Source organism: Limisphaera sp. 4302-co (genome assembly GCF_049537155.1).
Lineage (GTDB): Bacteria > Verrucomicrobiota > Verrucomicrobiia > Limisphaerales > Limisphaeraceae > Limisphaera.
Genome location: NZ_JBMVQZ010000003.1, coordinates 112,764 through 228,106, shown reverse-complemented (window position 1 = coordinate 228,106; position 115,343 = coordinate 112,764). Strand labels below are relative to the sequence as shown.

Annotated in this window: 85 protein-coding genes, 1 tRNA gene, 2 pseudogenes and 1 CRISPR repeat array (2 of these 89 cut by a window edge); of the genes and pseudogenes, 46 read left to right on the top strand and 42 right to left on the bottom strand. The window is 66.6% G+C overall.

All coding sequences use genetic code 11. The annotated features are described in order from the left end of the window. Nucleotides 1–1,507, bottom strand: partial view of an ATP-dependent DNA helicase RecG gene (gene recG / locus ACPDIX_RS04785; protein WP_423430643.1) — the 5' portion only. 596 nt of this gene lie to the left of the window's left edge; 1,507 of the gene's 2,103 nt are visible here — the first part of the coding sequence; it begins with the start codon at nucleotides 1,505–1,507; its stop codon lies beyond the left edge, outside the window. Between the two features lie 161 nt (nucleotides 1,508–1,668). Here recG and ACPDIX_RS04780 point away from each other — a divergent pair, with 161 nt between their 5' ends. Further along, entirely contained in the window at nucleotides 1,669–6,729 is a 5,061-nt protein-coding gene (locus ACPDIX_RS04780; RefSeq protein WP_423430642.1) for a S8 family serine peptidase, read from the top strand. A 375-nt stretch (nucleotides 6,730–7,104) separates the two neighbouring features. On the opposite strand, the gene ACPDIX_RS04775 is transcribed toward ACPDIX_RS04780, so the two are convergent. Next, entirely contained in the window at nucleotides 7,105–7,797 is a 693-nt protein-coding gene (locus ACPDIX_RS04775; RefSeq protein WP_423430641.1) for a zinc metallopeptidase, read from the bottom strand. 250 nt (nucleotides 7,798–8,047) lie between these two features. Between ACPDIX_RS04775 and ACPDIX_RS04770 the strand changes: the two genes are divergently transcribed. The 4 genes from ACPDIX_RS04770 to ACPDIX_RS04755 all read left to right on the top strand — a co-directional run bounded on the left by ACPDIX_RS04770 (nucleotide 8,048) and on the right by ACPDIX_RS04755 (nucleotide 13,355). After that, the gene (locus ACPDIX_RS04770) at nucleotides 8,048–9,259 is read left to right on the top strand and encodes an ABC transporter ATP-binding protein (protein WP_423430640.1); all 1,212 of its coding nucleotides are present in this window, start codon (nucleotides 8,048–8,050) and stop codon (nucleotides 9,257–9,259) included. 118 nt (nucleotides 9,260–9,377) lie between these two features. Beyond that, entirely contained in the window at nucleotides 9,378–10,763 is a 1,386-nt protein-coding gene (locus ACPDIX_RS04765; RefSeq protein WP_423430639.1) for a hypothetical protein, read from the top strand. A gap of 103 nt (nucleotides 10,764–10,866) precedes the next feature. Further along, a complete protein-coding gene (locus ACPDIX_RS04760) occupies nucleotides 10,867–12,441 on the top strand; it encodes a hypothetical protein (protein ID WP_423430638.1) in 1,575 nt (524 codons plus the stop codon). A 395-nt stretch (nucleotides 12,442–12,836) separates the two neighbouring features. Then, on the top strand, nucleotides 12,837–13,355 hold the full coding sequence (locus ACPDIX_RS04755; protein ID WP_423430637.1) for a PTS sugar transporter subunit IIA: 519 nt from the start codon (nucleotides 12,837–12,839) through the stop codon (nucleotides 13,353–13,355). A gap of 327 nt (nucleotides 13,356–13,682) precedes the next feature. Here the strand turns inward: ACPDIX_RS04755 and ACPDIX_RS04750 are convergent, their stop codons facing one another. The 4 genes from ACPDIX_RS04750 to ACPDIX_RS04735 form a co-directional block, all read right to left on the bottom strand. Continuing rightward, nucleotides 13,683–14,534 carry an IS5 family transposase gene (locus ACPDIX_RS04750; RefSeq protein WP_423430636.1) on the bottom strand — a complete coding sequence of 284 codons (852 nt, stop codon included), beginning with the start codon at nucleotides 14,532–14,534 and terminating at the stop codon, nucleotides 13,683–13,685. Nucleotides 14,535–15,201: 667 nt separating this feature from the next. Next, nucleotides 15,202–16,044: a pectate lyase family protein gene (locus ACPDIX_RS04745; RefSeq protein WP_423430635.1), complete on the bottom strand. Its 843-nt coding sequence runs from the start codon at nucleotides 16,042–16,044 to the stop codon at nucleotides 15,202–15,204. Between the two features lie 483 nt (nucleotides 16,045–16,527). After that, nucleotides 16,528–16,899: a hypothetical protein gene (locus ACPDIX_RS04740; protein ID WP_423430634.1), complete on the bottom strand. Its 372-nt coding sequence runs from the start codon at nucleotides 16,897–16,899 to the stop codon at nucleotides 16,528–16,530. A gap of 133 nt (nucleotides 16,900–17,032) precedes the next feature. Continuing rightward, entirely contained in the window at nucleotides 17,033–19,447 is a 2,415-nt protein-coding gene (locus tag ACPDIX_RS04735; RefSeq protein ID WP_423430633.1) for a glycoside hydrolase family 127 protein, read from the bottom strand. A gap of 220 nt (nucleotides 19,448–19,667) precedes the next feature. On the opposite strand from ACPDIX_RS04735, the gene ACPDIX_RS04730 reads away from it, so the two are divergent. Then, nucleotides 19,668–19,752, top strand: a tRNA-Leu gene (locus ACPDIX_RS04730). Between the two features lie 363 nt (nucleotides 19,753–20,115). On the opposite strand, the gene thiS is transcribed toward ACPDIX_RS04730, so the two are convergent. From thiS to ACPDIX_RS04710, 4 genes are all read right to left on the bottom strand, one after another. Beyond that, nucleotides 20,116–20,319, bottom strand: a complete 204-nt coding sequence (thiS, locus tag ACPDIX_RS04725; protein WP_423430632.1) for a sulfur carrier protein ThiS — start codon at nucleotides 20,317–20,319, stop codon at nucleotides 20,116–20,118. A 116-nt stretch (nucleotides 20,320–20,435) separates the two neighbouring features. Further along, nucleotides 20,436–21,089, bottom strand: a complete 654-nt coding sequence (locus ACPDIX_RS04720) for an NADH-quinone oxidoreductase subunit C (protein WP_423430631.1) — start codon at nucleotides 21,087–21,089, stop codon at nucleotides 20,436–20,438. Between the two features lie 4 nt (nucleotides 21,090–21,093). After that, nucleotides 21,094–21,708, bottom strand: a complete 615-nt coding sequence (locus tag ACPDIX_RS04715) for an NADH-quinone oxidoreductase subunit B (protein WP_423430630.1) — start codon at nucleotides 21,706–21,708, stop codon at nucleotides 21,094–21,096. A gap of 77 nt (nucleotides 21,709–21,785) precedes the next feature. Beyond that, nucleotides 21,786–22,163, bottom strand: a complete 378-nt coding sequence (locus ACPDIX_RS04710; RefSeq protein ID WP_423430629.1) for an NADH-quinone oxidoreductase subunit A — start codon at nucleotides 22,161–22,163, stop codon at nucleotides 21,786–21,788. A 193-nt stretch (nucleotides 22,164–22,356) separates the two neighbouring features. Between ACPDIX_RS04710 and ACPDIX_RS04705 the strand changes: the two genes are divergently transcribed. Continuing rightward, complete coding sequence (locus ACPDIX_RS04705; protein WP_423430628.1) at nucleotides 22,357–23,625, top strand: hypothetical protein; 1,269 nt, start codon at nucleotides 22,357–22,359, stop codon at nucleotides 23,623–23,625. A 163-nt stretch (nucleotides 23,626–23,788) separates the two neighbouring features. On the opposite strand, the gene ACPDIX_RS04700 is transcribed toward ACPDIX_RS04705, so the two are convergent. Both ACPDIX_RS04700 and ACPDIX_RS04695 read right to left on the bottom strand, forming a co-directional pair. Next, a complete protein-coding gene (locus ACPDIX_RS04700; RefSeq protein WP_423430627.1) occupies nucleotides 23,789–24,649 on the bottom strand; it encodes a glycoside hydrolase family 16 protein in 861 nt (286 codons plus the stop codon). Nucleotides 24,650–24,732: 83 nt separating this feature from the next. Next, entirely contained in the window at nucleotides 24,733–25,620 is an 888-nt protein-coding gene (locus tag ACPDIX_RS04695) for a family 43 glycosylhydrolase (RefSeq protein WP_423430626.1), read from the bottom strand. A gap of 354 nt (nucleotides 25,621–25,974) precedes the next feature. Between ACPDIX_RS04695 and ACPDIX_RS04690 the strand changes: the two genes are divergently transcribed. From ACPDIX_RS04690 to ACPDIX_RS04645, 10 genes are all read left to right on the top strand, one after another. Further along, complete coding sequence (locus ACPDIX_RS04690) at nucleotides 25,975–26,730, top strand: DUF3450 family protein (RefSeq protein ID WP_423430625.1); 756 nt, start codon at nucleotides 25,975–25,977, stop codon at nucleotides 26,728–26,730. 29 nt (nucleotides 26,731–26,759) lie between these two features. Next, nucleotides 26,760–28,169, top strand: a complete 1,410-nt coding sequence (locus ACPDIX_RS04685; RefSeq protein WP_423430624.1) for a MotA/TolQ/ExbB proton channel family protein — start codon at nucleotides 26,760–26,762, stop codon at nucleotides 28,167–28,169. Further along, a complete protein-coding gene (locus ACPDIX_RS04680; protein ID WP_423430623.1) occupies nucleotides 28,166–28,798 on the top strand; it encodes a MotA/TolQ/ExbB proton channel family protein in 633 nt (210 codons plus the stop codon). The genes ACPDIX_RS04685 and ACPDIX_RS04680 overlap by 4 nt, the downstream gene beginning before the upstream one ends. Next, entirely contained in the window at nucleotides 28,795–29,205 is a 411-nt protein-coding gene (locus tag ACPDIX_RS04675; RefSeq protein ID WP_423430622.1) for an ExbD/TolR family protein, read from the top strand. The genes ACPDIX_RS04680 and ACPDIX_RS04675 overlap by 4 nt, the downstream gene beginning before the upstream one ends. Before the next feature lie 34 nt (nucleotides 29,206–29,239). Next, a complete protein-coding gene (locus ACPDIX_RS04670) occupies nucleotides 29,240–29,893 on the top strand; it encodes an energy transducer TonB (protein WP_423430621.1) in 654 nt (217 codons plus the stop codon). Then, nucleotides 29,890–31,449 (top strand): tetratricopeptide repeat protein, encoded by a 1,560-nt coding sequence (locus ACPDIX_RS04665; protein ID WP_423430620.1) that lies wholly within the window; start codon nucleotides 29,890–29,892, stop codon nucleotides 31,447–31,449. The genes ACPDIX_RS04670 and ACPDIX_RS04665 overlap by 4 nt, the downstream gene beginning before the upstream one ends. 20 nt (nucleotides 31,450–31,469) lie before the next feature. Continuing rightward, entirely contained in the window at nucleotides 31,470–34,487 is a 3,018-nt protein-coding gene (locus ACPDIX_RS04660; protein WP_423430619.1) for a TonB-dependent receptor domain-containing protein, read from the top strand. A 122-nt stretch (nucleotides 34,488–34,609) separates the two neighbouring features. After that, nucleotides 34,610–36,217, top strand: a complete 1,608-nt coding sequence (locus ACPDIX_RS04655; RefSeq protein ID WP_423430618.1) for a T9SS C-terminal target domain-containing protein — start codon at nucleotides 34,610–34,612, stop codon at nucleotides 36,215–36,217. Between the two features lie 261 nt (nucleotides 36,218–36,478). Continuing rightward, nucleotides 36,479–37,249, top strand: a complete 771-nt coding sequence (locus ACPDIX_RS04650) for an AsmA family protein (RefSeq protein WP_423430617.1) — start codon at nucleotides 36,479–36,481, stop codon at nucleotides 37,247–37,249. 215 nt (nucleotides 37,250–37,464) lie between these two features. Then, nucleotides 37,465–38,364, top strand: a complete 900-nt coding sequence (locus ACPDIX_RS04645) for a helix-turn-helix transcriptional regulator (RefSeq protein ID WP_423430616.1) — start codon at nucleotides 37,465–37,467, stop codon at nucleotides 38,362–38,364. Between the two features lie 305 nt (nucleotides 38,365–38,669). On the opposite strand, the gene ACPDIX_RS04640 is transcribed toward ACPDIX_RS04645, so the two are convergent. The 11 genes from ACPDIX_RS04640 to ACPDIX_RS04590 all read right to left on the bottom strand — a co-directional run bounded on the left by ACPDIX_RS04640 (nucleotide 38,670) and on the right by ACPDIX_RS04590 (nucleotide 53,879). Then, nucleotides 38,670–39,281, bottom strand: a complete 612-nt coding sequence (locus ACPDIX_RS04640) for a methyltransferase domain-containing protein (RefSeq protein ID WP_423430615.1) — start codon at nucleotides 39,279–39,281, stop codon at nucleotides 38,670–38,672. Then, a complete protein-coding gene (gene chrA, locus ACPDIX_RS04635; RefSeq protein ID WP_423430614.1) occupies nucleotides 39,278–40,453 on the bottom strand; it encodes a chromate efflux transporter in 1,176 nt (391 codons plus the stop codon). Before chrA ends, ACPDIX_RS04640 begins: the two co-directional genes overlap by 4 nt. Further along, a complete protein-coding gene (locus tag ACPDIX_RS04630; protein ID WP_423430613.1) occupies nucleotides 40,450–40,875 on the bottom strand; it encodes a cupredoxin domain-containing protein in 426 nt (141 codons plus the stop codon). Before ACPDIX_RS04630 ends, chrA begins: the two co-directional genes overlap by 4 nt. Before the next feature lie 260 nt (nucleotides 40,876–41,135). Further along, nucleotides 41,136–41,651, bottom strand: coding sequence for a DoxX family protein (locus tag ACPDIX_RS04625; protein WP_423430612.1), 516 nt, complete (start codon nucleotides 41,649–41,651; stop codon nucleotides 41,136–41,138). 64 nt (nucleotides 41,652–41,715) lie between these two features. Further along, complete coding sequence (locus tag ACPDIX_RS04620) at nucleotides 41,716–42,048, bottom strand: PadR family transcriptional regulator (protein WP_423430611.1); 333 nt, start codon at nucleotides 42,046–42,048, stop codon at nucleotides 41,716–41,718. 93 nt (nucleotides 42,049–42,141) lie between these two features. After that, entirely contained in the window at nucleotides 42,142–43,134 is a 993-nt protein-coding gene (locus tag ACPDIX_RS04615; protein WP_423430610.1) for an ADP-ribosylglycohydrolase family protein, read from the bottom strand. Nucleotides 43,135–43,147: 13 nt separating this feature from the next. Next, nucleotides 43,148–44,182, bottom strand: a complete 1,035-nt coding sequence (locus tag ACPDIX_RS04610; RefSeq protein ID WP_423430609.1) for a DUF4236 domain-containing protein — start codon at nucleotides 44,180–44,182, stop codon at nucleotides 43,148–43,150. A gap of 292 nt (nucleotides 44,183–44,474) precedes the next feature. Beyond that, a complete protein-coding gene (locus tag ACPDIX_RS04605; protein ID WP_423430760.1) occupies nucleotides 44,475–47,162 on the bottom strand; it encodes a GH39 family glycosyl hydrolase in 2,688 nt (895 codons plus the stop codon). Between the two features lie 2 nt (nucleotides 47,163–47,164). Then, on the bottom strand, nucleotides 47,165–49,330 hold the full coding sequence (locus ACPDIX_RS04600) for a glycoside hydrolase family 31 protein (protein WP_423430608.1): 2,166 nt from the start codon (nucleotides 49,328–49,330) through the stop codon (nucleotides 47,165–47,167). A gap of 43 nt (nucleotides 49,331–49,373) precedes the next feature. Continuing rightward, nucleotides 49,374–51,218, bottom strand: a complete 1,845-nt coding sequence (locus ACPDIX_RS04595) for a GDSL-type esterase/lipase family protein (protein WP_423430607.1) — start codon at nucleotides 51,216–51,218, stop codon at nucleotides 49,374–49,376. Between the two features lie 3 nt (nucleotides 51,219–51,221). Next, nucleotides 51,222–53,879 (bottom strand): glycosyl hydrolase, encoded by a 2,658-nt coding sequence (locus ACPDIX_RS04590; RefSeq protein ID WP_423430606.1) that lies wholly within the window; start codon nucleotides 53,877–53,879, stop codon nucleotides 51,222–51,224. Between the two features lie 764 nt (nucleotides 53,880–54,643). Here ACPDIX_RS04590 and ACPDIX_RS04585 point away from each other — a divergent pair. The 7 genes from ACPDIX_RS04585 (at nucleotide 54,644) to ACPDIX_RS04555 (ending at nucleotide 62,465) form a co-directional block, all read left to right on the top strand. Beyond that, nucleotides 54,644–57,139 (top strand): ATP-dependent Clp protease ATP-binding subunit, encoded by a 2,496-nt coding sequence (locus ACPDIX_RS04585; RefSeq protein ID WP_423430605.1) that lies wholly within the window; start codon nucleotides 54,644–54,646, stop codon nucleotides 57,137–57,139. Nucleotides 57,140–57,237: 98 nt separating this feature from the next. Then, entirely contained in the window at nucleotides 57,238–58,020 is a 783-nt protein-coding gene (locus ACPDIX_RS04580) for an MlaE family ABC transporter permease (RefSeq protein WP_423430604.1), read from the top strand. Then, nucleotides 58,017–58,763, top strand: a complete 747-nt coding sequence (locus ACPDIX_RS04575) for an ABC transporter ATP-binding protein (protein WP_423430603.1) — start codon at nucleotides 58,017–58,019, stop codon at nucleotides 58,761–58,763. Before ACPDIX_RS04580 ends, ACPDIX_RS04575 begins: the two co-directional genes overlap by 4 nt. A gap of 3 nt (nucleotides 58,764–58,766) precedes the next feature. Continuing rightward, the gene (locus tag ACPDIX_RS04570; RefSeq protein ID WP_423430602.1) at nucleotides 58,767–59,762 is read left to right on the top strand and encodes an MlaD family protein; all 996 of its coding nucleotides are present in this window, start codon (nucleotides 58,767–58,769) and stop codon (nucleotides 59,760–59,762) included. Between the two features lie 6 nt (nucleotides 59,763–59,768). After that, on the top strand, nucleotides 59,769–60,809 hold the full coding sequence (locus tag ACPDIX_RS04565) for a PIN/TRAM domain-containing protein (protein WP_423430601.1): 1,041 nt from the start codon (nucleotides 59,769–59,771) through the stop codon (nucleotides 60,807–60,809). Beyond that, entirely contained in the window at nucleotides 60,806–61,045 is a 240-nt protein-coding gene (locus ACPDIX_RS04560; protein ID WP_423430600.1) for a hypothetical protein, read from the top strand. The genes ACPDIX_RS04565 and ACPDIX_RS04560 overlap by 4 nt, the downstream gene beginning before the upstream one ends. After that, nucleotides 60,984–62,465 (top strand): FAD-binding oxidoreductase, encoded by a 1,482-nt coding sequence (locus ACPDIX_RS04555; protein WP_423430599.1) that lies wholly within the window; start codon nucleotides 60,984–60,986, stop codon nucleotides 62,463–62,465. The genes ACPDIX_RS04560 and ACPDIX_RS04555 overlap by 62 nt, the downstream gene beginning before the upstream one ends. 6 nt (nucleotides 62,466–62,471) lie before the next feature. Here the strand turns inward: ACPDIX_RS04555 and ACPDIX_RS04550 are convergent, their stop codons facing one another. Continuing rightward, complete coding sequence (locus tag ACPDIX_RS04550) at nucleotides 62,472–63,413, bottom strand: DNA-3-methyladenine glycosylase family protein (protein WP_423430598.1); 942 nt, start codon at nucleotides 63,411–63,413, stop codon at nucleotides 62,472–62,474. Beyond that, on the bottom strand, nucleotides 63,391–65,625 hold the full coding sequence (locus ACPDIX_RS04545; protein ID WP_423430597.1) for a phosphatase PAP2 family protein: 2,235 nt from the start codon (nucleotides 65,623–65,625) through the stop codon (nucleotides 63,391–63,393). The genes ACPDIX_RS04550 and ACPDIX_RS04545 overlap by 23 nt, the downstream gene beginning before the upstream one ends. Nucleotides 65,626–65,736: 111 nt before the next feature. Between ACPDIX_RS04545 and ACPDIX_RS04540 the strand changes: the two genes are divergently transcribed. From ACPDIX_RS04540 to ACPDIX_RS04505, 8 genes are all read left to right on the top strand, one after another. Further along, on the top strand, nucleotides 65,737–66,615 hold the full coding sequence (locus ACPDIX_RS04540; RefSeq protein WP_423430596.1) for a YicC/YloC family endoribonuclease: 879 nt from the start codon (nucleotides 65,737–65,739) through the stop codon (nucleotides 66,613–66,615). Further along, nucleotides 66,612–67,319, top strand: a complete 708-nt coding sequence (gene gmk, locus ACPDIX_RS04535; protein ID WP_423430595.1) for a guanylate kinase — start codon at nucleotides 66,612–66,614, stop codon at nucleotides 67,317–67,319. Before ACPDIX_RS04540 ends, gmk begins: the two co-directional genes overlap by 4 nt. Nucleotides 67,320–67,413: 94 nt before the next feature. Next, nucleotides 67,414–68,004, top strand: a complete 591-nt coding sequence (locus tag ACPDIX_RS04530) for a flavoprotein (RefSeq protein ID WP_423430594.1) — start codon at nucleotides 67,414–67,416, stop codon at nucleotides 68,002–68,004. Then, the gene (locus tag ACPDIX_RS04525; protein WP_423430593.1) at nucleotides 68,001–69,647 is read left to right on the top strand and encodes a sensor histidine kinase; all 1,647 of its coding nucleotides are present in this window, start codon (nucleotides 68,001–68,003) and stop codon (nucleotides 69,645–69,647) included. Before ACPDIX_RS04530 ends, ACPDIX_RS04525 begins: the two co-directional genes overlap by 4 nt. Nucleotides 69,648–69,741: 94 nt before the next feature. Further along, nucleotides 69,742–71,181 (top strand): sigma-54-dependent transcriptional regulator, encoded by a 1,440-nt coding sequence (locus ACPDIX_RS04520; protein WP_423430592.1) that lies wholly within the window; start codon nucleotides 69,742–69,744, stop codon nucleotides 71,179–71,181. Then, complete coding sequence (locus ACPDIX_RS04515) at nucleotides 71,178–71,684, top strand: hypothetical protein (RefSeq protein ID WP_423430591.1); 507 nt, start codon at nucleotides 71,178–71,180, stop codon at nucleotides 71,682–71,684. Before ACPDIX_RS04520 ends, ACPDIX_RS04515 begins: the two co-directional genes overlap by 4 nt. Before the next feature lie 12 nt (nucleotides 71,685–71,696). Further along, a complete protein-coding gene (hpnD, locus tag ACPDIX_RS04510) occupies nucleotides 71,697–72,566 on the top strand; it encodes a presqualene diphosphate synthase HpnD (protein ID WP_423430590.1) in 870 nt (289 codons plus the stop codon). Between the two features lie 88 nt (nucleotides 72,567–72,654). After that, the gene (locus tag ACPDIX_RS04505; protein WP_423430589.1) at nucleotides 72,655–73,188 is read left to right on the top strand and encodes a ribonuclease H-like domain-containing protein; all 534 of its coding nucleotides are present in this window, start codon (nucleotides 72,655–72,657) and stop codon (nucleotides 73,186–73,188) included. A 42-nt stretch (nucleotides 73,189–73,230) separates the two neighbouring features. Here the strand turns inward: ACPDIX_RS04505 and ACPDIX_RS04500 are convergent, their stop codons facing one another. From ACPDIX_RS04500 to ACPDIX_RS04485, 4 genes and pseudogenes are all read right to left on the bottom strand, one after another. Then, complete coding sequence (locus ACPDIX_RS04500) at nucleotides 73,231–73,800, bottom strand: hypothetical protein (protein ID WP_423430765.1); 570 nt, start codon at nucleotides 73,798–73,800, stop codon at nucleotides 73,231–73,233. A gap of 278 nt (nucleotides 73,801–74,078) precedes the next feature. Continuing rightward, nucleotides 74,079–74,261: pseudogene (locus ACPDIX_RS04495) on the bottom strand (AAA family ATPase); the annotation flags it as partial. Between the two features lie 579 nt (nucleotides 74,262–74,840). Next, nucleotides 74,841–74,972, bottom strand: coding sequence for an AAA family ATPase (locus ACPDIX_RS04490; RefSeq protein WP_423430588.1), 132 nt, complete (start codon nucleotides 74,970–74,972; stop codon nucleotides 74,841–74,843). A 182-nt stretch (nucleotides 74,973–75,154) separates the two neighbouring features. Then, nucleotides 75,155–78,403: a family 78 glycoside hydrolase catalytic domain gene (locus tag ACPDIX_RS04485; RefSeq protein WP_423430587.1), complete on the bottom strand. Its 3,249-nt coding sequence runs from the start codon at nucleotides 78,401–78,403 to the stop codon at nucleotides 75,155–75,157. 212 nt (nucleotides 78,404–78,615) lie between these two features. Here ACPDIX_RS04485 and lnt point away from each other — a divergent pair, with 212 nt between their 5' ends. Next, nucleotides 78,616–80,301, top strand: a complete 1,686-nt coding sequence (gene lnt, locus ACPDIX_RS04480; RefSeq protein ID WP_423430586.1) for an apolipoprotein N-acyltransferase — start codon at nucleotides 78,616–78,618, stop codon at nucleotides 80,299–80,301. A gap of 113 nt (nucleotides 80,302–80,414) precedes the next feature. Here lnt and ACPDIX_RS04475 read toward each other — a convergent pair whose 3' ends face one another. The 4 genes from ACPDIX_RS04475 to ACPDIX_RS04460 form a co-directional block, all read right to left on the bottom strand. After that, nucleotides 80,415–82,139 (bottom strand): tetratricopeptide repeat protein, encoded by a 1,725-nt coding sequence (locus ACPDIX_RS04475; protein WP_423430585.1) that lies wholly within the window; start codon nucleotides 82,137–82,139, stop codon nucleotides 80,415–80,417. 104 nt (nucleotides 82,140–82,243) lie between these two features. Continuing rightward, entirely contained in the window at nucleotides 82,244–83,506 is a 1,263-nt protein-coding gene (locus tag ACPDIX_RS04470; RefSeq protein WP_423430584.1) for a M48 family metallopeptidase, read from the bottom strand. Nucleotides 83,507–83,595: 89 nt separating this feature from the next. Continuing rightward, nucleotides 83,596–84,843 carry an LL-diaminopimelate aminotransferase gene (locus ACPDIX_RS04465; protein WP_423430583.1) on the bottom strand — a complete coding sequence of 416 codons (1,248 nt, stop codon included), beginning with the start codon at nucleotides 84,841–84,843 and terminating at the stop codon, nucleotides 83,596–83,598. Between the two features lie 362 nt (nucleotides 84,844–85,205). Beyond that, the gene (locus tag ACPDIX_RS04460) at nucleotides 85,206–85,454 is read right to left on the bottom strand and encodes an isoamylase early set domain-containing protein (protein WP_423430582.1); all 249 of its coding nucleotides are present in this window, start codon (nucleotides 85,452–85,454) and stop codon (nucleotides 85,206–85,208) included. 420 nt (nucleotides 85,455–85,874) lie between these two features. After that, a CRISPR array of direct repeats spans nucleotides 85,875–86,900; the repeat unit is 37 nt; unit sequence GTCACCAATGCCTTTCGGCGTCGAGTCCGAGTCGGAC. Nucleotides 86,901–87,342: 442 nt separating this feature from the next. Between ACPDIX_RS04460 and ACPDIX_RS04455 the strand changes: the two genes are divergently transcribed. From ACPDIX_RS04455 to ruvB, 8 genes are all read left to right on the top strand, one after another. Continuing rightward, nucleotides 87,343–87,924, top strand: a complete 582-nt coding sequence (locus ACPDIX_RS04455; RefSeq protein ID WP_423430581.1) for a GNAT family N-acetyltransferase — start codon at nucleotides 87,343–87,345, stop codon at nucleotides 87,922–87,924. An 87-nt stretch (nucleotides 87,925–88,011) separates the two neighbouring features. Further along, nucleotides 88,012–88,227, top strand: coding sequence for a hypothetical protein (locus tag ACPDIX_RS04450; RefSeq protein WP_423430580.1), 216 nt, complete (start codon nucleotides 88,012–88,014; stop codon nucleotides 88,225–88,227). A gap of 97 nt (nucleotides 88,228–88,324) precedes the next feature. Next, nucleotides 88,325–89,386 carry an acetyl-CoA carboxylase carboxyltransferase subunit alpha gene (locus ACPDIX_RS04445; RefSeq protein WP_423430579.1) on the top strand — a complete coding sequence of 354 codons (1,062 nt, stop codon included), beginning with the start codon at nucleotides 88,325–88,327 and terminating at the stop codon, nucleotides 89,384–89,386. A 68-nt stretch (nucleotides 89,387–89,454) separates the two neighbouring features. After that, complete coding sequence (locus ACPDIX_RS04440) at nucleotides 89,455–90,438, top strand: type I phosphomannose isomerase catalytic subunit (protein ID WP_423430578.1); 984 nt, start codon at nucleotides 89,455–89,457, stop codon at nucleotides 90,436–90,438. Further along, nucleotides 90,435–90,848, top strand: coding sequence for a phage holin family protein (locus tag ACPDIX_RS04435; RefSeq protein WP_423430577.1), 414 nt, complete (start codon nucleotides 90,435–90,437; stop codon nucleotides 90,846–90,848). The genes ACPDIX_RS04440 and ACPDIX_RS04435 overlap by 4 nt, the downstream gene beginning before the upstream one ends. Before the next feature lie 63 nt (nucleotides 90,849–90,911). Continuing rightward, nucleotides 90,912–92,474: an amino acid permease gene (locus ACPDIX_RS04430; protein ID WP_423430576.1), complete on the top strand. Its 1,563-nt coding sequence runs from the start codon at nucleotides 90,912–90,914 to the stop codon at nucleotides 92,472–92,474. 75 nt (nucleotides 92,475–92,549) lie between these two features. Then, complete coding sequence (gene hisA / locus ACPDIX_RS04425; RefSeq protein ID WP_423430575.1) at nucleotides 92,550–93,380, top strand: phosphoribosylformimino-5-aminoimidazole carboxamide ribotide isomerase; 831 nt, start codon at nucleotides 92,550–92,552, stop codon at nucleotides 93,378–93,380. 55 nt (nucleotides 93,381–93,435) lie between these two features. Further along, complete coding sequence (gene ruvB, locus ACPDIX_RS04420; RefSeq protein WP_423430574.1) at nucleotides 93,436–94,455, top strand: Holliday junction branch migration DNA helicase RuvB; 1,020 nt, start codon at nucleotides 93,436–93,438, stop codon at nucleotides 94,453–94,455. 214 nt (nucleotides 94,456–94,669) lie between these two features. Here ruvB and ACPDIX_RS04415 read toward each other — a convergent pair whose 3' ends face one another. From ACPDIX_RS04415 to ACPDIX_RS04380, 8 genes are all read right to left on the bottom strand, one after another. Further along, entirely contained in the window at nucleotides 94,670–95,212 is a 543-nt protein-coding gene (locus ACPDIX_RS04415) for a hypothetical protein (protein ID WP_423430573.1), read from the bottom strand. A 717-nt stretch (nucleotides 95,213–95,929) separates the two neighbouring features. Next, nucleotides 95,930–96,484, bottom strand: a complete 555-nt coding sequence (locus tag ACPDIX_RS04410) for a hypothetical protein (protein WP_423430572.1) — start codon at nucleotides 96,482–96,484, stop codon at nucleotides 95,930–95,932. A 214-nt stretch (nucleotides 96,485–96,698) separates the two neighbouring features. Continuing rightward, nucleotides 96,699–98,231 carry a Ni/Fe hydrogenase subunit alpha gene (locus ACPDIX_RS04405; protein WP_423430571.1) on the bottom strand — a complete coding sequence of 511 codons (1,533 nt, stop codon included), beginning with the start codon at nucleotides 98,229–98,231 and terminating at the stop codon, nucleotides 96,699–96,701. 6 nt (nucleotides 98,232–98,237) lie between these two features. Continuing rightward, nucleotides 98,238–99,224 carry an oxidoreductase gene (locus ACPDIX_RS04400; protein ID WP_423430570.1) on the bottom strand — a complete coding sequence of 329 codons (987 nt, stop codon included), beginning with the start codon at nucleotides 99,222–99,224 and terminating at the stop codon, nucleotides 98,238–98,240. Continuing rightward, nucleotides 99,217–99,723 carry a hydrogenase iron-sulfur subunit gene (locus tag ACPDIX_RS04395; protein WP_423430569.1) on the bottom strand — a complete coding sequence of 169 codons (507 nt, stop codon included), beginning with the start codon at nucleotides 99,721–99,723 and terminating at the stop codon, nucleotides 99,217–99,219. Before ACPDIX_RS04395 ends, ACPDIX_RS04400 begins: the two co-directional genes overlap by 8 nt. Then, nucleotides 99,716–101,716: an FAD-dependent oxidoreductase gene (locus tag ACPDIX_RS04390; RefSeq protein WP_423430568.1), complete on the bottom strand. Its 2,001-nt coding sequence runs from the start codon at nucleotides 101,714–101,716 to the stop codon at nucleotides 99,716–99,718. The genes ACPDIX_RS04395 and ACPDIX_RS04390 overlap by 8 nt, the downstream gene beginning before the upstream one ends. A 7-nt stretch (nucleotides 101,717–101,723) precedes the next feature. Beyond that, nucleotides 101,724–102,593, bottom strand: coding sequence for a CoB--CoM heterodisulfide reductase iron-sulfur subunit B family protein (locus tag ACPDIX_RS04385; RefSeq protein ID WP_423430567.1), 870 nt, complete (start codon nucleotides 102,591–102,593; stop codon nucleotides 101,724–101,726). After that, nucleotides 102,590–103,195 carry a 4Fe-4S dicluster domain-containing protein gene (locus ACPDIX_RS04380; RefSeq protein WP_423430566.1) on the bottom strand — a complete coding sequence of 202 codons (606 nt, stop codon included), beginning with the start codon at nucleotides 103,193–103,195 and terminating at the stop codon, nucleotides 102,590–102,592. Before ACPDIX_RS04380 ends, ACPDIX_RS04385 begins: the two co-directional genes overlap by 4 nt. A gap of 197 nt (nucleotides 103,196–103,392) precedes the next feature. Between ACPDIX_RS04380 and ACPDIX_RS04375 the strand changes: the two genes are divergently transcribed. From ACPDIX_RS04375 to carB, 4 genes and pseudogenes are all read left to right on the top strand, one after another. Then, nucleotides 103,393–103,707, top strand: coding sequence for an L-rhamnose mutarotase (locus ACPDIX_RS04375; protein WP_423430565.1), 315 nt, complete (start codon nucleotides 103,393–103,395; stop codon nucleotides 103,705–103,707). 267 nt (nucleotides 103,708–103,974) lie between these two features. Next, nucleotides 103,975–106,896: a PAS domain S-box protein gene (locus ACPDIX_RS04370; RefSeq protein ID WP_423430564.1), complete on the top strand. Its 2,922-nt coding sequence runs from the start codon at nucleotides 103,975–103,977 to the stop codon at nucleotides 106,894–106,896. Nucleotides 106,897–107,076: 180 nt separating this feature from the next. Then, on the top strand, nucleotides 107,077–110,487 hold the full coding sequence (locus ACPDIX_RS04365; protein WP_423430563.1) for a PD-(D/E)XK nuclease family protein: 3,411 nt from the start codon (nucleotides 107,077–107,079) through the stop codon (nucleotides 110,485–110,487). Between the two features lie 46 nt (nucleotides 110,488–110,533). Next, a pseudogene (gene carB / locus ACPDIX_RS04360) lies at nucleotides 110,534–112,327 on the top strand (carbamoyl-phosphate synthase large subunit); the annotation flags it as partial. Nucleotides 112,328–112,347: 20 nt separating this feature from the next. On the opposite strand, the gene purD reads toward carB, so the two are convergent. After that, the gene (purD, locus tag ACPDIX_RS04355; RefSeq protein WP_423430562.1) at nucleotides 112,348–113,664 is read right to left on the bottom strand and encodes a phosphoribosylamine--glycine ligase; all 1,317 of its coding nucleotides are present in this window, start codon (nucleotides 113,662–113,664) and stop codon (nucleotides 112,348–112,350) included. 241 nt (nucleotides 113,665–113,905) lie between these two features. Here purD and ACPDIX_RS04350 point away from each other — a divergent pair, with 241 nt between their 5' ends. After that, nucleotides 113,906–115,343: the 5' portion of a type II secretion system protein GspD gene (locus ACPDIX_RS04350; protein WP_423430561.1), read on the top strand. The gene runs 521 nt beyond the window's last position; 1,438 of the gene's 1,959 nt are visible here — the first part of the coding sequence; the start codon lies at nucleotides 113,906–113,908; its stop codon lies off the right edge, out of view.

Below are 115,343 nucleotides of genomic sequence, written 5' to 3'. Positions count from 1 at the left end.
CGGCGTCGGTCTCCTCCACGCGCGGGCAAATCACGTAGGCCTGGTGACCGGCGTCCAGCTCGGATCGGACGAAACGCCAGACCTCGGGCAGGCGGGCCGAGGTGTGCAGCACGGTGCGGACCGGTTTCCGTCCCGGCGGCAGTTCGTCCAGCACCGACACGTCCAGGTCTCCGTACAGGGTCAGACCCAGCGTGCGCGGGATGGGTGTGGCGGTCATGACCAGCAGGTGTGGATACCGTCCCTTGCGCACGAGGGTCTCGCGCTGGGCCACACCGAACCGGTGTTGCTCGTCAATGATGACCAGCCCGAGCCGCGGGATCTGTACCTGCTCGCTCAGCAGGGCGTGTGTGCCGACGTACAAGCCCACACCTTCCGGCACCGCGCGCCGGCAAAGAGGCAGTTGCCCGGGGTCGGCCCCGCACCTGCCGTCCGTGGGCCCGGTCTTTCGGTTGCCGGTGTACAGCCAGACGGGCACCCCCAAGGGTTCGAACCATCGCCGAAAAAGGTTGTGGTGCTGTTCGGCCAGGATTTCCGTGGGGGCCATCAAGGCCACCGAGTACCCGCTCTCGAGGCTCATCAGCGCGGCGCAGGCGGCCACCACCGTTTTGCCGCTGCCCACGTCACCCTGCAGCAACCGCCGCATCGGCCAGCGGCCGCCCAGATCGGCCCGGATCTGGCGCAGCACCCGCGTTTGCGCACCGGTGAGGGAAAAGCCCAGCCGGGCCAGAAACGGGCGGATCAAACGATTGCGATCGCCGGCACAGGGCAGGGCGGTGGCCAGCTCCTGGAACCGCCGGCGTCTTTCCCACAACGACCGTTGCAGCTCCAGAAACTCCTCCAGCGCCAGCCGTTGTCGGGCCAGCCCGGTCTGTTCGAGTGTGTCGGGAAAGTGCAGCCAGCGCAGCGCCTGCGCATGACCGGGGAGGGTGTCGAACGGCGGCGGCAGGGGCGGCAGCACGGGCACGTCCGGAATCTGATCGCCCCAGCGGTTGAGCACGCGCCAGATCAGAGACCGCAACCACCGTTGCGAGAGCCCTTCGGTCAGCGGGTAGATGGGCGTCAGGCGATCGAGATGCACGAACGATTCCTCTTCCCCCTCCACGATTTCCGTTTCGGGATGATCCATCGCCGGCGGCCGGAGCTGGCGCACCTTGCCGTAGACCACGATTTCGTCGCCGGGATGAAAATGGCCGTCCCAATAGGGCTGGTTCCACCACCGGCAATGGAGCCGGCCTGTGCCGTCGTCCACGATGACTTCGTAGAGACAGCGGCTGCGGCGGCGAAATGTTTTCAATCCGGCGGCCATCACACGGCCGCGGACCAGAGCGGGTTGGCCGGCCTGCAAGGAGGCCACGTGCGCAAAGCAGCGCCGGTCTTCGTACCGTCGGGGCCGGTGCAGGAGCAGGTCTGCGACCGTCTCGATCCCCAGCCGGGCCAGCAACCGGGCGCGTTCCTCTCCGACGCCGTGGAGCCGGGTGACCGGCCACGACAGCGGGGAATCGTTCATCGCGCGCTGTGGATCCATCCCCTCGCACCTTACGGACGGGTGGCGCGCGGCTCAACGGCAAACCCTTCCGCCGCGGCCGGAACGGCCCTGCGGTTTCCTGCGGTCGGGAGCCGGGACCTGCGTCCCTTGCCGGTTGCGCATCGGTGGCGTATTGTCGCGCAGTGAAGCGTCTTCGGTTTGCGTGCCGTTTCAGGGAGGTAACGGTCGCCCTGGGACTGCTCCTCTGGGTCCCGTGGTGTCTGGCCAAACCGGTCTGGCTCCGCAACGAGGTCTTCGACCCGGCCACGAACCCGGCACCCTCAATCTCGGCCGCCGCGGTGGGGTCGGGTGCCCCGACATCAGGTCGCGCCCTTTACCTCCTGCAGTTGCGGGACACGCCCCGGTCGGAAGAACGGCATGCCCTGGAACAGCTCGGTGCCAAGATCCTGCGTTATGTTCCCGAGGACACCTACGTGATCCGCTGCGACCCTGCCACAGCCGGGCGCTTGGAAAAGGTGCCGTTCGTTGCTTGGTTGGGGCCGTACCAGCCCCGCTACAAGCTTCATGCGCCGTTGCGATCCTCACAGCGACCGGCCGAGGTGGATGTATCGGTCCTCCTTGCTCCGGATGCGGATCCCGTGGAGATCGCGGCCGTGCGATTGCGCCTGCGCCAGGCGGGTGACCCGGCAGTGTTGCACAGCGGCGTCGTGTTGCGCGGGCGCCTTTCGGCTGCGGAACTGGAGGCGTTGGCCCGATCCGATGCGGTGTTGTGGGTCGAACCCGCTCCGCGCATGCGATTGTACGACGAGGTCTCCTCCAAGATCGTCGCCGGCGACGGGGGCCCCAACCGGCTGCTGGCCCAACAACTCGGCTGGGACGGCCGGGGCGTCACCGTGGCCGTGGCCGACAGCGGCCTGCAATGGGGTGACGCCACCTCGATGCATCCCGATCTGTTGGGACGGACCACCGCCTTCTTTTACTACGGCGATCTCACGGATGCGTCCGACGAGCACGGCCACGGCACCCATGTCACGGGCATCATCGCAGGCGACGGCGCGGCCGGAGAGACCGACGAAAACGGCAACCTTTACGGCCTCGGCGTGGCTCCGGGCGTTTCCATCGTCACCCAGCGGATTTTCGACGGCCTGGGCAACTACCAGCCGCCACCCAGTTTCGAACGACTGACCCGCGATGCCGTCCGCGCCGGAGCCGACATCGGATCGAACAGTTGGGGCGACGACACCGGCGGGCGGTATGACATCAGCGCGATGGAATTCGATGAGCTGGTGCGCGATGCCGACGCCCTGCGGCTCGGGGACCAGCCCTACATTCTGGAGTTCTCCGCTGGAAACGCCGGCCCCGGCGCGCGCACCATCGGCAGCCCCGCCGTCGCCAAGAACGTGATCGCCACCGGCGCGACCCAGAACGATCGGTTCGACCTGTTCATCTACGACAGCGGGGCCGAGGCCATGGCCGATTTCTCCAGCCGCGGCCCCTGCGAGGACGGCCGCATCAAACCCGATCTCGTGGCGCCCGGCACCTGGATCGCCTCCCTCCGGAGCGAGGCCGCCCCGGAGGACAATGCCTGGCTGCCCATCTCGCGGCTCTACAGTTACATGGGCGGCACCAGTCAGGCCGGCCCGCATGTCTCCGGCGCCGCAGCCCTGTTCGTCCAGTTCTACCGGCACCACTTCACCAACGCCACGCCGTCTCCGGCCCTCGTCAAGGCCGCCCTCATCAACACCGCCGTGGACCTGGACGACACCATGGGCACTGCACCCATCCCGAACTTCGACGAGGGTTGGGGCCGTGTGAACGTCGTGCCGCTCCTGTCCGGCGAACGACAGTTCCGGTATTTCGACCAGACCGTTCCTCTGGCCACCGGACAGACCTGGGAGACCGTCGTGGCCGTCGAGGGCAGCGAACCTCTGCGCATCACCCTCGCTTACACCGATGTGCCGGGCGCGCCTTTCGTCCTGCCGGCCCTGGTCAACGATCTCGACCTGGAAGTGGTGGATCCCGCGGGCCGTACGTATCTCGGCAATGTCTTTCAGGGCGGCCGTTCGGTGCCGAATGCGGGCACACCCGACCGCCGGAACAACGTCGAATGCGTGTATCTCGATGCACCTGAGCCGGGACCCTACCGGGTGCGCGTGCGCGCCCATCGCGTGCCCGAAGACGCCCGGCGGGACACGCCGGAAGTGGACCAGGACTTTGCACTGGTGGTTTCGGGTCGGTTCCTGCCACCGGGGACGGGTGCGCTGAGTCTGGACCGCACCGCTTACACGGCTCCCGGAGAGATTCACGTCCGGCTCTTCGACACGGACCTCGCCGGTCAACCCTCGGCCACGGTGCAGGTCACCAGCACCAGCGAGCCGGCCGGCGAAACCCTGTCGCTGACCGCAGTGGATGACCGGGGCTCGTTCACCGGATCCATCGCCACCGTCACAGGGCCGGCCCTGGCAGATGGCCGGTTGCAAATCGCTCACGAGGACCTCATCACCATCCGGTACACCGACCTGTCCGCCGGACAAATCCGCGTCGCGACAGCGCGGGCGGACCTGTTGCCGCCGCTCATCACGGCGGTTGGAACCCGCGTGGATTACGGCGTGGTCACCGTGAGCTGGACGACGGACGAGCCGGTCACCGCCCGGGTCCGTTACGGCACCAACGCCGCCCTCGAACGCGTGGCCTTCTCTGAGGAGTGGACCACCACCCCTTCCGTCACGCTGGGTTCACTCGAGCCGGGTCTGACCTGGTTCTTCCGGGCGGAAGCCACCGACGAGGCAGGCAACGTGACCGTGGACGACCGGGGCGGGGCCCTCTACCAGGTGGTGGTCCCGCCCACGCCGCCGGTGTTGTTGGTGGACGGATACGACGACCCGTTTTTCGGTGCGCCGCCGCTGAGCGGGTATACCGACGCCCTGGACCTGGCCGGCGTGCCCTACGAGATCTGGGACGTTGCCACGGATGGTGACCCGCCACTGGACGCCCTGATCTCTCACCGGGCCGTCATCTGGCGCGTGGGCGAGTTCACCGGCTGGACGCCGGAGCAGGGCCTCTTGATCAGCAACTACCTCGCCGCCGGAGGAGCATTGTTCGTCTCGTCCATGGACCTCCTGACCCGAAACGTCGAAACCTTCGGCGAAGGCTTCAACCGGGACGTCCTGCACGTGGAAAGTTTCGACGAGGACGCCACCGTGCCCTACCTCGTGGGACTCGGCGATCCGGTGGGCGAAGGCCTGGACGTGGAACTCGATTACTCCCTGTACGAAGAGCTCTGGTTCGGCTTCATCAGTGACATCTCGGACACCTTCACCCCGGCGGCCGACGCCGTGCCCGTGCTCGGCGACGGCTTCGGCGGCATCGCCGGCCTGCGTTGGCCGCGTCAGCCCGGGCCCGGGGATGGCCGGCTGGTCTTCCTCTCCTTCCCACTCGACGCGGTGCCGTTGAACGACGGCACCAACGACCGTGCGCATCTCATCCGCAACGTGCTGCGATTTCTGGCCCCGGGCGCCGAAGGCCTGATCACCCTCGGCCTCGACCGTACGGCCTACACGCTGCCCAGCCTGGTGCGGATCGAGCTCGGCGACGCCAATCTCCGTGCCTCGGGCGCCGTCACCCTCCATGCCGAGACCACCTCCAACCCGACCGGCACCGCTGTCCCACTCACCGAGACTTCCGTGCCCGGTCTCTTCGCGGGAGAACTGCGATTGGTGGGCGCCTCGGATCCGACCGGGCCCGGGGTCCTGCAAGCCGCCGACGGCGACACCCTCCGGATCCGCTACGCGCCGGGAGGCGGCACCGCGGAGATTGTCGCCACCGCAACCGTGGATACCCGGCCGCCCGCCTTGAGCGACCTGACGCACCAGCCCGATTACGTGGAGGCCACCATCTCCTGGGTAACGGATGAACCCGCGGATGCCCTGGTCCAGTTCGGCGAGTCCCCTCTGTTGGGACGCACAGCCTACGACGCCACACCCTCCACCGCGCACGCCGTGACCGTCTCGGGGCTCCGACCTGACACGCTGTATTATTACCGCGTCGTCAGCCGGGATGCCGCGGGCAACATGGGCGTGGATGACAACGCGGGCCGCCTGTACACGTTCCGCACACTCGAGCCGCTGCAGCCGCCCTTCTTCGACAATATGGACGAGCCTACCCACGGCTGGACCGTCTACAACAGCGAGGACACCCCGCGCGGCTGGGAACGCGGCATCCCCAACAACGGCCACGAAACGGCGGCACACTCCCCGCCCTGGGCCTGGGGCACCAGCCTCCAGGGCGGCAGCTACGATTACATGGAGACGTTCCTGATCAGCCCCTCCATCTACCTGGGCGGCGGCAACACCGCAGAACTGCGCTTCTGGCACAGCTACGACTTCATCCCGCGCGACGAGCTCGACATCTGGGAGGTCGGCACCGTCTACATCATCACCAACGGCGTGGGCACACCCGTCACCGTGGCGCAGTTCGGCTTCGACGCCGAAAACTGGAACGAGGTCGAAGTGGACCTCACGCCCTTCATCGGCAACATGATCAACGTCGTCTTCGCCTATCAGATGATCTCCCTGGCGTTCGACGCTTATCCGCGCCCCGGTTGGTTGATCGACGATGTGAGCATCACCGTCACCCAGGTCGAGCCCGGCACCCTGGTCATCACCAACAACCTCATGCAGGCCGAATGCCTGTTGTCCGGTCCCATCCACCGCCGCGTGCGGGGGGCTTTCGAGGTCATCAGCAACGCGCCGCCGGGGACATACGTGGTCGAATACGCCGAAATCCCCTGGTACAACGCGCCCCCACCCCGGACCAACACACTGGCTTCAGGTCAGACCCTCGTCTTCCAAGGCCATTACGACGCTGCCGACACCAATGCCAACGGCCTCCCCGATGCCTACGAAACGGCCTACTTCGGTGGGACCGATCCGAACCGCGGCGGCGACACGGACACCGACGGCGATGGCATGAGCGACCTGGCCGAATTCATCGCCGGAACGAACCCCACCAATGCCGCCCATGCGCTCGCTGTCACGGCCGAACTGCTTTCCGCTGCCGAAACCCTGCGACTCAACTGCCCCGCGGCACCGGGACACGGTTACCGGCTCTGGACCCGTACCCTCGACACCGATTGGGAACCGGCAAGCGATTGGGTCCGTGCCACCGGTTACACCGTCCGCTTCAACGTGCCCTTGGCTCCCGCGGGGCAGGTCCGTCTCTATCGCGTCGAGGCACGGCCTTGAAACCAGCCCGCCGCGGGTCGGGCTTGCGGGGCTGGCATGCTTCCGCGGACGGGGCGGAGTCGTACGGCAACTCTCGAACAGAATCCTCGTTTGTCACCTCGCCCCGGCAGCGGCGCAGCCCAACCGACCCGTGCGGGGCCGGCCACCGAAGCGCGACCGGCGAGCCCCCTCTGCGGGCACGACCGCACCGAGCCTGCCCTTGCGACCTCTCCGGGCCAAGCAGGGTCCCCGTGCAAAGCCGGGTCCTCCCGGATCCGCACGGACGTGGCCCGGCGGCCGATGCGCAAAACCGGCTCCGGCTGACGATCCGCGCCGCGGGAGGAACCGTGGCGACGCTGCGCGCGCCCGCTGGTGGCGGGCCATGATGCGGAACGGTCAGTTCCGGGAGCGGCCGCCGGTCAACAGCGGAAGGAGATAGAACAGGAAATAGAGCAGCGAGCTGATGAACGCCGCCACGTAGGTCCAGGCTGCCGCACGCAGCACCTTTTGCACGGCTTCGGCCTCCTGGTCGGTGACCATGCCCATGCGCGTCAGCAGTGCATGGGCGCGGCGCGAGGCGTCAAATTCGACGGGGAGGGTGATCAGATTGAAGGCCATGATGATGCCCCAACCCACCGCCATCAGTGTGAAGCCCAACATGGGCTCCATCAGGTGGGTCCCCATGAACAACAAGGGCATGAACGTGACAATCTGATTGGCAAAGGTCGCAGCACCCACCGCGGCCATGCGCCACTGCAAGGGCCGGTAGGCCTGCGCGTGCTGCAGTGCGTGGCCGGCTTCGTGAGCAGCCACACCCAGGGCCGCAGGCGACCGGCCGAAGAAATTCTCATGACACAGCACCAGACGCCGGTGGATGGGATCGTAGTGATCGCCCAGGAAACCGTCGTGGGCCACGATCTCCACGTTACGGATACCGGCCCGTTCGAGGATGGCCGCAGCCGCTTCCGCCCCGGTCATCCCCGAGCGCACGGTGTAACGACTGTAACGGTGATAGGTGGACTTCACCTTCGCCGTCGCCCAAAGGGACAGCGCCATCGTCAGCAAAAAGATCAGGAACAACAGTGTCATGGCTTCAACTTTGCTTCCGAAATGGTCTCGTTTTCCTTCACGGTTGCGTCGGGGGCACGGTGGCATCCCGGGGCATCGGTCCCCCGGGCTTTCCGCCGCCCATACCGACTGCTCCTGCCGTGTCAGGCGCCCTGAATCATATTCACCTGCCGGCTTTCTGCAACCGGAACCGACCCGGCCGGGCCGCAGGCGAATGGGGGTGACGGGCGCCGGGTCCATGGGTATGTTGGACCGACGACAGGACCGTGCCATGATCACGACCGTGGAGCCGTCCAAGACCGACACGACCACCAGAGCCGCCTCGGAGGTGGTGGCTGCGGTGCGTGGTTTGACCAAGGTGTTTCGGGATTTTTGGGGACGCCCCAAGGCCCGCGCCGTGGACCATGTCGACTTTGAAGTTTACCGTGGCGAGGTCTTCGGCCTGCTGGGACCCAACGGATCGGGCAAGTCCACCACGGTCAAACTCCTGTTGGGCCTGTTGTACCCCACGCGTGGCCAGATCCAGGTCTTCGGCCGTTCGCCACGGCACGTGCTCACCAAACGGAAGATCGGTTACCTGCCGGAGGAATCCTACCTGTACCGGTACCTGAGCGCCCGCGAGACACTTGATTTCTTCGGCCGGTTGTTTGCCCTGCCCGCACGGGTCCGCAAACAGCGGGCGGAAGAACTGTTGGAAATGGTCGGTCTCAGCCAGGTGGGTTCCCGCCCCGTGGGCGAATTCTCCAAGGGCATGCAGCGCCGCATCGGCCTGGCCCAGGCTCTCATCAACGATCCCGAGCTCCTCATCCTGGACGAACCGACATCAGGTCTGGACCCCATCGGGTGCCGGGAAATGAAGGACCTGATCCTCGCCCTCGCACGCCGCGGCAAGACCGTCATCCTCAGCAGCCATTTGCTGGCGGATGTGGAAGACGTTTGCGACCGGGTGCTGATCCTCTATGGCGGCCGGGTCCAGGCAGTGGGCCCCCTGCGCGAGCTCCTGCGCAAACCGGATCGGCTTCGCATCACCACGCCGGTCCTTTCCCGGCCCACGCTCGAACGCGTGCTGGCCGTCATTCGGGAAGAGGTCGGTGACGCCGACATCCGCGTGGACAATCCGACCCAGAACCTGGAGAGCTTTTTCCTCGAAGTGGTGGAACGCGCCCGGAAGGCCGCCACGGAAACCAGCGGCGCCACCGTCGGCACGCGCGTGGCGCCCTACCTCCGGGGCGAAACCGAACCGGCCGCCCGACCGGAACGCCTTCTCGAGAAACTCACCCTGCCCGGCCAACCCGCCCCGCCGCCGGCGCCTGTGCAACCTGCCGAGCCTGCCATTGACGAAACCAAATTGCAGCAACTGGCCGAACCCGGCCCGGAAATCGCCCAGCCGCCTCCTGCACCCTCGCCACCCCCCGAACAGGAGGCCTTGGAGAAGGCCGATCAAAAACTCGCGGACCTGTTGAGCCGGGGCAAAAAACCATGACCAGAGGGCAGAAGGCGATGCTCACACGCAGGTACACCTGCACACGGAGTTTGCCCCCACGGCCCACTCTGACCGGCCGTGCCCGGGGCGGGCCGCTGAAGATCTTCGAGGGCAGGTCATGAAACCGATCTGGGCCATCGCCACGCTCACTTGGAAGGCGGCCTTCCGCTACCGCTTGTTCTGGGTGATCTGTCTATTGCTGCTGGCATCTGTGGTCGGCCTGCCGTTGATCCTCAAACACGACGGCACCGCACGTGGTTTTACCCAGATTCTCTTGACCTACACCCTCAGCGCCATCTCCGGTCTTCTGGGCCTCTGCACGCTCTGGCTGGGCTGTGGGACGCTGGCCCGCGACATCGAGGAATGTCAGATGCAGTTGGTCGCCGTCAAACCGGTGCCTCGCTGGAAAATCTGGCTGGGGAAATGGCTGGGGTTGGCCACGTTGGCCGGCGCGATGCTCCTGCTGGCCGGCGCCAGCGTCTACGCGCTCCTGTTGTACCGCGCCAACCAACTGCCGGCCGACCAACGCGAGACGCTGTTCAAGGAGGTGCTCGTGGCCCGGGGATCGGCCAGGCCGCCCGATTTCCATGAAGAGATCCAGGCCGAAACCGACCGGCGCCTGCGGGAGCGTCTGGCCCAACAGCCCGAGTTGAAGGCCGACCTGGCCGAGGTGCGCCGCCAGATCGAGGAGCAGGTCAAGGCGGAGTACCAGATCGTGCCGCCGGGATACATCAAGGTGTGGCAGGTGGACCTCGGCCTGCAGCGGCGGTTCATCGCGGGCCGGCCCATGCACCTGCGCATCAAATTCAACGCGGCGGCCACCTCCGAGTCCGGCACTTTCACCGGCCTCTGGCAGGTGGGTGTGCCGGAAACGCCCAAGGTCTGGCGCAGCGAACCCATGAGCCTGGCCCCGGACACCTACCACGAGTTCGAAATCCCGCCCGACCTGTGGGATGCCAGTGGCATCCTGACCATCGCGTTCCTGAATGCCAACGACACGACCCTCTTGTTCGCGCTCGAGGACGGCATCGAGGTCCTTTACTGGCAGGGTGGGTTCCTCCTCAACTACCTCCGCGGGTTGGGCATCATCTACTGTTGGATCCTCCTGCTGGCCACCCTGGGATTGAGCACCGCCAGTTTCCTTTCCTTTCCCGTGGCCGCCTTCGTCTCCCTGGCCGCGCTCACGCTGGTCTTCGGCAGCGGCACCATCCGGACGGTCGTAACGGAAGGAACCCTCCTGGGATGGGACCCGGAGGCGGAAGCCTTTTCGCAAACCTGGATCGACAAGATCGGCGTGCCGGTTTTCAAAGGCATCTGGTGGGTCATCCAGCTGGCCAAGGGATTCTCTCCCATCGATGCCCTGAGCACCGGCCGGAGCGTGCCCTGGACCGAGCTGGCCCGGGCCGTGGCCCAGATCGTGATCCTCCTGGGCGGTGCCCTCGCAACCGGCGGAATCTGGGCCTTTCACCGGCGCGAGCTGGCCACCGCGACACCGTTGCAATGAGACCCTGCCTGGATCAGCACATGGTCGAGTGCGGTCCGCCCCGGCTTTCCGGGGGCGACGGCGCGCGTTCCCTTTTTAGATTCCGGTCGTCTCCGCGGGTTCCATGAAGGAGATCGAGTTCCCATCCCGGTGGAAAAAGATCGCGCTGGTCCTGACGGCGGCGATCCTGTGGACCGGCGTGGCCCGGGTGGAACGTTCGCTGAACCTCGACCGCGACCGGCTCGGTCTGACGCGAGTGGAACCCCTGGAAAACGCGCCGCCGCTGCTGGCCTTCACCACCGTGGCCCTCGGCGGCTTCCGCGGCCTCATCTCCAACCTGCTCTGGGTCCGCATGATGGAATTGCAGGAACAGGACAAGTTCTTCGAAATGCGGCAACTGGCCGACTGGATCACCAAGCTGGAACCCCATTTCGTCCAGGTCTGGGCCGTCCAGGCCTGGAACATGGCCTACAACATCTCCGTCAAATTCAAGGAGACCGAGTTCGGCGTCTACCCGGATCGTTGGCGCTGGGTCAAAGCCGGGATCGAACTCCTGCGCGACGAGGCCCTCAAATACAACCCTTACGAACCGCTGCTGTATCGCGAGCTGGCCTGGATCTTCCAACACAAACTGGGTCATTTCCTTGACGACGCCAACATCTATTACAAACAGCAGTGGGCCAATGAAATGACCCGGATCTTCGGCATGGGACGCCCCAACTGGGACACCCTGCTCCATCCGCAAACCGAGGAAGACAAGGAACGCGTCCGGCTCCTGACCGATGTTTACAAGATGGACCCCGAATACGTCAAAAAGGTGGATGACGAATACGGTCCTCTGGAATGGCGGCTTCCCGAAGCCCACGCCATCTACTGGGCGGCCAAAGGGCTCGAAATGGCCGCGAAAAACCCGCGTCGTGTCAACACCAACGACCTCATCCGCCTGCGCCGCGTCATCTTCCAATCCATGCTCATGAGTTTCCGCCGCGGCCGGTTGATCCCGGACCATGTCAATCGCAGGTTCCAGTTCGGGCCCAACCTGGACATCATACCCAAGGTCAACTACGCCTACGAAGAGGCCATGGAGGAAGACCCGGCAAACCGGGAGAACATCAGGATCGCCCACCGCAACTTTCTCCGGGACGCCGTTTACTTCCTCTACACCGCCGGCCGCCAAACCGAGGCCCGGAAATGGTTCGATTACCTGGCGGAAAAATACCCCGACAAACCGCTCATCGAGGGCCGGGCCGACACCTTGCCAGCCCGGATGACGGTGGATCAATATGCCGTGGCCCGGGTGACCGAGGACATTGGCGAAACCGATCCCCTCCGAATCCGCGCTCATTTGGAGGGCATGCTGGCCCACGCATATGCACGGCTGATCCTGGACCTCGACGACGAAGCACTGGCTTATCAACGGCTGGCGCGGCTCGTCTACGACACGTACATGGAGAAAATCAAAGGCTCCGAAATGAGGGTGGGCCTGCCGCCCTTCCGCGAAATCGCTGCTGATGTCCTGCAACAATTGCTCAACCCCGAACAAAGCCCGCTCACGGCCGAGGAACGCGCCATCCTGCGTACCAAGCTCAACCTGCCGGCCGAAATGCCCGGCCCGGCTCCCGGAACCAACGCACCCCCCGTCTCAGCCGGCACCAACGCCCCGGTTTCGAGCGCGACCAACGCGCCTGTCCGTCCCTGATCAGCGCCGCCGCCCACGGGAGCAATCCTCGTCGGACAGGGCACGGCCGGGGAACGGGCGGACCGCCACCACTGCACGTCTCCAAACCGGACCACGGAAGGCACGGGTGGCGTACGTTTCAAAGGCAACCTCGCACACATCTGCGGTGATCCCGGGCCTGCAGACCTTCATCGGCCAACCGGTCGATCGTGGTGGGCCAGTCCCCACGGTCTTGGGCCACGCCGCAACTTGCCCCAAAGCCCGGCCGGAGGCATATAGCGGGGCATGGACTGCCCGGTCGACCGGGCTCCCACGCCGACCAACCCGAGCTCCGGCCTCTTCGGCACCATCCATCGGATCGGCAGTGCCGCGGTTCGGGCTTTTCTTGCAGTCACGCTGCGGTACCCTGCGCACCCATGCAGGGTCTGGGCCGATCGCTTCAACTGCACCGAATGCTGAGCCACGCCACGATCGTGCTGGCGCTGCAGGGGTCTTCCAGGGACGAAATCCTCCGCGAACTGGCGGCGCACGTGCCGGATCTGGAAAGCCGTCCCGACCTTTTGGAGGAGCTGGTCCGGGCCCTGCGTGAACGCGAAGAACTGCATAGCACCGGGATCGGCGACGGCGTCGCCCTGCCGCATGCGCGGCAGCCGCTGCCGCATCTGTTGAACAAGCCCGCGCTCGTATTCGGTCGCCACCCCACCGGCGTGGCATTCCGCGCCGTGGATGGGCGTCCGGTCCGACTTTTCTTTCTGCTGCTGGCACCCGATCTGACCCTCCACCTCGCCATGCTGGCGCGCATCAGCCGGTTGTTGCGGCAGGTCGCCCTGCGCGAGGCCCTCCTCGCAGCCGCCACCGCCGAAGCTGTGATCAAGTTGCTGCGGGAAGCCGAGGCCCGGCTGGACCAAGCCCGCGAGAGCCTCCAAGACTCGTGAGCGATACGCCCCGGGGGAGCACCAGCTTGGATTTGTGTTCCCGCGCCGGAAGGTTCCCACAGAGAGGATTTCGTGAAGCGTCTCGCCGATGCGGCCAGCCGACGATTGAGCCCAGGCGTCGCCAACACCTGCCTGATTGGATTCATGCCGGCCCGCCGGCCAACGGTGTGGTGATCCCCACCGCTGTCCCGTTCCACCCGAAGCTAAGGACCTATCCCCAAACCGTTTTCGTAAGTCGCTTCCAAGCGTGGCAGGAGTGGGTGAAGTGAAGATGAGGCGGCCCACACGAAGTGCCGGAGGGCATCGCAGGGAAGGGAAAGCGACTTGTCATGGCTGTGAACGCCCCACCCGGACAAAGCGTCCCCGCCGGCCGGCGGCCGAAACAGCACAGTGCATCAACAGGATGGCAAGAAGAGCCCTTTTGCCGGCTAGGCCCGGGACTTGCCCGACCGGCAAGAACGCGCAGGCCATCTGCAAATACCCCTCAAACGCCCGGCTCGACTTCTCCCACCTGACGCACAGCCGCCGAAAATGCAGCAGCCGGGCCACCGTACGCTCCACCACCCACCGCCGACGATACCGCCGCAGCGACCGGCCGTCCTGCGTGCGATTCTCCGGCCGGCGACTGCTCCGGTGCGGCGCCATCAGCTCCATGCCTCGCGCCGCAAACGCCCGGTCCAGTGCATCGCTCTCCCAGGCCTTCTCGCCCACCACCCGCTCCGGAGCCTCCTTCGTCAGCATGAAATCGAACCACCCCTGTGCCAGAGTCGACTCATGCGGCCGGGCCGAACAGCTCTGCACCGCAATCGGCAATCCCCGGGCGTCCACGGCAATGAGGATCTTCACCCCCTTGCCCACCTTCGTGCGCCCGATCCCGTCGCCTCCACCACGTGCCGGACAGAACGCCGCATCCGGAAAGCATTCATACAGCCGATACTCTCCGCGCTCCTCCACCAGTTGCCCGGCCTCCTGCAACAGCCGTTCGAATACACTCTCCCGCCCCCAGCGCTGGAAGGCTTGGTGGACGGCACTCTTGGAGCCGAATCGCCGGGGCAGGTCTTTCCATTTGGCTCCGTTGTCCAGCAACCAGAAGATCCCGGCCAGAGCCTTGCGCTTGTCGGTTCGAGGGCGGCCGCCCCTGGGGTTCCCGCGAGCATCGGCAATACGTGCGCAAACCAATCCAACAATCCATCTGTACGGTTCAGCACGACTGTAAAACGACCAACTCACGAACGCCCGTCAATGGTTTTGGGATGGGCTCCAAGTGGCACGTGGTAGTGCGGTTGCGTGAACCGATTCCTGGTGTGCGGGCCGTCGGGGTGGAGCGCCACGTGGGATTTGGGTGATTCGCAGTTTCGGATCATGCGCCAACCAAGGCCATGCTGCGGACGGGGCTGCGCGCCACCGCTGATGCCGAGGGTGAGTCAGCAGCGCGCAGCTCGTGAACGTTCGTCATGGTGGCATGCCGGACGAAAAGATGTAGGAGGGCTGGTGCGCCGCGCGCAGCATTCTTCCGCAGCTTGCGTTTGCTGGCTCGTCGGATGTCGTCGATTTCGGCTGCGTGTACGGGACATTGACCATTGTGGCCGCCAGACCCATGTCCTGCATCGTCCTCGCGCCGGACATGGAGCCGGAGATGATTCGAGCCACCGCGGGCCAAGGCGAGGCTGCTGGCCGGGACTGGAGGGAAGCCGTGAGGCCGAAGCAGGAACCGAAGGGGGCGCGCGGTGTGGATCAGACCGCCCGAATCCGGCCTGGGGATCGACTCGTGGGACCTCGACGGCCCATGATGGAGGCGCGGCTTGGGGGTTGGATGGATGTCGGTAGGAGTGGCAGCGTGCTTTTTTCAATGCGCAAACGGTCCGCGGCCGGCTCCGGCATGTTGGGTCACCCATTGCGGCAGGCGATCGGGCGGATCCGGCCGCCATGGATAAGGGGGAACAAAAACCGGATCCGTGCCGGGCACGAGCCGTACTTTGGGGTCGGAAGCCGCCCACGTGGTGTTCACCTCGACGTTTCCTGCGGCAAAAAGTTTGCCGGGCTCGCCGGTGGTGAGGAAGAGCTCCCATGGGTTGCGCACGCGTTCGAACCAGTTGAATTCGACGCGGACCTCGGCGAAGAGTCGCGAGCGGATGCAATAGTTGTTGCCCGGTGCGCGGTAGTAGTTGTTGAAGACGTGGACGCGACCGAACCGGACGGAGGGCATGCGTTCGAGGCAGCCTTCGTCCCACCAGTTGTGGTGGTAGGTCACGTGGAGGCGGCCGCGACAGGCGGTGTCGCGGTCGCTGGAGGCGAGGAGGCTGGCCAGGCGATGTCGGTTGCGGAGGTTTTGATAACCGAACCGGCACCAAGAAATGGTGACCTCGTCGGTGCCATGGGTGAGGTCCACGAGGCCGTCGCCGCAGTCCATTATTGTGCAGTGGTCCACCCAGACGCGGCGGGCGCCGTAGAGGCTGATGCCGTCCTCGGGCGCATTGCGGATGATGAGGTTGCGGAGGATGACGTTGGTGGCGTGGCGCAGCATCAGGGTCCCGTTTTCCAATACCGCGCCGGTGTCCGTGCCCAACAGGGTCTTGTTTGACCCCACGCGCACGGTCCGGCCGCCCAGATTGAGCCTGCCTCCGATGCGCAGGACCCGGGGAGCATCCGAGCCGGCCAGAGCGACCAGGTCATCGACATCCCGCACCACGACCGGGTCCGCGTTTCCGCCGCCCGAGGTCGGTGATCCGACGTGGGCAAACCCCACCGGATCGAAATTCGGTCCCTCGGCAGCGGCGGCTGTGGTGGCATCCCCACGGGCAAGAAGAACGGAGAAGACGAGGGCCCGGACGGCTCGGGAGCCAATCGCACGGCCGGGGATCCGGGGAAGTGAAACGGTTCGGCACGGACCGGGCGGGATTCGACGACTCGACCGCGGGGACCCGGAGCCAGCATGCCCGGACCTGCTTCGATCGGCGGTTTCGTTCATCGGCTTGGGGTCCGCGGGCTGATCAGATGGAAATGCTTGCGGGCGCGCCACGGGGCGGCGCGCTCATGTGCCGGGCGGTGTCGGGCCCTACGAACCATGCCGTGTGCCTCCGGCGCGGGGTACTTTGTGCTTCCCGACCTGTTCCGGAAACGATCCGGTGAGGGTTCGCCCCGGCGGAGGCGGGTCTCTCTCATGGCGGCGCGGTCAGTCAAGGATCTTCAGACTGTACGTGGGCGAAATTGCGTTGTCGGGTTGCGGCCCGCCGATGGCGTTGTAGAGGAAATCGAACCGGAAGCGGTAATGGACCAGGTTCGTTCCGGGCGGAACAGGGATCTGGCCCTCCCAGCGGTTTTTGACCATCGGAACGGGCCGCAGGGGAAAGGCCTGATCGTTGACGATGACCTTGGGATCGATGCTGTCCCAGCGCAAGGACTGTTGGCGGCTGCGGAAGGCGACCTCGACCGGATAAAGGTTGTTCGGGCTCCGCGGCATTTGCCGGGGGGTGAGGTTGGTGAACGTGGCTGTGCAACCGCTCAACAACCAGGGCACGAGCAACAGCGCCAAAGCCTTCTTCATGTCGCCGGAGCCTGACATGTCCCGCGGAAGATTGGCAAGGGGATTTGCACCGCCCGGGCGGGCCATCCAAAAGCAGGTGCTCGATGGAAGCCGCCCGGCGGGGGTGAGGCCCGGCAGGGACGGCGTCTGTGGGTCAGTGCACCTCCCACTCGTAGAGACCGGCACTGAATCCCGGGCGGAGGCGGACTTCCAGCCGGAGCGCATCGGTTTGGACCGGTTCGAACCGGACGCGAACGGGGTCGGCCTTGCGCACCGCATACTCGTCCAGGGCATGAACAGGCTGCCACTGTCCGTTGGCGTCCCGGTGGAGCACGCGCCATGACACGGGCAGGCGGCATTCGCCGGTGCCCGTGTCGTCGAACCAGGAAACGGTGACGGCCTTGCATTCCACCGGGGATGGGAACTCGTACTGCAACCATTCCCAACCGCCCTTGTGCGGCCAGAAATCGAACTGCCGGGCCTGTCCGTCAGGGTAATCGCCCGGGTAGAGCTGGTCGCGAATCGGTTCGGGCGACATGCCGCCGCGTGCGAAGGAGACGGTCAGGCGCGCGCGGGTGGCGAGAGTGGGCCGGGGGGCCGGCCGGGCGCGATCGGGTGTTTGGGCCACCCAGACGGTCATGGGACTGAGGCCGCGGTTGGCCCATGTGGCGTAGGGGATGGCGGTCAGCCGGGTGGGCCGGGTCGTACGGTTGCCGGATTCGGTCCGGATGGCCCGTTGCGCCTCCTCGATTTCCAGCACGGTCACGCCGCCCAGCAGCTCGGGGCGGTGCCAGGGCCGGATCCTGGCGGTGCGCGGCAGGACGATGTCGAAGACGTACCCTTCGTTGTCCACGCCCTCGAACGCGTACACGGTGGGGCCGCGTTCCAGTGCAACCTGCGCGCGCGTGGCGGCGATGCGTGGATTGCCGAGGACGCGTCGCACCGGCATGGGCAGGTGGAGGCGGACTTCGTCGCCGGCTGTCCAATCGCGTGTGACGACTGCATAGCCGTGGTCCAGCTCGGGGGAAATCTTGCGGCCATTGACCTCGACCGACCAGTCGGCCGGGGTGGGGTCCTCGTAATGATAGAGGTCCGAGGGGACCGGCCGGCCCCGCACCCAGCCGGGGATGCGCAGGCGCAGGGTGAAACGGGTGGTGCGGGCGGGATGGAGACGCAGGCGGATCTCGCCGTTCCACGGGTAGTCGGTGGTTTGTTCCACGCGCACGGGTGTGCCGGCCACGGAGGCCCGGCCCGCTGAAGAACCGTAGAGGTTGACGAACAGGGTGTCGTCTTGGACTGCGTACACGTATCCGCCGAGGGAGGCGAGCAGCCGGAAGATGTTCGGCGGGCAACATGCGCAGCCGAACCATGGAGAGCGCCCGTAGGATCCGTCCGCCTCGAGCGGGTTGGGATAGAAAAACCGGTCGCCGGACAGGCTCACGCCACTGAGGGCACCGTTGTAGAGGGTGCGTTCGAAGGCGTCCATGTACCGGCCGTCACCGGTCATGAGGAACATGCGGTGGCTCCAGAACAGGAAGGCAACGGCGGCGCAGGTTTCGTTGTAGCAGCGGTGCGGCAGTTCGTACGCTTCGCCGTATGCCTCGCCGGAGGCCCGCGCGCCGCAGCCACCGGTCAAATGCCACTTGGTTCCCACCACGTCGTCCCACAGCTGCACGACGGCGTTCCAGTAAGACCTGTCCCCGGCCAATGCGGCCACGTCGGTCATCCCGCTGTAAAGGTAGTTGGCGCGCACGGCGTGTCCGACGGCCTCGGTTTGTTTGACCACCGGCAGGTGATCCTGACTGTAGGGGTTGCCGCTTTGACCGCGGCAGTCGAGGAAGAAGCGGGCCAGGGTCAACCAGCGCCGGTCGCCCGTGATCCGGTAGAGTTTTGCCAGGGCCATTTCGATGACCGGGTGCCCCGGCGCGATGCGCGGTTCGCCGTCGCCGAAATCGCGCCCCAGCAACTCGGCGCTTTTGATGCAGACCTCCAGCAGGGAACGCGAGCCGGTGGCCTGATAATGGGCCACGCCGGCTTCGTACAGGTGGCCGAGGTTGTAGAGCTCATGACTGAGTTCGGGGGATTTGACCCAGCGTTCCCGTCCGATCCAGGGATGGGCCGGCTCATCCGGGTGCATCGTGCGCCAGGTGTAGAGGTAACCATCCGGTTCCTGGGCCGCCGCGATGCGCCGGATCATGGCTTCCAAGCGTTCGGCCAGGGCCGGGTCGGGCTCCAGCGCGAGGCAGTAGGAGGCGCCCTCGATGGCCTTGTACACGTCCGAGTCATCGAACGGATACTCGGTGGGCGGTTTGACCTGGTAATGGGTTTCGCCGGCGGCGCGCCGGCGCATGACTTCCGCCGCCAAGTCGAAGTTGCGCAGTCGCCCGGAGGTTTCCAACTGGTGCAAGGCAAAGGGCAGCGTCACGGCTCGATTGGTGGTCTGACGGATGGCCAGGTAGCCGCTGGTGAACCGGACCTCGGTGAAGGGGACGGGCTGCACAGGGTAGTCTGCTGCCAGAGGTCCGGCGGTCAGCAGGAGGCCGACGAGGACTGTTGATGGACGACGCATCAACGGGCAACGTGACGGGCCGATGCCCGCGGTGTCAACTTCCAACGCCCGATTCGGAGCCGCGCCAAGGCGGTCTGCTCCGGCATTCCGATACCGACGCAGGGAAGGTGCGAATGAACGGTCCGGAGGCACGAGCAAGGGGCGCCGGGGGCGGCCCTGCCGGCGGTGAGGGACCCCTTGCACAAAACGAGGACGCGTGTTTTAATAGTGCCGCACGGGTGCGCATGTGGCGGAATTGGCAGACGCGCTACTTTGAGGTGGTAGTGGAGCAATCCGTGCAGGTTCGAATCCTGCCATGCGCACCATAAAATTTTTTCGAGGCTTTCCCGCGGCGGGAAGGGTGATTCCGCCGCGGGATTTCGTTTTTCGGAAGGTGCGCCGCCCCTTTTTCGGCAGCCTGCGGAAGTCCAAGTGCCCCGTGCCGGGTGCGTGGCTCCGCAGCGGGTTCAACCAGTGGCGGGCATCGCATGTGCCCGAGACACTGTCGCGCGGGAAGATCCCATATGAATTCGCAGCCGGCTGGCGACGGCGTCCTCGATCCCCGGGCCGGTGAACCGTGGGGGGAACGGTCGTGCCGTGCGCGGGCCGGGGATGGATGCAGGTCCCGGTGTGTCGCCGGGCCCGGATTTGTGCGCCTGAGGCGCCGGGTTGTCCCGCCGCTTCAGGTATCAACCACCGGCCACGATCCGTACGATTTCCAGGCGATCGCCCGGCTGCACCAGCCGCACGGAGAACTGGGAGGGCGGAACCGCCTCGCCGTTGTGTTCGACCACGACGCTCTTCGGCGGCAGTCCCTGTGCGCGAAGGAACTCCTCGAGCGTGCAGGGCAGGTGCGCCTCGACGGTTTTGCCGTTGGCAACCACGGTTTGCATGGGCCTTACTACCTATGCCTTGGGAAACGCCCGCCGGCAAGGGAACGAGGTGGCGGGTGCCGGCCGGGCGGGGCACCTTGTTGCAAAGGGATGCCTCACAGACAGGGAGCCCGCATTCAGCCTGTGGCAGGCGGTTCGGGAGCGGCCCCGCCGGAGATCCATCGCCGGGCCTTTTCCGCCACGGCGTCGTGAGGAGTGGGCTCGTACTCGTAGTCGTCCGGTTCGACGTAGTCCTTGCGCATGGGATGGTCCTGGAACTCGTCCCACATCAGGATCCGACGCAGATCCGGGTGGCCGTCGAAGATCACACCGAACAGGTCGTACACCTCGCGTTCCTGGAATTCGCAGCTGCGCCAGACGGGGGTGAGCGAGGGGAGGTGGACCTGGTCGGCCCGGTTGCCGGTGCGCATGCGCAAGACCAGGGGACCGTGGCGCAGTGCGACGGAATAGAGGTGATAGACCACCTCGAGGTATCCGGGACGGACGCGCTTCTGTGTTTCCTCCACTTCCTTTTCCCGGCCATCGGCCAGCACCCGGGTCCGGACCTTTTCCTCGACTTCGGTGTCAAGCCAGTCCACGCCGGTCACGTTGGAGCAGTAATCGAAACGAAGCTGCGGATCGTCCCGCAGGAAGCGCGCCACGGCGAGGGCGTGTTCCGCGTCCACCAGAAGCGAATGCTGTCCCGACGGGGACGGGTTGTGGATGATGTCCACCTGTGCACCGGGGACGGCTTGAAGGATGCGCTCGCGAATGGATTCCAGGGATTCCATGGCCTCAAACCGGGCGCTGGATGACGGGCGGATGCCAGATCTCGGGGTTTTTGGGAGGGACCAGGTCGTGGGGGCCGTACTCGGGAACCGGATACTCTCCGGGTTGGTCCGGCCGGAGATGGCGGGGCCGGTTCGGGCCGGTGAGGGATTCCTCCGCGATACGTTGCTGAAGCGTCATCAGTGCGTGGATGAGCGCCTCCGGTCGCGGCGGGCAACCGGGGATGTGGACGTCCACCGGGATGTAGCGGTCAATCCCCTTCAGGACGTTGTAACCCTGTTTGAAGGGGCCGCCGGAGATGGCGCATGCGCCCATGGCGATCACGTATTTGGGTTCGGCCATTTGGTTGTAGAGGCGCACGACCTGGGGGGCCATTTTCTTGGTGACGGTCCCGGCCACGATCATGAGATCGGCCTGCCGGGGTGAGGGCCGGAACACCTCCGCCCCGAACCGTGCCAGGTCGTAGCGTGCCATCGAAGCGGCGATCATCTCGATGGCGCAACACGCGAGGCCGAAGCCCAACGGCCACAGAGAATTGCTCCGACCCCAGTTGTACAGCTCCTCCAGGGTCGTCACGAAGATCCCGTGCCGTTGCAATTCACTGCGCAGTCCTGCGTCCATGGTCACCCAACCTAAACCCCAATCCGAACCCGCTCAACTGTCGCCCAGTGCCCGGGCCATCGGTTTCCGTTGCCGGCTCATGCCCACCGCAGCACCCCCTTGCTCCAGGCCCAAAGGAGTCCTTCGACGAGCAGTGCCAGGAACAGCATCATGGCCAGGACGCCCCCGGCGGTCAGCCCGCCAAAGGCCACGGCAAACGGCAGCAGGAAGACGATTTCGACGTCAAAAACGAGGAAGACAATGGCGTAGATGTAGTAGGAACTGCGAAACGGCTTCCAAGCGTCTCCGCGCGATTCCAGGCCGCACTCGTAGATGCTGTTCTTTACCGGGCCCGGCTTCGGAGGGGCGAAGCGGCGTGCCCAGAGCCGGGCCAGCGCCAGCGGTACCAGAGCAAAGAGCACGGCCACGATCAAAAACGCCGCGAGCACTGCGTAGGTTGTCGAACTTTCATCCATGGACGGCAACAGCCCTCAAGACCGGCGCAAATTACGCTAAGTGGCCGTTGCAGCCAGTGTCAAGCCCGGCGGGCCGGCGGCCGTGAAAGTGTCGGGGCACCTTTGCATGCCCCGGAGGGTGCCGGGTCCGCGCCGGATTGTCAGGGCCCAATCGCGGTTGCGAGGCCCCGTGCGCCTTTGGTAGGAAGGTGTCATGAGCAGGGGGCGAGGCCGCGATTCAAGTGTGTGGCTCCGGGGGGCGTTGCTCGGTTTGATTGTCATCGTTCCTGGCGCTCGTCCCGACCCGATCACCGGCACGGCTGTCAGCAGCCCGAACTGGGAGATTCTGGTCACCGACTTCGGCTACGCCGATTTCGCCCTGGACCGGCGCCCTGGATTCGTGGGGCGGGAATACCTTTCCGGTGAGTGGGCCACGGCGGTGGGCTACGTCACGCCGGATGGGCCTGCGGGTCCGCGGTGGCTGCAGCCGCTCTGGCTTTATCCGGACTGGACGTCGAACTCCGATTTTGGGGTGGAGCAGCCGGTGGAACCGCCGGGGCGCAACACCCCCACCAATCAGTGGGGGTTTCCGGTCCTTCGGTCGGTGGTGACCAATGCTCACCTGCGCGTTGTGCTGACCTACGAGATGATTGACACGGGCATGGGCATCGCGGCCGGCATCGTGCCGCGGACACAATCCCGGCCGCCGGGTTTTCTGCGGACGGATCGATACGTGTTCCGGCAGACCTGTTCGGTCACCAACCGGAGCGCCTCCCTCCTGCGTCAGGTCCGCCTGTTTCAATTCGTCCACGGCTTGGAGAGCCGCTGTGCGGCATTTGACGACCGCGACTACGGCGGGCCCTTGGGAGAGTTTCACTACGATCTGACGCTGCAGGGCCGGTCGATGGCGCGCGACAGCCGGACCGGTGAAACCGTCTGGCTGCACGATGTGCTGACGCTTCACGTGGATCATCCGCCGGCAGCGTGGGAGTGCGGATACTTTGGCAGGTGGAATGTGGACAGCCACATCACGGGCAAGCCGCCGGTGGGGGTGCATTGGAGTGTCGAGACCAATGGGCTGAGCGGGCTGGATTGGTTCATGCCTCCGGAGGGACGGTACGTGAGCGGAGCGCTGGCTCTGGACCTGGGTGACCTGGCGCCGGGTGAGGGGGTGTCCCGGACGTTCCTGCTTTCCGTGGCCACCTGGAAGGTTCAGCTGCTGCCCGTGCGGGTTCTGGCGGTGCGGTGGGAAAGCCCGGGGAACCTGGTTCTGGCGGTTGCTTCCACCAATGCCGCGGCGGGCCGACTGGGCTTGGCCACCACCCCGGTGCTGGGATTGAACGGAGCGTCCGGCTGGCGTCCGGTCTGGCGCACCGCCTGCGAGACCGATCCCGGCGCGCCCGATTGTTATCATTTTGTCCTCCCGGTCGAGCCTGCCCAAGGGGCGGCCTTTTACCGGGTGGAAACCTGGTTGCCACCCTGAGACAGATGGTCATCCGGCCCGTGCATCTGTCTGCGCATCCGGGTGCCGAAGGTGCGCGAATGCCTCATGCCCTGTACACGGCTGGCTGGTGCTGGGCCGGCACGGGGCCGGACGGCGCCGGGCACGGTCTCACCCCTTGGATCGGACGTCCGGGGCGGCGGACTCAACGTCCCGGCTGCGGCGCACGCTGGTAGACGCGTACGTAGTCAATCTCGAACCGGCAGGGGAAGATGGAATCGTCCACGCCCTGTTGACCGCCCCAGGCACCGCCGATGGCAAGGTTCAGGATGAGATATTGTGGTGCGTCGAAGGGCCAGGAATCCGCGCCGGTTCCATCGTTCTCCAGGGTGAAGAACTTCCGATCGTCCACGAAGAAATCAAGGCGTTCGGGAGTCCATTCCAGGGCGTAGGTGTGGAAGTTGGTTTCGGCGTCCGGGACACGCAGGCGGGCGCCCCGACCGTTGCCGCGGACGTGATTGTAGCCCCGGGTGTGAACGTTGGCGTGGACGATGCCGGGCTCGTGACCCACATACTCCAGGATGTCAATTTCGCCGCAGGCGGGCCAGCCGACCTCGGTGATGTTGGTGCCGAGCATCCAGACGGCCGGCCAGGTCCCGCGGCCGCCGGGCACACGCGCACGGATCTCGAATCGCCCGTACGTCCAGGAGGCGCGATCCCGTGTGGTGAGACTGGCGGAGGTGTACTCGGCGAACTGGCGGCTCTGCTGCCAGCGTTCCGGCGGTGCGTCCGGCCGGTGGCGCCGGTTGGGGAACCGTTCCTTGTGTGCTTCGATGATGAGCAGACCGTTTTCGACCCGGGCGTTGTTGGTGCGCGCCACGGTGTAGTACTGGAGTTCGCGGTTGCGGACGAAACCTTCCTCGTAATTCCAGCGGGTGGGGTCCGGCAGGCCGGGGCGATCGAATTCGTCCGCCCAAACGAGTTTCCAATCCGACCCCGGTGCAGCCATCGCCAGGGTGCCCGCACAGACGAGGCAGCATGCGATGAGTTGGTTTCGGACGCGCATGCGGGTATGGAAGCCGGAAGCGTTCCCCGAGTAAAGTGTTACCAGTGGAGGACCCGCGGGCCGGCGGGCCACCCCGAGGCGGTTCAGGACCCGCCGGTCATCCGGACGGGCCGGATGGCGCCGTCGGAGTCGTACTCCACCTTGTCCACGCAAATCCAGCGCCGGCCTCGGTAGGGTCCGTTTCCGCTTTGTCCCTCCCAGCGATGGTAAAAGATCAGCCAGGAACCGGTGCCGGGCATTTGAACGAAGGAATGATGTCCGGGGCCCTTCCGGGTGGCGTCGCTGGCAAGGATGACTCCTCGATAGGTCCAGGGACCGACGGGGCCGGGGGCGGTGGCGTAGTGGACGGAGTAGGATGCATCGCGGTAGTTGCCGTGGCTGTAGGAGAGGTAGTACAGCCCCTGGCGCAGGTGCATGAAGGCGCCCTCGGTGAAGTGCGGCGGGGTTTCCACCGGCACCTCTCGCGCGATCCGGGTGGGATCCTCGGCCAGTTCGAACACGCGCAGTTTGGATCCGGCACTGCCGCCTGCGTAGAGATAGAGTTTCCCGGAAACGGGGTCGGCAAAGACCATGGGATCAATGGCCTCGAAATCCGGTCCTCCCACCAACAAGGGGCGACCGCTGTCGCGGAACGGACCCTGCGGCCGGTCTCCCACGGCCACGCCGATGCGCGAGGGTGTGGGGTTCTGCGGGCCCACCGAATAGTAGAAGTACCAGCGATGCCGGTGAAACAGGGTCGAAGGGGCCCACGCGTAGTGTTGCGGGGCGCCGTCCTCGCGGACCCACGGCACCTCTTCCAAGCTCAGGACCGGGCCGTGCCGTTCCCAGTGGTGCAGGTTGGTGGAGGAAAAGGCGAAGAACCGGTCGGGCCGTCCGTCGCCGCGTGTGGGGTAGAGCCAGAAGGTGCCCTGGTGGATGAGGACGTGGGGATCCGCGCCCGGCAGGATGGGGTTGACTGGCAGCTCCGGCATGGCAGGCCGCGGGTTTGTTGCCGGACCTGGGTCCGGACCGGGCTGCTGGCGGGCAATGGAACCCGGATTTGTCAGGACGGCTTGCGAAACGATCGCGCCAGCCCATCCGAGCAGCGCGACACCGGCGGTCAACGCGAGGGTCGGGACCTTGGACCACTGTCTGTTCACGCTTTTGCAAGTTAAAAGGTGGAACTGGGGAGCGCGAATTCTTCCTGCTTCGGCCTGGGTGAGGTGTCATCGGGCAGGGTGGCGGTTGGTTCGAGGGGGGTGTCGTTGTCATGCGGCCGGTTGTCACGCAGGTGTCACAAATCCGGCACACGGTTGTCAGCGGCGCCCGGCAAGATGGCGCCCGGCATGAGAGGCAAAGGATGGTTGGTGTGCGCGGCCTGGTTGGTGGCCGCCCGGGCCGGCTCGGCTGCGCAGGACGCGGCGCCCGCGGAGGCGGGTGCCGTGTTGGAGCAGTGGGTCCGGACCCGACAGACGATTTCGAAGGTGCGATCCGACTGGCAGGCCGAGCGTGAGATGTTGGAGCAGACGCGGCTCATGCTGGAGGGCGAGCTGAAGTCGCTGGAGACGGAGTTGTCGCAGGTTCAGACGCAGAGCACGGCCGTGGCGCGGGAGCGCGCCGAGGCGGACGCACGCAAGGAAGAGTTCGAACAAGCGCTGAACCTGTTGGCTTCCCGGTTGCCGCGCCTGGAGCAACGGATGCGAAAACTGGCGCCCCTGTTTCCGGAGCCTTTGAACAGGACGGTGCAACCGCTGCTGGACCGTCTGGCTCAGGAGGCGGGCCTGAGCCAGACGAGGCGTCTTCAGGCGCTGGTCACGCTGCTGAACGAGGTCGAGAAGTTCCACACTGCGGTTACGTTGCATCCCGAGTTGCGGACGGGGCCGGGGGGCAAGCCCGTGCGTGTCACGGTCCTTTATCTCGGTCTGGGTCAGGCGTGGTATGTGGACGAGAACGGCCGTGTGGCCGGTCGCGGTGTGCCGGTGGAAGGAGGGTGGCGCTGGGTGGAAGACCCGGCGTTGGCGTCCCGCATTCGTGAGGCTGTCGAGGTGTACGAGGGCAAACGACCGGCGCGGTTTGTGAATCTGCCGGTGGAGATCCGATGAATCACGAGGCGTCAACTCGGAGGAGACGGTTGGGTTTGGGGCTGTCGCTCGCCCTCTTGTGCACTGGGTGGGTGCGGGCGGGCGAGGGTGTGCCTTTGGAAGCCGGGGCGCGCGCCGACCTGCAAGCCGCGTTGCAGGAACTGTCCCGGACGCGCGCGCAGATCGAGGAGGAACGGCTCCCGCTGGTCCGGCGGTTGCGCGAACTGGAGGAGGCGGTGAAGGCGCGCCGCGAGGAATGGGATCGGGCCCGGCGCGCTGCGGACAATGCGCTGGTGGAACTGAACGTTTTGAAGGCTGAGGTGAGGGCGCGGAGCAACGAAGTGGCTGCCGTGGAGGGGCTCCTTCACAACTACTTCGAGGCCTTTGCGGGCCGGTTGCACGCGGCGGAGGCACCGAGATACGAGGCGGCGCTTCGCGAATTCCAGCGTGCGCGGTCGGAGGACGTGGTGGAACCGGCCCGGCGGTTGGAGCGCGAACTGGCCCTGATCGAGGTCGGGCTCGAACGGCTGGAACGGTTGGTGGGGGGCGACCTTTGGGCGGGCCGTGCTCTGGCTGCCGGCGGGGAGCTGGTGGAGGGACGGTACGTGTCGCTGGGTCCCTTGGTCTGGTTCGCCGCCGCCGGCGGCCAGGGCCCGGCCGGAGTGACGCAGGTGCGACTGAACTCACCGGCACCCGAGGTTGCCGAGATGGGCGGGGCCGCGTCGGCCGGCATCCAGGAGGTGGCCGACAGGGGGCACGGCGAAGTGCCGGTGGATCCCACCCGGGGCAACGCGCTCAAGATTGCCGCGACAAAGGACCCGTTGTGGGTGCACATCCGGAAGGGCGGTCCGGTGATGGTGCCGATTCTGCTGCTGGGTCTGGGTGCGCTGGCGGTTTTCGTGGTCAAATGGATTCAGTTGAGCCGGGTGCCAATGGCCACGCCCGAGGAGGTGCAGGCGGTGCTGGGGGCGTTGTCGGAGGGGAACACCGAACGGGCGCAACGGGCCGCACGCCAGATCCAGGGGCCGGTGGGGCGGATCCTGGAGGCGGCACTGTTGCACTGGCGGGAGCCGAAGGAGGCCGTCGAGGAGGTGTTGTACGAGAGGATGCTCGCCCTGCGGCCGCGTTGGGAACGGGGGTTGCCGTTTCTGGCCCTGGCGGCCGCGGCGGCGCCTCTTCTGGGTTTGTTGGGCACCGTGACGGGCATGATCAACACCTTCAATGTGATCACGGTGTTCGGCACGGGTGATCCCAAAACACTGGCCGGCGGTATCTCCGAGGCGCTGATCACCACGGAGTTCGGCCTGATCGTGGCCATACCGTCACTGCTGCTGCACGCGCTGCTTTCCAGGCGGTTGAAGGGTTTGCTGGGACAGTTGGAGCAGATCAGTCTGGCGTTTTTGAACGGCCTGCCGGAGCCCGGAACCCCGGCACGCGTTCGGGAAGGAGTGGAACCATGATCGAGAGCATCCTGCAGACGTGGGTGAAGGGTGGCTGGGTGATGCTGCCGTTGGCTGCGGTGTCCCTGCTCATGTTCGCCACGGGTTTGCGTCTGATCCAGCGAATGCGGCGGTGGCCGGATCGCTGGGGCACCGAGGCGGACTGGCAAAAGTGGGTTGCGGACCCGGACCAGGCCGCGCCAGCGGCGCGAGTGCTGCTGAAGTCGGCCGGCGCGGAGGAGGAGAATGAGACCGTCGTACGCCGGCGTTTTGCCGCTGTCGTCCAGTTGTATGGTCCGGCCGAGGAACGCCGGCTTGCGCTGTTGAGCACACTGGTGGCGGCGGGGCCGTTGGTGGGATTGTTGGGGACGGTCACGGGGATGTTGGTGACGTTCCGGGCCCTTGCGGAGGGCGGCGGTGGCCGGATCACCGAGGCGATGGCCGCCGGGATTTCGCAGGCGTTGTTCCCGCCGGAGGTGGGGCTGTGCATCGCGCTGCCCGGCATGATGATGGTGTACTGGGCCAGGCGCCGTCGTCATGAGTTCCAGGCGTTTCTTGCGTGGTTGGAAAGCCTGGTGGTGCAACAGGCGCGGGCCCGCCGGAAGAAAGGCGCCCGTGTGAACGACTTGCCGGTCTCTGTCAAAGCATGAGACATCGCCGCACCCTGGTGGAGGCGGATGAACTGACCGAGATCAACGTCTCGCCGTTGATCGACATGGTGTTCATCCTGCTGATTTTCTTCATCGTGACGACGGTTTTCGTGGAGGAGACCGGCACGGAGGTGGACAAGCCCCAGGCCATCAGCGCCCAGACCCTGGAGAAACAATGCATCATGATCGCCATCACCGCGCAGGGACAGGTGATCCATGGCGGGCAGGAGATCGGCGTGGGCGGTGTCCGCCCCCTGGTGAGCCGGTTGTGTCAGGAGGAACCCCTGCCGGTGGTTCTGCAGGTGGACCGGAACGCGCCAGCCGGCCTGTTGGTGCGGGTGATTGACGAGGCCAAGCTGGGCAGGGCCAAGAGCGTGAGTATCGCGACGGATCCGGCCGGATCCTGAGCACGCGCGAGCGATGGCTCGGAGGCACGTTGGCATGACACGAGGCGGGACCGGCCGGGGAGAGTGGATCCGGATCTGGATCGGTGCCGCGCTTCTGACGCTGGCGGTGTTTCTGGTTCTTCCGTTCACGCAGATGGCTTCCAGCCGCGTCCAGCGGTTGAGGCTTCTGACCGCGGTTCAAACCGTGAACCTTGAAACCCCGCCGCCGCAGGCGGAGGAGCCGCCGCCACCGCCGCCTCCGCAGGACCCTGCCGAGCCGCCGCCGCCATCGTTGGCGGAGGCCAATCCCACGTTGAACCTGAGCGTGGACCTGGACGTGGCGACCGGCGCCGGAGGTGCCTGGAGTGGCGTGGCCGTGCCTCTGCTGGATCCTGCAGCAGCCATTTCCGACGGCGGGGCTTTTGCCATGGGCGAGGTGGAAAAGCCGCCGGAACTGGTTTCTGCCGTACCGCCAGCTTATCCGGCCTCGCTCCGTCGTGCCGGAGTGGAAGGACGCGTGGTGCTGGTGTTCGTGGTGGACGAGCAGGGACAGGTGCAGGACCCGCGCGTCGAACAGTCCACCCGGCCCGAATTCGAGGCGCCGGCCCTGGAGGCTGTTCGGAAATGGCGGTTTCGACCCGCTCAAAAGGACGGCCGGCCGGTTCGCACTTACCTGAGGCAACCGATCCGCTTTTCGATTCCCCGATGAAAACGCGTCATTCCTGGCTGAGAACGTGGATGGCGGCCCAAAGCCGCCGCAGAAACCTGGCAACCGGCGGAGCACGACCCTGCCGGCGACGCTGGTGGGTTCTGGGTGCGAGCCTGGTGCTGTGCTGCGGGCTGACCGTTTCCGCGGCCACCAGCGGTCAGACGGGCCGCGAGAAGGCCGGACGTGGGAACGGAACGGCTGAAACCGGGCAACCGTCCGGCAGCACCAGCCTTTTCGCTCCGGTCGAGGGTTCGAACCCTCTGGCAGCGTTGTGGAACCGGCCGGATTTTCAGCAACGGCTGCTCGGGTCGTACGGCTTTCAGTCTGCGGTGGAGCCTCGCCTGCGCGAAGAGGAGCAACGGATCTGGCGCGAGCAGGTGGTGCCGGCGCTGCGAGAGGGCCCGACCCGCGCCGTGGAGGTGTTGAAACCGCTGGCCCGGCCGGAGAACTCGGCCGTGTTCGATTTTGCGCTGGGCACGGCCCTTTTCCAGTCGGGTGACCTGTCCCAGGCACGGGTCTGGTTGGAGTCGGCGGTGGCGAAGCATCCGGATTATCTCCGTGCGTGGAAAAACCTGGGCTATGTGGCGGTGCGGTTGGGTGATGCGGAAGGCGCGGTGCGCGCGCTCAGCCGGGCATTGGAACTGGGCGGCGCGGATGCTGCAACGCTCGGACTGCTGGGATTTGCCCATCTTCAGGCGGGCCGGCCGGTCGCCGCAGCGGCGGCCACGGAGCAGGCGTTGATCTTCAGGCCGGACGATCTGCCGCTGCAACTTCAACTGTTGCAGGCATGGGCCGCCAGCGGCCGGTACGAGCCGGCCCTCAAGCTGGTGGAAGAACTTTTGAACCGGGATCCGGACCGGGCGGCCCTCTGGACGTGGAAGGCCAAACTGCATCTGCTCCGCAATGAACGAACCGAGGCTGCGGTCGCCTACGAAGCGGTGCGGCGTCTGGGGGCGGCGCGGGCCGAGGACCTTTTTACTCTGGCCGATTTGTACGTGTTGTTGGAGACGCCCGACACCGCCCTGCCGGTTTATCAAGAGGCCCTCGAAAAGGAGCCCGACGCAGGTTGGCAGCGGGTCTTGCGCGCCGTGGAAGTGATGCTGGCCCAGGGGCAGACGGAAATGGGTGAAAAGTATCTGACCGCCCTGGGAGGAGAGGACGGGGCGGCCGTCCCGGTGGAGCATCGGTACACGTGGACGCGGCTCAAGGCCCGGGCGGCCATGTCCCGGGCCTCCTGGGACGAGGCACTGCAACTTTTGGAGGCCCTGTTGACGAGAGATCCGATGGATGGTCAGGCCCTGATCTGGGCCGCGGAGTGTTATGCGCAGAAGGGAGATCGCGAGCGGGCCGAGTTTCGGTACCAGGCGGCCGCCCAGATCGAGTCGTCCGCGGCGGATGCGCTCGTGAAACATGCACAACTGCTGGTGCGGTATCAGGAGTACCGGCGGGCCGCGGAGCTGTTGCAGCGGGCCCAGCGGTTGCGACCGCGCGAGACCGTGCAGCGTTACCTGGACGAGGTCTTGAAACTGGCGGCGCAACGGCCGGCTGCATCTTGAACGGCGAAGGTTGCGGCCAGATGAAGGAGGAGATCCGCTTGATGGGCCAGATGAAGCAAGGCCTCTCGGTGGAAGGGGGTGTGCGGATGCCCGGTCGGTCGCGGGGCGGCCCGTCTTTCGTGGGCGCCCGTCGGGTTTTCACGAGGTTGTGTGCCTGGTTGGTGTGGTGGGGAATGGCAGCCTGCCTGGTTCCGATCCTCGCGCAGGACGCCGGTTCCCAAGGAACGATCGAGGGTCGCGTCATCTCGGCGTGGGACGCAGGGCCGCTGGCTGGGGTCACCGTCTCGGTCCGGGGGACCACGCTTGCCACAGTGACGGATGCGGAGGGGCGGTTCCGATTGGTGTCGGTGCCGCCCGGCCGGCATGTGATTGTGCTCAGCCGTCCGGGTTATGTCCGCACGGTGGTGACGGACGTGCTGGTGGCCGGGGGGCAGGTCTCGCGTCTGGAGGCAAACCTCCGGCCGGAGTTTTACGAACGCGAGGAGTACGTGGTGACGGCGCCCGAGATGAACGAGCAGACGGCACAGTTGCTGGAGACGCGCCGGCAGTCGGCCGCGCTGTTGGACAGCGTGGGTGCCGAGCAGTTCGGGCGCCTGGCTGCGAGCGATGCGGCGGACATTTTGGAGCGGGTGCCCGGCGTGACCGTGGCCGACGGGAAGCATCCGGTGGTGCGCGGCCTGAACGAGCGGTACGTGGGTGTGTTGTTGAACGGCGCGGAAATGCCGTCGCCGGATCCCTACAAGAGATCCGCCTCGCTGGACATGTTCCCGGCGGGGTTGATCGAGTCGGTCACGGTGGCCAAGAGTTTCACGCCCGATTTGCCCGGCAACTTCGCCGGGGGAGGCGTCTTGTTGAAGACACGCAGCTTCCCGGAGGATTTCCTGTTCCGCAGTTCCGCCGGCATTGAATGCAACACGCGGACCACTTTTCGGGACGATTTCCCGACGGCCTCGGGCGGGTCGTGGGACTGGTTGGGCATGGACGACGGCTCGCGTGCCCTGCCGGCGGAGCTGGATCGGCCGGGACTGACGGTGCCGCGGCCGGTGTCGAACAGCGGTCTGCCGTCCAACCCGGCGTATGCGAGTCGCATCGCCGATGCCGAGGAACTCAACCGGCTGACGCGACTGATGGGCAGTCCGGAATTCGCCCCCACGCCCGGCCGGGCGCCTCCCCATCATTCGTTTTCCCTGACCTCCGGTGACACGGTGCCTTTTGGGAACCAGGCATGGGGATGGTTCGGAGGCCTGACCTATCAGAGGAAGTTCACCCTTTTGGAGGGGGTCAACAACCGGTACGGCCCCGGGCTGCAGCAGACGATCGTCCCACGCAAACTCTTCCACGATGTCCAGGGAATCGAGGAGGTGAGCTGGGCGGCGGTGGCCAGCCTGGCGTGGCGCCCCCTGCCGGAGCAGGAACTGACGTTCACCTTTTACCACAATCAGAACGCCGATTTCGTGGCCCGCACGCAGCGCGGGACCATCACGGACGATCCGGACCTGACGTTTGTGCTTCACCGGTTGCACTGGACGGAACGCAGCCTGCGATCGTTCCAGCTCAACGGCGCGCACAAGCTGGCCAGCCTCGGTGACCTGCAACTGGACTGGTTGGCTGCCTTGTCGGCGACCCGGCAGGAGGAGCCGGACGCCCGGTTTTTCCACTACCGCACCGACGGCACGTTTTTCGAACCCGATCATCAGTCCCTGCCCACTCCCTCGAAGCCGACGCGTTACTTTCGCGATCTGGAGGAGGACAACCGCAATGTCAAAGGCGATCTGACGCTGCCCTGGATGGATGGCCGCGGTGGCGAATGGCGGCTGAAATGGGGCGGGGCCTGGTCCGGCAGCCAACGGACCTTCGAGGATCGTGAGATCTTCTACGAGGGACAGTTCGGTCGCTCGGCCGCGTTTCCCTTCCTGGGCGATGCGAATGCCTTCCTGCCGCCGGGAAGCCTGGGATACACGGCCGTCACGAACGCGGACGGTCGCGTGCGCTATACCTGGAACCGCTACATCGGCACGCGCGAAAGCCGGTACGAGGCTGAACAGACCATTCCGGCCGCCTACGTGATGGCGGAGGTGCCGCTGGGTTCACGCCTGCGCCTCACCGCCGGTGTGCGTTTCGAGCAGACGGAACTGCAGGCCCATTCGGTGAGCTACGTGGCCAACGAAACGACCGGCCTGCCGGAGAACCGAGCCGTGCTGCACGGGCAGGACTGGCTGCCGGCCGTGGGTTTGACATGGCAAATCCGGACCCATCAGCAGGTCCGCCTCCACTACGCACACACGATCGCACGACCCACGTTTCGCGAACTGGCCGCCTATCGCAGCTACGATCCTGTGACCGACGAAATTCTTGAGGGCAACCCGCGGCTGGGCATGACCGACGTCAGGAATTACGACCTGCGCTGGGAATGGTTTCCGGCGCCGGGTGAGGTGGTCTCGGTCAGCGCGTTCTACAAGGACCTGGCGGGGGCGATCGAGCGCCAGTATGTGAACATCGGCGGCGAGATCGTTTCGTTCGTGAACCGGCCGTCGGCGGAGGTTTACGGTGTGGAGCTGGAGCTCCGGCGGGGGCTGGGCTTTCTCCATGCGGAGCTGCAAAACGTCTCTTTCGGATTGAACGCCGCCTGGATCGCCTCCAGCGTCGAGCTGAGCTCCGAGGAGGTCCTGAACCGGACCCAGTTCATCGGGGACGACTCCGACACACGGCCGCTGTACGATCAGTCGCCCTATGTCGTGAATGTGGATCTGAGTTGGGAGCTGCCACGCTCCGGCACGACGCTCACGATGGCCTTCAACATCGCCGGCCCCCGTATTGTCATCGCCGGACTGGCCACCCCGGACGTGTACGAGAACCCGGCGCCGTCCCTGGACTTCATTTGGGATCAACGATTGGGGCGGCACTGGAAGTTGCGGGCGACGGCCAAAAACCTTCTGGATCCGGCCATCGAACGTACGTACGGCGAGGGTTCGGCCGCTGTGTACAACCGGTACCACCGCGGACGGTTGTTCGGGCTGAGCCTTTCCTGCGAGTGGTAAGCGCCTTCGTTTTTGTCACCGAGTCTTCACGCGATCGCCGCGGCTTTGTGATCCCGCCGGGTCATGGTTGGGGTGGAGAAGAAACAAAGAGGATCAAGCTCATGCAAGGGACTCGAAAGACCATGAAAGGCAATCGCGTCAGTACGACCTGGGGAACCCTCGTGGTTCTGGGACTCGGTCTGGGCCTTGGCGCCCGGGCGGAGGATGTCACCGTTTCCGGTCCGCTTCACGGCGTGCATCGCTGGTGGAGCACAAACACCTATTACCTGGACAAGTTCGTGTATGTGATGAACGGGGCGGAGTTGCACATCGAGGCCGGCACGGTGATCAAGGGCCTGCCGGGCCAGGACGCCGACACGGCGGCGCTGATCGTGACCCGCGGCGGCAAGATCTTTGCCGAGGGCACGCGCGAACGTCCGATCATCTTCACCGCCGAAGCGGAAGACGTGAACGATCCGGAGTCCCTGGCTCTTTACGAGCGCGGCCTGTGGGGCGGGGTGGTCCTCATGGGGCGGGCTCCCATCAACACGGCGATTGACACCGCCGGCAACGCGGCCAGACCCAAGTATGACGTGTTCGAGGGCCTGCCGGATCTGCAGGTGGACGGGCAGTACGTACACCGCTTTGGTGGGGACGACCCTCACGATTCGAGCGGCGTGCTGCGGTATGTCTCGATCCGGCGGGCAGGCACGGTGTTTCTGCCGAACAAGGAACTGAACGGGCTCAGCCTGGCCGGCGTGGGGGACGGCACGGTCGTGGAGTTCGTGGAAGTGTTCGCCGCGGCCGACGACGGCTTTGAGTTTTTCGGCGGGACGGTGAACACGAAGTACCTTATCAGCGCCTTCAATGACGACGATGCCTTCGACACCGACCAGGGACACAACGGCAGGCACCAGTTCTGGTTCGCCATCCAGGAGCCGGGCAAAAAGGACAACGGCGGAGAGCTCAACGGCGAACCGAACGAGAGCAACGCGGGCAACCCGCCCGTGGCCAATTTCCAGATTTGGAACGCAACCTGGATCGGTGCCGGCGCGAACAGCTCCGGAAATCGGGGATTCACCATCCGGGTCTATGCCGCGCCGCGGCTTTACAACAGTATCATCACCGACTTCGGCGGGGTGGCCATGCGGATCACCGACGACAAGTCGGGTCAGTACGCCATCAACGGCCTGATGGACATCCGGGAAAACCTCTGGTGGGCGTTCAACGCGGATCCGATCTGGGGTGACTCGTACGCGGCACTGTTTTTCGAGGACACCAGCCGCTCCAATCGCGTGGTGGATCCGCAGTTGCGCGGGATCAGCCGGCAGCCGGACGGCGGACTGGATCCGAGACCGCAACCGGGCAGCCCGGCCCGGGGACCGAGCAGTCTGACCCCGCCCGCCGACGGGTTTTTCGAGCCGGTGACCTACCGGGGTGCGTTCGGAGACTGGAACTGGGCTGGCGGTTGGAGCTTTCTCTGGCGGGTGGGTGTTCTGACGAGCGATGGAATGGAGATCGGGCCCGGTCCGACGCCCGTTCGGTTGACGATCACCCGTCAGGGTGAGGTCTTGCGGATCGAATTCCCCGGCGAATCGGGTGTGCAGTACCAGCTCGAAGCCCGGAACGCACTGGCAACGGGTTCGTGGGAGGCCGTGGGCGATCCGGTGGGTAGTGATGGCTCGAGCATCTCGCTCGCCGTTCCCGTGGAGGGGCAGCAGCGGTTCTTCCGCATTCGCGCCACACGTTGAGGTTGGGTTCCGACTGCGCACACGGTAAAGGCGACCCCGGAGGGGACCGGCCCTTCCGGGGTTCGTCTGTTTTGTGCGCTTGCGGTGGCCGGCCGGCTTCCCGCCCGAGGTGTGACCGGCTGGCTGTGCCTGTCGGAATCAGCTCGATGGAGGGCTGTTACCGCATGGTCCAACCGTCCGCGCGACAAAGATTTCCATTTGCCACGAGACGGCAACCGGAGCATGCTGGGACAGCGAATCTCCCGAGAAAGGATCGAGACCATGAAAAAGAAGCTGTTGTGGGCTGCTGTGGCACTGGTGGTGATTCTCGCTGCGGTGCTGGTGGTGGCCGGTGTGTTCCTCGGTCGCATGGTCAAGGGCGCGGTGGAAACGTGGGGACCGCAGATCGCCGGTGTCAGCATCCAATTGCAGGACGTGGGTTTGTCGCCCTGGTCCGGCCGGGGCGAGGTACGCGGTTTGGTGGTGGGCAATCCGGAGGGATACAAGACCCCGCACGCCATCCGGGTGGAGATGGCGCGGGTGGATCTCGATCCGGCGTCGGTCCTTCGCGACAAGGTCCACATCCGGATGATCGAGGTGGATTCGCCCGAAATCACCCTGGAACTGGGTCCGGGCGGCAACAATCTCAAAAAAATCCTGGCCAACGTGGAAGCGGCAACCGGGGGGACCGACACCGCCGGGACGGAGCCGACTCCGTCTACGGGCGAGCGCAAACTCCAAGTGGACAAGTTTGTGCTCAGAGGGGCCCGTGTGCGGGTGGGCGCCACGGCGTTGGGCGGGACGGTTCCGGTGCGGGTTCCTGACATTGTGTTGGAGAATCTGGGGACGGGTCCTGAAGGGATCACCGGAGCTGAGTTGGCGCAGAAGGTTCTGGCCGCTCTGGTGGAAGGGACGGCCGGTGCGGCGGCCGAAGCGGTGACCTCCTTGGGCAAAGAGGCCACGAAAGCGGCGGGTTCGGTGGGCCAGGAGGCGGTCGAGGCGGCCAGGAAGGTCACGCGCGGGTTGGGCGAGTTGTTCAAGAAGGGGGAATGATGACCGGCTGTTGCTCTTCGGCTCTGGCGGTTGCCCCTGTGTGACGCGGGCGGGGTGGGCCTTCGTTGGTTGGCCAAGTCAGGCCCGGAGGATGCCGGTTGCGCGCAACTGTTGATGGGAGACTTCTCGATCCGGGCGACGGGTCCTGCCGGCTGAACGGGGTCTTCTGGTGCCGGAGGTGGACAGTTCGGTTTGGGCTTTGGTAAAAGACCGGCATGCCTCTGCGCCGTGATCAGAGCAGCAACCTGACGTTTGCCGAGCCTTCGCGGGTGGCGCGGCGGTTGCTCTGGCACTTGTACTCCATCGGTTCGCGTCGGATCGAACAACCCGACCATCACGAACCCTACGAGAAGCCCGGTGCGCACCTGTTCTGGGTGCAGTCGGGCTCCGGTTGGGTGGAGTACATGGATCGGCGGTGGGCGGTGGAGCGGGGCCGGAAGGTCTGGCTGCTGGACATGAGCCGGCCACGCACGTACATCCCCCAGCCCAACGGATATCTCACGATCACCGGGGTGCGGTTTGGCGGGCCGGGGCTGGAGTTCTGGCACGAGACGTTGAACTCTTCGGCTCAACCGGAATTTCAATTGGACGACGCGCAGCGGGTGCGGTCCGTCTATCACAACCTCTGGCGGCTGGCGCGACGGCGGCCATTGGGGTGGGAATGGCAGGTGCACATGCACATCAACGAGCTGTTGGGGCAGTTGCTGATGTCGCGGGGTCTGCTGGTTTCGCCGGAGACCGAACTGCCGGCGCCGGTGGTGCGTGTGTTGAACGCCCTGGCGGCCAATCCGTTGAAGGATTGGAAGGCACGCGAATTGGCGGCCGTGGCACGGGTCAGTTACTCCGGCCTGCGAGCCCTTTTCCGCAAGTGCGGACAGGGAACCATTCACCAGAACATCCAGCGGGTTCGTCTGGACCAGGCCCGGCTGCTGCTCGCCGATTCCCGTCTGTCCATCAAGGACGTCGCGGCCCAGTTGAACTTTTCGAGCGAATTCTATTTCAGCCATTTCTTCCGCAAGCATACGGGCCTGACGCCGACGGAATTCCGGCGGCGCCTGCAGTTGAATCCCACCTCGCAACGCACCTCGACCGAGGCCGGCGGGACGACTTCATGAGGTGCGGCCCCGGCCGAGGTGTTTCTACGATCCGCGGGCAGGTGCCCGAGGGGGTCAGGCCGGTCATTCCCCGGGCGGAACGGGCCCGGGCAGGTTGAAGACAAACCTGCCTGCGGTTGGCACGGGCTTGTCTGTCATCACGGTTGGTTGGCCGCGTGAATCGAAGGGCCCGGGAACCGCGCCGATGGATTCTGTCGCATGGGCAGAGGCCGGGTGGGCATCCGGCCGGGCCAGACGCAAAGGCACCCTGACAGAACCGCCGTCCCGGGTTGTGGCCGCACCGTGAAGGGCATGCAGAGGCAGATTCAGCCCGCGCACCCGGCGTGCTTGCTCGCGGCCACACGTTTCTGCCAGACCTGCCATCTTTCCCGTCCCGCGAACACCGGCACGGATTCGTGGACCGACTCGTCCTCCAGCCTGGCGAACGCCGTGCCGATGAGCCGACTGGCATCCGCTTCGGTGAGCGGGTAGGGAGGAGGTTCATCCTCCTGCCCGTAGAGGAAGAAGCCGAGCCACAGCCCGTCGGGGCGGAGGCACCGGTGAATCCGTGCCACGCACGCCGGCCACCGCTCCGGAGGAAACGAGCAGAGAAACGCCCTTTCGTACACCACGTCGAATGCGGGGCCAAGGGGGCAGGAAAAAAAGTCGGCCAACAGCACCCGGTCTCCGAGCGGGCCCAGGACGGCTCGAGCGCGTGCCACTGCGGCAGGTGCGCAGTCCACGGCCAGCACATCCCAGCCGTGCTCGATGAAGGCCCGGACCTCGTGGCCCGCGCCGCAGCCGGGGATCAGGACCCTGCCGGTGCCCGGGTGTTGTCGGAGCCATTGCAGAAGCCGCCCGGGCACACCGCCCGCGTCCCACGGTGTGCGGCCCTGTTCATAGCGGATGTTCCAAAAGGCCCTGTCGTCCGCGTTCATTTTGTTTCATCCGACGTTTGTGCGGTAAGACCCAGCAGTGCGCCGGCCAGAATGTACCAGGTGGGGTTGAGTCGTGTAACAAACAGCATGACTGCGGGGACGCCGGCGAGCATCACCGTCCATGCATCCGAAAGAGCGGTGCGTCCCAGCTGCCAGGTGACGACGCCCATCAGGGCCCACGAGGCCACGTTCAATCCGTCGAGGAACCGGCCCAACAGCGGCCACGTTCGCAGTCGTTCGATCACGCGGGCCGTGAGGGCGACCAGCACAAAGGCGGGAAGAAAGATGCCGGCCGTGGCGACTGCCGCGCCCGGCAATCCTGCCAGGAGATATCCGACGAAGGCGGCGGTGGTGAGTACCGGTCCGGGCGTCACCTGACCCGCCGCAACGGCGTCCAGCAACTGCGCCTCCGTCAACCACTGCCAGCGTTCGACCAGATCGGCGCGCAGGCAGGCCAGCAGGACATAACCGCTGCCGAAGAGCACCGCGCCCACCTTGAGGAAGAACAAAAACAACGGCCCCAGGCCGACAGGCGCCACGGCGACCTCTGTGGCGACCGCCGCGGCGCCCGCGAAGGGAAACCCTGCCCAGGCAGGCCCCGTGCGACCTCTCACACCCGGACCGACCCGGGACAGCACAGCGACCGCTGCGGCGGTGCCGAACAGAACCGTCAGCTCGTGCAGGCCGGTCACGGCCAGGGCAGCCGCGCATGCGGCCATGACGGCCAGCATCGGGGTCTGGATGGCTTGCCGGCCCAGATCCCACAGCGCCCGTGCCACGATCGCCAGGATCACCGGTTTCACCCCGTGGAGCAGGGCTTCGACCTGAGGCAGATGTCCCAGCCGTACGTAGGCCCGGGCCAGGGCCGTGACCATCAGCGCGGAGGGGAGAATGAAACAGATGCCCGCCACCAGGAGTCCGGGCATCCCCGCGCGGCGCCAGCCTATGTGCATGGCCATCTCGGTGGAGTTGGGCCCCGGGATGAGCTGGGTGGCTCCGAGCAGGTCCAGAAATTCCCGGTCGGTCAACCAACTCCTGCGCCGGACGACCTCCTCGCGCATCAGCGCGATATGGGCCGCCGGCCCGCCGAAGGCCGTGGCACCCAGGCGCAGAAACAACCACGCCAGCCGGCACAGCTCGCGCCTCCGCCGGGTCCGCACATTCTTCGTCATTCGCCGACTCGCGCGGGTAACACCAGTAGCTGGCCCCACATGACGGTGGGATGAAAGGAACAGACGAAGCGGTAAAGCCCTTCCTCGTGGAAGGTGAAAACGTAGCTGAGCTCCTCCAGTGGTGGCAGCCAGAGGTTCATCAATACGCGTCCCCGCGGATCCATCAGCATGAAACCATGGTGGTCGTCGGGCTGGAGATTCCGGAATCGGATGCGCGTCGGTTCGTTGCGGTGAACCGCAAAGAAACTCGGCACGAACGCGTACACCTCTCCGAACCGCTCGATCGTCTCCTGCGGTCCTCCTTCCTTCACGGCCACGTGCTGGGTGTGGACCGGGATTTCGACGGCAGCCAGCTGGTTGGTGCTGACACTGACGATTTGGGACGCCTCGGCGTTGGGCAGGTAGAAAGCCTTCGGGGCCACGGTCTGGTGAAGGTTGCCGGGCGGCTCCCGCAGGGCGGTGCTGCATCCGCACGTCAGGGCGAGCACTGCCGATGCTGCGGCCGTGAGAGCCAACGGAGGGACCCATCTTCGTCCGGGGCGGACAGGTGCGCGGCAGGAACCGAGGCGCCGGAATGCACCGCGGCAGCCGGGGGGCCGGTTGGTCAGGGTTTCCCCTCGCGTCTCCGGGATCTGGCCGGGCGACGGGTGCGGCGATTGGTTTTGCTGGTGTACGCAGGTGTTCATGGTGAGTGTTCCCTGGTGGATGGTTGGCGGGAGAGACGGGCAGCCAGTCGGGCATCGAGCGACCAGGAGCCCGCGCCCACCCGGAGCAGAAAAAGGCTGCCCAAGGTCATGGCAAAGTCGGTGCGGGCCTCGTGCGCCATTTTCCAGAAGCCGGATTCCAACAGGATCGGGATCTTGGTGGTGGCCAGGGCCACGCCCATGATCACGAGCAGCGGGATCACCGCCAGACGTGTCAGCAGGCCGAGCAGGACCAGAGCGCCGCAAACCACTTCGAACCCTCCCACCAGCGGGGCGAGCAGCTCCGGGTGCGGCAGGCCGATCCGCGCAAAACGCCCGCTGCCGACCTCGGCTGGAAACAGGAACTTCTGGATGCCCTCGGAGAGAAAGACCGCGCCCACCATCAGGCGGATCAGAGTGACGGACGCCGGCATCCGACTGGAACAGAGCCGGGCCAGCCCGGCCGGGCAACGGGCGCTCGCCGGGGGACCCTGGGGTTCGGATCGGGAGTTCATGGTGTCATTCAAGCCTCCGGATGGTGGAGGGTGTCTCGAGAAAGGGTCGGAGGTTCATGGGACCTCAAGCGTTGGCTTCTGCGACGACCTCCGCGTACAGCTCGCGGATCTGTTGTCGCAGCTGGACCAGGATCCTGGCCCCTGCCGGCGTGAGGCGATAATCCTTGCGGGCGCGCTTGCCTCCGCGGGGGTCGGTTTTGCTCTTGAGCCAGCCGAGTCGCTCCATGCGGCGGAGCAGGGGGTAGAGCGTGCCGGGGCTGATGTCGTAACCATGCCGGCGCAGTTCGGTAATCATCCATTGGCCGTGCACCGGCCGGGTGGCGGCGTGATGGAGGATGTGAACCTTCCAAAAGGCCAGGAGCACTTCGCGGGCCAGGGTTTTGTCCGGATCCTGCATATTACGATGCTCGACGTCGGAAGTCGTAATCCAGGGCCGGGGGATGGTCAAGCAGTGGCCGGGCCGGGTCCGTGCGTGGGGGGCGGGAGCGTTTCAGACGGTGCCGGTGGAGGAAGGGCCCAAAACCAGGGCGTCGGCCAGTTCGAGGGCGTCCACCGGCCAGTAGACGCGGGGCCGCGGCTGGTGCACCCCGGCACACGCGGCGTCAGGCCGGCACTGAAGGATGGTTTGGACCCAGCGACCGGGCAGAGCTTCCACGCCGTGCACGGCGCCCAACAGGGCGCCGCAGATGGCGGCATTCGTGTCCGTGTCGCCCCCGCGCATGACCGTGTCCACGATCGCTTCTTCGGGTGTGGATGCGTGGAGGAGCTGGTAGATGGCGTTTGAGAAGGCGATCAGGACCCAGCCTCCCTGGTGTAGGAAGTTTGGTGGCGGGGCAGTGCGGGCGTCGAGGACGGCCTGCTGCAAAGGGGCGGGGACCGCTGGTGCCCGGCTCCGGGCAAGCAGGTCGGCATAGAGCGATTCCGGGGTGGGACCGGTGGCGATCGCGCGGGCCAGGGTGCAGGCGAACAGTGCGTTGGCCTCGACGCAAACGGGATGCGGATGGGTGAGGGCGGCGTCCGCGCGGGCCCAGGATGCCAGGGTCTCTGGTGGAACAAAGGCGCCGAAGATGCCGAGGGGACTGATGCGCATCAGTGCGCCGTTGGCCTGGCTTTCCGGGTCCGGGGCGCCCTTCAATCCCCGCCGGACGGTCCGTCCGCAGTCGAACGGTCCGGACTCAAGCCATGCGCAATATGCGGATCGAACCAGTCGGGCGTCATACCGCCGATGTCGCACCAGGCAACGTGCCAGGGCGAGGGCCATTTCCGAATCATCCGTGGGTTGGCCCGCGATTGTGTCCCAGGTTCCCCCGTCCTGCAGGTCGCGCAGGCCCGTGGGATGGAGTTGGTGGATTTCTCCGGGGTCAAGGAACTCAACCTGGCTCCCGAGCGCGTCGCCGGCGAGCTGGCCCAGGAGACAGCCGCGTGCGCGGTTGCGGACCTCCGGGGACAGGGTGGCAGTTCGAGGCACCGGGGAGGAGGTCATGTTGCACGGTTCTTCAGAGGCCGAGTCGGGCGGCCACGTCCTGGTAGTCGGGATCCTCGGCGTAGATGCATTCGAGCTCGCGGCGGGCCCGGGCGGCCTGGCCGAGGGCCTCGTACACCAGGACGCGCTCGTAACGGAGCGCCCGGAGCAGGTCTTCCGGGCGATCCTGTTTGCGTCGAAGAGCGAGGTTCAGAACCTCGCATGCGCCCTGGTACAAGCCCAGCGCGCGAAGGGCGCGTGCCTTGTAGAGGAGCAGCGCGGTGTGAACCGGCGTGTCGTTGCCCAGGTTACCCGTGACTTCCAGGATCTGCCTGGCGTGGTCAGGGTCGTTGGGAGCGGCTTCCCAGAGCACTTCGGCCAGTGAGACGCGGACCACGGGGTCATCGGGTGCGAGTCGGAGCAGTTGTTCAAGGCAATATCGGGCCTCCCGTACCTGGCCTGTTTGTTGGTAGGCTTCCACAAGGGCCAGCCAGGTGCCGCACAGGTCGGGCTGGATGCAGGCTCGCAGCGTTTCCGTGATGGGAAGCTCGGTCAGGCTCGTCAGGCCGTATTTGGCGAAGAGCCTGCCCAGGCCGGCTGCGTTTTGGGCGGCCCTTTTCAACCATTCGACGGCCGACGCGTATTGTCGCTGTTCCAGTGCCAGCAGGCCGGCGCAGAAGGCGCAATCCGCCAGGTGAAGGGCCCGTTTGAAATGCTCCAGCGCGGCGCTTCTGGAACCGAAAACGAGTTCCCGGCATCCGTCCACGAACGCTTCCTCGTCGTTGGGCGTGACCAGGCGCTCGAAGAAACCCAGGGTGAGCTTGTCCTTGAGGTTGGGTAGGGAGACCGGCTGGACCGAAGCTGTCCGGTTGCCGGTGGTTTTGGCCCTGGGCATCGTCGTGGTGTAGTACATCCCGGTGCCGGGGATGCCGACAGTCGCGCGGGTGCCTTTGGGTCCAAAAGTAAGTTTCGCGCCGGGGGGTCCCACAGAGAGGGATGCTCCGGACTTGCTGAGGTTGAGGGTGAGACCCGGCAGAATGCGAACTCTGCGCCAGAAACGGAAGCTCATGTGCCGATTCCCGTGAGGGCGCTTGCGGGCCGAAATCCGCAAATCACCCGATGCGGTGTCAAGGTATGAAACTTCGGCAAAAGGGCAAGGTCCGGCCGGGTGGTTTCCGGATGGGCCGCCGGTCCGGTTTGAGGGGGTTTGCGGGCCGGGGAATGGGTCGGGCCGCGCAGAGGCTCCGGAGCCGCGGGGTTCCTGCGGCGTGCAGCGAGCCATGATGAAAGGTGCGGATGCAGCCTTATTTCTTCGAGCCTTTGCAGGTCCCCCGATATGGCGCGCAGCCACGAAGGCCCCGTCAAGAGTCGGAAGGCACGAAGCTGAGGAGGGAGACACCCTGACGGGGCAGGACGAACTCGATCGACACCTCGCCGCCGTCCGCGCTCAGGGGGCGCGGCGGTTCGTATGGGGTCGGGGCGGAGACGGCCTCGAGCCGGGCGCGTTGTTCAGGTGTCAGCGGGTTGGGCCGGCCCAGGCGGATCCACTCGGCGTAGGCGTTGCTGTGTTCGTCGTCCACGCGGTGGTGGAGGAGTTTCAGGTGTGTCCAGGACGCCGGCAGACCGCCGAGGATGAGTGTGACATGGGCCGGCGGGCCGGGCAGGTCGTCATCGTGATAGTGCCAGACCAGGAGGTGAAGGCTGTTTGTGGAGCCGGTGGCCACGACGCCCACGTCGGGCGCCTCGCGCACGCCGTGGCGGAGGATGGTGTCGAGCGGGACGGCGCCGGTGCTGTGGGCGGGCAGTTCGCGGCCGTCCATGCGGCTGAACATGCGGAAGACGTTGAGCACGGGCAGGTCGATGCCGTCGCTGGCCAGCTGGCGGAACCCTGCGAAAGGTGGCTGGTCTTCGAAGGTGAAGGCCCAGGTGAGGACGCCTTCGAGCCGGATCTGATGCCGGTGGGCCAGTTCGAGGATGCGGGGGAAGCTGGCGGCGGTGTACGAGGCGTAGAGGGTTCCGTTGCGGTAACCCAGTTGGGGCCCCTGGCAGGCGGCGCATCCTTCGGGATCGGACTCACCGATGACAACCGGGGTGTTGCGGAGTTCGGGGAAACGGTTGAGCAGTTGGAACCCGTCGCGAATGGTCCGGAGGTGCACGTGCAGGCCCATGCGGACGTGGCCGTTGGTGTGGACGGGTGCGCCCTTGGCGTGGAAGGAGACGAAATCCAGCGGGGTGCCGCGCCCCCCGGTGGCGTGGTTGGTGCCGCGCAGGCAGTGTTCAAGGAAGGCTTCCATGAACCGGCCGCCGCTGCCGGCCACGTCAGGTCCGCCGACGCGTGCGGTGGGCAGGGCGCGACGGACGGCGTCCACGGCCAGGTCGTGCAGACGGAAGAACTCCTCGCGCGAGCCCTGCCAGTAACCGATGTTGGGTTCGTTCCAGACCTGCCAGTACCACTGTTCGACCTCTTCCGGTCCGTATCGTTCCACGCAATGGCGGGCCCAGGCGTACACCAGATCGGCCCATTTCTGGTAATCCTTGGGCGGGTAGGCCCAGCCGGTGTAGATGGCGTCGTAAGGCATGCCGGGTCGCCAGTGGTGCCGGTAGGGTTCGGGCCGGACGGAGAGGTCCCGGGGCATGAAACCGATCTGAACGTAGGGCCGGACGCGGCATTCGCGGTAGGTGTCGAAGATGCGGTCGAGGATGGTCCAGTCGTAAACGGGCCGACCCTGTTCGTCCTCGCGATACGCACCGGTGGAACCCCATTTCAGGTCGGGCGTGCCGTCGCCGCTGGTGAGGAGGTTGTGGGATCGGAAATAAACCTGGTCGGGCCGGAGTTCGCCGAGGCGGGCCAGCAGTTTGCGGCCGTTGGGCATGTAGACGTAGTTGGGCTCGTCGCAGCCGAAGAAGCGCCAGACAGGCGGCCAGGGCTGTCCGGGCCGGGCGGTGTCCACCTCGATCCGTACCGGGAAGGGCGCCGGCAGGGCGGTGAGCGGAGGTGGCGGGACGAGTTCGATGTAGGTGGGTGCGTCGCGGTCGCAGTGGAGCCAGCCGTTGGTGTAGAGCAGTTCGACGACCTGGATGGAGGATCGGCGCTGTTCGTAGCCGTCCCTGCGTGCGTCGGGGCCGCGGCGGCCGGGATGGGTGAAGTAGAAGAGGAAGGCGCGATGGCCGGAGACGACGACATCGGGGTGCTGGCCGATGACGCCGTCGTCGGGGCCCTGACCGGGTTGGGCGAGGAGGTCGTGCGGTTGCCGCGTCCAGTCGAGTGCGTTGGTGGAGCGGTAGACGGCCAGGCCGCGCCAGACGTCGGTGATCATCCAGTAGTGATCGTGCCAGCGGAAGACCTTGGGGCCTTCACCGGGTTGATCGCCGACGGTTTTGCCGCGGTCGGTCCAGCTGCGGAGATCGGGGCTGTCCGCGAAGTAGATGGATTTGCGGTCACGTTCGTTGTTGTACCAGAGGCGCCAGGTGCCGTCCGGCAGGCGGAGCACGCAGGCGTCGATGACGCGGTCGGAGGCGAGCTGCAGGCGCTGCTGATAGTGCCAGGAGCGGAGGTTGGTGCTGGTGAGGTGAACGATGGCGCGGGGATGGTTCCAGTCGGTGAAGATCCCGGGCACGACGGTGAGGAACATGTGGTGGAGCCCGTCCGGGTCGGTGATGACTTCGGGCGCCCAGTGGGTGGACTGGTCCCCGCCGTACCCGGGCGGCAGTTGAATGTCGGCGGTGCCGAGGTAATGCCAGGAACGGCCGTGGTCGGGCGATTCGGCGATGCCGATGCGGGTGCCGTGGACCCAGGAAACACCGGGTGCGTTGGTGGCGTTGGCGCGGCGGTTCGTGTAGAACATCCACCAGCGGTGGCGGTGGGGATTCCAAACGACGACCGGATCGGCGGCGCCGTCGTGGACCGGATCGCGGTAGAGTGGTTTGGGAGCGGGTTGGCGGGTCGGCTGTGTCGCGTGCGTGAGGAGGCTCCCGAGGAGCAGGACCGCACAGGCAAGGTGGAACGGCCCGGCCGGGGCATGTTCACGGAGTTTGTGGGAGTTGGTCATCTTCACGGGTGACGCGGATGGTTCTTGCGGGATTCGAACCACAGCCGGACCTCGGCGTCGAGCGTTTTGAGGTCGGGACGTTGTTCGGCGATTCGGAGAGCGTCCTGCCATTCGCGGTTGAGGTCGCCCAATTCGAGCGGGGAACCCTCGCGGATGAAGATGGGGATCTGGTGAATTTCAGCGGTGACGGTGATGGTCTGACCGCCGTCGTGAATGCGCCCGGGATGCCAGGCGTCGCGCCAGCGATGTCCGGAGGGGAGGTAGACCTCCTGTTGGCGCCGGCCTTTTTCCCAGATGGGTGAGACGATCAGGTCCGGGCCGTAGGCGTAGGTCCACCAGTTGGACCATGCGGCCGGTGCACCGGGATCGAGCAGAAACAGGGGCCGTACCACGGGCATGCCGGTGTGATGGGCTTCGAGGGCGGCGGCCCAGCCGTAGTCGGCGAGGCGGTCGTGGAGCCGGGCGTACAGGCGCCAGGCGGCGATGAGGACGGTGTCGTAGGAGGGGTCGCGCGGCAGGTTCCAGAATCCGACGTTGCGGGTGGGGCCGACCTCGAAGATGGGGGTGAAACAGCTGAAGGCCAGCCAGCGGGCGCAGACTTCCTGCTCGAGCAGTTGCTGGTTGTAGCCGCAGGTGTCGGAGCCCCAGAAGGGATAGCCCATGACGGCCGACCGTTGAACGGCGATGATGGAGGCGCGCAGACCTTCCTGTGTCCCGCCGATGTCGCCTCCCCAGAAGACGCCGTATCGGGTGCTGCCGGTGTAGGCGGCCCGTGGCATGAGGACGAAATCGTGGCCGCGGTATTTGCGGGCCACTTCATGGGCCGCCTCGAGATAGAGAACCGGATAGATGTTGCGGTTTTGCCGGATGGACCGGCCGTCGTGCACGCGCCAGGGGCCGGTTTCGGGGATGTCTTCCTCGGCACGGTCGAGTTTGAACCCGGCCACGCCGAGCCGGAGCAGTTTGGCGACCCCCTCCTGCCAGTAGGCGCGCGCGGCGGGATGGGTGAAGTCCACCAAGGGCCAGTTGTTAGGCCACGGGGGTTGTCCGGGAAGGTTCCAGCCCCGTTCCAGTGCATTGGTGGCCATGTGGCCCTGGTAGAAGGGCCCGATCCAGAGGACCATCCGAATATCCTGCTCGGCCAGCCAACGGATGGAATCGGCGAAGTTGGGGAGGCGCCTGGGGTCGATTTCGAAATCGTCGTAGCCGAGTCGGCCCGGTCCCCACGGACGATCAATCCAATAGACGCCGCACGGGATGCCGAAGGCGCGCATCATGAGGATGTCTTCCATCATTTCCGAATTGAAGGGGCCGGTCACCGGTGTGCCGTCGTAGTAGGTGTCGCGTTGCCGGTGTTCGTCGCGCCAGCGCCAGGGACGGAACATCCAGCGGGGCGGCAGGACGGGTGGCCCGGTTTCGAGCGCGTGGGCCTTGACGAGGTCTGCCGGAGCGGGGGCGGTGTACACCCGCAGGGTCAGGTGCGGTCCTTCAAAGCCCAGATGGACGCGGTTGGTGTCGGTCACGCAGAAGTCGTAAAAGCCCGGCCATTCAGTTTCGACGAGCACGGCGTACCCGCGTGAGGAGAGGTGGAACGGTGCGTACACCGAGGTGGTGGGTTTGAGGATCATGTCCACGGTCTGGCCGCGCAGGTTCATGGCCGCCTGGATGCCCGGGGCCCAGGATGCCTGCTGGGGGCCGTCCACGACCCGTTCCATGAGGCCGGTGAAGTATTCCCCGGGTCCGACGAGGATGCTGGCGCCCCAGCCGAGCACGTCATCGGCCGGCTCGGCACGAAGGCGCACGCGGAAGTGGGATCCGTCGTTTTCAACGCGGATACGCACGGTGCGGCCTTCCGGGGCTGTCCAGGTGCGTTCCATGGTCCGGTTGCCATCGGCCTGGGCGGTGAGACTCAGTTCGCGCGGGAGCCAGACCCGGCCCCGGGGGGTGACGAAGAACAAACGATCCAGAGAAAGGGCCCGGTCGCCCTGCAGGGGCTGCAAATGGGGGGATTCAAGCCGGACAACCCCGAGGGGTTCACCCGGCGGGGGTTCCGGCCGCGGTCCGGGCGGTGGACCCGGTTCGATGCGCAGGGCCGCTGCGGTGGTGGTGGTGAGAGAGACGCCGAGGACGGCGCACGCAAGTCTGCGGATGATTCGATCGATGTTCATGGGGATTCCGCTTTTCATGGCGATGGGAATGGAGGTTGAAAGGTCAGGGCCTGGTTGGGTCTTCGGGCGGTCGGATCCACTGCGAGAGGGGCAGATCCTTCCGTTCGGCCAGGGCACGGGCCAGAACGGCGGCGGTGACCCTGGCCCCTTCCGGTGTCGTGTGCGTGTGATCGCCTTCGCGGAAGTAGCGGTTCCGCACGAGTTCGGGTCCCACGCTCTCATAGTGGCGGGCCACCAGATCGTTCAGGTCCACGAACGGCACGCCCTCTTCACGGGCGACGGTGGCGGCCCAGCCGCCGTAATCCTCCCGGTTGCGCAACACGCGGCCGGTTTCCCAGCGGTTGCGTGGGACGGGTGAGAGCACGATTGGCGTGGCGCCGTGTTCCCGTGTCTGCCGGATGTAGGTGCGGAGGTAGGCTCCGTAGGTGTGGACGGTTTCCCTGACGCCGGTGGTGCGGTTGGTGATGGCGACGGTTTCTGTGCCGGTGCCACGGAGGCTGGCGCGGGCGCGGCCCTCGTCGAGAGGTCCGCCGTCGTTGTGCCCGAACTGCATGAGGACAAAGTCACCGGGCCGCAGTTCGGCGCGGACCTTGTCCCAGAGGCCCTCGGTGAGGAAGGTTCGACTGCTGCGGCCGCCGCGGGCGCGGTTGACGATGCGAACGGCGTTGGTGTCGAAGAACAGCGGCAGCTGCGTGCCCCAACCCATCTGGCCGGGGGTGGTGGTTTGGACGGTGGAATCCCCGATGAGCCAGAGCGTGGGACGCCTGTCGGCCGGCGGCGCGGGAGGTTCGGCCCGCAAATCACGCGAGGTGGCCAGGGCGATGACGCGGCCCTGGTCGCCGACGGCGCAGTAGAAGTGGTAGACCACGCCGTCGTGTTTGAGCACCCAGGGTTTGTGGGCGAACTCGCGGTCCCAGGGCTCGGAGGGCGCGACCAGGTCAGGGCCGGTCCAAGGGGTCCAATGGCGGAGATCGCGGGAGACGGCGAATGTGTCGAAGGCGCCGGGTTTCCAAAACGCGCCGAAATAAAACATGACCCAGTGTCCGTGCATGCGGACGGTCTGGGGGTCGCCGCAAATCACGCCGTGTTTGAGGTGGGCCGGACGCGAGGCGGAGAGGACGGGTTCGGTGCCGAGGCGGCGCCAGGTGCGGAGGTCGTCGGAGAGGGCGATGCCGATGGTTTCGTCGCCCCGTTCGGGACGGGCGTTGTAGAACATGACGAACGGGGCGCCCAACGAGAGGGAATCGTCGCGGATGACGTGGCTTTTGAAGAGCACGCCCGATTCAAAGGGCCGGGCATCCGGATCATCCGCGCGCAGGATGGGTGCGGGCAGTTTGGTCCAGGGCCGGGGTTGGGCCGGATGCCGGCTGTGGGCCAGGCCGATGCTCAGCGGGGGTTTTTCGTAGCCCGGCTGGGGCCCGCCGATGTAGGTCATCCAAAAGGCTCCCTCGTACGAAAACAGCGCGTGGCTGCCGTTCCAGTCGGGGTCCACGAGAGCCACCCCCCCGGCGGCGTTGGCGGCGTCCCAACTGCCCGGGGCTCCGCGTTCGAGGATCGTTCCGAGCGGCTGCCAGTGGAGAAGATCGTCGCTGACGGCCAGTTGCGTGGTGTACCCCTCGGGGTCGTTTTCAAACTGCACGTAGACCATGTACCAGCGACCGCCGAATCGGAAGACATTCGGGCAATCCACCTTCAGCCGCGGGGGCGGGCGCAGGACGATGCCGTATTTGTACGGGGTTTTCACCTCCTCGTAGATGCGCTGGAGCACGGAGGGGTCCACGGGTTCGGGCGCGGACCCGGACGCGGCCGGGGCGGCCGGGACGGGCGCCGCGCCGACGAGGAGGGCTGCGAGCAGGCAGGTTCGAAGAGCCGGATGTCGAGGGTGCATGACTCAGCGGTTGGTTCGTTGCGGTTCCACGGGAGTCAGTGTGACCGGGCCGAGCAGGCCGCACTCCCGGATGGGCCAGTCGGCGGCGTTGAAGGGTCGGTAGTTGATGTTGACGAAGTTGATGTCGTGAAAGTTTTTCCACGGGACCCCGCGGCGGTCGAGGTCGCGGATGCGGTTGGCGGCGACGCTGGTGACCTCGATTTCGAGGAGGTTGTGGCTGGTACGAAGGTCTTCGACGATGACCTGCCAGGGTGCCTGGAGCAACGTGCCCAGTTCACGGCCGTTGAGCCTGACCCGGGCGCTTTGGGCCACTGCCCCGAGGTCGAGCCGCCAACGGGAGGCCTGCCATGCCGGAGCATCGAACTGGAGCGTGTAACGGGCCGTTCCGGCAAAGCGTTTGCGTTCCGGGTCGTCGCCGTCGGTCCAGGAACCGAGGGTTTCGGTTTCGTAGGCCGCGGGCAGGGTGGGCCCGCCGCTGATGAACTCCACCCTCCAGCGACCCCGGAGCGTGAAGGCGGGGCCTGCGGCTGTCCACCAGGTCCATGGCGGATCGTCGAAGGGGGTGGGAGCCGTTTGAAGAATGCAGGATTGACCGGGCCAGAGGCGGAGATAGAGGGCGACGTGATCGGGGCCGGCGGGCGCCTGGGGAGGTGCGCCGAACCGGCCGGTCATGGGGTCGAGCAGGCGCACGGATCGGGCGGGCCGGCCCAGTGTGATCCATCCTTCAAAGGCCTCGTCTGTGGAGCGGTTGGCGACGAAGTAGTAGTGGCCCGTGGGGAGGGCGCGCCGGATGAACAGCAGGCCGGCCTCTTCCACCATGGACTCCCTCGGGATGCCCGCGGCGGTCAGGGCTGATGGGAGTCGGCCGATGTAAAGGCAGGGTTCCTCCCGGTTCGCAAGCCTCCGGGCGTGGGCGCAGAGTTCGTTGAACCGGACCCTGCGGTTGTCCAGGTCCGCCCAGCCGGGCACGTCGGCGGGCAGGCCGCCGGCGAAGAAGACGGGCACGCCGGCTTCGGCCAGTTGGATCAGCTTTTGGAGCGTGGGCAGGGGCATGTGCTGGCAGGGCGGGATCACCACGCCGCGCCAGCTGCCTCCCGAGAGGTGCACACGGCGCGCCTGTGCCGAGGCCTTTTGGAGAAACCGATCGGAGACGTAGTCGAAGGCATAGCCTGCGTCCCAGAGTTGCCGGGCGGTTTGTCCGATGGGCCGCGTTTCGAACCAGTCGCGGGCGTGGATGGTGAGGTTGCGGGCGGTGCCGGAGGGGTCGTGCCACAGGTCGTGGACGGGCCAGTAGAGCAGCAGGTCGTTATCGGGGCGGCCGGACTGCAGGACGGCCTGGCACCGGGCGGCGTAGAGATTCAGTGCCGGCACATCGCGCCAGATGGGATTGCGCGGGTTCATTTGGAAGCTGGCGTAGAAGAGCCAGCCGGGCCAGGGCACCTCGTCGGGGGAATAACACGTCCCGTGGTAGAAGATGTGGTTGACGCCGCTGAGGAAGAGGTCGTCGAGGAGCTCCTTCATCTGACCGAGGGTCTCGGTGAAATGCTCGGCCAACCAGGTGCCGGTCTCGCTGCTGGTCAGGGGCCGGCCGGTGAGGTGCGCGGCCGAGGAGGCGAACTTGCAGAGGAGCCGGTTCCGGTCGCGGTGGAACATTTCGGTCTCCGGGATGTCGGCGGCTGCGTAGAGGTCAATCCAGTTACCGGGCGATCCGTGGGCCTCGTTGCGGGTGATCCATCCGTGTCGGTGCGCCCAGTCGGTCCAGAGGGGGAGCGTGACTTCGGCCATGATGTCCGAGAGGGTCTCGCGGTAGTCGGATTTGACGCGTGCGGCGCGGTCGGCCGGTTCGCCGTGGACGAAGGCGTCCAGATGGTCCTGGAGCCGGTATCCGCGGCGTTTTTCGAACTCCTCGAACAGGGAGGGTGCCCAGTCACAGCGGTATTCGTAGGAGTCGTGGTACTGGGCGCGCGGCATGGCACCGCGGTAGTTGTCGAAAGCCTCGTCGAACCATCGGAGGTAGTTGGTCATGGCGCGGGGTTCGAAGAGATTGAGCATGGGGCCCTCGCCACCCGGAGCGGCGCGTTTCACGCGTTGTCCGGAGAAACGTTGGGATACCGCGATGACCTGCCAGGAACCCGAGGGAGGGCTCCAGTCCAGCGTCCCATTTTCGGCCAGGCGGTCCAGCAGATCCACGCGCCGACCTTCCGGTCCGAAGGCCATCAGGGCCTGGAGCTGGGTGCGATCGAAGACGACGTCGAGGCGTTCTCCGGCCTCCAGCTTGAACTCCCGGGTTTCCACGAGCGCGTTGGCTTCGTCTGCTGCGACCCGCGGGCCGCCGAAGCACCAGCCGGTGCCCGTGGTCATGTCCACGCCCAGGTCGAGCTTCGCCGCCTGGCGGACGGTAAAGTCCAGCATCTCCAGCCAGGCCGGACTCAGATAGGGGATGTATCGGTCCTCCCATCCTTTGGCGCCGTAGATGGGGATGATGTGCACGCCGCCGAGCCCGGCCTGACGATAACGGGTCAATTCACGGACGAGGTTGGTCTGGTCCACCGCACTGCCCATCCACCACCAATACGTCCACGGCCGGGTTTGCCGGGTAATCGGCGGCCAGACGTCGTCAGCGCGTGCGGGTGGGGTCAGGCCGGCGAGTGCGAGCAGCATGCCCGGGATGAACCGCCGGATGGTGGCACGCAAAAGCGGACGGAACGAGGGCCGGGATCTCGCGGATGTGGCCGGGTCTTTCATTTTTTTCCTCGGACGTGCCATTGGGGTTGTTGACCCGCGCGGACCCCGCAGGTTGCCGCGCAGCAGACCGAACTCGATCGGGACCGATTCGGTTGCGACCAGATTGCCTGGGAGGTCTGTTTCGGCCAATGCCCAATTCTGGTCATGCCGCCTTTCGGGTGGAGCGGGCCTGTGTGGCACCGGGCGTGCACAGCGAGCCGCCGGGGGAACAGAGGCAGGTTTTTTCAGGTGCCGCGTCCGGAGGAGACGGTGGCAGACTTCGGCGACCGCGGCGGCCGGGCGGCGGATGGCGGATTTGGATCCACCGGGGATTTCCCGGTGGCAGCGGGTGGGGACGGGACTTGAAGGATGGATGCAAACTGTGCATCTTGGCGGCGAAGGTCGCATCAGGCCCTGCAACCGTCTGCCCGGTGAGGCGTTCGAGCCGGTGCGCGACTTGGCTGCAGGGGCGGAGCCGGAAACCGGAGGGGGTGCAGAGGGGTGCGACCGGGCCGGGCATCCGCGGCGCGAGGGTGGCGGATCCTCGTGCGGGAGTGCGAGGATGAACGTACCGCTTCAGTTCGGGCGGCAGTTGTCCGACAGAATGAAGCGGTGCGGCGAGTGAACCACCTGCGCCAAGCCAGCGAATCCGGGCGCCGCACTGGACAAAGCGGAATGCATGGCGCAACTTGAACGTGGCTATGAGCGAAGAGTCCATGAGCAACTTCACGCCGCGTGCGCAGCAGGTGCTGGCGCTGGCGCGGAAGGAAGCTGACCGATTCAACCACAACTTCGTGGGCACGGAGCATTTGCTCCTCGGTCTGCTGAAGCTGGGGCAGGGCGTGGCTGTCAACGTCCTGCAACGCATGGGCCTTGACCTGGAGTCGGTCCGGATGGAGGTGGAAAAGCTGGTCGGCACGGGTCCGGACCAGAAGATGATGGGGAACATCCCGTTCACGCCCCGCGTGAAGAAGGTGTTGGCGCTGGCCCAGAAAGAGGCCAAGGCGCTCAATCACAGCTACGTCGGCACCGAACACATCCTGCTGGGCCTGCTGCGCGAGGGCGACGGTGTGGCGGCCAAGGTGTTGAAGAGTTTCGACGTGGATCTGGAGCAGACCCGCCAGGAAATCCTGCGCGAGCTGGATCCGAACTTTGCCTCGCAACAGGACGAATCCGGCGGGGAACCGATGGAGAAGCCCGCGGCAGGTCGGAAGGCCGAGGTGAAAACGCCCGCCCTGAAGGCGTTCGGCCGGGATCTGACCGAGATCGCCCGCCGGGGCGAGCTGGATCCGGTGATCGGCCGGCGCAATGAGATCGAGCGGGTGATCCAGATCCTTTGCCGGCGCACGAAGAACAACCCGGTGCTTCTCGGGGAGGCCGGCGTGGGCAAGACGGCCATCGTGGAGGGACTGGCGCAGGAGATCGCGGCCGGCAACGTGCCGGAGATCCTGCGCGACAAGCGGCTGATCACGCTGGACCTGGCGTTGATGGTGGCCGGCACGAAGTATCGCGGCCAGTTCGAGGAACGGATCAAGGCCGTGATGGACGAGATCCGGCGCTCGCGCAACGTGATCCTCTTCATTGACGAGCTGCACACCATCGTGGGGGCCGGCTCGGCCGAGGGCACGATGGACGCCTCGAACATCATCAAACCGGCCCTCAGCCGGGGCGAACTGCAGTGCATCGGCGCCACCACGCTGAACGAGTACCGCAAGTACATCGAGAAAGACGCGGCCTTGGAGCGGCGGTTCCAGGCGGTCCGTGTGGATGAACCCTCGCCGGAGGAGACGGTTCTCATCCTGAAGGGGCTGCGGCCGAAGTACGAGGAACATCACAAGGTCGAATACACCGACAAGGCGCTGGAAGCGGCCGTGCGGTATTCGGTGCGCTACATCACGGACCGGTACCTGCCCGACAAGGCCATTGATCTGATGGACGAGGCGGGTTCGCGTGCGCGCATCAGCACGATGATCCGGCCGCCGGAGATCAAGGCCCTCGAGGCCAGGATCGAAGAGATCAAGGCCGCCAAGGAACAGGCCATCAAGAACCAGGATTTCGAGGGTGCGGCCGCGATGCGCGACAAGGAGAAGCAGGCCAAGGAAAAACTGGAGGCCCTGCTGCGCGACTGGCGGATGACCCGGGAGGAAAAGCGCGTCCGCGTGGACGAGGAGGACATCCTGGAGGTCGTGTCCAAGTGGACCGGCATTCCGCTGCAGCGGATGGCCGAGGGCGAGATGCAGCGCCTGCTGGCCACGGAGGCCGAGATGGAGAAGGTCATCGTGGGCCAGCACGAGGCGGTGACCGCCATTTGCAAGGCGCTGCGCCGTTCGCGGGCCGATCTGAAGGATCCGCGGCGGCCCATCGGGTCGTTCCTGTTGCTGGGTCCCACCGGCGTGGGCAAGACCCTCCTGGCCAAGACGCTGGCCGAGCAGTTGTTCGGCGACAGCAAGTCGCTCATCCAGCTCGACATGAGCGAGTACATGGAGAAGTTCAACGTGTCGCGGCTGATCGGTTCGCCGCCCGGCTACGTCGGTTACGAGGAGGGCGGTCAGCTGACCGAACAGGTCCGGCGCAAGCCGTACTCGGTGGTGTTGTTCGACGAGATCGAGAAGGCCCACCCGGACGTCTGGAACATGCTGTTGCAAATCCTGGAGGAGGGCAAGCTGACCGACAACGTGGGTCGGGTGGTGAACTTCCGCAACACGATCATCCTGATGACCTCGAACGTGGGTTCGGAGGTGATCCGCCGGCAGGGCACGATCGGCTTCGGTCCGGCCAGCGAGGAGATGACCTACGAACGGATCCGGGAAAAGATCCTGGACGAGGCCAAGCGGGTGTTCCGGCCGGAGTTCTTGAACCGGCTGGACGACGTGATCGTGTTCCGGCCGCTGAACAAGCAGGATCTGATTGCCATCCTCGACCTGGAGGTGGGCAAGGTGCTGAGCCGGTTGCAGCAGCGGAACATCCGGCTGGAGCTGGATGCCGCGGCCAAGGAATTCCTCGTCCAGAAGGGTTACGATCCGCAGTATGGTGCGCGGCCCATGCGCCGTGCGGTGGAGCGGTACCTGGAGGATCCGCTGGCCGAGGAGATCCTGCGCGGGACCATCCACGAGGGCGAGCCGGTGCAGGTCACCGTGGAGGGCGACAAACTGGTGTTCAAGCAGAAGGAACCGGCCGCCGGCGCCCTTTCCGGCTGAGCAGCACGCGCGGAGGCTGTTCCGGCAGACACCTGCACCCTCAGGGGTGCCGGTGTCTTTTGCTTTTGGCCGGGGATCCCGTTTGCTAAAAAGCCGCCATGAACCGGGGATGCGCCTGGTGGACGGACTGGCTGTGCGGTCTGGGTCGGATGGCCCTGCTGGCCCGCGAGGCGTTCGGTTCGCTGTTGCGGGGTCGGGCCCATGCCCGGGACGTGCTGGTCCAGATTCACTTCATGGGGGTGAAATCCCAGTCGGTCGTCCTCGTCACCGGCGCGTTCACGGGAATGGTCCTGGCGGCTCAGACCTTCTTCCAGTTCCACAAGGTCAAGATGGACACCGCCACGCTGGCGGTGGTGAGCGTGTCCATGTGCAGCGAACTGGGCCCCGTGCTCACCGGTTTGATGGTGGCGGGGCGTGTGGGGGCGGCCATTGCGGCCGAGCTGGGGACCATGCGGGTGACCGAGCAGATTGACGCGTTGCGCACGCTGGCCACGCATCCGGTGGATTACCTCGTGGTGCCCCGGCTGTTGGCGGCGCACATCGCGTTGCCCCTGCTGACCGCCGAGGCCATCACCGTGGGCATCGGGGCCGGTTATCTGGTGGGCGTGGGTCTGCTGGGGATCGACGCCGCGTATGCCTGGCACAACATGCTGCGTTACACGGGCGTGATTGACGTGACGATCGGCCTGATCAAGGCGGTGATCTACGGCGGGATCGTGGCCCTGGTGGGCTGTTACAAGGGGTTGAACTGCGGGCTGGGCGCCGAGGGGGTGGGACGGGCCACAACGGAGGCGGTGGTGGTGGCTTCGATTTCCATCCTGGTGGCCAATTTCTTCCTGACGCTGGGGTTGACCCCGCTGCTGACCGCCCTGGGGTTATGATCGAGGTGCGCGGTTTGAGCAAGCGGTTCGGCTCGCAGACGGTCCTGGAAGGGATCGATCTGCACATCGAACGGGGCGAATCGGTGGTGATCATCGGGCGCAGCGGCTGCGGCAAGAGCGTTTTGCTCAAGCACCTGATCGGTTTGCTCCAGCCCGACGAGGGTTCGGTACGGGTGGACGGCCAGGAGATCACCCGCATGGACGAACGCCGGCTGCTGGAGGTCCGCCGCAAGTTCGGCATGCTGTTCCAGAACGCGGCCCTGTTCGACTCTCTCACGGTGGCGGAAAACGTGGCCTTTGCGTTCCGCAACCGCCGGGACCTGACGCCGGGCCAGATCGCGCGCCGGGTGGCCGAGGCGCTGGAGCTGGTGGACCTGCCGGGCATCGAGCAGAAACGACCGGCGGAACTGTCGGGCGGCATGCGCAAGCGGGTGGGACTGGCCCGGGCCATCGTCTACCGGCCGGAGATCCTCCTGTACGACGAGCCGACCAGCGGTCTGGACCCGATTGTGTCGGATTCCATTGACCAGCTGATCATCCGCATCCGCGATCATCTGCGCGTGACCAGCGTGGTGGTGACGCACGACATGCGCAGCGCGCGCCGGGTGGGCCATCGCGTGGCCATGCTCCACGAGCGTCGCATCTACGCGGTGGGCCCCACCGAGGCCATCTTTGCCTCGACCGATCCGGTGGTCCGGCGTTTCATTGACGGCGTGTCGGATCCGAAGCATCCGGACTTTTGAGCCATGGAAAACCGTTCCCTCGAATGGAAGGTGGGCGTGTTCGTGGCGGTGGGACTGCTGTTGCTGGCGGCCCTGCTGGTGAGTTTCAGCAAGGGGGTCACGCGGTTCGCCCGCACCTACGAGCTGTACCTGCGCACCACCGACATCGGCGGGATCAAAAAAGGCGCAGCGGTGCTCATGGCCGGCTATCCGATCGGGAATGTGACCGACCTGTCGCTGGATCCGGACACGGGTGTGGCCCGGTTGCGGCTGGAGATTCTCGAACAGTACCGGATCCGCACCAATGCCCTGTTTGTGATCGAGCAGAGCGGGTTTCTGGGGGACCAGTACGTGGCGATCTACCCGGGCACCAACGGCGCCGCACCGTACCTCGAGCCCGGTCAGGAGGTCGAATGCCCGCCGCCGTTCAACCTCCAGCAGACCGCAAGGGACGCCAGCGGGTTCATCCGCCGCATCGATCAAACTGCGCGGCGGCTGGACGCCACCATCGCCGACATCCGCCGTCTGGTGCTCAACGAACCCACGCTGGTGCAGGCCTCCAACACGCTCGATCAGCTGGCCGCCTTCTCCGCCCGGGCGGCCCGCGCGATGGACCGCGTGGACCGGATCCTGCAGGAGCAGACGCCCACGGTGGAGACGGCCCTGAGCAACCTGAACTTCGCCACAGCCGAGTTCGGCCGGTTCACACGCGAACTGAACCGCACCCTGGAAGCGCACACGAACGATGTGGACGTCATCCTGGACCGGCTCGAATCGGTCTCGGCGCAGGTGGACGCCCTGCTGCAGGATCTGCGGGCCGGCCGTGGCCTGGCCGGGCGGCTGTTCACCGACGAGACCCTGGCCCGGCATCTGGAGGAGATTGCCGCGAATCTCTCCGTCACGACGAGCAATCTGAACCGGTTCGGCCTCTGGCGGCTCCTGTGGAAACCGCGGCCGGAACCGCGGCTGGTGGCGACCAACCGGGAGGCGGTGCGGGCGCCGCACCATCCCTTCCCCTGAACGGCCATGACCATCTGGGTGATTCGGATCTTCTTCCTGGCGTTGTGCAGCGCCGCCGGCTGGGCGGTGGGCGAGCTGCGTCCGGAGTATGCGGGCCACCCATGGTGGGGGATCGTGGCCGGGTTCGGCTTCGGCGGTCTGTTGATCGCGGTGGACGAGATGCTCAAGGGCTTTTCGTTGCGCGCGTTCTCGGCGGTCACGTTCGGACTGATCCTGGGGATGGTGGTGGCCCAGTTGATTGACCATTCGGGCCTGTTCGACAATACCGAGCCGGCCACGCGTTGGTTGGTGCGCCTGGCGCTCTTCCTGGCGTTCGGTTACATCGGCATGGTGCTGGCCATGCGGAGCAACAAGGAGGATTTCTCGCTGATCATCCCGTACGTCCGGTTTGTCCCCCGGGGCTCGGCCGATTCGTGGATCGTCCTGGATACGAGCGTGATCATTGACGGCCGGATCGCCGAGTTGTTGGAGGCCAATTTCCTCCAGGGCACCGTCGTGGTGCCGCGCTTCGTCCTGCGCGAGCTGCATCAGCTGGCCGACTCCTCCGATCCACAGAAGCGCGCGCGCGGCCAGCGCGGACTCGAGATGCTCAACCGGATCCAGAAGACCAGACGCAACGAGGTGCGGATTCACGAGGCCGATTACCCGGATGAAACCGGTGTCGACGCCAAGTTGATCCGGCTGGCGAGCAACCTCGGCGCGCGCCTGTTCACCAACGATGCCAACCTGGCGCGCGTGGCCGGGCTCCAGGGAGTGACCTGCGTGAACCTTCATGAACTGGCCCGGTGCCTGCGCACGGTGCTCCTGCCCGGGGAAATCGTCCGGTTGCGGATCGTGCGCGAGGGCAGGGAACGGGACCAGGGCGTGGGTTATCTGCCGGACGGGACGATGGTGGTGGTGAACCGGGCACGGTCCTGCATCGGCCGCGAGGTGGAAGTGCGGGTGCAAAGCTCGTTGCAAACCGGGGCCGGTGTGATGATCTTTGCCGAGCTGGTGAGCGAATCGGAAGGGTCCGATCCCGGTTCCACGACGGCATCCTCGTCATGAAACTGGTGACAATCGGACGGTTTTTTCAACCGGCGGAGGCGCACCTGCTGCGGGCGCGTCTGGAGGCCGCCGGATTCCATCCGCGGCTCTTGCACGAGGACGCCGCCCTCAGCATGGACGGCTATTCCATGGCCGTGGGCGGCATCCTGGTGCAGGTGCCGGAGAACGAAAGCGATGAAGTCAAGCGATTCCTCCAAAGCTCCGAATCCCCTCCGGAAGACCCGCCCGCCGGCTGAGTGGCTGCGGCGGCTGGAACGATTGTTGCCTGCCGGCGAACTGCGGTGCGACGAGGCCACTCTGGATGCGCATGCGGGCGACAAATGGTTTGCCGCCCATCGGCCGGATGCGGTGGTACTGGCGCGCAGCACCGCCACGGTGGCGAAAACCCTCCGCTTCGCCCACGAACACGGCATCCCCGTGACGGCCCGCGGAGCCGGGCACGGCTACGTGGGCGGTTGCGTCCCGGTGAAGGGAGGGCTGGTGCTGTCCCTGGCACGCATGAATCGCATCCGCGAGATTCATCCCCGGGATTTCGTGGCGGTGGTGGAGGCCGGGGTGATCACGGCCCGCCTGCAGGCCGAGGTGGAAAGGCGCGGCCTGTTTTATCCACCCGATCCGGCCAGCCGGGCGAACAACACCATCGGGGGCAACATCATCACCAACGCCGGTGGACCCCGCTGCCTGAAGTACGGCGTGACGCGGGATTATGTGCTGGGTCTGGAGGTCGTGCTGGCGGACGGGACCGTGCTCCGGCTGGGCGGGCGCACCCACAAGAACAAGACCGGATTCGATTTGCACCGTCTGTTCGTGGGATCGGAGGGGCTGCTGGGCGTGGTCACCGAGGCCACCCTCAAGCTCCTGCCGCTCCCACCTTATCGGGCGAATCTGGCGGTGGGGTTCGACCGGATGCGCGATGCGGTACGCGCACTGCATGAGATCCTGGGCGCCGGATACCTGCCGTCGGCACTCGAGCTGGCCGACGCCTTCACCCTGGAGGCGGCGTATCGCCGGACCGGCAGCGACCGGTTGCGCGGGTGCCGGGCCATGCTCATTGTCGAACTGGACGGGCAGGAACGGTCCGTCCGCGGCGAGGTCAGGCATGTGCGGCAGTTGGTGGCCCGGCACCGGCCGCGGTTCGTTCAGGTGGGCCTGGGGCCCGATGCCTGCGAGGCGGTCTGGCAGATCCGACGCGAGTTCTCCTACGCGCTGCGCGACACGGGCCTGACCAAGTTGAACGAGGACATCGTGGTGCCGCGCAGCCGGTTGGAGGACCTGTTCGACTTCGCGGCCCGCCTGCAAAAGAAGCACGGCATTCCCGTGGCCTGTTTCGGGCACGCCGGTGACGGCAACATCCATGCAAATCTCATGGTGGATTTCCGGAAACCCGGCGCGCGCGAGAACGCCGAGGCCGCGCTGGACGAGTTGTTCCGTCAGGTGCTGGCCTGGGGCGGGGCGATCACCGGTGAGCACGGCATCGGTCTGGCCAAGCGGAGGTGGTGGCCGCTGGCGGTCGGCCCGGAGGTGCGGGAGCTGCACCGGCGCATCAAAGAGGTGCTGGACCCGCGGGGGATTCTCAACCCCGGCAAGTTCCTGGAAATGGAGGCTGAGACCGAGCCGGCGCAGCCACGCGGGCGGCGTGCCGGACCGCGGGCGTGAAGAGTGTCACATGGCGGCCCCTGCGGGTCGGTGTGGACGGGAAAACCGTCCGGCAACGCGGCGGTCGTGAAAGAGATATTGTTGGGCGTAGCCCGCGTACCGGCCGAAATGGCGCCGGCCGAACCGGGCCACCACCTCCTCCGAGACGGGGCGGCCGCCGAAGTAACGTTCCTGCATGACGCGCTTCACCCAGGTGTCCACGGGAAACGCCTCCAGGAAGCCGAGACCGAACAGGCAGACGCAGTCGGCGATCTTGGGGCCCACGCCGGGAAGGGCCAGCAGCTGCTCGCGCGCTTCTTCATAGGGCCGGCGCGGCAGCTCGTCCAGGGGGAGTTTCCCCTCGGCCACGGCCCGGGCCGCGGCCAACAGGAAGGGGGCACGGAACCCGGCACCGCAGGCGCGCAGTTCCGATTCCGATGCGGCGGCCAGCCGCTCCGGTGAGGGGAACGACCAAAGGCGGGGCCCGGTCGCAGGGCCGGGGACGGGTCGGCCCCAGCGGCGGCAGAGCCGTTCGATGACCTGGCAGATCTGGACGATCTGTTTGGCGCTGGAGAGCAGAAACGAGGCGAGACATTCCCACGCAGGCTGCCGGAGCAGGCGCAGCCCGTGCCAGCGCCGGATGGCCTCGTGCAGGTGCGGATCGTCAGGAAAGGTGGCGCAGACGGCTTGCAAGGAGGTTCGAATCTGGAGGTAGTTCTCCAACCGGGCCAGGTCCTGCTCCCGGCCCCAGGCCCGGGCGGTGAGAAGCGTTCCGGTTTGAACGAGCTCGATCCTGCGCCCCTCGATCACGCCCAGCCAGCCGGGCCCGAACCGGCGCCACCGGAAGGTCTGACCGCACTCCAACGTCAGGTCCAGCCGGTAATCCGGGATGTGCCAGGCGGTTTGCAGGACCTCTTCCCGTGGGGCTGACGGGGGCTGGCCGGGGTCAGCGCAGGTTGCGGCACGCATAGAGTTGGACCCATTGCTGGGGTTGGCCTTTCCAAACGGCGGGGAACACGCCCAGACTGGTCACCTCGTCGAACTGTTCGCGCAGCACGGGCGGCGGGTCCCTCGGTTCGGGTTTGCGCCAGCGCCACCGGGGATCGGTGGGCGAGCGGAGCCAGTCCGTGGCACGGACCTTGACCTTCAACCGTTGCACGAAGATGGCGTTTGCACCTTTGAGCTGCTCGTATCCGGGCCAGAACCAGAACTGGTTTTTCGGCCGGGGCGTGGGCAGGCAGTAAACGATGGGCTGATCCGGCAGACCGGCCCGTGCTTCCGGGAGGTAAAACGTCATCAGGCTGGTGATGCCGTAGTGGTCGCCGATGAGGATCACCGGCCGGCCCTCTGCCAGCAGCTTTTGCCGTTCCCGGTTGGCGAGTTCGGCGGTTTCCCTCCACCCACGTACGCGGTGGAGGGGGTCCAGACTCAGTGGAAGGACCAGTCCGGTGGCGCGGGTGATCAGCCGGCTGTCGTGCATGGGCACCAGCATGAGCAGGCCCAAACCGAGGCCGACGCCGAAGGCGCGCCGGTACCAGAGTTGCCAGGTGGGCCGTTGGAGGTGCGCGTACACGGCCGTCAGGGCCAGCAGGGGCAGGACGGATGGCGCGATCCAGTTGGGCATCACCCGGGAGTGCAGGGTCCAGCCCAAGTAAACGAGGAAGACGGGAGCGCCCATGCTCAGCAGGTAGAGCAGGCGCGGCTCGTTGCGGCACCGCCGGACCACGCCCACACAGGCGAGGATCATGGCGCCGAACCAGACCGGGTTCCAGAGCGCCGCTTCTGCGGCCAGAAACTCGCCCAGGTAACGGAGGGTGAAATGCCAGGGCTGGTCCACATTGGCGTCCTCGGCCACGTGGCGGACGGTGACCCAGCCGTGTTGCCAGTTCCAGATCAGCGGGGGCAACAGACAAACGGCGTTGACCACCAGGGCGAGGTACGGCCCCGGCCTGCGGAGGTGGGCCCTGGCCGGTGGCCAGATGGCGAACCAGACGATCCAACTCAGCCATTGCATCAGGGCCGTGTACTTGCTGAGCGAGCCGAGGCCCATCCAGAGCCCCACCCAGAGCCAGTCACGCGCACGGCCCTCCGCGCCGGAGGCGCGCCAGCCGGCGATCATGGCCAACGTCCAAAAAAGCACGTTCCACGGGTCCACCGTCATCAGCGTGCTGCCCACGCCGAGCAACGGCGTGGTGAGCACCATCAGCAGGAACAGCACCGCGCCACGGGCACCGATCCAGCCGGCCAGGAAACGGAGCAGCGTCAGCCCGAGCACGGCGCCGATGAGCGGAGGAAAGAACCTCACACCGAAATGCGTGTCGCCCCAGAGATGCGTGCTCACCCGGTGGCTCCAGGCGATCAAGGGCGGCTTGCTGTAGTAGGACAGGGCCGGACGCTTCGACCAGAGCCACTGGTAGGCTTCGTCCTCCGAGAGCTGGATGATGTCGCCGGCCACGTACCACCATCGCCCCAGCAGGAGGATGCCGATCAGGATACAACCGGCGCGCAGCCAATGGGTTTCCTCGTTCCGCCGGGCCTGTTCGGAGCCCGCCGCGACCGAATCCGCGGGCGGCTCGGCGGGCCAGGGAGGAATGATGCGCGGACAACGCTCGTGCCAGAGCGGGAACCAGCGTCGGCCGATTCGTTGCCAGGCCTCGTTCAGGGCCAGCGTGCCTGCCAGCGCGTAGCCGCTGCCCAGAACGGCTCCGGCCAGCACGTCCGAGGGGTAATGGACACCGTTGTAAACGCGTGAATAGGCCACGGCAGCAGCCATGGGGAACATGAACCGCCAGCTTCGCCGGTAAAACAGCGCCAGGACGGTGGCGCCGGCAAACCAGTTGAAGGCGTGTCCGGAGGGCATGCTCTTGCCACGGTTCTGGCCGCTGCCCGTGCGGGATTCGACCCCTTCGAGTGCGGCGAAGGGGCGGGGCCGGCCCACGGCCTTCTTGATGGTGTTGCAGACCAGGCCGTCCCCGGCGGGCAGCAGGAGCAGCAACATCAGCAGGCAAAGCCGGGCCCGCCGGCCGCCCTTCACAAGCATGCAGGCGGCCACCGTGATCACGGCGGGATAGAAGAGCGGGTGCCCGCTCAGGAGGGGCATCAACCAATCGAACAGCGGGTTCTGCCACTGATCGTGGATGAGCCGGAACAGGGCAATGTCCAGCGCCAGCAGACTCTCCATTTGGAGGCGAATCTAGCTGAAAGGCGTGTGCTCGAAAGAGCAAAACCGGCCGGCCGGGCCGGATGGATTCCGGATTCGACAACGCCGGTCCCCCCGGGCATGCTGCGGGGCATGCAGTCCATGACCGGACATGGACGGGGGGTATGCCAGCGTCACGGCCTCCGGATCACCGTGGAGTTGAACTCGGTCAATCGCAAGCAGGCCGAGATTTTGCTGACGTTGCCAAGGGATCTGGAAGTGCTGGAGGGTCCGATGCGGGAATGGATCGGCCGGCACATTGAACGGGGTCGGGTCCAGGCACGCGTGCTGGTCGAGTATCTCAACCCGGCGTGGGTGGCCCCGCGCTTGGAACCCGTGGTCGCGGCGGCCTGGGTGGCCGAGCTGCGGCGGTTGGCCCGTCGCTTGGGGATCCCCGAGACGGTGACGCTGGATCACCTCCTGCGCGTGCCGGGCCTTTTCCAAGCCAACGGCCCGCAGGTGCCGTGGGAGAAACTGTGGCCGGTGGCGCGTGCGGCCCTGGACCGTGCGCTGGCCGGCCTGTTGCGGATGCGCCGGCGGGAAGGGGCGCATCTGGAGAAGGATCTGGTGCGGCGCATTCAACGCATGCGGCGTGCGGTGGCCCGGATTCGGGCGCGTGCACCCCGCGCGGTGGAACGCTACCGGAAACAGTTGTTGCAGCGGATCCGGGCGGCCGGCCTGACCGAGGTGACGGGCGAGGACGAACGACTGTTGAAGGAGGTCGTCCTGTTCGCCGAGCGGACCGACATCACCGAGGAACTGACGCGTTTGGAGAGTCATTTCAAGCAGTTCGAGCAATGTCGTCGGAGCCGGCAGCCGGTGGGACGGACCCTGGATTTTCTGGCCCAGGAGATGTACCGCGAGGTGAACACCCTGGGCGTGAAGGCCAACGACGCGCAGATCAGTCGCGAGGTGGTCCGGCTGAAGACCGAGCTGGACCGTTTTCGCGAACAGGTACAGAACGTGGAATGAACGATTCGGTTTCGGATTCGCCATCGGGAGACGTGCCGGGGCGGGCTGCGCCCTGCGCCGGGGCAGCGGGAGGGGCGGGCGCCGGGGAGGCGCCGGTCGGGACGGTGCTGCTGCTGTTGTCGGCCCCTTCCGGTGCGGGCAAGACCACGCTCTGCCAGGAGTTGCTCCGGCGGCGGCCGGGTCTGAGTCGGGTGATCACGTGCACCACGCGGCCGCCGCGTCCCGGGGAACGGGACGGTGTGGACTATCATTTCCTGGATCCGGAGACGTATGAACGGAAGGTGGCGGCGGGCGAGTTTTTGGAGCACGCCATCGTGTACGGGCACGGGTACGGAACCCTACGCCGGGAGGTGCTCGACCGGTTGCGATCCGGATCGGATGTTCTGCTGAACGTGGATGTGCAGGGCGCGGCGGCCATCCGCGCGCGCGCCCGGGAGGATGCCGTGTTGCGGCGCGCGCTGGTGACGGTGTTCTTGACCCCGCCATCTTTGGAGGTTTTGGAGGGCCGGTTGCGCCGTCGGGGGACGGATCCCGAGCCGGTCATCCGGCGGCGGCTGGCCACCGCCCGGACCGAAATTGCCCGGTGGCATGAATTCGATTATCTGATTCTCAGCGGGACAATCGAGGAGGACGTGGCCCGGTTGGAGGCGATTCTGGAGGCGGAAAAACTCCGGGTATGCCGGCAAAAGGCCCCGCTTTTTTGAACGAACAGGGTCGGGGGCGTCCAGCCCGGGCAGCGGCCGCGTGGCGGCGGGCCGGCCCGTGTGGGACGGGGCCGGCTCCGTGGAAGGGGATGGGATGAAGAGCCAGGGCAACATCGTGTTGGGCGTGACCGGTTCGATCGCCGCGCACCGGGCGGTGGACCTGTGCAGTCTGCTGGTCAGGGCCGGTTGCGAGGTGCACGTGGTCCTGACAGCTGACGCGCGCCGGTTCGTGACCGAGGTGCCGTTCCAGACCCTGTCGCGAAACCCCGTGGTGACGGACCTGTACGACACGGCCGGAGGCTGGCAACCCACGCACATCCAACTGGCCGATCAGGCGGACCTGTTGCTGATCGCGCCCGCCACGGCCCATACCATCGCCCGGCTGGCACACGGTCTGGCCGACGACGCGCTGACCTGCATCGCCCTGGCCCTGCGGCCGGAGACACCGGTGGTGGTGGCCCCGGCAATGAACGGCAAGATGTGGTTGCACCCGGCCACGCAGGCCAACGTGGAGACCCTGCGCCGTCGGGGGGTGGAGTTCGTGGGTCCCGACACGGGCCTGCTGGCGTGTGGGTACGAGGGGGCAGGCCGGCTTTGGCCGATCGAGCAGATCGCATCACACGTGTTGGCGCGACTGGCGGCCGGACCCGGTGGGGCCGGCACGCCGCCGCCGTCGGTGGCATGAACCGGTTCAAGTCGTGGTTGACCCGGCTGTCCCGCCTGTTGGAGGCCCCGGCGCCGCAGGCGGCGCAACAGGACCGGCGCGTCCAGCGGTTGCAACGCGAGGTGGTGCTGCCGGCCAAGGTGCTGGTCCTGCTGGCCGTCTACCACTACCTGTTGCGGGCCACCTGGGTGGAGGAACCCGACTCCTCGTTCGGCGTGGTGCTGGAGGCGCTGCGGGAGTTCTTCTACGTCTACGTCGGGTTGATCGGGATCTGCTGGGCGGCCTTTCTGTGGGTGCGTCGTTTCCCACCGGGCACGGTCCAAGGGCTGTCCTTCCTGCTCGGTTTCGCGGACGGATTGTTTCTGGGCGGTCTGACGGTGTTGACCGGGGGATTCGACAGTGTGTTGTACTGGGTCTTTCCGGTTCTGATCGTCCTGAACGCCATCTGCATCCCGCTGGCCACGCCGCAACTGGTGCTGAACCTCCTGCTGAGCGGGTTCTTCCTGCTGGCGGGGCTGGTGGAGCCGAGCCTGCGCAGTCAGGAACTGCCCGTGCCGCAACTGCCGCCGCGGGCCCAGCGTCGGGCTCTGCCGCCCATCCGGCCCGTGGACATCCCGGACCCCTACGCCACGGCGGCGCGCCTGCAACAGGGCAACGACACCCTGGCCCGCCTGCTCTGGCAGCGCGTGCCCGAGGGTGGACGGGAACGAATCCGCGAGCTGTCGCGCCAGCCGGGACAGGAAGAGGCCCTGCGGCAGGCGCTGGCCGAGGAGTTGAATCGCCTGCTGCCCATGTCGCGCTACGTCGTGCAGTCGGAGGAGGTGCCCGAAGTGCCGGGTGAACCGTTTTTGTTGCGACTGGTGATCCTGTGGTTGTTGACCTTTTGTTGCTACGGCGTGCAGGTGTTGGCGGCACGACAACGCCAGGCCGAGGAGGAGGCCAAGGAATTTGCGGCGCGCTCGGCCCAGTTGCATGCGGCGGGCCGGCTGGCGGCCGAGTTCGCCCATCAGATCAAGAACCCGCTGGCGATCATCAACAACGCGGCCTTTGCGCTCCAGCGTTACGTGGGCCGGGAACCCGCGGCGGCCGGTTCCCTGGAGCTGATTCAGGAGGAGGTGGAAAAGGCCGACCGGATCATCACGCAGGTCATGGGCTACGCGGAGCTGAGCGAGGGCCGGGTGGAAAAGGTGCCGGTGCGCGAGGCCATCGAACGGGCGGTCCGCCGGGTGTTTCCCCCCGGGCTGGAGACGGGCGTGAAGGTGCGGCTGGATTTGCGCGAGCCGCTGCCGGTGTTGATGATGCAGCCGCGGCATTTCGACGACATCCTGACCAACCTGCTGCAGAACGCCCGGGACGTGCTGGACGGGCATGGCGAGGTGACCGTGTCAGCCCGGTGCATCTCGGATTCGGTCCTGGAGGTGGTGGTGAGCGACAATGGCCCGGGCATACCGGCCGACAAGCTGGAACGGATTTTCGAGCCCTATTTCACCATGCGGCCCAAGGGGACGGGGCTCGGCCTGGCCATCGTCAAGCACAACACCGAACTGTACGGCGGGCGCGTCCGGGTGGAGTCGGAGCTTGGAAAAGGGGCGCGGTTCACCGTAACTTTCCCTGTCCGGACGATGGAGGGTCCCTCGCCGGACGGGACCGGCCAGGCTGCCTGAACCGGGCGGTGACCATCCGGCACGCGCGACCTGTTTCGCAGGCGGTCTCGGGGCGGGGGAAGGCCTTCCGGCGGGTCCGGCTGGAACGGTGTTCATGAAACCGGCGTTGCCACCCTTGCTGGTCGTGGACGACGAGCCCAACCTGCGGCGCTCGTTGCGGGCGTTGTTGGAGCCGGAAGGTTACGACGTGCGCGACGTGGAGTCCGCCGAACAGGCGCTGCCGCTGCTGGCCGAGGAGGAGTTTTTCCTGGTGATCACCGATGTGCGGCTGGGCGGCATGAACGGGTACGATTTCCTCACGCGGGTCCGGCAGCGGTGGCCGCATCTGCCGGTGCTCATGATCACGGCATACGCCACGCCCAAACAGGCCGTGCAGGCGATTCGGGCCGGTGCGTTCGACTACCTTCCCAAGCCCTTTGCGCCGGAGGAACTGCTCCACGCGGTGGAACGGTGCGCCGAACACTGGCGTCTCAAACAGGAAAACCTGAGGTTGCGCAGTCAAGTGGGGGTGGTGACCGACCTGTCGCAGATCGTGGGCGAGTGCCCCAAGATCCGCGAGCTGCGCCAGATGATCCAGACGGTGGCCGCCACCGATGCGCGGGTGTTGATCCTGGGCGAGAGCGGCACGGGCAAGGAGCTTGTCGCGGGCGCCTTGCACGGGTTGAGCCGGCGTCGCGATGCGGCCTATGTGCGGATCAATTGCGCCGCCATCCCGGACACGCTGCTGGAGAGCGAGTTGTTCGGGCACGAAAAGGGTGCCTTCACCGGTGCGCTCCGGCAAAAGCCGGGTCGGGTGGAGGAGGCCGACGGGGGCACGCTCTTCCTGGACGAGATCGCCGACATGAGCCGTCCCCTGCAGGCGAAGTTGCTGCGGTTTTTGGAGGACGGCACGTTCACGCGGGTCGGCGGCACGCAGGAATTGCGGGTGAACGTGCGGGTCATTGCGGCGACCAACCGCGACATTGTCCGGGCCATTCACGAGGGCCGGTTCCGGGAGGACCTGTTCCATCGGTTGAATGTGGTTCAGTTTCGCCTGCCGCCCTTGCGGGAACGGGGTGAGGACGTGCTCCTGCTGGCGGAGCATTTCCTGCGTCAGTTCAAGCAAACGCTGGGCCGGAACGTCCGCGGGTTCACCCCGGCGGCCCGCAAGAAGTTGCTGGCGCACTACTGGCCGGGCAACGTGCGCGAACTGCGCAACGTGATCGAACGGGCCCTGATCCTGGAGACCGGCCCGGAGATCCAGGCCACCAGTCTGCCGGATTTCGAGCTGGAAGCGCGGTTGCACGCGCGGGGCGAGGAAGAGGCGGCGCCCGCCATGCCCGCCCCGGGCCAGACGCTGGACGATCTGCTGGCGGCCTACGAAAAGCGGTTGATCCTCGCCACCCTCGCGCAGTGCCAGTATAACATCGGCCGGGCGGCCGAGCGGCTCGGTCTGAGCCGGCACGCCCTGCGTTACCGCATGCAGCGGCTCAACATCCAATCCGAACCCGATGCGGAACCCGCTTCGGCGGACACGCCGATCTCCTCGCCATGAGCCTGTCCGACCTGTCTGCCCTGTTCCTGGCTTCGACGCCGCTGGTGCCGGCGCCGACGGTGGTGCCTCCTCCGCCGCGGTGGGGATCGCAGTTTCGGGATTTCCTGCCCATCCTCGGGGCGGTTGCGGTGCTGACAATGATCCTCATGACCTGGCTGGCCATTGTGCGCGGTCGCCGTCGCCGTCGCCGGCACGGCAGCCAGGGGGGTGAAACCCTGGTCCGGTATCGCTCGCCCAAGTTGGATGACACCGGCCTGTTGTCGCTGCTGAAACCGCGCCGGCGCAAGAAACGGCGGAAACACCGTTATCACCATCGGAATCCCACCCTGGCCGAGACGGGCGGTCTGCCGCCAATCCGCCAGCCGGCCGGTGGCGGGGCGGCCCCGCCGGCCTCCGGGACCGGCGCCAGTGCGGTGCCGCCCGGCATCCCTCCGGCCGCTTCTCCCCCGCCGCAGGGGCCGTCCGCCGGACCGGCCGGGCCGGGCGCGCCGGCCGCTTCCTGAAGATTCCGGGGCATGCAAGAGAGCCGGCGGATCACCCAGCGGAGTAGGTCCAACCTCGCGCTGGCGTTTTGTCTGTTGCCGCGCACGACGCGTGACGACATGGCCGTGTTGTACGCCTTTTGCCGCGAGGTGGACGATGTGGCCGATGCGCCCGGGCTCCCGGAGGAGGAACGCCGGGCCCGGTTGGAAGTGTGGCGCGAGGATCTGGACCGCGCCTACACCGGTCAACAGCCGCGATTGCCGGTTTGCCAGGAACTTCAGCCGGTGATCTTCTGGTATCGCCTGCCGCGAACGCTGTTCGACGAGCTGCTGCGTGGCGTGGCGATGGATCTGGAGATCCGGCGCTATCCCACGTGGGATCATCTGGAACTCTACTGTCACCGGGTGGCTTCGGTCGTGGGTTTGCTGAGCCTGCCCATCTTCGGGTGCCGCCATCCGGCCTCGCGCGACTATGCCGTGGCCCTGGGGCGGGCGTTGCAATTGACCAACATTCTGCGGGACGTGGCCCACGACGCGGCCCGCGACCGCATCTACCTGCCCTTGGAAGAGCTGCGGGCCACGGGCGTGGCCGAGGGGGACATCCTGTCGGGCCGGTACACGCCGGCTTATGCCGAGCTGGCGCGGCGGGTCGCGCGCCGTGCGCGGCGCTGGTACCGGGAGGCCCGTGACCGGCTTCCGGAGGAGGATCGGCGCGCCCTGATCGCGGCGGAACTGATGGGGGCGGTGTACTGGCGGGTGTTGAAACGGCTGGAACGCCGCGGTTTCAACGTGTTCGAGGGCCCGGCCGTGCGCGTGCCCACCTGGCAGAAGGCGGCGCTGGTGTGGTTGACCTGGCTCCGGTATGCGCGCCAACAGCCGGTGTCCGATTACGGATGGGACTGAGAATCGGCGCGGGACGCCGCCCGTGGCGGCCGTCCGGCGGGCTCCGACCTTGCCAGCGGCCTGCCCGGCCGGTTTCATGCTGCGAACCGTGAAGAACATCGTTTACCTCGATCTCGAGACGCAGAAATCGGCCGGTGAAGTGGGTGGCTGGGGTCACATCAGCCGGATGGGCATGAGCGTGGGAGTCACCTACAGCACCGCACGTGGCGGGTACGAGATCTATGCCGAGAGCGACGTGGACGAGCTGATCCGGGAGTTGCAGCGGGCGGACCTGGTGGTGGGATTCAACATCCTGCGATTCGATTACGAGGTGTTGCACGGGTACACCGCGCTGGACCTGCGGCAGTTGCCCACGCTCGATCTGCTGGTGAGTCTGCAGGATCATCTGCAGCACCGGCCCTCGCTGGATGCGCTGGTCTCGGCAACGTTCGGCGTGGAAAAGACGGCCGAGGGCACGCAGGCGCTGGAATGGTACAAACAGGGCCGGTTGCTGGAGATCGCGGAGTACTGCTGTTACGACGTCAAACTGACCCGCATGCTGCACGAGTACGGCCGCGCCCACGGCCACGTGTATTACAAAAACCGGCTGGGACGCACTCTCCGGATCCCGGTCTCGTGGTGAGCGGCCGGACAGTCGGACAGACCGGAGTGCGGTTGGTTGGTTTCAACGTCCGGCCTCCACTTGCGGGGCTCCTTCGAGGGGGCGGGCCCGCCGGGCGGTTTCGCAGATGAGGTCCAGTTTTTCGCGTACTTCCGTATCCATCCGCTCCGGCGGGACGAACCCGGCGAGCTGGTGGAAGTCGGATTTGTCGGCCAACTGAGCCAGGCCGAGCTTTTGGTAGAACTTCCGGAACACAGGCTTGAGGAACTCCTCGCTCACGCGCAAATCCGGGCCCCAGGGGTCGGGTCTGCCCAGCCTGGCAAGCGCGTCGGTGATTTCGGCGATCGTCTCTTCCATGGTCTGACGCCATGCCTTTCCGAACAAATCCCCCTGGATGGTACGGCCCTGGGCCTCGGCAAAGGCAAGGAGGGTTTCCTCCTGGCACAAACAGCTTTCAATCTCCCGGCGGCGCCAGGTGGTTTGCGTGAGGTAGGGGTCCCCGGATGGGGTGGCCTCCAACCGGTCGAAAATGGCCAGACCGACCAGGTCTGGCTTTGCTTCGCGCAGGCCGTGGAAATGATCCCTGGCGCGGGCGGGTTGATTGCCGACGTAATGAACAAAAACCCGCTCCAAATATTCGGCGGCCGGATGCCCAGGCGATGAGCCAGGGCCTTCAGGATTTTCAGATCGGTGGGGCCTTCCAGGTAAAGGATCCATCCCGTTTGTTCGGCTTGCAGATAGTCCTCGAACGGGATCTCCTTCAGCGCCTTCAGCACCTGTTGACTGGCACGCCTGTCGATCCGATGCGGCCGGCCGACAAATGCCACCACCACGTCACGACCCGCTGCTTCATTGAGCAGGACCTCGGAATGGCTGGCCGCCAGGATCTGGCTCCCGGTCTGCTCGGCCGCCGTGGACAGCACATCGTAGATCTGACGCTGGCGCAGGATTTCCAGGTGTGCATCGGGTTCGTCGAGCAGCAGAATCGAACCGCGGTAGGCTGCCATGAAGGCAAGGAGTAGCAGGACCTGTTGTTGTCCGCGACCGCTCGAGGAAAGGTCGAGCCGCACACCGGAGGGTGTACGATAGGTCATGGTGATCTCGCCGCGCTGGGGAATGTAGCGGGGCGGATCGAGTCGGATGCTGAAAAGCCGCTGCATGGAGGCGGCCACCTCGTCCCAGAGCTTTTCATTTCGTTCACGGACCAGCCAGCAAAGGTTTCGCAGGACTTCAGCGGTTCGTCCTTCGCCGAGCCGGACCTGGAGGGCACCCTCGTCCACTCTGGTTTCGCTGGTGGCCAGACCGGACATGGGCTGCAGGTAGGCGAGTTTGAGTTGTGCAGCCGCCTGGGGGACGGGAAGGCGCCTGCCCTCGGGACCGACCGGAGTGCGACAGTAAATGGACTCTTCGTTGGCGTAATCAAACTCCAGAGCAGCGCGCCAGGGATTTGCGTCGGGGCCGATTCCCTCGACCTCGATCTCGATCAGTATGTTGCGCGTTTGAGTCCTGGCACCCTGGCGGTGGCCTTCGCGAACATGCAGGTCCCGCCACAGGAGCTTGGCGGTCGGGACCGGGACGGCGATCAGGTCCCTGCGATTCAGGGTCACACCGGCGCGGGCCTCGGGGACCCTGCCGGTGCCGCGCTTTTCGACCCATCGTTGGATGCCTGCGTGTCAGAGCGCCAGAGCCTGAAGTGCCGAGGTCTTGCCGGAGTTGTTCTGGTCCACGAAGAGCACTCGCTGTCCGAGGTCCAGATCCACTTCCTCGAAGAGCTTGAAGTTGCGAATGTGGAGACGGGTCAGCATGGGACAGCCGGCCGAAATCGCCCGTTGGAACCCGGAGCGACCCCGAACCCCGGCCGGGCGCCCGGATCAGCCTTCGGGTCGTTGCCCAGAAAACGACGGTTCACGCGGTCGAGAGTAATCAGCCATTGCATCCCTGGGCAATCAGCTCGGTGTCGGGCCCGAGGGGTCGGTTTGGTGAGTGCTCAACGCGACGAGGCCGCGACATCCGCTTCAGGGGAAGCGCGGCGCGGCGAACGGGAGCCGGTGCCTGTCCCGAGTTGGCGCGGTTGCCGGCTTTCGAAACGATACGAGCCGCCGGCGATCGAGAAATGCAGGCGGTTGTCCGACCGACCCGTGAACCGGACGCCGGGCGATTCCCGGGCCGGCCGGCCGGATTCAAGCACCGCCTCAGGATCGGTGCCGGGCAGGACGACCTCGGCGGTGGTGTTGGGCGGGATCTCGACCTCCATGAGAAAGCTCAGCGGACGGCGTTCCCAACGGACGCGTACCCAGCCCCGCGGTGACCGGTGTTCGGCGCGTGCCCGGGCGAGGTTGCCCACCGGTTGAGGCTCGAGGATCCATCGGGCTCCGCCCGGGACTCCGGGATCGCGCCGCAGGCCGGCCAGATGTTCGAGGAACCATTGCTGGATGTGTCCCAGCATGCAGTGGTTCATCGAGGCACCGGTCTCGGCATCCCAGGCCTCGGGCAGGGTGGTCCAGCCGTTGCGGACGATGAAACCGTAACTTCCGATGTTGGTGCGGTTGACCATGGAAAAGATTTCCTCATGCCGGCCGTGGCGGGCCAACGCCTCGAGCAGATGGGGGAAGCCGATGTCCCCGGCGGTCTGCTGAAACCCCCGGCTGCGCAGATCCTCCAGCAGGCGTTGCAAGACCGGCTGGACACAGGACTCGGGGACGAGATCCAGCGCCAGGGCCATGCCGTTGGCGCATTGGGGACTGCCGAAGTTGCGGTACTCGCTCCGGCCGTCGAACCACAGTTGGTTGAACGCGGTGCGGATTTGGTCGGCGACCGAGGCGTAGCGTTCTGCTGCGTCGCTGCGGCCGAGCACGCGGGCGGCTGCGGCCACGGTGCGGGCGCAGCGGTAAAAGGTGGCCATGGCGGTGAGTTCAGGCGGGGTGAACTGGGAGGGCCCCCGTGTTTCGGTACCGTAATCGTACCAGTCGCCCAAACCTGCGGCCGGGACGAGGTTGGTCGAGGATTGTTCGAGGAAATCGGTGAACCGGCGCATGGTGTCGAACTGTTCCTCCAGGATCCGGCGGTCGCCGTACCACTGGTAAAGCTGCCAGGGCAGCAGGACGGCGGCGGCTCCCCATTCGGGGGTGTAGTCGAACGGCCCGCCGAACCGCGGGTACCACGGTGCCACCGTGGGGACCCGGCCGTCGGGTTGCCGGGCATCGGCGCAGTCCCGGGCGATCTTGCGGTAGAAGGTTCGCAGGTCATAACGCCCCGCGATGGAGGGGCCCATGAGGTAGGAAACCTCCAGCCAACCGAGTTTTTCGCGGTGGGGACAGTCGGTCAGCACGTGAGAGAGGTTGGCCTGCACGGCTCGTTCGATGATCCGGTCAATCTCGTTGAACAACGGTTCCGAGCATTCGAAACGGCCGATGCGCGGTGCGTCGTTGCGGACGTGGACCGAAACCAGTTCCTCGATGACGGGCAGGCCGCGCGGGTTGGGGTGGCCCCGCGGCACGGCGCCGATGACCTCCAGGTATTGAAAGCCGGAGTAGGTGAAACGCGGTTGCCAGGTTTCGAACCAGTCGCCGCGCAGGGTGTACTGCCAGTAATTGGGGCGGCCGACGCCGGCCTGGTTGACCCGGCCGCGGCCATCGTTGCGGCGCGGGCTGGAACCGTGTCGTTGTTCGGCGGGGGTCAGGCGGACGATCTGTCCGGGCGCGCCCCGCAGACGGATGCGCGGAATGGCGGAGGCGTTCTGGCCGAAGTCGAACACGAAGACGCCGGGTTCCGGCTCGTCCACGCGCACGGGCCGGAGGGTTTCCTGTTCGCGCAGCGGCGGTGCGACGGCGGCGCGAAGCCGGCCTGCGGGGCCGGGTACAACGATGGCAGGGGTCCAGTTGTGGTCGTCGAAGCCGGGCTCGGCCCAGCCCGGGGGTTCGCGCCGTGCGTCGTGGTCCTCGCCGCCGAGGATGGCGGCGTGGGTGACGGGGCCTGGGGCGGTTTTCCACTGGGGGTCGGTCACGAGCACTTCCTCGGTTCCGTCGCGGTACCAGAGATGGAGCTGCAACCAGAGGCACAGTGGGCCGCGCGTGTGCACACCGTGGACGCGTCGGTCGCCCGCGGTGTTGTAGAAGCCTTTGCCCAGCATCACACCGAGGGCGTGCCGGCCGGGGCGGAGTCGGTCGGTCAGGTCGTGCGTGACGTAATGCAGCGTCTTTGCGTAGTCCGTCCAGGGCGGATCCAGGAAATGGTCGCCGATCTTCCGGCCGTCCAGATACAGTTCATGCTGGCCCAGCCCGCAGGCATGGAGAAGCGCCCGGCGCACGGGCTTGCGCAGGACGAACTCGCGCCGAAACAGCGGCAGGGGCTGCTGGCCGTGAAAGCCGCGGCCCCATGGAGGCATGCCGAACGGGCCCAGCTCCCGTGCCTCGACCCACGCGGCGGGCGTTTCGGCCTCCGCAGCGGTGGGTCGGGGCGCTGACCGTTGACACAACCACGAGCGATTGACCGGGATGTCCAGCCGGGTGCCCACGTCGAAGGCCAGCAGGATCCGGCCGGTCCACCCGGCGGGTCCGGGCCGGCGATTCTCCACCGCGACCTCCAGCACGTTGGTGCCGGGTTGGAGGCGATCCAGCAGATCCACGAAATGGACGAGGTCCGTCCCGGTCAGACGCGCCAGGCCATGTCCGTTGAGTCGGACGCCGGCCGGGGCGCTGGCCGCCAGCAGCAAGACGGCCTGCACGGGGCGCGTCTGGGCCGGCAGGACGATGGTCTTGCGAAAGGTGACCGTGCCCGTAGGGGAGTTTGGAAGCGTCTCTTCGTCCGGGTGCCAGATCCAGACACAACCATCCAAGGGATGTGTCGGGGGATCTGGCGCGACGATCCAACGGGCGCGGAAGGCTTCGGATTCCATCAGCCCCATGGTCCAGCGGGCCGGACGACTCCAGGCGGAGGCCCGACCGGCTTCGTCCCATACGCGGACCCGCCAGTGACATTCCGCGTGGGAGGTCAGCGCCCGGCCGGCGTAGGGGATCTGGTTTTGCTCCGAGGAAGTGACCCGGCCGGAATCCCACAGATCCGGTTTGTTCTGGCGCAGGAGGCGGGGCGAGGAGGCGACCTGGATTTGATAAGCCGTCTGGCGGGCTCCGCGACGCGCATCGGTCAGTTCCCAACCCAGCCGCGGGTGCGGGGTGTCCACGGCGATGGGCTCCGGTTGATCCACACAGGTGAGTCCGGTGGGTTCGAGGGCGGTCAACCGGAGTGCAGCCAGCCAAACAAGGGCTGAAATCGGCGCCAGAGACAGCCGGGAGCACGCTCTGCGTGCGGTTGACCGGATGTGGAGCTGCATGACCGGGAGGGTAACGGCGTGGGAAGGGTCGCGTCCAGTATTCGCCCGGCGGGGCGGTCGGGCGGGGTTTCGGGTTGGACTTGTTCGGTGCGCGTGGGGCACGCCAAGTTTGGGGCGCGTTGCGACGGTGGATTGTCCAAGGGAGCTGGGTGGGGATGGTCCGGTACGGCACGGCCGCGCTGGCGGGGCTGTGCCTTGCGCTGGCATTTCCACCGCTGCAGTGGGCGGGTCTGGCGTGGGTGGGCCCGGCCCTCTTGTTGTTGGCCGGAGAAGGGGCCGCGCCGGCACAGCGATGGCAGCTGGGTTACCTGGCCGGTTGGGTCTGGCATGGTGTGGCCCTGTCGTGGCTCTGGGAGATCCCCGTGCGCGGGTACCCGGTGCTGGGTTGGGCCGCCCTGGTGAGTTATCTGGCGTTGTACCCGGCGGTTTGGCTGGCTTTGGTGGGAACCGCATTCGAACGGGCACGGACGTGGGGTGGCCGGACACTGGCGGGCTTGGGCGCGGCGTGCGTGTGGGTGGCGCTGGAGATGTTGCAGGCGCGGTTGCTGGGCGGGTTCCCTTGGAACCTGCTCGGGGCGTCCCAGGTGGAGATGATTCCCCTTGTTCAACTGGCCTCCCTGACGGGGGTGTACGGGCTCTCGTTCCTGCTGGTCTGGTTTGCTGCGGGCCTCCGTGCGGCTGCCGCCGCGTTATGGACGGATCCCACCCGCAGATACGGTTGGATGCGGGAGCTGGCGGTGCCAGGGTTGGCGGTGCTGCTGGTGTTTGCCTGGGGTTGGCAGCGGGTGCGCGCCTACACGGAGGGGGAACGACGGCTGCGCATCACGGTGGTCCAGCCGTCCATCCCGCAGACGTGGATCTGGGATCCGCAGGAAAACGGGAACCGGTTTCGGACGCTTGTGGAGCTGACGCGGCAGGCGCTGCAAGAACCGACCGATCTGCTGCTCTGGCCGGAGGCGGCCGTGCCGATGTTTCTACGGTACGATCCGGTCACGCAGGCCGCGGTGACCGGGCTGGCCCGACAACACCGGATCTGGATGATCACCGGCAGTGACGATGCGGAGCCGCGCGGCCCGGCCGGGGAGAGCGAAGAGGCGGATTATTTCAATGCGGCGTTCCTGATCGGACCGGACGGGCGCCTGCGGTCCGTGTACCGGAAGATGCACCTGGTCATGTTCGGCGAGTACATTCCCTGGGTGGAGGTCCTGCCCTTTTTGCGATGGTTCACGCCCATTACCGGCCAGTACACGCCGGGACGGAACCCGGTGGTCTTCGAGATCGAAGCCGGTTCGGCGGACGCGGCTTCCGTTTCCGGCAGCGCGCCGGTGCGGGCGGCGCCGCTGATCTGTTTCGAGGACGTGTTTCCTCATCTGGCGCGGCGGTTTCTCGAGGGTGAGCCGGATTTGTGGGTGAACCTGACCAACGACGGATGGTTCGGCCGGAGTGCGGCGCAGTGGCAACACGCCGCCAATGCCGCGTTTCGCGCGGTGGAAACGGGCCGGCCGCTGATTCGCTGCACCAACAACGGGTTGAGCGTCTGGATCGATCCACTGGGCCGGTTCCGGCAGATCCTGTGCGACAAGCGGGGCTCCGTGTACGGCGCGGCGTGGGCGGTTTGGGAGGTGCCGTTGCCGGATCGGACCGCACTGGCGGGGGGAACGTTTTATGCGCGGCACGGCGATCTTTGGGGATGGTCGTGTGTGATCGCGGCGGTGGCATGGCAGGCGGCGCGGTTGCGCCGCCGGACCGGGGCGGTCGCCTTTGCGGATTCCGTGACCGACCAGGCGCCACGCTCAGGGGGCTGATCCGGCGGGCACCGGCGGGCGCGGCTTCATTCGGCCCGGGCGGGTTCGACCCCCGGAGTCAGGTGCAGGGCGGACCGCCGGGAGGCAAGGGGTGGGTGGCGGCGGGAGCCCGGTCAACCCGGGGTGTTCCCGCCGATGGCATTCTGGAGAAGACGTTTTTCCTCGGGCAGCAGGGGATGATCACCCACGAGTGCCGCGTAGGAGCGGGCTTCATCCAGACGTCCCTGGCTGCCGAGGATGATGGCCATGTATACGGCCACTTCCGGCCGGCGCCGGTCGGTTTCAGGCAGGTTTTCGAGCAGCTTGAGTGCGCCGGCCGGGTCGCCCTGTTGATAGAGTGAGAAAGCGTAGGTGGAGACCCACACGGGATGGTTGGTGTCGGAGAGATAGACCTCGCGGGCCAGACGGCGGCAGCGCTCCAGATCCCGTCCCAGCAACAGGCCCAGGGCCGCCACGTTGTTTTTGACCTCGGGGGAACCCGGTTTGGCCTCGAGCATGGCGGAGTAAACCTGGAACAGGCCCGGAGCGTCTCCCGCGGCGTAGCGGTTCTTGACGAGGATTTCCCAGGCCCATTCGTGCCAGGGCGCCCGTTTGACCAGGGCCCACAGCACCTCCTCCATTTCGGAACGCCATCCCCATTTTTCGAGCACCTGGGCCACGGCAGCCAGGGCTTCCCCGCGGCCGCCGGTCCAGTCGAGCACGCGGCGCCAGTAACCGTCGGCCAGGCTGCGCTGGCCCCGTTCACGGGCGGCACGGGTCAGGAGGGTCAACCGCATCGGTTCCTGGGCCTCCCAGTTTTGGGGTTCGAGCCAGGCTTGCAGCCCTTCCCAATCCCGGAGTGCGACGAGGGCATCGGCGACCGCGAGGGTGATGGGTGGATTGGTGCGCATGGAGAGGGGAAAAGTTTGCAACCATTCGAGCGCTTCGCGGGCACGCTGGCGGTCGGTGAGCCAGCTGGCCAGCACGGTGATCTGTGCGGCGTTGGTGCCGGCCTCCTGCTGGAGTTGGTGCAGCCAGCTGTTGGTTTCCGGTCTGCCTGCGGCGACCAGGACAGTCAGGTGCTGGACCTTGTCGTTGAACCCGGTGCCGGGCAGCTCGAGCAATTCGGTGGAAAACCGCAGCGCCTCGGCCGGCCGTTTCTGCTCCAGACTCACCGTCACGAGCGAACGCAACGCCAGGAGGCGCAGGTGAGGATCGTTGCCGGGCCGGCTGAGTTCCGCAAGTGTCCGGAATGCCTGGTCGGCCGTCCGGGAATCGGAGTTCTTCACCTGGAGGGTGGCCAGGTTGAGTCGGTGCAACTGGTTGGTGGGATCGAGTCGGACCGCCTCTTCCAGATGGGCCACCGCCTCGGGCAGGCGCCCTGTCTGGAGCGCCAGTTGAGAGGCCAGTGCGTGGTATCGTGCGGAATTGGTTTCACCCAGTGCCCGCATCTCCCGGAGCGTCTGGCCGGCCACGGGATAGGGCGGATTCTCCAGTTGCAGCGCCGCGCCCACTAGGCGCAGCCGGTTCTCAGCTGTGGGGCTCAGCTCCACCACGCGGCGCCACCAGCCGAGGGCCAGCGGCGACCGTGTCTCGGTGAGCAACTCGGCCAGGCGCCGGGCGGTTTCGATGTTTTGAGGGTTGGCGGCCTGGGCCTGTCGCAGGCTCAGGAGGGCCTGTCGAATGTCGCCGGCCTCCAGAAACGCATCCGCCATGCGCAGGTAGCGCTGTTCCTTGTAATGCCGGTAGGCCGGCCGGCCCCACCAGAGACCCGCGGCACTCAGCGCCAGGACACCGACCACGACGCATGCAATCCACAGCCCGCGGCGCATCCCATGCATTGGATTCTCCTCGCTCACAGTCAGTTCAATCTGTCAAACCCTGGACCGGGTTTCCAAGCCCAACTGCGGCCGGCAGGCCGGGCCCCGAGGCTTCGCGCCGGCGGGGCCGGGGAAGCCGGGCGTCAGGGCGACGATGGGTCACCGGCCGGCCGCGCGAGCGCGCGGAGTCGGTCGGCCAGCGGGGGATGCGACTCGTGCCAGAAACGGTACCACGGATGCGAGGGCGGCTCGGCAAGGTTCTCGCGGTGCAACCGCTCCAACGCCTGTCGCAAAGGCGCCGCCGAATCCAGCGTCCGCGCGGCGAATGCGTCGGCCTCGAACTCCCACCGGCGCGTCCGTGCGTGGATCCAGGGCGACAACCACCAGCCCAGCGGGCCCGAGCAGAGCCCGAGGATCAACAGCCCCGGTGCCGGGTTTCCGGGCTCGAAGCCGAACGCCCGGTACAGGGCGGGCTGTTCCAGCGCCCATGCCGCACCGGCGAAGGCCAACGCCCAGATTCCTGCCGTGACGATCCACAGTTTCCGCACATGTCCCAGCCGTGCATGACCGATTTCATGCGCGACCACCGCCTCCAGTTCGTCGGTGCCGAGCCGGCCCACCAGGGTGTCGTACAACACCACGCGGCGCGACCGGCCCCAGCCGGTGAAAAAGGCGTTGGAATGACGCGTGCGCCGGCTGCCGTCCATGATCTGGATGTCCCGAACGGGAAAGCCCGTTCGACGGGCCAGGCGTTCCAGACGGTCCCGGAGCGGTCCTTCGGGGAGGGGATCGAACCGGTTGAACCACGGCAGGATCAGCACGGGCGCCACCCGGTTCAGGAACAGGCCCAGACCCACCGCACCCGCCCACGCACCGAGCCACCACCAGGGGCCGCCGTGCCGGATCCAGGCCAGAAGCCCCCAGAGGGTCGGCAGACCCAGGAGCACGCCCAGGACGATGCCCTTGAACCGGTCGCTCCACCAGGTGCGTGCCGTGGCGGTGTTGAACCCGAACCGTTGCTCCAGACGGAACCGCTCGTACCACGTCAGCGGCCAGTGCACGGCGGTCGTGAGGGCGAAGACGGACCAGAGGAAGGCTGCATCGGCCCACAGGGTGGTGCCGGCGTGTTCCTGCCAGAGTCTCCATGCACGTGGCAGGACACCGCTTCCCAGGAGGACCGCCAGCACGACCGTCTCGTACAACACGGAGAACAGTCGGAACCGGCTGCGCGCCCGTGCATAGTCGAGGGCCCGCGGCGAGGGCGGGTGAACGGCCATGGCAGCGGCCGCGTCGTGGCCGCCCGCGGCCAGTCGCACGAGCAACCGCTGGTTGAGCGTTTCGAAGAGCAGCTCGCCCAACAGGCGCGTCCCCAGTACGACTGCCGTTGCCACTGACCAGGGATTCACGATTTGCAGAGATCTTAGGGGAACGGCGGTTCGCAGGGCACGGCCGCCGGCGGCGCCCGACCGTTTCGGGCGCGCCGGACCGGCCCGGTTCAGAACTCGAACCGGACCTCGCCCAGCCGGTCGGCCAGTTCCTGCATCAGTGCGATCTCATCCTCCGGCGTGGGCGCTTCGAAGGTGACGCTGAAGCGCAGGTACGGCCCGGCATCGTCCCAGGGCACGGTGGAGATCAGCTTGTCCATGATCAACCATTGGGACGCCTCCTCCGCGTTGGCGAAGCGGATGTGTTTGGCCGAGCGGGTGACGGCGGCGCGGGGGGCCGGCACGTAGAGGAAGAAGGATCCGGCCGGCTTGTGCGCGTCGAAGCCGGCCTGGCGCAGGACCTTCACCAGCAGGTCCATCCGCCGCGAGTATTTGGCCGCGATGCGCTCGGTCAGTTCCGGGTGGTCGAAACAGTAGGCCGCCGCGTGCTGGATGGCCAGGAACTGGCCGGAGTCGGTGTTGTCCTTGACGTCTCCGTAGGCCCGGACCAGCAGTTCGTTGCCGGTGACGAAGCCGCACCGCCAGCCGGTCATGTTGAACGCCTTGCTGACCGAGTGGAGTTCCAATCCGATCTCCTTGGCGCCGGGCGTGGCCAGGAAACTCAATGGCCGTCCCTCGTACACGAGTGCCGCGTAGGCGGCGTCCGAGATCACCACCAGGTGGTGCTTCATCGCGAAATCCACGACGTAGCGGTAGAACTCCGGGGTGGCGCTGGCCCCGGTCGGGTTGTTCGGGTAGTTGAGGACCAGCACCTTGGCCCGCGCCAGGATCTCCCGCGGCACCGAGTCCAGGTCGGGCAAAAACCGGTTTTCCGGGCGCAGGGGCAGGTTGTAGACCTCCCCACCGTAGTACCGGGCGTGGGTGCCGAAGACCGGATAGCCGGGAGCGGTCATCAGCACCACATCGCCGGGGTCAATGAAGGCGGCCGGCAGGATGGAGAGCGCGGCCTTGCTGCCGATGGAGTGAATGACCTCGCGTTCGGGGTCGATGCCCGACACGCCGAACACCCGTTCCATGTAGCGGGCCGCGGCCTCTTTGAGTACGTGATCGCCGTTGTCGGCGTAGCCGCGATTCTCCGGCCTGGCCGCCTCCTCGCACAGCTTGGCCACCACCTCCGGGAAGGCCATCTCGTCGGGCTCGCCCACGCCCAGATCGATCAGACGCCGGCCCGGTTGCGCGGCCATGGCCGCCCGCTTGGCCCGCTTGATCTTTTCGAACTTGTAGATGGCGGTGGACCGGCCGTAGTCCCGTCCACCGATCCTCTGTGCAAACTTCTCCTGAATGAATGACGCTGCCATAGTCGAAACCGCGTCCGACCTCCGTGACCGGGGCCGGAAAACCGGCGCACGGTAGCCAAACGAGCCCGGCGGAGCAAGAGCCGGGGTCACAACGCCGACTCCCGGCCGCCGTGTGAGCCGAGGCCGCGTCACCGCGCCGTCCGACGGGGCAATGCGCCGCGAGGCGGAGGGGCCGGGCGGTCGGGAAACCGGTCGTGAACGGAGCGACCGGGAGGACAGCTTGTGCGCGGCGACGGACGGGTGCGTGCTGCAGCGGCCCGGCGGGCGAAGCAACGGCAAAACCGGCAGCCCCCGAACTTCGTCCGGCCTGCGGCGGTCGGGCCGGCTTGCGGCCCGGTGCGGGTGGACTGGCGGACTGCAGCTCAGCTCACCGCGATCAGCGAGACCCGCTCGCCCTGCTCGTTGCGCGTGATCCCCTGGGCACGCGGGTCGAGCGTCAGCACACCGTCCACCAGAAACGCGTACCGGTGATGCCCGTGGCGGAGCTCCACCTTCAGCAGCCAGGCCCCGTCCGGCGCGCGCTGCATGGGATGCGCGGTGGGATCCCAGTTGTTGAAATCTCCCACCAGACTCACCGACCTGGCCTGGGGCGCCTGACAAATGAAATTCACGGGGCGCAGATTGCGATGCGCACTGTAGCGATGATGTGCGGTTGAGGAACGACTGTGCATCGGCTGATTCACCATCCCTGGTTCTTGTGCTTTGAATTTGAAGCAGTCTGCCATGCCCCCCGACCCGGTGCCAAACGATTTTTCGGCCGGATCCCGTGTGCCTGTGGATGGTCGGATCACCGGCCGGCGCGGCAGGGGCGCGTGAACGGTTGGCCGCGGCATGCTGGCCGTGGTCGACCCTGGAGAGGGCAGGGAGGCTCGTGGAGGGGCGGACACTTTGCAAGAGGCGAAGGCTGCTGGATCGCCGTGTGAGGTCCTTGTGCTCCTTCTGAGTTGGAGAGCGGGGGGGGGCGCGGAGTTCGGTCCGGGCGCCAGCCTTCACCAGCCCACGGGAAGGGATGCGTGCTCAGGCCGGGACCCGTCACCAATGCCTTTCGGCGTCGAGTCCGAGTCGGACGACAGGTTGCCGGAGCAACTTCTCCGGCAGTTGGCAGGTGTCACCAATGCCTTTCGGCGTCGAGTCCGAGTCGGACGTGCCGCACGTATTGGGACATCCATGACCATGAGCTGCCGTCACCAATGCCTTTCGGCGTCGAGTCCGAGTCGGACCACTAGGTCGAAGTATCATCCACCGCTACGGCGGCAGGTCACCAATGCCTTTCGGCGTCGAGTCCGAGTCGGACGCCGTGACGGCCGGCCCAAGGTGGTATGTCAGGCCGGAACGTCACCAATGCCTTTCGGCGTCGAGTCCGAGTCGGACAAGCCGATTCCGAGAGAGTGGTTCTGCACTGCACAGGGGTCACCAATGCCTTTCGGCGTCGAGTCCGAGTCGGACCTCGATCATGACATCGCATCCGAGGTATGGCGGACACGCCAGGGTCACCAATGCCTTTCGGCGTCGAGTCCGAGTCGGACCCCCGGGACTGGGGTGTGCCGTGGGGCGCGGTAGTCCGGTCACCAATGCCTTTCGGCGTCGAGTCCGAGTCGGACGAAAGGAGAACATGGACAGGCATTACGAGGTCGCCCTCCTGTCACCAATGCCTTTCGGCGTCGAGTCCGAGTCGGACGCGCGGCGTTGGGTAAGCCGCGCGCGCGAGGAGTGGGGTCACCAATGCCTTTCGGCGTCGAGTCCGAGTCGGACAGCGGACGGGGGGGTTGAGCTATGAGATGTTACGTGGCGTCACCAATGCCTTTCGGCGTCGAGTCCGAGTCGGACCGCGGCGCGGGCCGGGTGGCGCGCATGGGGCGCGCCAGGTCACCAATGCCTTTCGGCGTCGAGTCCGAGTCGGACTAGAAGCCATGGAGTGGAGATTCCGGGTCACCCTCCTCGACGTCACCAATGCCTTTCGGCGTCGAGTCCGAGTCGGACGTGTCGGCACCCCGACGACACGTGCGACTGACCATCGGGGGTCACCAATGCCTTTCGGCGTCGAGTCCGAGTCGGACTGCCGGAAGATTAAGCCGTTGCGGCGCAGGAAGTCAAGAGGGCGCCAGGTAGAGACCCCTTTTTCAGGCAGGCACGGGAGTTGCTCCCCAACCCCTTCGGAACGGGCATGAAAGGGTTCAACTTGTTCGTGTGCAGTCTGTTGTGCTCCAGGTAGGGACCCCCCGGTTTTTGGGGTGTCGGAGCTCCCTACCTGGCGCGGGCCGTGGTGGCGCGGGGTCGGGCAGAGGGGGTGTGACGCGCGCGGGCCTGTCTGAGGAGCCGGGGGCGTGGGCGTTTGCCGGGGCGGGAACAGCTCGCGCTTCATGGTTCGGAGGGTGGCGCGGTGAAGCGTGGGAGGGTGTGTGGTGGGCCGGTTGGGGTGGGTGCACCCGTGGGATGGTTTGAGAAGCTTGCGCGGTGCATGAGTGGCGGTCATACTGGCAGCAAAACTGGGAGTGGCGTATGTCATTGGAGCTGGAGCTTCAGAAATTTCCCAAGACGGTGACGTTGAAGGACGGCAGCGAGGTGGTGTTGCGGCCGTTGCAGAGCAGCGACGAGCCCGCGTTGCACGAGTTTTTCCTGGCTGTGCCGGAGCAGGAGCGGATGTTCATCAAGTACCGGGTGACGGATCGTGCGGTGATCCGGAACTGGTGTCAAAACATTGATTACGGGCGGAATTTTCCGTTGCTGGCGTTTGCGGGGAACCGGGTCGTGGGGGACGCGACGTTGCATCAGCAGTTGGGCGGTTGGAAACGGCACGTGGGCCGGGTGAGCGTGCTGGTGCATCCGCGGTTTCGGGGCCGGGGGCTGGCGCGGGCCCTGGTGTCCGAGATCGTGGAGGTGGCGCGGAACCTGGGGTTGGAGAAGGTGGAGGCGGAGTTCATCGGGGAGCAGGAGGCGGCGATGAAGTTGTTTGCGATGTTGGGTTTTTCGCATCTGGTGCGGATCCCGGATCATGTGAAGGACATGCAGGGGATCAAGCACGATTACATTTTGATGGAGCTGGTGCTGCGGACGGACGAGGAGTACGCGGGAGCGGGTTGAGGCCGGGGCCGTGGCTGGAAGGGGGGCGGGTTGGTGGCGCCGCCGGTTTGTCCGTGTTGCGGGTGTCGGCTGGATCCGGGGGCGGTGGTGTGTCCGGAATGTGGTGCGGACGAGCGGACGGGTTGGGCGCAGGCCTGGGGGGAGGTTGAGCCCGGGGAGGAGGAGCCGTTCGAGTACGAGTCGTACGTGCGCCGGGAATTCGGTCCGGGGCGACGGGATGTGAAGCCTGAGGGTGTGTCGTGGTTCTGGTGGGTGGTGGGTGTGGTGCTGCTGGGGATGTTGATCCTGGCGTGGGTGTGGTGAGGGCGCCGGGTCGGGGTTGGTGAGGGTATGGGGGCGCTCGGAGGGTGGGAGTTCGCCGTTGCCAGCGTGTGGGTGTGCACCTAGTCTGGGGAGGTCCATGAAGCATTACCTGGACTTCGAGAAGCCCGTCATCGAGCTGCAGGCAAAGCTGGACGAACTTCGGAAGCACGCTGAGGCGCACGGGATGGACGCGGCTTTCGAGGAGGAGATCCGGCGGCTGGAGCAGAAGCTGGGGGAGACGCGGCGGCAGATTTTCACGCAATTGACGCCGTGGCAGCGGGTGCAATTGGCGCGGCATCCGAAGCGGCCGTACATGCTGGATTATGTGCGGCTGGCGTTCACGGATTTCGAGGAGCTGCACGGGGACCGGTTGTATGCGGACGACCGGGCGGTGGTGGGTGGTTTTGCGCGGTTGAACGGGCAGCCGTTGATGGTGATCGGCACGCAGAAGGGCCGGGACACGAAGGAGAACATCCTGCGGAATTTCGGGTCGGCGCATCCGGAGGGGTACCGGAAGGCGCTGCGGTTGATGCGGATGGCCGACAAGTTCGGGTTGCCGATCGTGACGTTGATTGACACGGCGGGGGCGTATCCGGGGATTGGCGCGGAGGAGCGGCACATTGCGGAGGCGATAGCGGTGAATTTGCGGGAGATGATGGTGTTGGAGGTGCCGGTGGTGGCGGTGATCATCGGGGAGGGTGGTTCGGGCGGGGCGTTGGGGATTGGCGTGGCGGACCGGGTGTTGATCATGGAGAACGCGTACTATTCGGTGATCAGCCCGGAGGGGTGTGCGGCGATTTTGTGGAAGGATCGGTCGGCGGCGCCGCAGGCGGCGGCGGCGTTGAAGATGGTGGCGTCGGATCTGCTGGCGCTGGGGCTGGTGGATGAGGTGATTCCGGAGCCGTTGGGGGGCGCGCACAACGATCCGGCGGCTGCGGCTGCGGCGTTGAAGGAGGCGGTGTTGCGGCATTTGGGCGAGTTGTTGCCGTTGTCGGGCGAGGAGCGACGCCGGCGCCGGTATGCCAAGTTTCGGGCGTATGGCCGGTTTGAGCAGCAGCCGGCGCGGTTGACGGCGCCGGTGGCGGAGGGTGGGCCGGGGTCCAACGGGCAGGAGACCGGGGCGAGGGCGGCGGGCTCGGGTGCGGCGGGTCCGGCCTAGGAGTTGCACGGACCGGGGTTGCGGGGGACCGGAGTTCGGGTGGCCGTAGTTTCCGGTGGAGTGGAGCGATGTTTTATCCGTTGTTGTTGGAGCCTCGGTTCAAGGAGCGTGTGTGGGGCGGGCGCCGTCTGGAGGTTTTGTACGGGAAGCCGCTGCCGCCGGGCAGGCCGATCGGGGAGTCGTGGGAGGTCACGGACCGGCCGGGTGAGGTGAGTGTGATCCGGAACGGTCCGTGGGCGGGTCGTGACCTGCGTTGGTTGATGGAGACGCATCGGTCGGGCCTGCTGGGGGAGGCGGCGGATGCGGGCGGGCGGTTTCCGCTGCTGGTGAAGATCCTGGATGCGCGGGAGCTGTTGTCGGTGCAGGTCCATCCGCCGGCGGAGGTGGCGGGCCGGCTGGGTGGGGAGCCGAAGACGGAGCTGTGGTACATCACCGAGGCGGAGCCGGGGTCGGAGATTTACGCGGGGTTGCGCCGGGGGGTGACGCGGGAGGAGTTCGAGCGGCGGTTGCGGGAGGGCACGGTGGCGGGGTGCATTCACCGGTTCGGGGTGCGGCGTGGGGATGCGGTGTTTTTGCCCAGCGGGCGGGTGCATGCTCTGGGGGCGGGGCTGGTGTTGTTCGAGATTCAGCAGAACTCGGACACGACGTACCGGGTGTTCGATTGGGACCGGGTGGGGTTGAACGGCCGGCCGCGGGAGTTGCATGTGGCGCAGGCGCTGGAGTCCATCCGTTTCGACGATGTGGAGCCGGGCCCGTTGCCGGAGGTGTGGGAGGCGGTGGGCGGCTCGGAAAGGCGCCGGTTGGTGCGGCACGAGTTGTTTCGGGTGGATGTCTGGCGGTGGCGGCATCCGGCCGTTGAGGAATGGCCGGGCGGGAGGTGCCGGATCCTGGGGGTGGTGGAGGGGCACGTGACGGTGCGGGGCGGTGGCGAGGGTGTGGAGCTGGGGCCGGGGACGTTTTGCCTGGTGCCGGCCGGGCTGGAACGACCGGGGTTGGAGGTGCACGGTCCGGCGGAGCTGGTGGAGGCGGAGCCCGGCGGGGTAGAGGGATGAAACGTTTTTTTCAGCAGTGGCTGATCGGGACGCTGGCGGTGCTGGTGGCGGTGTACCTGGTGCCGGGGGTGCATTATCAGAAGCCGCTGGACCTGGTGGTGGCGTCGTTGTTGCTGGGGATCTTCAACGCGGTGTTGCGGCCGTTGTTGGTGGTGTTGTCGCTGCCGCTGGTGTTGGTGACGCTGGGGCTGTTTGTGCTGGTGATCAACGGGCTGCTGTTGTGGTTGGTGGGTTGGCTGATGGCGCCGCATTTTGTGGTGGAGGGTTTTTGGGCGGCGTTCTGGGGTGCGCTGGTGATCAGTGTGGTGAACGGGTTGCTGACGCGGTTGACGGGTCTGCGGGAGGAACGGAACCCGGGTGGAGGGGGCCGGTCGCCGCGCGGCGGGTCGGGTCCGGTGATCGACATTTGAGGTGCGTTTGGTGGACCCGGCCGGGATGGCCCGGGCCGGGTGCCGCTGGAACGGAGGGCCGGGATGGACGGGCGAGGATGGTGGCGGCGCAAGGCGATCGATGCGCTGGGGACCGAAGGGGTCCCGGCGCATCTGCGGTTGCGCCGGGCGCTGGGTGCGCCGGAGCTGGTGTTTCTGGGGGTGGGTGCGATCGTGGGTGCGGGGATTTTTTCGACGGCGGGGACGGCGGCGGCGGGCGGGGAACATCATCTGGGGGCGGGTCCGGGTTTGGTGCTCTCGTTTTTGCTGGTGGCGGGGGCATGTGCACTGGCCGGATTGTGTTACGCGGAGCTGGCGGCGCTGGTGCCGGTGTCGGGGTCGGCCTACACGTACGCGTACGCCACGTTGGGGGAGTTGGTGGCGTGGATCATCGGTTGGGACCTGATTCTGGAGTACGCCATCGGGAACGTGGCGGTGGCGATCAGCTGGTCGGATTATTTCCAGACGCTGTTGTCGGGGTTGGGATGGGAATGGCCGGTTTGGTTGGGGACGGACTATCGGTCGGCGTGGGCGGCGGCGCGGGAGGTGGCGGCGCACGTGGCGCAGGGGGGCGGGCTGGAGGCCCTGCCACCGGCGGTTGTGGAGCGGGCCCGTGCGTGGGCCGAGGCGCCGCGGTTGTGGGGGGTGCCGTTGGTGTTGAACGTGCCGGCGGCGGGGATTGTGGGTTTGATCACCTGGGTGCTGGTGCGGGGTATCCGAGAGAGCGCGGCTTTCAACACGGCGATGGTGGTGGTGAAGCTGTTGGTGATCGGGCTGTTCGTGGCGGTGGGGGCGTTCCACGTGGACCCGGCGAATTGGCATCCGTTCCTGCCGAACGGCTGGACGGGGGTGGGCCATGCGGCGGCGATCGTGTTTTTTGCGTACATCGGATTCGACGCGGTTTCGACCGCGGCGGAGGAGACGCGCGATCCGCAGCGCAACCTGCCGCGGGGGATCCTGGGGAGTCTGGTGGTGTGCGCGGTGTTGTACGCGGTGGTGGCGCTGGTGCTGACGGGCATGGTGCGATGGGACCGGTTGCGCGACGTGGCCGATCCGCTGGCGATGGCGTTTGCGGAGCGGGGGTTGAACTGGCTGAGCGGTTGGATCGCGCTGGGAGCGGTTGTGGCGACGGCCTCGGTCCTGCTGGTGTTTCAGTTGGGTCAGCCGCGGATTTTCTTTGCGATGGCGCGGGATGGACTGCTGCCCGGCTGGGCGGCCCGGGTGCATCCGAGGTATCGGACGCCGCACGTGACGACGTTGCTGACCGGGGTGGCGGTGGCGGGGGTGGCGGCGGTGACGCACATCGAGGAGATGGTGGAGCTGTGCAACATCGGGACGTTGTTTGCGTTTGTTGTGGTGGCGGTGGGTGTGCTGGTGTTGCGGTGGCGGGAGCCGGATCGGCCCCGGCCCTTCCGCGTGCCCTGGGTGCCGTGGGTGCCGCTGGGCGCGATTGTCACCTGCGGGTGGCTCATGGCGCAGTTGCCGGCGCGGACGTGGTGGCGGTTCGGCTTGTGGCTGGTGGCGGGGTTGGTGTTCTACGCGGGTCGGACGTGGTGGTTGCGCGGGCGGGCGCCGGCGCGGCAGGTGCCGAATTCTGGCGGGGAATGAGCGGGGTGGGGGCTCAAAGGGGGCACGAGGGTGTGGTTGCCGGGAGCGACCGGCTGGTTAGTTTGGAGATGTCGCATGTTTCGGCCGTGTATTGATCTGCACGAGGGTCGGGTGAAGCAAATCGTGGGTGGCACGCTGGAGGAGGGTGCGCCGGAGCGGTTGCGCACGAATTACGTCTCGGACCGGCCGGCGGCCTGGTATGCGGAATTGTACCGGCGGGACGGTCTGACCGGAGGGCACGTGATCATGCTGGGGCCCGGCAACGAGGAGGAGGCGCGGTCGGCGCTGGCGGCCTGGCCGGGCGGGCTGCAGGTGGGCGGGGGCATCACGGCGGACAACGCGGCGGGGTGGTTGGACGCGGGCGCCTCGCACGTGATCGTGACCAGTTGGCTGTTTCGGGAGGGGCGGCTGGACGAGGACCGGCTGGCGGCGCTGGTGCGCGCGGTGGGACGGGAGCGGCTGGTGATCGACCTGAGCTGCCGGCGGCGTGGTGGGGAGTACGTGGTGGTGGTCAACCGGTGGCAGACGTGGACGGAGCTGCGGTTGTCGGGGGAGACACTGGGGCGGTTGTCGGAACGGTGCGCGGAGTTTTTGGTGCACGCGGTGGACGTGGAGGGGTTGTGCCGGGGGGTGGACCTGGAGTTGGTGGAGCGCCTGGCGGTGTGGTCGCCGGTGCCGGTGACGTACGCGGGCGGGGCGCGGTCGTTGGAAGATTTGGAAAACGTGACACGGGTGAGCGACGGACGGGTGGACCTGACGATCGGGTCGGCGCTGGACATTTTCGGTGGGACGGGCGTGCGTTACGCGGATTGTGTGGCGTTCAACCGGCGGTGGCTGGAGCAGCGGGCGGCACCGGGGCGGACGGGCTCGGCGGGGACGGGTCACTCGGGTGCGCCCGCGGTTTGAGGGGGTGGGTTTTCGACCTTGCCGGCCGAAGGCGGGATGTTTCATGTTGCCGGGGATGGCGGATCGGCGGATGCGGGATGTACTGAACAAGCCGGACAGGGCCTGGGAGCAGACGCTGCGGCCGGCGTTGTTCGAGGAGTTTGTGGGCCAGGCGCGGGTGAAGGAGCGGCTGGAAATCACGGTGGCCGCGGCGCGCCAGCGGGGCGAGCCGATGGACCACATCCTCTTGAGCGGGCCGCCGGGGTTGGGGAAGACCACGCTGGCGCACATTCTGGCCCGGGCGATGAACGCGAACATCCGATGCACCAGCGGGCCGGCGATCGAGAAGGCGGGGGACCTGGCCGGGCTGCTGACCAACCTGGAGCCGGGTGACGTGCTGTTCATTGACGAGATTCACCGGTTGCAGAAGACGATCGAGGAGTACCTCTACCCGGCGATGGAGGACTTCAGGCTGGACATCGTGATTGACCAGGGCCCCAACGCACGGAGTGTGAGGATCGACCTGCCGCGGTTTACGCTGATCGGGGCCACGACGCGCAGCGGTTTGCTGACCTCGCCCTTGCTGACGCGGTTTCCGATTCGGGAGCGGCTCGATTACTACACGGCGGGGGATTTGCAGCAGGTGGTGTTGCGCGCGGCGCGGATCCTGGGGCTGGAGATCGAGCCGGAGGCGGCGCTGGAGATCGCGCGGCGCAGTCGCGGGACGCCGCGGATAGCCAACAACCTGCTGCGGCGGGTGCGGGATTACGCGCAGGTGCGGGGGGACGGCCGGATCACGCGGGAGCTGGCCGATCGGGCGCTGCGGATGCTGGAGATTGACGAGGACGGGTTGGACGAGATGGACAAGCGGATTCTGGAGGCCGTCCTGGTGAAGTTTGGCGGTGGCCCGGTGGGGTTGCACTCGCTGGCGGTGGCCGTGGGGGAGGAACCTGACACGATCGAGGAGGTCTACGAGCCGTACCTGATCATGGAAGGTTACCTCCAGCGGACGCCGCAGGGCCGGGTGGCAACGGAGCGGTCCTACAAAAAACTCGGGTTGCAGCCTGCAAAGGGGGGCCAACCCACGTTGTTTTGAGAGTCCGGCGCGGGGTTCGATCCCGGCGGATGGTGACCCACCGGGGCGCCGGTTTCCGAGGATGAAACCGACCGGGCTGATGGTCCGGCATGGCCCCGCGCTTCGTTTTGGCCGTTCCTTTCTTCGCTCCCTGCGCCGTGCTGAGGCTTGCGTGGATTTCGACCCGCCCACCCCGCAGCCGTGGAGGATGGTTCCACAGCCGTTGGAGATGAATTCAGCGCCGCTTCACGCGTGCAAGGCCGGTCGTGGCCAACAAGCCGACACCCAGGAGAAGGAGCGTGGCGCCGGCTTCAGGCAACCTGGGGACCTCGTTCCACAGCCGATAGCCGGAAAGCCCGTTGGGTCCCGGGGCGGTGAGGGTGAAGCTGCTGAGAGATCCGCCGAGGTACCACGCTTGTGTGTGGTCGGCGGTTTGGCCCTGGCCCCAATGGACGGTCAGGTACAGATACCCGGACACGTCAATCGTCTTGCTGAGGACGCCGGAAGCGGTCTCTGAGTAGCTGAGCGCGGGAGGTGCAACCACGGCTGGAAGGTCAGGATCGTTGACCGAGTTGTATGCGTCCACGAGAGCCTGCAGCCAGTCTTTAACAGTGCCCTCGCCCTGATTGGGCGGATTACCGGGCACGCTTGTGTTGGGGCTGATGTAGGGACTCGTATCGAGCCGGGTGGGCACGGCGGTGACGTTAACCGTGCTCATCAGTACGGCACCGCCAAGGCAGGCCACCCAGTACCGCAGCGGATCGAAGATGGTTTTCATGGTTTTGATGGTTTTGGTTTGCTGTGGCCGACCTTTCCGCCAAGCCATTTTGAATAGCCCGGCTGACAGACACCACAACCCAACGCAGCAGGTTGCGGGCCAATGTTGACGCGGCACGCCTGAAAAATGTTTCAAGTTGCTGGTGTGCAATCCAATGGCCACGATGGCACTTTGTTCGACATACAAACCTCGAGACCGGTGCCGCCGAAAGTGTAAATTCCGGCAGAATCATGAGTCATTTTGTTACAGTTTATTCGTCCGTTTTTTACACTTTAGCGGGATACCGAACCAAAAAACCCGGACTCAGGGGGCTCGGTAAAGTTGCCATTGCGGGGTTTCACCCGCGTGGGGGTGGATTTCGCGTCGGGGTGAACCGTGGCGGCGGCTCGGGCGCGGAATGTTTCGTTGAGGCGGTGGCTGCCGTGTGTCCGAGGTTCGGGCGGGCCGTCTATCCGGGCGGGGGTGAGATGCGGGACAAGGGGTTGTCGGCGAGCGACGCCCTTGCGGGGTCATCGGGGGAGGAGGCTCGAGAGAGATTCAGCGAGGCGCCGTGGGTGGAGACGGTGCGGCCACGGCGTTTCGTGCGCGGGTTTGGGTTGCGAGCGGTTGCCGCTGGTTGAGCGAGTGGGTGCAGGCGGAGGGGTCCATGAGACCGGGAAGCGGGTTTCCGAGCCGGCGTCCTGCTTTGGTCTTGGAGGCGATCTCCCCCGGTTGGGCTCAGGGATGGGAGTGCCGTGCGCGGCGGGGCCAGATGAAGGTGGCCAACAGGCCCAGGCCCAACAGGGTGAGGGTGGTGCCGCCTTCCGGGATTCGCATGACGTCGGGTGGGACGTAGTTCCAGAGCCGGTACCCGGACAGGCCGCGGCCGGTGGGTGAAACCAGTTGGAAGTTTTCCAGGGCACCGCCGAGATACCAGGCTTGGGAGTGGTCGGAGGACTTTTTTCCGCCCCAGTGGACGGTGAGGTAGGTGTAGCCGGTCACGTTGATCGAGAGGGATTGTACGTCCTTTCGATTCTCTGTGTATTCGAGGGAGGGAGAAGCTGCGACGACCGGCAGGTCGGGATCGTTCTGCAGGTTGTAGGCCTGGACAAGGTCCTGGAGCCAGTTGTGCACGGTTGGGACGCCCTGATTGGGCGGGTTGCCGGGGAGGGTTGTAGCGGGTTGGATGTACGGGGTGGTATCGAGACGGATGGGGATGGCGAGGGCCGTGCCGAGCGGGAGAGCTCCGAGGGCGGTTGCAGCGGCCACTTTCCAGTGTCTGATGCGTTTCATGGCTGAATATGCCGGCCACAGGTCGGCATTTGGAGAATCGGCATTTTGGCGGGATTCTTGAGCCGAAATTGGAGGTCGGGTGAAGGGCGGGTCGGGCGGGGTGCGGCCGTTGTACGAAGCCGGCGCGGAGGTGGCGGCCGGACTGGCTTGCCTGCGAGGCGTGCGGAAAGGTGGTGTGGTTGGGAGGGTGGGACGTGGTTGCCTGCCGTGCGGTTCAAGCGGACCGGATGATTCGTTGGACGAGGCGTTTTTGTGCATCGTAGAGGTTCAGGATGAGCGGGAGGCGGCCTGGTTGGGCGTGGGTGGCGCAGCCGAAGCAGGGGTCGTAGGCGCGGAAGGCCATTTCGATTCGATTGAGGAGACCTTCGGAGACGTGGCCGTTGCGGATGAGTGCCTTGGCGGCGCGGTCCACGCTCATGGCGATGCGGGCGGCGTTGTTCTGGGTGGCGACGATGAGGTTGGCACGGGTGATGAGGCCGCGTTCGTCGGTTTCGTAGTGATGGATGAGGGTGCCGCGGGGGGCTTCGACAACGCCGATGCCGATGGTGGGTTTTTCCGTGGGCAGGCGTCGGATCTGGTCGCTGGTGATTTCGGGGTCGCGTGTGAGCTCGACCATGCGTTCTGCGGCCTGGATGATTTCGATGACGCGGGCCCAGTGGTTGGCGAGGGTGTGGTGGACGGGCTTGCCGCCGAGGGTGGCGAAGAAGGCTTGTGCGGCTTCGCGTGCGCGCGGGGTGGCCATGGCTTCGGCGGCGTTGAGTCTGGCCAGTGGGGCGACGGCGTAGATGCTGCTTTGCGGGCCTTCTTCGAAGCCGTGCCAGCCGAGGGGCTTGAGGTAGCAGAATTTGACGTAGCTCCAGGGCTCGAGGTGTTCGGCGATGTACTCGCGGTATTGGCGGACGTCAAACCGGGCGTATTCGTGGCCCTCGGGTGTGACGACGCGGAGGTGGCCGTCGTAGAAATCCACCTCGTTGCGGTCGTTTACGAGGCCCATGTAGTAGGTGCGGTGGGTGTACTCCGGGGCGGTGACGAGCCGGACGTAATCCGGGTTGTCGAGGACGATTTTTTGGAAGATGTCATGGGTGAAGAGGGCGAAATCGAGTGCGTCGGTGGCGAGTTGTTGGAACTCGGGGAGCTTGTCAGGGTCGAGTCGTTTGGCGACGCCGCCGGGGAGTCCGAGGACGGGGTGGATGACCTTGCCGCCGAGCCAGGAGATCAGGTCACGGAGGCGGCGGCGGGTGCTGATGACGCGGCGTGCGACCTCGGGTCCGACCTTTTCGGCCACGCCGACGACGTTGCGGAGGGCGGCGGGGGCGTCGGGGCCGACGATGAAGTCGGGGCCGCCCAGCAGGTAGACGTGGAGGGCGTGGTCTTCGAGCATGAAGGCGTGGTAGACGAGCTCGCGGATTTTGCGGGCGGCCGGAGGGGGTTCGACACGGTAGAGGTCATCGAGGGCCTTGGTGGCGGCCATGTGGTGGGCGGTGGGGCAGACGCCGCAGATGCGGCTGGTGATCTGGGGCATTTCCTCGGCTGGCCGGCCCTGGCAAAAGACCTCGAACCCGCGGAGTTCGGGGATTTGGAGGTAGGCCTGTTCGACGTTGCCTTCGGGATCGAGGAAGATGTCGATTTTGCCGTGGCCTTCGAGGCGGGTGATGGGGTCGATGGTGACGCGCCGCCGGGATTCGGCGTAGGCTTGGTTGGCGCGTTGGGCGGCCTGGTTCCAGAGGGATTGGGCTTCGGGATCCATGGTGCTTCAAGAGCCGTTGCCGTTGTGGGTCAGGTCCGCTTTGCGCCGCAGGAGGCTGTGCGGCAGGCTGTAGCGGTAGAAAGTGCCGACGGGATCGGGGATGGTGTCCAGGGCGGCGTCGATTTCCTCTTCGGTTTTGGGGGCGAGGTTGGCGCAGAGACTGGAGAGGATTTTGGCGCCGGGGTCACGGACGCGGGAGGTGGGGCCGAAGCAGCCGGTGCAGGGCATGTTGCCGCGGGGGCAGAGGGCTTCGCAGCCGGCGCGTGTGCCCGGGCCGAGGCAGAGCAGTCCCTGGGCCAGGAGGCAGAGGTTGGGGTCGGGCTGGATGGCATGGGGTCGTTCGAATTTCTGGAAGCTGAGCTGGGTGGGCTTGCTGGCCTTGCGGGGGCACTGGTCGCAGAGGGCGACGTCGGGTGCGAGCACGCTGCCGCGGGGTGGCGGGTTTTCCGAGAGGAGTGCGGCTATGGCGTTTTTGGTGATGGCCGGCGTGGGTGGGCAGCCGGGGATGTAGTAGTCCACGGGCACGACCTGGTCGAGGGACCGCACCATTTGGTGGAGGGTGGGCAGGGTGAGGATGTGGCCGTTTTGGTCGTGGCGCGGTCGGGGTCGGACCTTTTCGGGGTTCACGGTGGAGGGGCCCTCTTCGTAGTAGTAACGGAGGATGTCCTCTCGGGTGAACTGGTTGGCCAGGCCGGGGATGCCGCCGAGGTGGGCGCAGGCGCCGTAGGCGATGAGGAACCGGCTTTTTTGGCGGAGGAGGTGGACCATTTCCTCCTGCTCGGTGGTGCGGACGGCACCGTTGACGAGGGTGGCGAAGATGGATTGATCGGGCATGGCCTCCACGTCGGCCCGTTTGAAGTCCATGGCGCAGGGCCAGAAGACGAGGTCCACGGTTTGGACGAGGTGGAGGATGTCTTCGGCCAGGTCCACGACGGCTTCCTCGCAGCCGCCGCAGGAGGCGCACCAGTAGATGGCGAGCATGGGTTTAGGCATGGACCTTTTCCTGCTCGGGGGTTGCGGTTTGGGTCGAGGGGCTGGCGGGCTGGTGGGCCAGTTCGCGGTTCCAGCTCTGGAATCGTTCAGGCAGGCGGAGCGGACCCAGTTGGCGGATCTGACGGACCATGTCGTTGACGACCTGGCGGAGTTTGTCGCCTTCGGAGGCGGCGATCCATTCGAGGCGGACGCGTTCGGGTTCGATGCCGAGTTGGGCCAGGAGACGGCGGAGCATGCGGAGGCGGCGGAGGGTTTTGTAGTTGCCTTCGGCGTAGTGGCAGTCGCCGGGGTGACACCCGCCGATCAGGACGCCGTCGGCGCCTTTGGCGAGGGCGTCGAGGACGAACTGCGGGTCCACCCTGCCAGAGCACATCAGACGGATGGTCCGGACGTTGGGTGCGTACTGGAGGCGGGAGACGCCGGCCAGGTCGGCGGCGGTGTAGGTGCACCAGTTGCAGAAGAAGGCGACGATTTGTGGTTCCCAGGGGTTGTCAGGCATGGCTCAGGACTCCTTCGATCTCGGCGAAGACCTGTTCGTCGTCGAAGAGGTTTTGGTGGATGGAACCGGAGGGGCAGGCGGCCACGCAGGTGCCGCAGCCTTTGCAGAGGGCCTCGTTGATGTTGGCCTTGCCACGGTTTTCGTCGAACTGGATGGCCGAGTAAGGGCAGAGGGGGAGGCAGGATTTGCAACCGGAGCAGTGGTCGGCGTCCACGTAGGCGGTGTTGGGTTCCTGTTCGATGTGGCCACGGTCCATGAGGGCGAGGGCCTCGGCGGCGGCGGCGCCGGCCTGGGCGACGGTGTCCGGGATGTCCTTGGGCCCTTGGCAGCAGCCGGCCAGGAAGATGCCGTCGGTGAAGGTGCTGACGGGTGCCAGTTTGGGGTGGCGCTCGAGGAACCAACCCTCGGCGCTGCAACTGAGGTTGAGGAGGCGGCGGAGTTCCTGGGCGTCGGGCTGGGGTTCCTTGCCGACGGCGAGGACGACCATGTCCAGGGGGATGCGGCGGACGAATCCGGCCAGGGTGTCCTCGACGCGGACGACCAGTTTGCCCTCTTCTTCGGGGGTCATGGCCCAGTCGGTGACCTCGGCGACGCGGCCGCGGACGAACTGGATGCCCTCGCGCAGGCAGCGGTCATAGAATTCCTCGTAGCCTTTGCCGGGGGCGCGGATGTCCATGTAGAAGATGGTGACCTCGGCGTCGAGGTGTTCGCGGATGAGGAGGGCCAGCTTCATGGAGTGCATGCAGCAGGTGCGGGAGCACCAGGGGTTGGTGTGATGGTCGCGGGAGCCGACGCAGAGGATGAAGCCGACGGAGCGCGGCGTGCGCCCGTCGCGGAGGCGGATTTCGCCGCCGGTGGGGCCGCTGCTGTTGACCAGCCGTTCCACCTCGAGGGTGGTGAAGACGTTGGGGTAACGACCGTAGCCGTACTGGGGGATGCGGGCGGGATCGAACAGTTTGAAGCCGGTGGCGACGATGATGGTGCCGACCTGGACCTCGTGGATTTCGGGTTGTTGGTCGAAGACGATGGCGTTGCGGTCGCAGGCTTCGACGCAGGTTTTCTTGCATTTGCCGGTCTTGAGATTGAGGCAGCGGTCGGGGTCGATGAGCACGACCTGCGGGGTGGCCTGCGGGAAGGGCAGGTAGATGGGCTTGCGCCGGCTCAGGCCGGCATTGAACTCGTCGGGGAACCTGCCGTCCTTGAACACGCAGGCTTCGACGCACGCCTTGCATCCGACGCAGAGGGTTTCGTTCACGTATCGGGGTTTGCGTCGGACGGTAACGGTGAAGTTGCCGACGTAGCCTTCCACCCGGATCACCTCGCTGTAGGTCCAGAGGGTGATGTTCGGGTGGGCACGGACGGCCGACATCTTGGGGGTGAGGATGCAGGCGGCGCAGTCGAGGGTGGGAAAGGTCTTGTCCAGCTGGGCCATGTGGCCGCCGATGCTGGGCTGGCGTTCGACGAGGATGACGCGTTTGCCCGCCTCGGCCAGGGTGAGGGCGGCGTGGATGCCGGCGATGCCGCCGCCGATGACCAGTGCCTCGGCGCGGATGGGTACGCGCACGGGTTGGAGGGGTCGGTGATAGCGGACGCGTTCGACGGCTGCGCGGGCCAAGGCGCGGGCTTTGGCGGTGGCGGCCTGGCGATCTTTGTGGACCCAGGAGACGTGTTCCCGGATGTTGACCATTTGGAAGAGGAACGGGTTCAGTCCGGCCTTGCTCACGGCCTTGCGGAAGGTGGCCTCGTGGAGGAGGGGGGAGCAGGAGGCCACGACGACCCGGTTGAGCCCGTGCTCGCGAATGTCCTGTTGGATGAGTTCCTGGCCGGGGTCGGAGCACATGTACTTGTAATCGCGGGCGATCACGACGCCGGGCAGCCCGGCGACGTAACGGGCGACCTCCGCGCAGTCCACGCTGTCGGCGATGTTGCTCCCGCAGTGGCAGACGTAGAAACCGATGCGGGGCTCGGGTGATGGAATGGGGCGTGGATTCATGGCACGGTCAGGCGGCGGTGGTTTCGATGGGGAAGGTGAACGGGACCAGGTTTCGGTGCAGGCCCAGTTGTTGCGGTTCCAGACCGAAGGCCAGGCCCATCAACTGGGTGAAGTAGACGGTGGGGATCCGGACCGGTCCCCACCGGCGTTCCATTTCCTCGTGATAGGCGTCGAGGTTGAAGTGGCAAAGCGGGCAGACGGTGGCCACGACATGGGCGCCGCGGCGCAGGGCCTCTTTGAGAAGGATGTAAGAGAGCCGCAGGCCGGCTTCGGGCACGGTGCCGGTGAGGCTGCCGCCGCAACACTTGGTCTTGAGCGGGTAGGGGACGACCTCGGCCCCGAGGGTGGTCAGCAGGCGGTCCATGGTGGTGGGTTGATGGGCGTCGTCAAAGGTGGCGTAGGGGCGAACGATCTGGCAGCCGTAATAGGGGGCGACTTTCAGGCCGCGCAGGGGGCGGATGACCTTTTCGCGGATGACGTCCAGGCCGATTTCATGGACGAGGATGTCGAGCGGGTGTCGGACGCGGACGGTCCCGCTGTAGGCGAGACCGGCCCGTTGCAGGGCGGTTTGGACGGTGGAACGGAGGTCGGGGAATTCGGTGATGTGGTGTTGGAGCTTGTTGAGGACGAGGTAGCAGGCGCTGCAGGGGGCGAGCAGCTCGGTGGACCCGTTTTTCTCGGCGAGGGCCAGGTTGCGGGAGGCGAGCACGGCGGCGCGGTTTTCGTCCACGGACATGTACGCCGTGGCGCCGCAGCAGTTCCAGTCGTCCAGCTCCTGCAGCTCCACACCGAGGTGGCGCAGGACCGGTAGGAGGGATTCCTCGTAGGCGCGGCCCAGACCTTTGAGGGAGCACCCGGGGAAGTAGGCGTATTTCATGGGATCTGACGGGGTGTGGAGGGGGTTGCAGGGGCTTCGGGTATGGTGGCCAGCATCTGGTCCAACTCTTGGACGCGCCGGATGCGCTCACGGCGGAGACTGAACCGCCCCGTTCGGAGCAGGCCCAGTCCCATGCGCCAGGAGCGGAACAGGGCGCGCCAATCGGACTTGAGGAACAGGCGCATGACGAGAAGGGTCTCGGTGATGCGCCCGTACCGGCGGGCCATTTTGGAGAATTCGCGGGCCAGCACCGGGATGGGGAAGCGACGCGGGTAGACACCCTCCTGGATGGCACGCTGTTTGAGGGCGTACATGATGTCGGTGATCCGGATCTGGCGGGGACACTCGACGGTGCAGGCGTAACAGGAGGCGCACAGCCAGATGGTACGGCTGCGGAGGACCTCGTTTTTGAAGTCTGCCCGGACCAGGGCCATGATCTGTCGGGGCGTGTGGTCCATGTAGATGCTGAGCGGGCAGGTGCCGGAACAGGTGCCGCACTGGATGCAGCTCTTGAGCCGGTCGCAACCGGCCAGGCTCATGATCTCTTCGGCAAACCCGCGCACGCGGTCGGCCTCGTACTTGATGGTGCGCTGGATGTGCATGCGCCGGGGGTGTTTTTACATTTGATAAACTGTTACAACACGTGTCGAAATTGTGTTAATCTCATAGTCATGGATGGACCCGCTACGGGGGTTGGGGCTTTCCCTGGTTTGCCAAAAGCTGCCCGTCTTTTGGCTGCGGGGAGCGGGGTTGTGAACGGGACTTGGTGGCGGGGAGGCTGGAGGGCAGAGTGGGTGGCATGAGAGTGCGCGGATTCACGATGAAGTTGAAGCCGGGGTGTGCGGAGGAGTACCGGCGCCGGCACGATGCGTTGTGGCCGGAACTGGCGGCCCTGCTGCGTGAGTCGGGGATTTCCGATTACGCGATCTTTGTGGATCGTGGCTCGAACACCTTGTTTGCGGTGCAGAAGTTGGGGCCGGAGTTCGATCCGGAGGCGCTGCGGCGGCATCCGGTGATGCGGCGTTGGTGGGAGTACATGGCCGATCTGATGGAGGTGCATCCTGACAAGTCGCCGGTGGAGGGGGAGCTGGAGCTGATGTTCCATCTGGCGTAGGGCCCTTGGAGGGGATGGGTATATGCCGGCGGGTGGGGAGGGCGGGGGCGGGTCTTCTGCCTGGGGCTGTTGATTTTCTGCTCAAGCTCCGGGGGCGGGCAGCCGATGTGGTTGGGGAGGCGGTCTGCCGGGCCGTCCGGGTGTGGTGTGGCAGGGTCCGGCAAGGACCCGGGATCGCCGATGGGCTGGGTGCGAACGTTCGGTGACCCGGGGAGATCGGGTTGAACGGTGGCGTTGGGAGGAAGGGTTGGAGTCGGTAGGTCAGGCATGGCTCGAGACGAACAAGGTTTTTCGGTTGCGCTGGCCGGTGAGGGGCCGGTGCGGGGTGGGGATCCGGGGGAAGCCCGTTCGGAATCCGGGGTTCGGGAGGGCCGGCAGGTTGGGTTGGGGCTGCGGATGGCGTTGGTGCGGGTTCGGGACGGGCGTTTTGTGGAGGTGGATCCGGAGTTTTGCGCGTGGTGGGGTGGCACGGTGGAGAGGTGGGCAGGCAGGGCGGTTTCGGAGCTGTTCGGGTCGGAATGGGAGTGGGAGGCGGTTCGGGCGCGGCTGTATGCCGGGGAGGCGACGGGGCCGGGAGGGGTGCGGGTGGCGCAGGCGCGGGTGCGGGTGGCGGGGGCGGTCGAGACGGAGGTTTGGCTGGGGGTGGTGCGGCCGGTGGATGAGGGTGACGAGGAGCTTTGGTGGTTTTGGGAGGTGGGGGATGGGAGGCGGGTGCAGGAGGAGTTGGCCCGGCGGGCGCGGCAGTTGACGGTGTACCAGCGCCTGGCGGAGTTGGCGTGGTCGCGCGATGTGGAGGATCCGGATTTCGACGGGATGGCGCGTGAGCTGGCGGGCCTGACGGGTTATCCGGTGGTGACGATTGAGCTTTGCGACTATGAGCAGAGCTCGATGGTGTACCGTGGGGTGTATGGAGTGGACCTGGCGGGGCTGCCGACACCTCTGGAGGTGCCGATGGACGTGAGTCTGTCGGGGCGGGTGGTGGAGACGGGTTGCACGTTGGTGGAGAGTGCGGGGGAGACGGCTCGGGAGCTGGCGGCGCCGTTGATACGGCGGTGGGGTTTGGAGACGTACGTGGGCGTGCCGTTGCGGGCGGGCGGGCAGGTGGTGGGGGCGCTGAGTTTTTGGGATCGTAGGCGGCGGGTGGTGCGGCCGGAGGAGATGACTTTGTTGGTGCAGGCGGGGCGGTACCTGGCGTTGCTGCTGGACCGCTGGCAGGCACGGGAGCAGCTGCGGCGGAGCGAATCGGAGCTGCGGGCGGTGTACGAGCAGACGCCGGTGATCATGTGCCTGCTGGATCCGCAATTGCGGATTGTGCGGGCCAACCGTGCGGCGGGGGCGTATGTGGGTCGGCCGGCGGAATCGCTGGTGGGGATGAAACCGGGTTCGTTTTTGCGGTGCGAGGCGTGTGTCCGGCGCGGGTACGAGTGTGGCACCGGTCCGGATTGTCCGCCCTGTGAACTGCGGCAGGCGTTGGTGGAGGCGTTTCGGGAGGGGCGCTGCTGGCAGCGCCGGCAGGTGCGGAAGGTGTTGTTGCGCGGGGACCGGGCGGAGGAGGTGGTGTTGTCGGTGTCCACGGAGCGGTTGCGGTCGGAGGGTGTGGACCGTGTCTTGTTGTGTTTGGAGGACGTGACGGAGCGGACGCGTGCGGAGATGCGGATTCGTTCGCAGGCGGCGTTGTTGGAGGTGACGCGGGACGCGGTGCTGGTGCGGGATTTTTGTGATCGGATCCTTTACTGGAACGATGGTGCGGCGGCGTTGTACGGCTGGTCGGCGGGGGAGGCGCAGGGTCGCACGACGCACGAGCTGGGTTTCATGCCGGACCTGGAGCAGGTGGCGACGGCGGTGGAGGCGGTGCAGGAACACGGGGAGTGGAGCGGCGAGATGCGGCATCGGAACCGGGAGGGGCACGAACTGGCGGTGCAGAGTCGGTGGACTCTGATCCGGCGCAGCGATGGTTTTCCCAAGGCGATCCTGATCGTCAACACGGACATCACGGAGAAGAAGCGGCTGGAGACGCAGTTGCTGCGGAGCCAGCGGCTGGAAAGCATCGGCACGCTGGCCAGTGGGTTGGCGCACGATTTGAACAATGTGTTGTCGCCGATTTTGATGGCGGTGCAGTTTTTGAAGGACGAGGTGAGCAGCGAGGCTGCGCGGACGTGTTTGCAGACGCTGGAGACGTGTGCGCAGCGGGGGGCGGGGATCATCCGGCAGGTGCTGACTTTTGCGCGCGGGGTGGAGGGCACGCGGGTGCTGGTGCAGTTGAAGCACCTGGTGCGGGAGGTGGAGCGGATCGCCACCGAGACGTTCCCGCGCTCGATCCGGGTGCAGGTGCGGATGGTGCGCCAGCCCTGGCTGGTGCGGGGTGATCCGACGCAGTTGCAGCAGGTGCTGATGAACCTGTGCGTGAATGCGCGGGATGCGATGCCGCAGGGCGGGGTGCTGACGTTGCGGCTGGAGAACCAGACGCTGGGCGAGGACGCGGGGCGCCTTCACGTGAAGGCCAAGGCCGGGCCTTACACGGTGGTGTCGGTGCAGGACACGGGTGTGGGCATTGCGCCGGAGTTGTTGGACAAGATTTTCGATCCGTTTTTCACGACCAAACCGGTGGGGCAGGGGACGGGTCTGGGTTTGGCGACGGTGCTGGGCATCGTGGAGTCGCACGGCGGGTTTGTGACGGTGGAGTCGGAGGTGGGCCGGGGCAGCACGTTTTCGGTCTATTTGCCCGGGTTGCCGCAGGAGAAGAGCGGCGACACGGAATTGCAGCAGCGTCCGCCGCCGCAGCGGGGTCGGGGGCAGTGTGTGCTGGTGGTGGATGATGAACCGGCGGTGCGGCAGATTGCCGCGGCGATCCTGCGGTCGCACGGGTACGAACCGCTGCTGGCGGCGGACGGGCAGGAGGCGCTGGCGGTCTGGGAGCGGCACGGGGAGAAGATCCGCGCGGTGGTGACGGACCTGATGATGCCGCGGATGGACGGGCCGGCGTTGTTGCGGGCGTTGCAGCGGTTGGCGCCGGGGTTGCCGGCCATCAGCATCACGGGGTTGGGGGAGGAATCGAGGGTGTCGGAGGCGCGTGCCGCGGGGGCGCGGGTGAATTTGGACAAGCCTTTCAAGGCGGCGGAGCTGTTGTCGGCCTTGGAGAAGGTGCTGGCAGAGGCGCCGGCCGGCCGCGGCGGCGATTCCGCCGGGTAATGCGGGGGCTTGGCAGACGGGTTTGGAGCGGCGGGACCGGCTTGTGGCGGAGGGGTGGGGCTGGTTTCCGGGTGTTTCCCTTGTTCGTGAGAAGCCCCGCGGTTTTTCCGGGTCCGGCCGGCTTTCCGGTCGGGCCAGAATCGTTTTGCAGCGGGGCCGGGTGGGGCGGAAACTGGGGACATGCAGGTTCGGCTTTGGATGGGCCCGGCCGGCAGCGGCAAGACGCACCGCTGCGTGGAGGCGATTCGGGCGCGGCTGAGGGAGTCTGCGGAGGGGCCGCCGCTGGTGTTGCTGGCGCCGCGGCAGATGACGTTTCAGTTGGAGCGGCAGATGTTGGCCGGGGCCGTTCCGGAGGGCTACACGCGGCTGCTGGTGGTGTCGTTCGAGCGTTTGTGCCACTGGCTCTGGGAGGAACTGGGGGGGGCGAACCTCCGCTGGCTGACGGCGGAGGGACGCACGATGGTGATGCGGTCGTTGCTGGGGCGGCTGAAGGACGAGCTGAGGGTGCTGCGCGCGGGGGTGCGGCGGCCCGGGCTGGCGGGGGAGGTGAGTGAGGCCTGGGTGACCTGCAAGCGGCATCGGGTGACAGCGGCACGGCTGGCGCGGGTGGCGGCGGGGCTGGAGGACCGGCGTTTGGCGGAGAAGCTGCGCGATTGGGCGCGGCTGGGTGAGGCTTACGAGGAGTGGCTGGCCCGGCACGGGTTGGCCGACGTGCAGACGCTGGCGGAGCGGGTGGTGGAACTGCTGGAGCAGCGGGTGGGCAGGGGTGCGTGGATCGAGGGTGTTTGGGTGGACGGTTTTGCGGAGCTGGCGCCGCATGAGGTGGCGTTGTTGGCGGCGCTGACGCGGCACTGTCGGGAGTTGACGGTGACGTTTTGTCTGGACCGGTCCGGGTGGGAACGCGGGGGTTGGTTGACGCCGTGGCGGCGGGTGGAGCGGTCGAGGGAGCGGTTCTTGTCGGCGCTGGCCGGTTTGTCGGATGTGGAGGTTGTGCAGGAGTGGCTGGAGCCGCGCCTGGAGGTGGGGCGGTTCGATGCGTGCCCGGGGTTGGCGGCGTGGGAGCGGGCGTGGGCGTTGGGGAGGCCGGTGGGAGGCCGGGCGGGTCCGGAGGGGTCGGTGCGGTTGGTGAGTTGCGAGGATCCGGTGGCGGAGGCGCGGTTTGCGGCGCGGGAGATCTGGCGGTTTGTGCGCGCGGGGGGCCGGTTTCGCGAGGTGCTGGTTTTGGTGCGGGACCTGGAGGCTGCGCATGGTCCGTTACGGCGGGTCTTCGGTGAGTACGAGATTCCGTGTCACTGGGACCGGCGCGAGCCGGTCTCGCATCATCCTGTTGTGGTGTTGACGCGCGGTGCGTTGCGGTTGGTGGCGCGCGACTGGCGACTGGCGGACTGGTTGTCGGTGTTGAAGAGCGGTCTGGTGAGGGGCGCGGCTGCGGAGGAACTGGACGCGTTGGAGAACGAGGCGCTGGCTTGTGGTTGGGAGGGGCGGTCGGTCTGGTGGGGTGAGGACGTGAGGGCCTGGTGGCGGGGTCGCGCCACGGGCGGCGGGGAGCGGTGGGAACGGTTGCTGGGCCCGTGGCGGGAGTGGGACGAGGCGTTCGGGTCGGGCGCGCGACCCGTGGCGGGAGGGGAACTGGTGCGGGCGCTGCGGAGGTTGTGGGGTGCGTTGCGGGTGGAGGAGCAACTGGAGCGGTGGGCGGCGGAGGCGCCGGAGTGCGGGGGAGGCGCGGGTGAGGTGGTGCCGGGCGGCTCGGTGCATCGGACGGTGTGGGAGGCGGTGCAGGTGTGGCTGGAGGATGTGGAGCTGGCCTTTGGGTCGGAGCGGCTGGGGTGGTCGGAGTGGTTGCCGGTGTTGGAGGCGGGTCTGACGGAGCTGACGGTGGGGGTGATTCCGCCGGCGCTGGACCAGGTGTTGGTGGGGACGGTGGATCGCTCGCGCCAGTCGGAGGCACGTCTGGTGCTGCTGCTGGGATGGAACGAGGGCGTGTTTCCGGCGCGGCCTCGGGGCGGGCCTCTGCTGTCGGAAGAGGAGTGGCAGCGGGTGGAGGAGGCCGGGTTGGCGATGGAGTTGTCGCCGCTGGAACAACGGGCGCGCGAGGAACATTTTGCGTACGTGGCCTGCACGCGGGCGCGGGAGCGGGTGGTGATCAGCTGGTGCCGGCGGGACGGGCGGGGGCGGGTGCTGAATCCCTCGCCGTTTGTGGCGCGGATCCGGTTGTGGTACCCCGGGTTGCCGGTGGAGACGGTGGCGGGGGAGGACGAGCGGGTGGAGGGAGGGCAGGGTGGTGGGCTGGTGCATTGGCGGGAATGTTGGCCGCGGGTTTTGCGGGCGTTTGGGGCGGGTGGGACGGCCGCGGTGGAGCCGGTGCCGGAGCCGTTTCGGTCCCTGGTGGACTCGTTTGTCGGGCATGTGCGGTCGGTGCGGAATGCGCGGTTGAGTCCGGTTGTGGTGAAGCGGCTTCATGGGGAATGCCTGCGGCTGTCGGCGACGCAACTGGAACGGTTTGCGGCGTGTCCGTTTCAGTTTTTCGTCTGGGGCGGCTTGTTGGCCCGTGAGCGGGAGGTGCACGAGGTGGATGCGGCGGATCGGGGATCGTTTTTGCATCGGGTGCTGGCGTTGTTTCACGAGGAGGTGACGAAGGAGGGGCGGCGTTGGCGGGACTTGAGCGACGGTGAGGCGCGTTCGGTCTTGCGCAGGGCGGCTGCGCAGGTGGTGAGAGGGTACCGGCACGGGTTGTTCGGCGCGCGGGCGGTGCGACGCTGCATGGTGGAGCGTTGGGTGCGGGAGTTGGAGGCGTTTCTGGAGGTGATTCTCGGCTGGATGCGTGAGGGGCGGTACCGGTTGGACCCGGTGTTGGCGGAGTGGGAGTTCGGGCGGGTGAGCGGGGATGGCGGGGCGGCCGAGGGGCCGGGCGTGACCAGGGAGCTCGATGGAGGCCGGCGGGTGGTGCTGACGGGGCGGCTGGACCGTGTGGATGCATTGCGCCTGTCGGACGAGGAGGCTCTGGCGGTGGTGATGGACTACAAGTCCGGGCGGGCGCGCCTGGAGCGGTTGAAGGTGGAGGCGGGACTGGACTGGCAGTTGCGGGTGTACCTGCGGGTGGTGGAGGATCTGCAGGAGTTGCGGGACCGGCTGGGGGTGAGGCGGGTCCGGCCGGTGGGGGCGTTTTATGTGCCGTTGCGGCCCGGTCCGGAGACGGGCCCGGATCCGGAGCTGCCGGCCGGGGAGGCCGAGCGGGCGCGGCGGTGTGCGTACCAGCACATGGGCTTGTTCGATTTCTCGGCGGTGGGTTGGTTGGAGGCCGGGGATTTCACGCGGGGGGAGCAATTCCCCTGGCGCCGCAGGATGGACGGGCAATTGCAGGCCGGCTGCTGGCAGGCCATGGATTCGGCGGGTTTTGATCGGTTGCGACGGATGGGAGACCGGCTGCTGGCAGAGTTGGCGGAGCGCATTTGGTCGGGAGAAGCGGGGCCGGACCCGTACCGGCACGGCAGCGAGGTGGCGTGCGATTTCTGCGAATGCGCGGCCATTTGCCGGCTGGATCGGCGCCGGCACCGGTTCCGGCTTCTGAAGGCGGGCGGCGGCGGGGTTTGACAGGGGCAACCGGGCTTGGCAGGTTGGGCGGCCGTTTGGGAGGACTGTGAACGCGGAACTGCTGGCTCAGGCGAAGGCGTTGGGGTTCTCGGACCGCCAGATCGCCCATTTGACGGGGCGGACCGAGGACGAGATTCGGGCTTTGCGGAAACAGCTGGGTCTGCTGCCGAGCTACCGGTTGGTGGACACTTGTGCGGCGGAATTCGAGGCTTACACGCCGTATTACTATTCGACGTACGACCGGGGCGACGACGAGGTCCGGGTGAGCGACCGTCCCAAGGTGATGATCCTGGGTGGGGGACCGAACCGGATTGGTCAGGGGATCGAGTTCGACTACTGCTGCGTGCACGCGGCCTTTGCGCTGAAGGAGGAGGGGTTCGAGACGATCATGGTCAACTCGAATCCCGAGACGGTCTCCACCGATTACGATACGAGTGACCGGCTCTACTTCGAGCCGTTGACCCTGGAGGACGTGCTGCACATTTACGAGCGGGAGCACTGTCACGGGGTGATCACGCAGTTCGGGGGGCAGACGCCGTTGAACCTTTCGCTGCCGCTGCAACAGAACGGTGTGCGGATCCTGGGCACCTCGGCGCGGAGCATCGAGGTGGCGGAGGACCGGGAGTTGTTCGCGGAGTTGTTGCGCCGGCTGAACATTCCCCAGCCGCCCAACGGGATTGCCACCAACGAGGCGCAGGCGCTGGAGGTGGCGCGGCGACTGGGTTATCCGGTGCTGGTGCGGCCCAGCTTCGTGCTGGGCGGGCGGGCGATGCAGATCGTGTATTCGGACGCCGAGCTGCAGCATTACGTGCGGTTTGCCGTGGAGGCGTCGCCGGAGCGGCCGGTGCTGGTGGACAAGTTCCTGGAGGATGCCACCGAGGTGGACGTGGACTGTGTGGCGGACGTGGGGTTGTTTGAGGATCCATCGGAGGGGACGGTGGTGATCGGCGGGATCCTGGAGCACATCGAGTATGCCGGCGTGCATTCGGGGGATGCGGCGATGGTGCTGCCTCCGCACACGCTCTCCTACCACACGATCCAGACGATTCGCGAGTACACGCATGCGCTGGCGCGGGAGTTGCGGGTGGCGGGGTTGATGAACGTGCAGTACGCGGTGAAGGACGACACGGTGTACGTGCTGGAGGTGAATCCGCGTGCGTCGCGGACCGTGCCGTTTGTGAGCAAGGCCATTCAGGTGCCGCTGGCCAAGTTGGCCGCCAAGGTGATGGTGGGTCGGCCGTTGAAGGAGCTTGGGTTCACGAGGGAGGTCTGGCCGCGGTACTGGGCGGTGAAGGAGTCGGTGTTTCCGTTCAACCGGTTTCCGGGGCAGGACATCGTGTTGTCGCCGGAGATGCGGAGCACGGGGGAGGTGATGGGGTTGGACACGAACCTCGGCGTGGCCTACGCAAAGAGCCAGATGGCCGCGGGCGCGCCGCTGCCGCTGGAGGGCAACGTGTTCATCAGCGTGAGCGACCGGGACAAGCCGCACATCCCGGCGATTGCGCAGCGGTTTGCGGAGCTGGGCTTTCAGATCGTTTCCACGGGCCGAACGGCGCAGGTGCTGGAAGCGGTCGGGCTGAAGGTTCGCAGGATCTTCAAGATCAACGAGGGCCGGCCGCACGCGCTGGACCTGATCAAGAACGGCGAGCTGCAATTGATCATCAACACGCCGACCGGCTCGACTCCGCGGGCCGATCAGGTGAAGATCCGCACGACGGCGGTGCTGGCGGGCGTGCCGATCATGACCACGCTGAGCGGGGCCAAGGCGGCCCTGCTGGGCATTGCCGCCCTGCGCCAGCACGGGTACGGCGTGAGGTGCCTGCAGGAGTACCGGCCCTGAGCCGCGGCCTGGAGGCCCGCTCAGGCCGGGCGGCCCGCGCGCTTCCACTCGAGGGCTTGGAAGGCGATGTCCCGCCGGTACTGCGCGCCTTCGAAACGGATCCGTTCCACGGCGCGGTAGGCTCTCTGGAGTGCGGCGGGCAGGTCGGGTCCGGTCGCCGTCACCCCCAGGACCCGGCCGCCCCGTGTGACGAAACGTCCGTTTTCCCATCCGGTGCCGGCGTGGAAGACTTTGACACCGGGGATACGTTCGGCCTCTTCGATTCCCTCGATGGGGCAGCCTTTTTTGTAGGCGCCGGGATAGCCCGCGCTGGCCATGACGATGCAAACGCTGGTTTGAGGCGACCACCGGAGTGTGTGCGCGGACAGCTTGTCTTCCGTGGCTGCCATGAGGAGTTCGAAGAGGTCGTTTTCGAGGCGCGTGAGGTAGACTTGTGTTTCGGGGTCGCCGAAGCGGACGTTGAATTCGAGGACGCGCGGGCCCGCGGGGGTGAGCATGATGCCCGGGTACAACACCCCGCGGAACAGGATCCCTTCGGCTCGGCAACCCTCCTGCCAGGGACGCAGGATGCGATCATATGCCGCGGCCAATTCGGCATCGGAAAGGAACGGTGTGGGGCTGTAGGTGCCCATGCCGCCGGTGTTGGGACCGGTGTTGCCGTCGCCGAGGCGTTTGTGGTCCTGGGCGGTGGGGAAGGGGAGGGCCGCGCTGCCGTCGCAGAGGGCGTGAAGCGACACTTCGATGCCCTCGAGCAGCTCCTGGATGACGACGCGTTCCCCGGCGGGTCCGAGCACGCGACGGGTCATGAGGTCCTGGATGGCGGTGCGGGCTTCCTCGATTCCGCGACAGACCCGCACGCCCTTGCCGAGCGCGAGGCCGTCGGCCTTCACTGCGCAGCGGCCGCCCAGCGTCTCCGCATAACGGATGGCCTCGGCCGGGTCGGTGAACGTGGCGGCGCGAGCAGTGGGGATGCCGTGCCGTTCCATGAACTGTTGGGAGAAGATCTTGGATGCCTCGAACCGGGCGGCGTCGCGGGTGGGCCCCCAGGCTCTGAGGCCGTGGGATTGAAAAAGGTCCACGACGCCCAGCGCCAGTGGGTTGTCCGGCCCCACGACGGTCAGGTCGGGCCGGTTTTCAGAGGCCCACTTCAGGAGGGCAGGGAGGTCCTCGGCGTCAACGGGCACGCATCGGGCGGTCCCGGTCCCGGAGCGCAGCGGTTCGCGGGCGATCCCGGCGTTGCCCGGGGCGCACCAGAGTTCGGTGACGTGCGGGGATTGCGCCAGTTTCCAGACCAGGGCGTGTTCGCGGCCGCCGCCGCCAATGACCAGCACTTTCATCGGGGCGCGCATTGAAACACTGATGCGCGGGGTGGGGAAGTTTTTTGTAGGCGGGCGGAGCCGGGGCGGCGGATTGGGTCCGTACGGTGCCCGGGGCCGGAGTGGGGCCCCGGCGGGGGCGAGGTGGGCGGGGGATGGTTCCGGGGCGGGTTTTGGTTGCGGGGGTTGCAAATGCTGGCGCAAGATGATTGCGGCTGCGGCTCGAATGAGGGGCCGGGCCCCAGCGTCCATGATTGCCGAGATGTCGCGCAAAGGTTCTCTGTTTTCCTGGGTTCTGAGCACGGGGCTGATCCTGGCAGGGTCGGCCTGTCGGCAGGTGCCGGTGGTGGAGGGGCCTGTGGGCGCGCCGGCGCGGGCCGGGGGAAAGGCTTCGGAGTCGCGGCCGGTGCGGTACAGTCCCGATTACGACGCGGAGATCGAATCGGTTTTGGAGCTGGCGCGCAAGGGCCGGTGGGAGCAGGCCCAGGAGGAGGCGGACATGTTGCTGGCGCGGGCGCCGGAGGATGGTGCGGTGCAACGGCTGCATTCGTGGGTGACGCAACAGCGCCAGGCGGCCCGTGAGAAGGCGCTGGAGGACAGGATCCGCGAGATCAACGCGGCCAATTCGGTGTTCAACCCGACGATTCCCGGTTTGCTGACCGAGCAGAAGGACCGTGGTTTGCCGGCCAGCAAGGATGTGCGGGACACCATCGAGAAGATCGAGAGCAGCCGGTTGATCCCCGAGAGTTACGGTGTGGTACGGCGGGAGAAGGGGCCGATGTTCGATCTGGAGGCCGCTCGCGGGCCGATGGCCAGGCTGCTGGAGAAGGAGGTCACGATTCATCTGGACAACGTGACGCTGGAGAACCTGATCGTGCAGCTCAGCCAGACGACCGGGATCAACATTGTGGCGGACAAGGCGCTGCCTGTGCTCAAACAGACGCTGAGTGTGAACGTGGACAAGGTGCGGTTGTCGGAGTTTCTGAAGTATGTGTCGCGGAATTACGAGGTGCAGTTCCAGGTGGGGCCGGAGCTGATCTGGGTCACGGACGCGAAGGATCCGAAGAAGCTGATGGAGGAGACGCGCTTCTACCGGTTGCGGACGGGGTTCGTGCGCCCGGCCCAGTTCGGAGCGGACGAGGTGGTCCGCACCCGGACGCAGGCCCCCAACAACGTGGTGACCATCACCGAGACCCAGAGATTTCGCAAGTTTGTGAACGACGAGGCCCCGGACGCGCCCTCGTTGGAGCAGGCCATCACCAACTTTTTTACCGGCACCTGGTACATTGACTATGAGCGCAACCTGCTGGTGGCGCGGGGGACGCCCGAGCAGCTTGAGGTGTTGGAGCGGTTGATCGAGGAGTTTGACCGGCCGATTCAGCAGGTGCTGATCGAGGCGCGGTTTGTGACGATTTCCAAGCCGGCGTTCCTGCAGCTGGGCGCCCTGTGGGAGACGGGCCGGGCGTTGCAAGGTGTGCGGGTGCCGCAGGACTTCACCGGGCTGGCCAATCTTCAGAGCTTCCCCACCGAGAACAACATCCCGGCGGTGGGGATCGGGTTGCAGGAGGTGTTCACCAACATCCTGGGCCGGCGCGCCCTGAGCGCCACGTTGAGCGCGCTGGAACAGAGCGGGGAAAGCCAGACGATCAGTTCGCCGCGTCTGACGGTGTTGAACAACCGGCCGGCCACCATCTCGGACG

Bases quoted from the DNA above. Each gene is read 5' to 3' on its own strand.
- ACPDIX_RS04755 (WP_423430637.1), top strand. From the start codon at position 12,837: ATGCAGGGTCTGGGCCGATCGCTTCAACTGCACCGAATGCTGAGCCAC.
- ACPDIX_RS04595 (WP_423430607.1), bottom strand. From the start codon at position 51,218: ATGCACCCTCGACATCCGGCTCTTCGAACCTGCCTGCTCGCAGCCCTC.
- chrA (WP_423430614.1), bottom strand. From the start codon at position 40,453: ATGACGAAGAATGTGCGGACCCGGCGGAGGCGCGAGCTGTGCCGGCTG.
- ACPDIX_RS04380 (WP_423430566.1), bottom strand. From the start codon at position 103,195: ATGCACATCCAGCGCACCATCAAGTACGAGGCCGACCGCGTGCGCGGG.
- ACPDIX_RS04405 (WP_423430571.1), bottom strand. From the start codon at position 98,231: ATGGATCCCGAAGCCCAATCCCTCTGGAACCAGGCCGCCCAACGCGCC.
- hisA (WP_423430575.1), top strand. From the start codon at position 92,550: ATGTTTCGGCCGTGTATTGATCTGCACGAGGGTCGGGTGAAGCAAATC.
- ACPDIX_RS04610 (WP_423430609.1), bottom strand. From the start codon at position 44,182: ATGAGCTTCCGTTTCTGGCGCAGAGTTCGCATTCTGCCGGGTCTCACC.
- ACPDIX_RS04715 (WP_423430630.1), bottom strand. From the start codon at position 21,708: ATGGACGCAGGACTGCGCAGTGAATTGCAACGGCACGGGATCTTCGTG.
- ACPDIX_RS04680 (WP_423430623.1), top strand. From the start codon at position 28,166: ATGATCGAGAGCATCCTGCAGACGTGGGTGAAGGGTGGCTGGGTGATG.
- ACPDIX_RS04645 (WP_423430616.1), top strand. From the start codon at position 37,465: ATGCCTCTGCGCCGTGATCAGAGCAGCAACCTGACGTTTGCCGAGCCT.
- ACPDIX_RS04655 (WP_423430618.1), top strand. From the start codon at position 34,610: ATGAAAGGCAATCGCGTCAGTACGACCTGGGGAACCCTCGTGGTTCTG.
- ACPDIX_RS04580 (WP_423430604.1), top strand. From the start codon at position 57,238: ATGAACCGGGGATGCGCCTGGTGGACGGACTGGCTGTGCGGTCTGGGT.
- ACPDIX_RS04490 (WP_423430588.1), bottom strand. From the start codon at position 74,972: ATGCTGACCCGTCTCCACATTCGCAACTTCAAGCTCTTCGAGGAAGTG.
- ruvB (WP_423430574.1), top strand. From the start codon at position 93,436: ATGGCGGATCGGCGGATGCGGGATGTACTGAACAAGCCGGACAGGGCC.
- ACPDIX_RS04520 (WP_423430592.1), top strand. From the start codon at position 69,742: ATGAAACCGGCGTTGCCACCCTTGCTGGTCGTGGACGACGAGCCCAAC.
- ACPDIX_RS04615 (WP_423430610.1), bottom strand. From the start codon at position 43,134: ATGACCTCCTCCCCGGTGCCTCGAACTGCCACCCTGTCCCCGGAGGTC.
- ACPDIX_RS04540 (WP_423430596.1), top strand. From the start codon at position 65,737: ATGCAGTCCATGACCGGACATGGACGGGGGGTATGCCAGCGTCACGGC.
- ACPDIX_RS04690 (WP_423430625.1), top strand. From the start codon at position 25,975: ATGAGAGGCAAAGGATGGTTGGTGTGCGCGGCCTGGTTGGTGGCCGCC.
- ACPDIX_RS04400 (WP_423430570.1), bottom strand. From the start codon at position 99,224: ATGCCTAAACCCATGCTCGCCATCTACTGGTGCGCCTCCTGCGGCGGC.
- ACPDIX_RS04660 (WP_423430619.1), top strand. From the start codon at position 31,470: ATGAAGGAGGAGATCCGCTTGATGGGCCAGATGAAGCAAGGCCTCTCG.
- ACPDIX_RS04665 (WP_423430620.1), top strand. From the start codon at position 29,890: ATGAAAACGCGTCATTCCTGGCTGAGAACGTGGATGGCGGCCCAAAGC.
- ACPDIX_RS04560 (WP_423430600.1), top strand. From the start codon at position 60,806: ATGAAACTGGTGACAATCGGACGGTTTTTTCAACCGGCGGAGGCGCAC.
- ACPDIX_RS04765 (WP_423430639.1), top strand. From the start codon at position 9,378: ATGAAACCGATCTGGGCCATCGCCACGCTCACTTGGAAGGCGGCCTTC.
- ACPDIX_RS04775 (WP_423430641.1), bottom strand. From the start codon at position 7,797: ATGACACTGTTGTTCCTGATCTTTTTGCTGACGATGGCGCTGTCCCTT.
- ACPDIX_RS04625 (WP_423430612.1), bottom strand. From the start codon at position 41,651: ATGAACTCCCGATCCGAACCCCAGGGTCCCCCGGCGAGCGCCCGTTGC.
- ACPDIX_RS04435 (WP_423430577.1), top strand. From the start codon at position 90,435: ATGAAACGTTTTTTTCAGCAGTGGCTGATCGGGACGCTGGCGGTGCTG.
- ACPDIX_RS04555 (WP_423430599.1), top strand. From the start codon at position 60,984: ATGAAGTCAAGCGATTCCTCCAAAGCTCCGAATCCCCTCCGGAAGACC.
- ACPDIX_RS04700 (WP_423430627.1), bottom strand. From the start codon at position 24,649: ATGCGCGTCCGAAACCAACTCATCGCATGCTGCCTCGTCTGTGCGGGC.
- ACPDIX_RS04565 (WP_423430601.1), top strand. From the start codon at position 59,769: ATGACCATCTGGGTGATTCGGATCTTCTTCCTGGCGTTGTGCAGCGCC.
- ACPDIX_RS04545 (WP_423430597.1), bottom strand. From the start codon at position 65,625: ATGGAGAGTCTGCTGGCGCTGGACATTGCCCTGTTCCGGCTCATCCAC.
- ACPDIX_RS04440 (WP_423430578.1), top strand. From the start codon at position 89,455: ATGTTTTATCCGTTGTTGTTGGAGCCTCGGTTCAAGGAGCGTGTGTGG.
- ACPDIX_RS04395 (WP_423430569.1), bottom strand. From the start codon at position 99,723: ATGCCTGACAACCCCTGGGAACCACAAATCGTCGCCTTCTTCTGCAAC.
- ACPDIX_RS04385 (WP_423430567.1), bottom strand. From the start codon at position 102,593: ATGAAATACGCCTACTTCCCCGGGTGCTCCCTCAAAGGTCTGGGCCGC.
- thiS (WP_423430632.1), bottom strand. From the start codon at position 20,319: ATGCAAACCGTGGTTGCCAACGGCAAAACCGTCGAGGCGCACCTGCCC.
- ACPDIX_RS04525 (WP_423430593.1), top strand. From the start codon at position 68,001: ATGAACCGGTTCAAGTCGTGGTTGACCCGGCTGTCCCGCCTGTTGGAG.
- ACPDIX_RS04640 (WP_423430615.1), bottom strand. From the start codon at position 39,281: ATGAACGCGGACGACAGGGCCTTTTGGAACATCCGCTATGAACAGGGC.
- ACPDIX_RS04575 (WP_423430603.1), top strand. From the start codon at position 58,017: ATGATCGAGGTGCGCGGTTTGAGCAAGCGGTTCGGCTCGCAGACGGTC.
- ACPDIX_RS04465 (WP_423430583.1), bottom strand. From the start codon at position 84,843: ATGGCAGCGTCATTCATTCAGGAGAAGTTTGCACAGAGGATCGGTGGA.
- ACPDIX_RS04415 (WP_423430573.1), bottom strand. From the start codon at position 95,212: ATGAAAACCATCTTCGATCCGCTGCGGTACTGGGTGGCCTGCCTTGGC.
- hpnD (WP_423430590.1), top strand. From the start codon at position 71,697: ATGCAAGAGAGCCGGCGGATCACCCAGCGGAGTAGGTCCAACCTCGCG.
- ACPDIX_RS04675 (WP_423430622.1), top strand. From the start codon at position 28,795: ATGAGACATCGCCGCACCCTGGTGGAGGCGGATGAACTGACCGAGATC.
- ACPDIX_RS04455 (WP_423430581.1), top strand. From the start codon at position 87,343: ATGTCATTGGAGCTGGAGCTTCAGAAATTTCCCAAGACGGTGACGTTG.
- ACPDIX_RS04760 (WP_423430638.1), top strand. From the start codon at position 10,867: ATGAAGGAGATCGAGTTCCCATCCCGGTGGAAAAAGATCGCGCTGGTC.
- ACPDIX_RS04695 (WP_423430626.1), bottom strand. From the start codon at position 25,620: ATGCCGGAGCTGCCAGTCAACCCCATCCTGCCGGGCGCGGATCCCCAC.
- ACPDIX_RS04710 (WP_423430629.1), bottom strand. From the start codon at position 22,163: ATGGATGAAAGTTCGACAACCTACGCAGTGCTCGCGGCGTTTTTGATC.
- ACPDIX_RS04375 (WP_423430565.1), top strand. From the start codon at position 103,393: ATGAGAGTGCGCGGATTCACGATGAAGTTGAAGCCGGGGTGTGCGGAG.
- ACPDIX_RS04410 (WP_423430572.1), bottom strand. From the start codon at position 96,484: ATGAAACGCATCAGACACTGGAAAGTGGCCGCTGCAACCGCCCTCGGA.
- ACPDIX_RS04530 (WP_423430594.1), top strand. From the start codon at position 67,414: ATGAAGAGCCAGGGCAACATCGTGTTGGGCGTGACCGGTTCGATCGCC.
- ACPDIX_RS04720 (WP_423430631.1), bottom strand. From the start codon at position 21,089: ATGGAATCCCTGGAATCCATTCGCGAGCGCATCCTTCAAGCCGTCCCC.
- ACPDIX_RS04600 (WP_423430608.1), bottom strand. From the start codon at position 49,330: ATGAACATCGATCGAATCATCCGCAGACTTGCGTGCGCCGTCCTCGGC.
- ACPDIX_RS04445 (WP_423430579.1), top strand. From the start codon at position 88,325: ATGAAGCATTACCTGGACTTCGAGAAGCCCGTCATCGAGCTGCAGGCA.
- ACPDIX_RS04430 (WP_423430576.1), top strand. From the start codon at position 90,912: ATGGACGGGCGAGGATGGTGGCGGCGCAAGGCGATCGATGCGCTGGGG.
- ACPDIX_RS04770 (WP_423430640.1), top strand. From the start codon at position 8,048: ATGATCACGACCGTGGAGCCGTCCAAGACCGACACGACCACCAGAGCC.
- ACPDIX_RS04365 (WP_423430563.1), top strand. From the start codon at position 107,077: ATGCAGGTTCGGCTTTGGATGGGCCCGGCCGGCAGCGGCAAGACGCAC.
- ACPDIX_RS04550 (WP_423430598.1), bottom strand. From the start codon at position 63,413: ATGCGTGCCGCAACCTGCGCTGACCCCGGCCAGCCCCCGTCAGCCCCA.
- ACPDIX_RS04515 (WP_423430591.1), top strand. From the start codon at position 71,178: ATGAGCCTGTCCGACCTGTCTGCCCTGTTCCTGGCTTCGACGCCGCTG.
- ACPDIX_RS04670 (WP_423430621.1), top strand. From the start codon at position 29,240: ATGACACGAGGCGGGACCGGCCGGGGAGAGTGGATCCGGATCTGGATC.
- ACPDIX_RS04735 (WP_423430633.1), bottom strand. From the start codon at position 19,447: ATGCGTCGTCCATCAACAGTCCTCGTCGGCCTCCTGCTGACCGCCGGA.
- ACPDIX_RS04620 (WP_423430611.1), bottom strand. From the start codon at position 42,048: ATGCAGGATCCGGACAAAACCCTGGCCCGCGAAGTGCTCCTGGCCTTT.
- purD (WP_423430562.1), bottom strand. From the start codon at position 113,664: ATGAAAGTGCTGGTCATTGGCGGCGGCGGCCGCGAACACGCCCTGGTC.
- ACPDIX_RS04650 (WP_423430617.1), top strand. From the start codon at position 36,479: ATGAAAAAGAAGCTGTTGTGGGCTGCTGTGGCACTGGTGGTGATTCTC.
- gmk (WP_423430595.1), top strand. From the start codon at position 66,612: ATGAACGATTCGGTTTCGGATTCGCCATCGGGAGACGTGCCGGGGCGG.
- ACPDIX_RS04370 (WP_423430564.1), top strand. From the start codon at position 103,975: ATGGCTCGAGACGAACAAGGTTTTTCGGTTGCGCTGGCCGGTGAGGGG.
- ACPDIX_RS04740 (WP_423430634.1), bottom strand. From the start codon at position 16,899: ATGAAGAAGGCTTTGGCGCTGTTGCTCGTGCCCTGGTTGTTGAGCGGT.
- ACPDIX_RS04705 (WP_423430628.1), top strand. From the start codon at position 22,357: ATGAGCAGGGGGCGAGGCCGCGATTCAAGTGTGTGGCTCCGGGGGGCG.
- ACPDIX_RS04590 (WP_423430606.1), bottom strand. From the start codon at position 53,879: ATGCTGCTCGCACTCGCCGGCCTGACCCCACCCGCACGCGCTGACGAC.
- ACPDIX_RS04570 (WP_423430602.1), top strand. From the start codon at position 58,767: ATGGAAAACCGTTCCCTCGAATGGAAGGTGGGCGTGTTCGTGGCGGTG.
- ACPDIX_RS04605 (WP_423430760.1), bottom strand. From the start codon at position 47,162: ATGACCAACTCCCACAAACTCCGTGAACATGCCCCGGCCGGGCCGTTC.
- ACPDIX_RS04585 (WP_423430605.1), top strand. From the start codon at position 54,644: ATGAGCGAAGAGTCCATGAGCAACTTCACGCCGCGTGCGCAGCAGGTG.
- ACPDIX_RS04390 (WP_423430568.1), bottom strand. From the start codon at position 101,716: ATGAATCCACGCCCCATTCCATCACCCGAGCCCCGCATCGGTTTCTAC.